General features: G+C 36.6%; 76 protein-coding genes, 2 tRNA genes and 1 riboswitch (1 of these 79 running past the window's edge). Of the genes, 46 read left to right on the top strand and 32 right to left on the bottom strand.

Features of this window, described 5'->3' with window-relative positions; translation table 11 throughout:
* Positions 1–477: 477 nt before the first annotated feature.
* Complete coding sequence (locus tag ACTJIP_RS18900; RefSeq protein WP_175627299.1) at positions 478–639, bottom strand: bacteriocin-like protein; 162 nt, start codon at positions 637–639, stop codon at positions 478–480.
* A 226-nt stretch (positions 640–865) separates the two neighbouring features.
* Here ACTJIP_RS18900 and ACTJIP_RS18895 point away from each other — a divergent pair, with 226 nt between their 5' ends.
* Positions 866–1,129, top strand: coding sequence for a bacteriocin-like protein (locus tag ACTJIP_RS18895; protein WP_440704949.1), 264 nt, complete (start codon positions 866–868; stop codon positions 1,127–1,129).
* Between the two features lie 113 nt (positions 1,130–1,242).
* Here ACTJIP_RS18895 and ACTJIP_RS18890 read toward each other — a convergent pair whose 3' ends face one another.
* Positions 1,243–2,193, bottom strand: a complete 951-nt coding sequence (locus ACTJIP_RS18890; RefSeq protein ID WP_047381935.1) for an isopenicillin N synthase family dioxygenase — start codon at positions 2,191–2,193, stop codon at positions 1,243–1,245.
* A gap of 84 nt (positions 2,194–2,277) precedes the next feature.
* On the opposite strand from ACTJIP_RS18890, the gene menD reads away from it, so the two are divergent.
* Entirely contained in the window at positions 2,278–3,948 is a 1,671-nt protein-coding gene (gene menD / locus ACTJIP_RS18885; protein WP_440704948.1) for a 2-succinyl-5-enolpyruvyl-6-hydroxy-3-cyclohexene-1-carboxylic-acid synthase, read from the top strand.
* Positions 3,949–3,950: 2 nt separating this feature from the next.
* Here menD and ACTJIP_RS18880 read toward each other — a convergent pair whose 3' ends face one another.
* Together ACTJIP_RS18880 and ACTJIP_RS18875 are read right to left on the bottom strand one after the other, a co-directional pair.
* Positions 3,951–4,577, bottom strand: coding sequence for an aminotransferase class IV (locus ACTJIP_RS18880; RefSeq protein WP_223601284.1), 627 nt, complete (start codon positions 4,575–4,577; stop codon positions 3,951–3,953).
* Positions 4,561–5,538: an aminodeoxychorismate synthase component I gene (locus ACTJIP_RS18875; protein ID WP_440704947.1), complete on the bottom strand. Its 978-nt coding sequence runs from the start codon at positions 5,536–5,538 to the stop codon at positions 4,561–4,563. Before ACTJIP_RS18875 ends, ACTJIP_RS18880 begins: the two co-directional genes overlap by 17 nt.
* A gap of 47 nt (positions 5,539–5,585) precedes the next feature.
* Here ACTJIP_RS18875 and ACTJIP_RS18870 point away from each other — a divergent pair, with 47 nt between their 5' ends.
* From ACTJIP_RS18870 to ACTJIP_RS18855, 4 genes are all read left to right on the top strand, one after another.
* Positions 5,586–6,308: a hypothetical protein gene (locus tag ACTJIP_RS18870; RefSeq protein ID WP_440704946.1), complete on the top strand. Its 723-nt coding sequence runs from the start codon at positions 5,586–5,588 to the stop codon at positions 6,306–6,308.
* Positions 6,309–6,380: 72 nt separating this feature from the next.
* Entirely contained in the window at positions 6,381–7,109 is a 729-nt protein-coding gene (locus ACTJIP_RS18865; protein WP_047381924.1) for a beta-carotene 15,15'-monooxygenase, read from the top strand.
* Positions 7,110–7,120: 11 nt separating this feature from the next.
* Positions 7,121–8,200 carry an AI-2E family transporter gene (locus ACTJIP_RS18860; protein WP_077419388.1) on the top strand — a complete coding sequence of 360 codons (1,080 nt, stop codon included), beginning with the start codon at positions 7,121–7,123 and terminating at the stop codon, positions 8,198–8,200.
* Positions 8,201–8,221: 21 nt separating this feature from the next.
* Positions 8,222–8,449, top strand: coding sequence for a DUF3820 family protein (locus tag ACTJIP_RS18855; protein WP_077419572.1), 228 nt, complete (start codon positions 8,222–8,224; stop codon positions 8,447–8,449).
* An 80-nt stretch (positions 8,450–8,529) separates the two neighbouring features.
* Here the strand turns inward: ACTJIP_RS18855 and uvrB are convergent, their stop codons facing one another.
* The 3 genes from uvrB to ACTJIP_RS18840 all read right to left on the bottom strand — a co-directional run bounded on the left by uvrB (position 8,530) and on the right by ACTJIP_RS18840 (position 12,812).
* On the bottom strand, positions 8,530–10,521 hold the full coding sequence (gene uvrB, locus ACTJIP_RS18850; RefSeq protein ID WP_180564818.1) for an excinuclease ABC subunit UvrB: 1,992 nt from the start codon (positions 10,519–10,521) through the stop codon (positions 8,530–8,532).
* A 147-nt stretch (positions 10,522–10,668) separates the two neighbouring features.
* On the bottom strand, positions 10,669–12,438 hold the full coding sequence (locus ACTJIP_RS18845; protein ID WP_440704945.1) for a M56 family metallopeptidase: 1,770 nt from the start codon (positions 12,436–12,438) through the stop codon (positions 10,669–10,671).
* Positions 12,439–12,440: 2 nt separating this feature from the next.
* On the bottom strand, positions 12,441–12,812 hold the full coding sequence (locus tag ACTJIP_RS18840) for a BlaI/MecI/CopY family transcriptional regulator (protein ID WP_077419391.1): 372 nt from the start codon (positions 12,810–12,812) through the stop codon (positions 12,441–12,443).
* A gap of 105 nt (positions 12,813–12,917) precedes the next feature.
* On the opposite strand from ACTJIP_RS18840, the gene ACTJIP_RS18835 reads away from it, so the two are divergent.
* Positions 12,918–14,135, top strand: a complete 1,218-nt coding sequence (locus tag ACTJIP_RS18835; protein ID WP_440704944.1) for a PQQ-dependent sugar dehydrogenase — start codon at positions 12,918–12,920, stop codon at positions 14,133–14,135.
* Positions 14,136–14,177: 42 nt separating this feature from the next.
* Here the strand turns inward: ACTJIP_RS18835 and ACTJIP_RS18830 are convergent, their stop codons facing one another.
* The 8 genes from ACTJIP_RS18830 to ACTJIP_RS18795 all read right to left on the bottom strand — a co-directional run bounded on the left by ACTJIP_RS18830 (position 14,178) and on the right by ACTJIP_RS18795 (position 24,220).
* Positions 14,178–16,604: a TonB-dependent receptor plug domain-containing protein gene (locus tag ACTJIP_RS18830; protein WP_077419393.1), complete on the bottom strand. Its 2,427-nt coding sequence runs from the start codon at positions 16,602–16,604 to the stop codon at positions 14,178–14,180.
* Between the two features lie 162 nt (positions 16,605–16,766).
* Positions 16,767–17,924, bottom strand: a complete 1,158-nt coding sequence (locus ACTJIP_RS18825; RefSeq protein ID WP_077419394.1) for a pyridoxal phosphate-dependent aminotransferase — start codon at positions 17,922–17,924, stop codon at positions 16,767–16,769.
* A gap of 2 nt (positions 17,925–17,926) precedes the next feature.
* Positions 17,927–19,093: an FAD-dependent monooxygenase gene (locus tag ACTJIP_RS18820; protein ID WP_440704943.1), complete on the bottom strand. Its 1,167-nt coding sequence runs from the start codon at positions 19,091–19,093 to the stop codon at positions 17,927–17,929.
* Between the two features lie 243 nt (positions 19,094–19,336).
* A complete protein-coding gene (locus ACTJIP_RS18815) occupies positions 19,337–20,713 on the bottom strand; it encodes a tryptophanase (protein WP_440704942.1) in 1,377 nt (458 codons plus the stop codon).
* A 92-nt stretch (positions 20,714–20,805) separates the two neighbouring features.
* A complete protein-coding gene (locus ACTJIP_RS18810; protein ID WP_047377240.1) occupies positions 20,806–21,423 on the bottom strand; it encodes a DUF502 domain-containing protein in 618 nt (205 codons plus the stop codon).
* 24 nt (positions 21,424–21,447) lie between these two features.
* Complete coding sequence (locus ACTJIP_RS18805) at positions 21,448–22,026, bottom strand: tRNA-(ms[2]io[6]A)-hydroxylase (protein ID WP_077419396.1); 579 nt, start codon at positions 22,024–22,026, stop codon at positions 21,448–21,450.
* Between the two features lie 74 nt (positions 22,027–22,100).
* The gene (locus ACTJIP_RS18800) at positions 22,101–23,189 is read right to left on the bottom strand and encodes an acyltransferase family protein (RefSeq protein WP_077419397.1); all 1,089 of its coding nucleotides are present in this window, start codon (positions 23,187–23,189) and stop codon (positions 22,101–22,103) included.
* Positions 23,190–23,332: 143 nt separating this feature from the next.
* Positions 23,333–24,220 (bottom strand): metalloprotease, encoded by an 888-nt coding sequence (locus tag ACTJIP_RS18795; RefSeq protein WP_077419398.1) that lies wholly within the window; start codon positions 24,218–24,220, stop codon positions 23,333–23,335.
* Positions 24,221–24,404: 184 nt separating this feature from the next.
* Between ACTJIP_RS18795 and rplU the strand changes: the two genes are divergently transcribed.
* The 4 genes from rplU (at position 24,405) to ACTJIP_RS18775 (ending at position 25,974) form a co-directional block, all read left to right on the top strand.
* Positions 24,405–24,983 (top strand): 50S ribosomal protein L21, encoded by a 579-nt coding sequence (gene rplU / locus ACTJIP_RS18790; RefSeq protein ID WP_077419399.1) that lies wholly within the window; start codon positions 24,405–24,407, stop codon positions 24,981–24,983.
* A gap of 12 nt (positions 24,984–24,995) precedes the next feature.
* Positions 24,996–25,253 (top strand): 50S ribosomal protein L27, encoded by a 258-nt coding sequence (gene rpmA, locus ACTJIP_RS18785; RefSeq protein ID WP_027372929.1) that lies wholly within the window; start codon positions 24,996–24,998, stop codon positions 25,251–25,253.
* A 190-nt stretch (positions 25,254–25,443) separates the two neighbouring features.
* Positions 25,444–25,611, top strand: coding sequence for a bacteriocin-like protein (locus ACTJIP_RS18780; protein ID WP_156118851.1), 168 nt, complete (start codon positions 25,444–25,446; stop codon positions 25,609–25,611).
* Between the two features lie 195 nt (positions 25,612–25,806).
* The gene (locus ACTJIP_RS18775) at positions 25,807–25,974 is read left to right on the top strand and encodes a bacteriocin-like protein (protein WP_175627300.1); all 168 of its coding nucleotides are present in this window, start codon (positions 25,807–25,809) and stop codon (positions 25,972–25,974) included.
* Positions 25,975–26,051: 77 nt separating this feature from the next.
* On the opposite strand, the gene ACTJIP_RS18770 is transcribed toward ACTJIP_RS18775, so the two are convergent.
* The 7 genes from ACTJIP_RS18770 to ACTJIP_RS18740 form a co-directional block, all read right to left on the bottom strand.
* Complete coding sequence (locus tag ACTJIP_RS18770; RefSeq protein ID WP_440704941.1) at positions 26,052–28,583, bottom strand: DUF5686 family protein; 2,532 nt, start codon at positions 28,581–28,583, stop codon at positions 26,052–26,054.
* Between the two features lie 275 nt (positions 28,584–28,858).
* Positions 28,859–28,932: transfer RNA gene (locus tag ACTJIP_RS18765), tRNA-Asn, on the bottom strand.
* A 135-nt stretch (positions 28,933–29,067) separates the two neighbouring features.
* Entirely contained in the window at positions 29,068–29,787 is a 720-nt protein-coding gene (locus tag ACTJIP_RS18760; protein ID WP_077419401.1) for an AAA family ATPase, read from the bottom strand.
* A gap of 70 nt (positions 29,788–29,857) precedes the next feature.
* A complete protein-coding gene (locus ACTJIP_RS18755) occupies positions 29,858–33,040 on the bottom strand; it encodes a S41 family peptidase (RefSeq protein WP_440704940.1) in 3,183 nt (1,060 codons plus the stop codon).
* A gap of 300 nt (positions 33,041–33,340) precedes the next feature.
* Positions 33,341–33,414: transfer RNA gene (locus tag ACTJIP_RS18750), tRNA-Asn, on the bottom strand.
* Positions 33,415–33,494: 80 nt separating this feature from the next.
* Complete coding sequence (gene rseP / locus ACTJIP_RS18745) at positions 33,495–34,985, bottom strand: RIP metalloprotease RseP (RefSeq protein WP_440704939.1); 1,491 nt, start codon at positions 34,983–34,985, stop codon at positions 33,495–33,497.
* A 106-nt stretch (positions 34,986–35,091) separates the two neighbouring features.
* Entirely contained in the window at positions 35,092–35,532 is a 441-nt protein-coding gene (locus ACTJIP_RS18740) for a DUF6646 family protein (protein ID WP_047377248.1), read from the bottom strand.
* Positions 35,533–35,767: 235 nt separating this feature from the next.
* Here ACTJIP_RS18740 and ACTJIP_RS18735 point away from each other — a divergent pair, with 235 nt between their 5' ends.
* On the top strand, positions 35,768–36,520 hold the full coding sequence (locus ACTJIP_RS18735; RefSeq protein ID WP_077419404.1) for a nitrilase-related carbon-nitrogen hydrolase: 753 nt from the start codon (positions 35,768–35,770) through the stop codon (positions 36,518–36,520).
* 54 nt (positions 36,521–36,574) lie between these two features.
* Here ACTJIP_RS18735 and ACTJIP_RS18730 read toward each other — a convergent pair whose 3' ends face one another.
* From ACTJIP_RS18730 to ACTJIP_RS18720, 3 genes are read right to left on the bottom strand one after another with little or no spacing between them, the layout of a single operon-like run.
* Positions 36,575–36,874, bottom strand: coding sequence for a thioredoxin family protein (locus ACTJIP_RS18730; RefSeq protein WP_077419405.1), 300 nt, complete (start codon positions 36,872–36,874; stop codon positions 36,575–36,577).
* A 13-nt stretch (positions 36,875–36,887) separates the two neighbouring features.
* Positions 36,888–37,265, bottom strand: coding sequence for a rhodanese-like domain-containing protein (locus ACTJIP_RS18725; protein WP_428168801.1), 378 nt, complete (start codon positions 37,263–37,265; stop codon positions 36,888–36,890).
* A 4-nt stretch (positions 37,266–37,269) separates the two neighbouring features.
* Positions 37,270–38,679, bottom strand: coding sequence for an MBL fold metallo-hydrolase (locus tag ACTJIP_RS18720; RefSeq protein WP_077419407.1), 1,410 nt, complete (start codon positions 38,677–38,679; stop codon positions 37,270–37,272).
* Positions 38,680–39,021: 342 nt separating this feature from the next.
* Here ACTJIP_RS18720 and ACTJIP_RS18715 point away from each other — a divergent pair, with 342 nt between their 5' ends.
* The 13 genes from ACTJIP_RS18715 (at position 39,022) to ACTJIP_RS18655 (ending at position 54,025) form a co-directional block, all read left to right on the top strand.
* A complete protein-coding gene (locus ACTJIP_RS18715; RefSeq protein WP_077419408.1) occupies positions 39,022–40,548 on the top strand; it encodes a helicase HerA-like domain-containing protein in 1,527 nt (508 codons plus the stop codon).
* A gap of 150 nt (positions 40,549–40,698) precedes the next feature.
* Positions 40,699–41,922 carry a 3'-5' exonuclease gene (locus ACTJIP_RS18710; protein WP_077419409.1) on the top strand — a complete coding sequence of 408 codons (1,224 nt, stop codon included), beginning with the start codon at positions 40,699–40,701 and terminating at the stop codon, positions 41,920–41,922.
* A 260-nt stretch (positions 41,923–42,182) separates the two neighbouring features.
* Positions 42,183–43,385: a diaminopimelate decarboxylase gene (lysA, locus tag ACTJIP_RS18705; protein ID WP_175627301.1), complete on the top strand. Its 1,203-nt coding sequence runs from the start codon at positions 42,183–42,185 to the stop codon at positions 43,383–43,385.
* Between the two features lie 230 nt (positions 43,386–43,615).
* Entirely contained in the window at positions 43,616–45,349 is a 1,734-nt protein-coding gene (locus ACTJIP_RS18700) for a thiamine pyrophosphate-dependent enzyme (RefSeq protein ID WP_077419410.1), read from the top strand.
* A 122-nt stretch (positions 45,350–45,471) separates the two neighbouring features.
* Positions 45,472–45,954 (top strand): hypothetical protein, encoded by a 483-nt coding sequence (locus ACTJIP_RS18695; protein ID WP_077419411.1) that lies wholly within the window; start codon positions 45,472–45,474, stop codon positions 45,952–45,954.
* A 70-nt stretch (positions 45,955–46,024) separates the two neighbouring features.
* Positions 46,025–46,720 carry a hypothetical protein gene (locus ACTJIP_RS18690; RefSeq protein WP_139348603.1) on the top strand — a complete coding sequence of 232 codons (696 nt, stop codon included), beginning with the start codon at positions 46,025–46,027 and terminating at the stop codon, positions 46,718–46,720.
* A 100-nt stretch (positions 46,721–46,820) separates the two neighbouring features.
* Positions 46,821–48,257: a tRNA (N6-isopentenyl adenosine(37)-C2)-methylthiotransferase MiaB gene (miaB, locus tag ACTJIP_RS18685; RefSeq protein WP_077419574.1), complete on the top strand. Its 1,437-nt coding sequence runs from the start codon at positions 46,821–46,823 to the stop codon at positions 48,255–48,257.
* A gap of 97 nt (positions 48,258–48,354) precedes the next feature.
* On the top strand, positions 48,355–48,531 hold the full coding sequence (locus ACTJIP_RS18680) for a hypothetical protein (RefSeq protein ID WP_175627302.1): 177 nt from the start codon (positions 48,355–48,357) through the stop codon (positions 48,529–48,531).
* Entirely contained in the window at positions 48,503–49,300 is a 798-nt protein-coding gene (locus ACTJIP_RS18675) for a tetratricopeptide repeat protein (RefSeq protein WP_139348604.1), read from the top strand. Before ACTJIP_RS18680 ends, ACTJIP_RS18675 begins: the two co-directional genes overlap by 29 nt.
* Before the next feature lie 36 nt (positions 49,301–49,336).
* Positions 49,337–50,626 (top strand): sigma-54 interaction domain-containing protein, encoded by a 1,290-nt coding sequence (locus ACTJIP_RS18670; RefSeq protein ID WP_077419414.1) that lies wholly within the window; start codon positions 49,337–49,339, stop codon positions 50,624–50,626.
* A gap of 13 nt (positions 50,627–50,639) precedes the next feature.
* Entirely contained in the window at positions 50,640–51,344 is a 705-nt protein-coding gene (locus ACTJIP_RS18665; RefSeq protein WP_219071928.1) for a hypothetical protein, read from the top strand.
* Positions 51,334–51,885 carry an LptE family protein gene (locus ACTJIP_RS18660; protein WP_077419575.1) on the top strand — a complete coding sequence of 184 codons (552 nt, stop codon included), beginning with the start codon at positions 51,334–51,336 and terminating at the stop codon, positions 51,883–51,885. Before ACTJIP_RS18665 ends, ACTJIP_RS18660 begins: the two co-directional genes overlap by 11 nt.
* Position 51,886: 1 nt before the next feature.
* Complete coding sequence (locus ACTJIP_RS18655; protein ID WP_440704938.1) at positions 51,887–54,025, top strand: hypothetical protein; 2,139 nt, start codon at positions 51,887–51,889, stop codon at positions 54,023–54,025.
* A 39-nt stretch (positions 54,026–54,064) separates the two neighbouring features.
* Here the strand turns inward: ACTJIP_RS18655 and ACTJIP_RS18650 are convergent, their stop codons facing one another.
* The 4 genes from ACTJIP_RS18650 to ACTJIP_RS18635 all read right to left on the bottom strand — a co-directional run bounded on the left by ACTJIP_RS18650 (position 54,065) and on the right by ACTJIP_RS18635 (position 56,707).
* Complete coding sequence (locus ACTJIP_RS18650) at positions 54,065–54,673, bottom strand: DUF4126 domain-containing protein (RefSeq protein WP_440704937.1); 609 nt, start codon at positions 54,671–54,673, stop codon at positions 54,065–54,067.
* Positions 54,674–54,889: 216 nt separating this feature from the next.
* The gene (rnpA, locus tag ACTJIP_RS18645) at positions 54,890–55,261 is read right to left on the bottom strand and encodes a ribonuclease P protein component (protein ID WP_077419418.1); all 372 of its coding nucleotides are present in this window, start codon (positions 55,259–55,261) and stop codon (positions 54,890–54,892) included.
* A gap of 101 nt (positions 55,262–55,362) precedes the next feature.
* Complete coding sequence (locus tag ACTJIP_RS18640; RefSeq protein WP_077419419.1) at positions 55,363–56,088, bottom strand: tRNA threonylcarbamoyladenosine dehydratase; 726 nt, start codon at positions 56,086–56,088, stop codon at positions 55,363–55,365.
* The gene (locus ACTJIP_RS18635; protein ID WP_077419420.1) at positions 56,081–56,707 is read right to left on the bottom strand and encodes a TatD family hydrolase; all 627 of its coding nucleotides are present in this window, start codon (positions 56,705–56,707) and stop codon (positions 56,081–56,083) included. Before ACTJIP_RS18635 ends, ACTJIP_RS18640 begins: the two co-directional genes overlap by 8 nt.
* 97 nt (positions 56,708–56,804) lie before the next feature.
* On the opposite strand from ACTJIP_RS18635, the gene ACTJIP_RS18630 reads away from it, so the two are divergent.
* The 9 genes from ACTJIP_RS18630 (at position 56,805) to ACTJIP_RS18590 (ending at position 66,199) form a co-directional block, all read left to right on the top strand.
* Positions 56,805–57,434: a TetR/AcrR family transcriptional regulator gene (locus tag ACTJIP_RS18630; RefSeq protein WP_027372956.1), complete on the top strand. Its 630-nt coding sequence runs from the start codon at positions 56,805–56,807 to the stop codon at positions 57,432–57,434.
* 103 nt (positions 57,435–57,537) lie between these two features.
* Positions 57,538–58,533 (top strand): outer membrane protein assembly factor BamD, encoded by a 996-nt coding sequence (locus ACTJIP_RS18625; RefSeq protein ID WP_077419421.1) that lies wholly within the window; start codon positions 57,538–57,540, stop codon positions 58,531–58,533.
* Between the two features lie 42 nt (positions 58,534–58,575).
* Positions 58,576–58,899, top strand: a complete 324-nt coding sequence (locus tag ACTJIP_RS18620) for a DNA-directed RNA polymerase subunit omega (protein WP_034681463.1) — start codon at positions 58,576–58,578, stop codon at positions 58,897–58,899.
* A 124-nt stretch (positions 58,900–59,023) separates the two neighbouring features.
* Positions 59,024–60,229, top strand: coding sequence for a bifunctional phosphopantothenoylcysteine decarboxylase/phosphopantothenate--cysteine ligase CoaBC (coaBC, locus tag ACTJIP_RS18615; protein WP_077419422.1), 1,206 nt, complete (start codon positions 59,024–59,026; stop codon positions 60,227–60,229).
* A gap of 36 nt (positions 60,230–60,265) precedes the next feature.
* The gene (locus ACTJIP_RS18610) at positions 60,266–61,171 is read left to right on the top strand and encodes a DUF4835 family protein (protein ID WP_077419423.1); all 906 of its coding nucleotides are present in this window, start codon (positions 60,266–60,268) and stop codon (positions 61,169–61,171) included.
* A 160-nt stretch (positions 61,172–61,331) separates the two neighbouring features.
* A complete protein-coding gene (locus ACTJIP_RS18605; RefSeq protein ID WP_077419424.1) occupies positions 61,332–62,981 on the top strand; it encodes a DNA repair protein RecN in 1,650 nt (549 codons plus the stop codon).
* 74 nt (positions 62,982–63,055) lie between these two features.
* Positions 63,056–64,522 carry a DUF5687 family protein gene (locus ACTJIP_RS18600; protein WP_077419425.1) on the top strand — a complete coding sequence of 489 codons (1,467 nt, stop codon included), beginning with the start codon at positions 63,056–63,058 and terminating at the stop codon, positions 64,520–64,522.
* Positions 64,523–64,525: 3 nt separating this feature from the next.
* Positions 64,526–65,242, top strand: coding sequence for an ABC transporter ATP-binding protein (locus ACTJIP_RS18595; protein WP_047381821.1), 717 nt, complete (start codon positions 64,526–64,528; stop codon positions 65,240–65,242).
* Positions 65,243–65,260: 18 nt separating this feature from the next.
* Positions 65,261–66,199 carry a Dyp-type peroxidase gene (locus ACTJIP_RS18590; protein ID WP_077419426.1) on the top strand — a complete coding sequence of 313 codons (939 nt, stop codon included), beginning with the start codon at positions 65,261–65,263 and terminating at the stop codon, positions 66,197–66,199.
* 56 nt (positions 66,200–66,255) lie between these two features.
* On the opposite strand, the gene ACTJIP_RS18585 is transcribed toward ACTJIP_RS18590, so the two are convergent.
* Positions 66,256–66,462 (bottom strand): bacteriocin-like protein, encoded by a 207-nt coding sequence (locus tag ACTJIP_RS18585; protein ID WP_219071925.1) that lies wholly within the window; start codon positions 66,460–66,462, stop codon positions 66,256–66,258.
* Between the two features lie 247 nt (positions 66,463–66,709).
* Here ACTJIP_RS18585 and ACTJIP_RS18580 point away from each other — a divergent pair, with 247 nt between their 5' ends.
* Genes ACTJIP_RS18580 through ACTJIP_RS18570 form a run of 3 tightly spaced genes read left to right on the top strand, consistent with a single transcriptional unit; the run spans position 66,710 to position 68,936 of the window.
* Positions 66,710–67,270, top strand: coding sequence for an RNA polymerase sigma factor (locus ACTJIP_RS18580; RefSeq protein ID WP_440704936.1), 561 nt, complete (start codon positions 66,710–66,712; stop codon positions 67,268–67,270).
* Positions 67,257–67,865, top strand: a complete 609-nt coding sequence (locus ACTJIP_RS18575) for a hypothetical protein (RefSeq protein WP_428168796.1) — start codon at positions 67,257–67,259, stop codon at positions 67,863–67,865. Before ACTJIP_RS18580 ends, ACTJIP_RS18575 begins: the two co-directional genes overlap by 14 nt.
* 30 nt (positions 67,866–67,895) lie before the next feature.
* On the top strand, positions 67,896–68,936 hold the full coding sequence (locus ACTJIP_RS18570) for a porin family protein (RefSeq protein WP_077419430.1): 1,041 nt from the start codon (positions 67,896–67,898) through the stop codon (positions 68,934–68,936).
* 75 nt (positions 68,937–69,011) lie between these two features.
* On the opposite strand, the gene fumC is transcribed toward ACTJIP_RS18570, so the two are convergent.
* Positions 69,012–70,406 (bottom strand): class II fumarate hydratase, encoded by a 1,395-nt coding sequence (fumC, locus tag ACTJIP_RS18565; RefSeq protein WP_219071924.1) that lies wholly within the window; start codon positions 70,404–70,406, stop codon positions 69,012–69,014.
* A 226-nt stretch (positions 70,407–70,632) separates the two neighbouring features.
* Between fumC and ACTJIP_RS18560 the strand changes: the two genes are divergently transcribed.
* Both ACTJIP_RS18560 and ACTJIP_RS18555 read left to right on the top strand, forming a co-directional pair.
* On the top strand, positions 70,633–72,240 hold the full coding sequence (locus ACTJIP_RS18560; RefSeq protein WP_047381802.1) for a fumarate hydratase: 1,608 nt from the start codon (positions 70,633–70,635) through the stop codon (positions 72,238–72,240).
* Positions 72,241–72,333: 93 nt separating this feature from the next.
* Complete coding sequence (locus ACTJIP_RS18555) at positions 72,334–72,618, top strand: hypothetical protein (RefSeq protein ID WP_172625768.1); 285 nt, start codon at positions 72,334–72,336, stop codon at positions 72,616–72,618.
* Between the two features lie 93 nt (positions 72,619–72,711).
* On the opposite strand, the gene ACTJIP_RS18550 is transcribed toward ACTJIP_RS18555, so the two are convergent.
* A complete protein-coding gene (locus ACTJIP_RS18550; RefSeq protein ID WP_175627303.1) occupies positions 72,712–73,584 on the bottom strand; it encodes a helix-turn-helix domain-containing protein in 873 nt (290 codons plus the stop codon).
* 154 nt (positions 73,585–73,738) lie between these two features.
* Between ACTJIP_RS18550 and ACTJIP_RS18545 the strand changes: the two genes are divergently transcribed.
* The 7 genes from ACTJIP_RS18545 to ACTJIP_RS18515 form a co-directional block, all read left to right on the top strand.
* Positions 73,739–75,817: a T9SS type A sorting domain-containing protein gene (locus ACTJIP_RS18545; protein ID WP_077419434.1), complete on the top strand. Its 2,079-nt coding sequence runs from the start codon at positions 73,739–73,741 to the stop codon at positions 75,815–75,817.
* 192 nt (positions 75,818–76,009) lie between these two features.
* On the top strand, positions 76,010–78,847 hold the full coding sequence (locus ACTJIP_RS18540; protein WP_440704935.1) for an alpha-amylase family glycosyl hydrolase: 2,838 nt from the start codon (positions 76,010–76,012) through the stop codon (positions 78,845–78,847).
* A gap of 270 nt (positions 78,848–79,117) precedes the next feature.
* A riboswitch (SAM riboswitch) is annotated at positions 79,118–79,223 on the top strand.
* A 94-nt stretch (positions 79,224–79,317) separates the two neighbouring features.
* Positions 79,318–81,741 carry a TonB-dependent receptor plug domain-containing protein gene (locus ACTJIP_RS18535; RefSeq protein ID WP_440704934.1) on the top strand — a complete coding sequence of 808 codons (2,424 nt, stop codon included), beginning with the start codon at positions 79,318–79,320 and terminating at the stop codon, positions 81,739–81,741.
* 7 nt (positions 81,742–81,748) lie between these two features.
* Positions 81,749–83,059 carry an APC family permease gene (locus ACTJIP_RS18530; RefSeq protein ID WP_428168793.1) on the top strand — a complete coding sequence of 437 codons (1,311 nt, stop codon included), beginning with the start codon at positions 81,749–81,751 and terminating at the stop codon, positions 83,057–83,059.
* Positions 83,060–83,205: 146 nt separating this feature from the next.
* Entirely contained in the window at positions 83,206–84,291 is a 1,086-nt protein-coding gene (gene prfA / locus ACTJIP_RS18525) for a peptide chain release factor 1 (RefSeq protein ID WP_077419437.1), read from the top strand.
* Between the two features lie 82 nt (positions 84,292–84,373).
* On the top strand, positions 84,374–85,048 hold the full coding sequence (locus tag ACTJIP_RS18520; RefSeq protein WP_180564788.1) for a hypothetical protein: 675 nt from the start codon (positions 84,374–84,376) through the stop codon (positions 85,046–85,048).
* Between the two features lie 95 nt (positions 85,049–85,143).
* Positions 85,144–86,831, top strand: the 5' portion of a protein-coding gene (locus ACTJIP_RS18515; RefSeq protein WP_077419439.1) for a prolyl oligopeptidase family serine peptidase. It continues 415 nt past the right edge of the window; only the first 1,688 of its 2,103 coding nucleotides appear in the window; the start codon lies at positions 85,144–85,146; its stop codon lies off the right edge, out of view.

The raw sequence follows: 86,831 nt of genomic DNA, 5'->3' as shown, positions 1-86,831 counted from the left end.
TTCCTACGGAATGACATAATCGGAAAAAGAGATATTAGTTCGATTTAGAACTTATCATTTCTCATCCACAGTTCATACGCAGAACCCAGAGCCACACAACTCATCATTCATAACTTATAACTTATAATTAGACTCCTTCCTAGCCCCGATAGTAATGGTTACCCCGCAGCATGCCTGGGAGAGCCAGTGGGATGCAGCGCAGGGCAGCCTGGCGTGAGGAGTATGAATGGATAGCGGGAGAAGGCTTCTGAAATTTGTTAAAGTATTTCCTCATCAATCCTATTTTATAGTATATATAAATCTTACTTAAGAATACTTTAAATTTAAGCTTATAAATCGATTATTATACTTGAAGGCTTACTTAGATGTAAGAAAGATGTATAACTTACCAAAATCCATCTTATTTTAATTCAAAAGAAATAAAAAACCGCTTCTCTAAAGAAACGGTGCTATTTTATCACATTTTGATTTTCAATCTTACATATCACTGTTTGTGTCCGGGCATTTGAAATCATCACTGCAGGTAGCGCAAACAATTACTCCGCTGCAATAATACATACAGAAATCTATTTCAGGAAGAGTAGCACCTCCAGAAATGTTTTTTAATTGATCTTTTTGTAGTTTTTTTAAATTTTTCATATTTTTTTAATTAAAAATTTGTAGGTAAAGTAAAAATAAATAAAATATTTTAAATTAAATAGGATATGGTATATAAAAAAATACATTTTAATGAAACCAGTGTCTCTTGAATTTATTAGAAACTCAATTTTATTTAAATGTTTGATTATTAAAGGAATAAATATTATTTTTAAGTAAGCGTTATCCGAAAAGCTTATAGAGTAGGAAATACTAAAAATCAAAAACTATGAAAAATCTAAAAAAACTTTCAAGAGAAGACAAGAGAAGTATTGTAGCCGGAGTAGATTTCCCGGCCTATTGTTTTGAAGGCGGAGGCCCAGGAGAAGGAGGATGCTCTGCGGGGAGATCTGTTCAGGTGGAAAATGTGTGCCTTACGGAGGAAATCCGGGAGGTGGAGGAAATCCTGGCGGTGGTGGTGATTCTTATACCTGTATCTGTCCGTGGGGAACTTTTACACAGCCTACACCATGTCCTGAATTTTATTGTATAACAGGATAAAACAAAATGATTAAACATCAATTTGCTATGTAAATGTGTTTGTATATTTCTTATAATAAGGAATAGAATAAAGAGGCTGTCTCAACGTTGAGACAGCCTCTTTATTTATTTTTTAATCAATCCTAATTCGATCAAGCGTTCATGCAGGAATTCTCCGGCAGTTGTATCTTCGTATAGTTTTGGATTGTTTTCGTCTACACAATTTTCAAGTGCATTTAAAGACATTGCACTGATAGGATGCATAAAGAAAGGAATTGAATATCTTGAAGTACTCCACAGCTCTCTTGGCGGGTTTACCACTCTGTGGATTGTAGATTTCAGTTTGTTGTTGGTATGTCTTGAAAGCATATCTCCAACATTAATCATCAGTTCATCCGGTTCTGCAATGGCATCAATCCATTCTCCGGTGTGGTTCTGAACCTGAAGTCCTTTCCCTTGTGCTCCCATTAAAAGAGTAATAAGGTTAATGTCACCGTGAGCAGCAGCTCTTACAGCATCATCCGGCTCTTCAGTAATTGGAGGATAATGAATAGGTCTTAAAATAGAATTTCCTTCTGCTATTTTGTCATCAAAATAAAATTCATTTAAACCAAGGTGCAATGCTAAAGCTCTTAGAACATACTGTCCTGTTTTCTCAAGCATCTGGAATGCTTCTTTACCCACTTCGTTGAATTTCGGAAGTTCTTCAACGATTACATTGTCTGGATACTCAGTTCTGTATTTTGAATCATCAGACAAATATTGCCCAAAGTGCCAGAATTCTTTTAAGTCTCCTCTTTTGAAACCTTTTGCAGTTTCTTTTCCAAATCCTACATAACCTCTCTGGCCGCCAATACCTGGAATCTCATACTTCTTTTTTGTTTCCACTGGCTGTTCAAAAAAGTTTTTTACCTCTCCATACAAATCATCCACTAGGTTGTCATCAAGAAAGTGGCCTTTTAAGGCTACAAAACCAATTTCTTCATAAGCTTTTCCGATTTCATTTACAAATTTCTGTTTGCGTTCCGGGTTGTCCGAAAGGAAATCACGCAGGTCTACACTAGGTATTTTATCCATTTTTAGAAATTTACGAATAGCAAAATTACATTTTTTTTAAATTAAATGATTTTAAAATCATTATTTATAAGTTAAATTTGCTGTATGAAAAAATATTCTTCTAAGAGAAGTATCCAAATACTTGCACATCTTCTTCAACAGTACGGAATTGCTGATATTGTAATTTCTCCGGGGTCAAGAAATGCTCCTTTGGCCATTCATTTTTCAGAGGTAGATAGTTTCAACTGTTACAGTATTGTAGACGAAAGAAGTGCTGCTTTTGTGGCAATGGGAATGGCGAAAAGCGAAAAGAAGCCGGTAGCAATTACCTGTACCAGTGGATCTGCAGTGGTAAATTACTATCCTGCTGTTACTGAAGCTTTTTATCAGAATATTCCACTTTTGGTACTTACTGCTGACCGACCGACTGATTATGTTGATCTGTTCGATGGGCAGACGATAAGACAGAAGGATGTTTTTCATCAGCATTCTTATGGTGACTTCCAGCTTTTGGAAGACAGCAAAGAACATGCAGAAGATATTAATTTCGATATCATTAAAAAAGCCATTGAACTTTGCTTTGAAAAGCAGGGGCCTGTACATATTAATATTCCATTGGAGGAGCCTTTGTATGAGCTTGTATCAGAACTTCCTACTTTTCCTACGGTAGAAAAAACAATCAAGCATAAAGAGTATGAAATCCCTTCAAATTTAATTGCAGAATGGCACACTTCACAAAGAATTATGCTGTTGGTAGGAACAAGAGATTACAGTCCTGAGTTGGAAAATCAATTGACGCAATTGGTGAAAAACCATTCTGTTATTGTTTTAAGCGAAGCTAATTCTAACCTGCATCATGAGAAGTTTTTCAAACATATAGACCGCTATATATTTAATTTTACAGAAGAAGACTATAAAACCTATGCCCCCGACCTGTTGATTACAGTAGGGCAGAATGTAGTTTCCAAAAAAGTAAAACAGTTCCTGAGAAGTGCCCGTCCTAAGCAGCACTGGCATCTGGATGAAGTATGGCAGCCGGATACTTATTTCTCACTGACAGAAAAAATTGAAGTTAAGCCTGAAGTTTTCTTCTCAAAATTGTTGAAATTTATCAATCTGGAGCCTAGACCTTATTTTAACCTTTGGGACGTTTTAAGGGATAAAAAAGATGCTAAACACGAGCAGTTTTTAAATACGATTGATTTCTCAGATTTTTATTTCTTCAATAAGGCTTCACAGACGATTCCTGAAAATTATAACATCCATTTCAGTAATTCTTCCGGGATCAGATATGCACAGCTGTTTGATTTTGGAAAACGAAAAATGTACTGTAACAGAGGAACAAGTGGTATTGACGGATCTACTTCTACGGCAATGGGGTTTGCTATTAAAAATGAAAACCCTACTTTACTGATCACGGGAGATTTAAGTTTCTTTTATGATATCAATGGACTTTGGAATCAATATATTCCGCCGTTCGTAAGAATTATGATCTTCAATAATGGTGAAGGAAATATCTTTAAAATCATTCCTGGTCCCGGAAATGCCAACCCGAATACATTAGACGAGTTTATTGCCACAAAACACCGTAAAAATGCAGAATCTCTTGCCAAGCACTTTGGGTTCTCCTACGTAAAGGTAGAGGATGAAATTACGCTTGACAGAGTTCTTGAGAATTTCTTCAAACCTGACGCACAGCCAAAAATCCTTGAAGTAAATACTCACGGGAAGAATAGCGCAGATGTACTGAAGTCATACTTTGAATTTATGAAATAATCTTAAAGATCAAGATATTCTTCATTCCCCGGCAGATTGATAATTCTGTCGATGGGATAGATGAACATATCATCAAAATCATTCAATGCATTAATGATCTGGAAATGGGTGAATTGCTTTATATTTTGTAAAGTGATCTCCGTTTCTTTGATCTTTTTATGCTTTAAAAGATGTTGTCTTTGTACCCCGTTCAGAAGATAGGTAGCGGGAGTAAACCAGTCTTTCCCTTTTAAAAATAAAAGGTTGGAAAAAGAGGTGTCGGTGATGTGATTATTTTTAACAATGATAATCTCTTCCGTCTTGGATTTCATCTTCATTTTATCCAACTCTTTACGGTCTTCAAACTTAAATGAATAATCAAAACTGTTGTTTTCTACCAGCTTGAAATTCTGAATCTCAGGAATAGCATAAGGAATCATCTGTGTCCTGACTCTTTTGTCGAGATCATAAGAAATTCTTAGTTTGAAAAGACCATCCTCGTCATGCTGCAGATTTTTGTAGATCTTGGCCAGATCAATAGAGTCTTCTTTCCCAAAATGGGAAAATGTTTGATTGACACGTTTCTGGTGTAAGTCTAATAGAAAAATCTCCTGATCTTCTACTTTAATGCTTTCAATGAATTGGGACATAGATTTTATTTTTCATTTCCTGATACTCGTCTTCTAATTTACTCATATGCGTTATACCGCCTCCGCTTTTGAAATAGAGTTGATTTCCTTCTTTTTCTATAAAACGGATCATCACACAGCTGTCAACATTTTCGCCGTCAAACCAGCCGCAAACGCCCGTGTAATATCCTCTTCCATACCCTTCCGCATCCAGAATTATTTCCAGCGTTTTAGGCTTGGGAGCTCCTAAAATAGAGCCAGCAGGAAGAAGCTTCTGCATAATACTTCCTACTTTTCCATCAAATTCAGGTTTTATTATTCCTGAAATTTCAGAACTCATTGCATACAGATCCTTTTGCTGGGTTTTGATGAAATCAATATGCTGGAACTGGTCCACACTTACATCATCAGCCACCATGCTCAGATCATTCCTGAGCAGATCTACTACAGTGTAATGTTCTGCTTTTTCCTTTTTATCATTTTTCAGTATTTCCGCAGCATTTTCAATAGAGGCATCAATAGTACCTTTCATGGGATAGGTTAAAATTTTACCGTTAATGATCTTTACAAAAGTTTCAGGAGAAAAAAATACAAAAAAATCTTTATAAAAAACTTTATACTTTGCATTTGAATGATAAAAAATCTCTTTTAAGGTTAAATTTGTCTCTATTTTCGTTTTTCTAGTATAGTTTACTAAATAAGAGTTTCCCAAACGAATATTTTTCTGAACCTTATCAAAGCCGGTTTTAAAGCTTTCCAACGTTTCAGGAAACGACTTCCAGAGTACTTTTTTATCTAGCGTGTGTGTTTCTTTTATGTTTGAAAACTCTTGAAAATCAATAATTAAACCTGATTTTTCAATTTCATGTTGCTGATATATTTCGACATTCTCCGAGAGAAAGTCGATTACGAAAAAATAGGGAACCTTCTGAAGAGAAAGCTCGTCCATTTCCATAAATTTTTGATGATTCATTGAAAACATTCTGCAAAAATAATTATTGATGTTTACTTTTGCATAAATTTTTTATGATGCAGAACAAATATCCTCAGAAACCGGGACTAGATTTTATATTGAAGCAGGCTTTTTTTTATTGGAATAAAACACTGGTCTTTCAGTTGATGTTTTCCATCATCTTTTTTGCAATATTGCTTACCGCTGTTATGCTTTTTGGAGCGAAATATGACGTTTTCTCTTACAATAAAGAATTGGAGGAAGCCTTTTTGCAAGGCACTAAGGTGTATCTGAAAAAAATTGAAGAAATAACAGCTACCGAAAATTATCAGATGTTTACACTGGCCATCTGGGGAACTACAGCGTTTTTGTATCCATTAAATCTTGGGATGTTCCAGATCTTCAGGAAAATTGATCTTAAAGAAAATATTGTGATCGGGGATCTGTTCGCAGGGTACAATGGGCTCAACTTTTTTAAATATGTAGGGTATTTTCTTTTCTGGTTCTTTATTTACAGATTTACAATTCCTACCGTAATACTGGCGGTGGTTTGGGTTGCAGTGACCCTATTTGTAGCGCCGCTCATGTTTTTTACGAATAAAAGGATATTTGAAGCAATTTCTCTGAACTTTAAAGCCCTTAAAATGTATTTTGTGGAAATAATGGTTTGTGTAATTGTTGCTTTTCTATTTAAGTATTTGGGTTTTGCTCTGTTTTTGATAGGAGGACTTTTCACATTCCCGTTTTGGAATGCTATGATATATTCACTTTATAAAACTGTTTTTTCAGAGAAAAGTTAAAATTCATTCGTGTTTGATATGATTTTTTACTAAAAAAAGCTAAATTTGGTAAAATCATTAAATATTTAAACTATGTCTGAATTTAACGAATTTGATCAGCAAGGCTCTGTGCCTAACAGAGATACGGGGTCGATTATTTCTCATGCCTTTGAAATGTATAAAGGTGTTTTCGGTTACGGAATCGTAGCAATGATTATTTATCTGGTTGGAGGGTCTGTTATTCAGATGCTTACTGGATTTGACTCTGCTTCTATCGTAGAAGATATGAAATCTTCAGGAGGTGACTTCAATTATTGGAGTGCTCCGGGACTTCCTTTGTATATGGGTGCTTCCAGTCTTTTCGGTCTCTTATTATCTCCTTTGTATGTAGGATTGATCTACATGGTGAATAAATATAATACCAAAAGTCCTATTGAGTTTTCTGATCTATTCATCGGATACCGTCAGAATTTTGTAAATATATTGATCTACAGTCTTCTATCGGGGATTATTTCTTCAGTTGCTCTTGCATTGTGTGTGCTGCCTATTATTTTTGTATATCCTTTCCTTTTATTAGGGTATCCAATTCTGTTATTTGAAAATGCTTCAGCTACAGATGCCTTAGGGAAATCTTTCAATATTGCTAAAGAAAATTATGGGATTTTCTTACTAACCGGATTCTTAGGGTTTCTGATCTCTATTGCAGGGGTTATTCTTTGCGGAATTGGGGTAATCTTAACCGCTCCGTTTATTATGATTGTAATGTACTCTACGTATTGTGCTTTCTTAGGAAAACCAAGACAAATTATGTACAGTAAATAAATATAAAATACATGATGAATAAGGACAAACAAATAAGCAGTGTTGCGATAAAGCAGATGTCGTTGCTGGCCATTATTGTGGTATTGGCAGGGTTGATCTGTTTTAATCTGGCATTGTTTATTCCCTCCGTTTTGGGAGCAATCACCATTTATGTAGTCTGCAGGAAGTATAACTTTTATCTGCAGGAAGAAAAAAAATGGAAACCTTCGCTTGCTGCATTTGCATTAATGTTTGCGAGTCTTATCGTTCTTATTCTTCCTATCTATTTTATTGCCGATCTGATTATTGATAAGCTGGGAAATGCACAGGCTTATATGGCCAAGTTCAATATTTTCCTGGATAAAATACATTCTTATATTTTCTCTAAAACAGGATTTGATATTCTGAGCAAAGAGAATATGGCAAAACTGAAAGATAATGTAGGGAAGTTTTCTACATCTGCAGTCAGTGGTACTTTCAATACGCTTACCGTAGTGATGTCCATGTATTTTATACTCTATTTTATGTTGGAAAGACCAAGACTCTTCGAAAAGATTCTTACTTCTTCCGCACCATTGAAGAGATCCAACATTGCTTTGATTGGCGATAAAATGAGAAAACTGATTATGGCCAATGCTATCGGAATTCCCGTTGTGGCAGTAGGACAGGGGATCGTAGCGCTTATAGGATATCTTATTTTTGGGGCACCGGGAGCAATACTCCTTTTTGCACTGACGGCAGCAGCTTCAGTAATTCCTGTGGTAGGAACTGCTATTATATATGCTCCGGTGTGTATCTTTATGATTGCTGAAGGAAATACGGTACAGGGAGTCGGCTTAGCAATCTATTGTGTTGTTGTGGTTGGCCTTACAGATAATCTTCTTCGTTTTACCCTTTTGAAAAAACTGGAAAATATCCACCCTTTGAATACTGTATTCGGAATTATCATGGGAATGAATCTTTTTGGCTTCATGGGGCTTATTTTCGGGCCTATTCTGATCTCACTGACACTTCTTCTGGTTCAGGTGTACAGAAATGAATTTTCAGACGAAGATACGCCTCCAGACCTCGAATTACCCAATAAGAATGATCTTGAAGAAAAATTAATTTAATTATATAAAAGCGTGGAAGGAATCAATCCGGAAATATTAAAAGAAATCTGTGTCATGAAAATGCCTTTCGGGAAGTATGAAGGAACGGTCCTGGTAGATCTTCCGGTAAGCTACCTGGAATGGTTCAACAGAAACGGAATGCCAAAGGGAAAACTGGGAATGCAGCTTTCAACAGTTTATGAGATCAAATTAAATGGTCTGATGGATCTTTTGACTCCCATCAGAGCAGCAGTAAGAAACGGATTATAAAAATTAAAATATTTCAATCTCAGAATAAAGCTTCGGCGGCATCTTTGATGCCGCCGAAGCTGTTTTATAAAAAGTTTTATTTAAGCTTTCAAAGCTGTAATTTCATCTCTCAGTTTGGCCGCTTTTATAAAGTCAAGATTTTTTGCAGCAGCTTCCATTTCTTTCTGCTTCTGTGTAATCATTTTCTCTATATCTTCACTTGCATAGGTTGCTTTTGTTTCGGCAACTTTTTGAAGAATCTCTTTTTGAGTATATTTTTCATCAGGGAAGTCTTTGCTTCTTCCGACAAGATTTTCAGAAATCTTTTTATTTAATGCTTTTGGCTTCAGGCCATGATCATCGTTGTACTGTATTTGTTTAGCACGGCGGTATTCAGTTTCATCCAGGGTAGCCTGCATAGATTTGGTGATTTTGTCAGCATACATAATTGCTTTTCCGTTCACATTCCTTGCAGCACGTCCCACGGTTTGAATCATTGATCTTCTGCTTCTCAGCATTCCTTCTTTATCAGCATCCAGAATAGCAACCAACGAAACCTCCGGTAAATCCAATCCTTCTCGTAATAAGTTAACTCCGATTAGCACATCGAAAAGACCCAGACGTAGATCCTGCATGATCTGAATACGTTCCAGCGTTTCAACATCAGAGTGAATATATCTTGTTCTGATTCCGAATTTAATAAAGTATTTCGTAAGCTCTTCCGCCATTTTCTTCGTTAAAGTGGTTACCAGTACTCTTTCATCAGCATCAGATCTTTTATGGATTTCCTCCATCAAATCATCAATCTGGTTGATAGTAGGTCTTACCTCAATAATCGGGTCAAGAAGTCCAGTTGGGCGAATGATCTGCTCTATATAAGCTCCTCCGGTTCTCTCAAGTTCATAATCTGCAGGAGTTGCAGATACATAGATTACCTGATTCTGAATGGCTTCAAATTCTTCAAACTTTAAAGGTCTGTTATCCATTGCAGCCGGAAGTCTGAAACCATATTCCACTAGTGCTTCTTTTCTGCTTCGGTCACCTCCATACATGGCATGAACCTGTGGAACTGTTACGTGGCTTTCATCAATAACCATTAAAAAGTCTTTAGGAAAATAATCAATCAGACAGAAAGGTCTTGTTCCCGGAAGACGGCCGTCCAGGTATCTCGAATAGTTTTCAATTCCTGAACAATAACCCAGCTCTTTAATCATTTCAAGATCCAGTTCGGTTCTTTCCTGAAGTCGCTTGGCTTCTAATGGTTTTCCAATAGAGCTAAAGAAATCAACCTGTTTTACCATATCATCCTGAATATCTTTAATGGCACCATTTAAGGTCTCCTTCGATGTTACAAAAAGATTGGCAGGGTAAATCTGTATTTGATCAAAATTATCCTCTACATTTCCCGTAACTGGGTCAAAACTTTGAATTTTTTCAATTTCATCCCCAAAAAACTGAATTCTGATCGCATTATCAGTATAAGCAGGGAAAACATCAATTACATCTCCTTTTACACGGAATGTTCCTCGTTGAAATTCATTTAATGTTCTGGCATATAATGCATTGACTAATGAGTGGAGAAGTGCTGTTCTTGTCACTTTTTCACCAATAGTAATGGAAATTAAAGATTTATGAAATTCTGTAGGGTTTCCGATACCATAAATACAGGAAACGGATGCCACAATCAAAACGTCTCTCCTTCCGGAAAGCAGACTGGCTGTTGCAGAAAGACGTAGCTTTTCAACTTCTTCATTGATGCTCAGGTCTTTTTCAATATAAGTTCCTGTTGTGGCAATATAAGCCTCAGGCTGGTAGTAATCATAATAGCTTACAAAGTATTCCACGGCATTTTCCGGAAAAAACTCTTTAAACTCCATGAAGAGCTGTGCCGCAAGAGTCTTATTGTGTGCCAGAACTAAGGTTGGGCGCTGAACATTTTTTACAACATTCGCAACAGTAAAAGTTTTTCCGGAGCCGGTAACCCCGAGAAGTGTTTGATATTTCTCACCGATCTCTATACCTTCAGTAAGTTTTTCAATAGCTTGGGGCTGATCTCCGGTAGGTTTATATTCTGATTGAAGCTTAAAATCCATAGAAAAGAATGTATACAACAAAAATACAAAAGAAATTATTAGACAGGATAATGTTTTGAAGATGAATATTTTGATAATAAAATTTTAACAGTCTCAACAAGAATAATTGAAATAATAAAAAGCGCTAATTTTTAGCGCTTTTCATTATTAAGGTTTGGTAAAAGTCATTGTTGCGGGGATTTTTAATACCGAAGCGATGGCTTTCCCATCTTTTGTGGCGGGTTTCCAGACTGTTTCGCTGCTTATTGCAGTCATTGTTCTAAGGAATTCCTTATTGAAAACATCGTTGTCACCGGAGGCTGTCACATTGGTTGTTTTCCCTGTTTCGTCTATATGAACATACGCAAAAGCTTTTATTGTTCCGTTTACTGAGTTCAGAGTATTGAGATCCATGGTTCTGCCTATTTTTGTTCTAAGGTCTTTCATCCCATTTGGATATTCAGCACTCACAAAGGTTTTGTCTTCCTGTAAGTTTGTGTTTTTACCTTCGCTGCTCACTATATTGTTTTCTCGTGGCGTTATGGTATCCTGAGTTTTTTTTAGCTCTTGTCTTTTAAAACCCATCATCATTGAAGATTTTCCCTCTTCTTTAGTTTTTGCAAAATAGGGATGAGTCATTAAGCTAACCTGATAAGGCTGAGGATTTTTTGCTGTTTTTGCATTCGGATAAATTTTGCTGATAGAAACATTTGAAAAATCTGTTTTTTTATAGTTTTTCAAAACGCTGTTTTCAATTTTTTTTGAATCAATCCAGACTGCATACTCATTTTTATTTAAGAATGATTTCAGCTCATTCTCTGTTGGAATTCTTTTTTTCAATTCAGGCAGCGCAAAGAATGTGATTTTCTGTTCATTCTTCTGATTTTCATTAAGTAAAGGATAGAGTTCTGCCAGCCTTTTTTTATCACTTTCAGTAACGTTTTTTGAAAACTCAGCATATTTCCCATGATTCAGCAAATCTGCATACTTAGCTAATATGTCCTTAAATTCCTGGTAAGAATTCTGGCTATTAGCCTGAACAGAAGTTTCTGCTATTTTTTCAGGCATCTGAACATTCGCTGGATTGCCTGCATAAGTTCTTTCAGAAAGTAATACTGCAGCGACGATCAATGTTGTGATTCCAGCTGTTTTCTTTAACAGACTGAATTTCGATTTTTTTGTTTTCATCATAATAAATCTTTTTTTGGTGTTATTAAAATTAAATGAATGAGTAAGAGAAGGATTTTGGCGGCTAAGAATCTCTTCAAGAATAAGGTTTTGGTATTCCTTAATATTATAATTCTTTTTCAGAACCGCTTCATCTGCTAAAAATTCGTGATTCGTGATCACTGCTTTTTTGTATAAGAAAAGAACAGGATTGAACCATGTAAAAATCTTTAAAAGATTCAGTATTACTAGATCTATGCTGTGTTTCTGGTCAATATGAGCCTTTTCGTGCAGGAAAATCCTTTGGTCAATGACATTATTTTCCATATAACTTTTCCCCATATATATTGTATTCCAAAAGCTGAAAGGAGAAAGGCTTTCACTCGTTAATAGGATATTGTAATCCTCATAAATTTGTTTTTCTCCCTGAATTCTTCTGACAGCTAAAAGAGCGAAAAGGCTTTTTATCAGTAGAAAAAGTGTGATTACAGCATAAATAGCCCATATAATATTCATCCAGTTGAAACTTTCCGGTTCCGGCTGAATAAAGACCATTTGCTGAGCCGTTTCTTCAATGATTATTTGTGGTTTAGTCTCTGCTTCAGGTCTTTGTATGGTAATGTTGATCAATGGAATTATATAAGAAAGGAGTATAGCACTTAGCAAATACCATCTGTTGAATCTGTACATTCTTTCTTTTTCCAGGAAGAGATAATAAACGGCAATGAAAATAGAAGAACACAGAACTATTTTCAGAATAATAGCTGTCATATCTATTCTTTTATCTGTTCATCTATAATATCGCGGAGTTCTTTCAGCTGCTTTTGGCTGAGCTTGGCATTCGATGTAAAAAAGGATGCAAACTGTGTTACCGAGCTGTTGAAAAAACGATCAATCATGGATGACATTTCCTCCTTGAAATATTCCCCTTTTTCTATTTTCGGATAGTATTCACGGGAATTTCCATACACTTTATAGCCTACAAGTTCTTTGTTCTGCATTCTTTTAAGCAAGGTTGCAATAGTAGTTGCAGCAGGCTTAGGGTCTGGGTAGGCTTCCAGAATATCCTTCATGAAAATCTTTTTCTTCTCCCAAAGGATGTCCATGAGAATTTTTTCAGAATCTGTTAATTTAATCTCTTTCATTCTACAATGTTGTAATTTGTTCTACAAATGTAGAATAAAAAATGAGACACACAAACTTTATGGCATTATTTTTCCATTCATTGTACAATCACCAATCATAATATTATGAAAATCAATCAATTTTATATCCAGGCACTGAGTTTTTTTCTTATTTTTTCTTCATGCAAAGAAAATCATGCGAATGCTCAGAAAACCGGAAATGATGGAAGTATAGAAACAGAGAAGCCTAATTCTGACTACAAACCGGCATTTAAAGGGCAGACAAGAATCAAGGCAGTAAAGAGCACAACGGCCTATAATGTAGAGGTATTGAATAAAGATTTGGGAAGACCGTGGGGGATTATCAATTTACCTGACGGAAAATTTCTGATCACAGACAAAAAAGGTTACATGAATGTTGTTTCAACAGATGGAAAGCAGGTATCAAAAATAGAAGGCTTTCCAAAAGTAGATTCAAAAGGGCAGGGTGGAATGCTTGATGTAGCTCTTGATCCTGATTTTACTACCAACAGTATTATTTATTTCAGTTTTTCGGAACCGTTTGGAAAAGGAAATTTAACTTCTGTAGCGAAAGGTAAGCTGTCTGCAGATCTCAAAAATATCTCAGAAGTAAAAGTTATTTTCCGTGCGGAACCTTCTTATGACGGAGATAAACACTATGGAAGCCGTTTGGCTTTTGATAAAGATGGAAACTTATTTGTCAGTACAGGAGAAAGATCAGATAAAGTAACCCGTGTGTATGCTCAGAAAACGGATAATTATCTTGGGAAAATTCTAAAAATCACAAAAGACGGAAAACCGGCTCCGGGAAATCCTTTTATCGGAAAATCTGGCTATAAACCTGAAATTTATGCTTATGGTGTACGTAATCCGCAGGGAATGGCCATTGATCCTAATGGAAATCTTTGGGATGTGGAGATGGGCCCGAGAGGCGGAGATGAGATCAACCTGATTCAACCCGGAAAAAATTACGGATGGGGAGATGTGACGTATGGAATCGAGTATTCAGGAGACAAAGTAGGACAGGGAATCACTCAAAGAGAAGGTACTGAGCAGCCCGTCTATTACTGGGATCCTGTGATTTCACCAAGCGGAATTACTTTTTATACAGGAAATATTGAGGAGTGGAAAGGAAACCTGATTATCGGATGTTTAAGTGGTGAGCATATTGACAGAATTGTAATGAAAGATAATAAAGTAGTGGGTGAAGAACGTCTTCTTGCAGATCAGAAAGAACGTTTCCGGGATGTATTGAATGGAATGGACGGAAATCTTTATGCGGTAACCGACAGTGGTAAATTGTATAAGATTTCAAAAAAATAAATAAAAAAACTCCTGAAAATTTTCAGGAGTTTTTATTTTCAGTTAAAACTTAAAGTTAAGTCTGGCAAAAACCTGTCTTCCGGAAAATCCCATCTGAACAGGGTCAAAAATACCTCCGCCTTCTGTATTTCCCTCGCTTACATGAGTGGTTTGCAGCGTAGGATATCTGTTGAATAGATTTTTACTACCTAGAGTTAGGTTCAGATTCTTACAAAATTCATAACCAAAAGAAAGATCGGTAGTTACTTTGGGATTATATAGCTGTTCTGTACCATCATAACCAATTAGCGTTGCTTTGTCAAATCTTACCAACTGCAGATTCGCATTGAATTTGTTGATCTTATAATTGAGGTTTAAATTAACTTTTGTTTTTGGAGCAGAAGCAAGGATAAAAGCTTTTTCTCTCTTACTCAGGTAAATATCTTCTTTTCCTGCCAGCTGTTCTGAAGTATTCACTTTAGTGATTTCCATATCATTATAGTTTCCGGCTAAGGTAGCAGTCAGTTTCCCGGAACCAAGATTTTCAGTATAACTTAAAATAAGGTCAACCCCTTTTGTGCGGGTATCTATTGCATTGGAAAAGAACTGTACCTGATCAATAAATGGATTATCTGCCTGAACATCTGCAGGCAAGTCTGCCTGTGCGAAATATCCGGTAAGAACGATTCTGTTTTTTACCTGAATATAATATCCATCCACTGTCGCTGTGAATTTTCCTGTATTGAAAGTAAATCCGGAACTTCCGTTCACAGAGGTTTCCTGCTTCAATTGAGGAATTCCAAGACTGCTTGCAATTTTACTATCGTTAGAAGCTAGCTGAATAGTAACCAACTGCCCACCCTGAAAATTGGTAAACTGCTGGCTGTAGTATTTCTGAGCCAAAGAAGGTGCCCTGAACCCGGTGGAAACGGAACCACGAAAAGCGAACTGCGGTGTGATCGCATATCTTGTCGCAAATTTTCCATTCAGGGTACTTCCGAAATCATTATAATTTTCAAATCTTCCGGCAACACTTATCATCCAGTTTTTTGTAACATCCAACTCGGTGTCTACATAGGCGGCAAAGTTATTTCTGCTTTTGCCAATATCTGTTGAATATCCCGGGAATCCCTGAGAACCGCCTGGTCTTACATTACCGCTTAAAGGGTTGGTAACAAGAAGGTTTGGAGGAGTACTGGCGGTTACAGGATTTCCATTGACATCATACATGGCATAAGAAGCTTCTTCTCCTTTGATGATATCAAATTTCTCATACCTGAATTCCGACCCGAAAGCAACGTTTAGCCCTTCCAGCACTTTGAACTGTTTCACTGCATTAAAGCCGGTTGTATTCTGTAATAATGAATGTCCTCCGGCATTAAAACTTGTAAGTGATTTGATGCCCAGAGTAGCATTAATCGTATTGTCAATCTGATAGGTAAATCTATTGTTGCCAAAAGCATTATAAAAATCTACGTCCCAGCCAGCAACCTTAAATTTCAGACCGTTATCAAACGTAAAATCTGTAATGCTTGTATTTTCAATCGGATTAAATCCTGTAGGGTAAACTTCGGGAATATTTCCGTCTGCATCTGCTGATCTGGTCCATGCGTAAGCTTTGGTATTTCTATGGGAAAAGCCCTGACGAGAATAGAATTTCAGACCATCAGATAAAGGAAGCTCAATATTTCCGAAAAAGTAAATGTTTTGAGCTTTTGCATCCCCGAAACGCTGCCTTGGTGCAGTATACACATCAGGATTTGCATTTCGTATCGCATAATCTTTGTTCATAAACTCTACTGTAAAGTTTCCAAAACCTCCTTTTGAACCTATTTTAGTTCCTAAATTTCCACTGAAATCAACGGTTGTTCCGTCTATTTTATGATCAGAAACGACATCATTATTTCCGGGACTTTTAAAAAGGTTCATTCCTGTGAATAGATTTCCCTCAAAACCTTTATCACGATCATTCAAAATAACATTGATTACCCCTGCGATAGCATCTGAGCCATATTGAGCTGAAGCTCCGTCACGAAGGACCTCCACTCTTTTTATGGCACCAATGGGAATGGTATTCATATCGTATCCCGTATTTCCTCTTCCTTTAGTTCCGAAAAGATTGATCAGTGAAGACTGGTGATATCTTTTTCCATTTAACAAGAGTAGGGTTTGATCTGGGCCTAAGCCTCTTAAAGTGGCAGGATCTACTGCATCAGCTCCATCAGACCCTGATTGTTTGTTGGAATTGAAAGAAGGTGCAGAGAACTGTAAAAGCTGGTTGATTTCTACTTGCCCAGTTGACTGGCTTACCTGTTTGATGTCGATGATATCAATAGGAACGGGTGTATTTACTACAGTTCTTTTTTTATTCCGGCTTCCGGTAATAGCGACTTCGTCTATCTTAGATTCTTTCAGGGTATCCTTTATTTGCTGAGCATAGGATAGGGTGGAAACTCCAAGAAAAATAATGCTGATGTATTTTATTTTCATATAGATAATTTTGAGTGGTGATTTAATCAAAATTATCAATATTTATTTTTAAATCCATACTAAAATTAAATATTTAGTATGGATATCTTAATTTAATAGAGATTAGCGTTAATTTAAGAAAAATAATAACTTATTATTTGGATTTAATGAAAAATTTTAATGTTAAAAGCTGGTAATGATTCTGTTAATTCCTTCTTCTAAAATTTCCTGTGAGGTGGAAAAGCAAATTCTGATATGTCCTTCCGCTCCTTTTCCGAACCATCTTTCTGATCCTGGAACAATGGCAACTTTCCCCTGTTTTAAAACATGTTGGGCAAATTGATCACTGGACATTCCGTTTTCAATCTTTGGAAAGAGTACGAAAGTAGCCTCAGGGAGATTGGGGTTTAGAATTTCTGAGCGGCTTAATAATGTAAACGCAAGATTCCTGTTACTCTGTAAATGAGCTAAAAATTCCTCATACCAAGGTTTTGCTTTCTCCAAAGCTACGCTTCCGGCAATCTGTGACAAAGTAGAAACACCTTCTATCGTTGAATTGAAATTGGATTTCTCTGTAAAATCCTCAAGGATATCCTGATCATGACACAAGACAGCCCCGATTCTCAATCCTGCTATTCCAAATGATTTTGAAAACCCATAGACGGTAAAGCTTTTTCTCTTTGCTTTTTCAGAAACAGAAGAATAGGTATGAAAATCTTTGTTGTCATAAATAATATCACTCCAGATTTCATCGCTCATCACCCAAAGATCATGAGCTGAAGCGATCTCTGCTATTTTTATTAATACTTCTTTAGAATAAACCCTTCCCAGGGGATTGTGTGGATTGCAAATGCTGATAAGTTTGGTTTTGGAACCAATTAAAGAGACCAGTTTTTCAAAGTCAATGTCTCCGGTTATTGTATTTACAGGACAAAGCATCACTTTTCCACCTGCTGTTTCTACTGATTTTTTGAAAAGAAAATCTACAGGATCCAGAATAATGGCTTCATCTCCCGGATTCAGAACATAAGAAGCAATCAGGAACATTCCCTGAGCAGCACTGTTGACAGCCAGAACATTTTCAGGAGAAAAAGTTCCGTGTTTCTCTTTGTTGAAATGGTCTGCAACACTTTTTTTGAATTCCGGAAGACCAGAAAACGGTCCGTAGCTTAGATAGCCGTCTTTTAGGTATTCAATAATTCCCTGTTCTATTTCAGGAGCTGTCCTGAAGTCCGGATCAGCAGCGGTAAGGGGAATAATTCCTTCTTCCAGGGTTGCCCATCTTCCGTTATAAGCCTTTCTTTTCAAAGCTTCAAAATTGATATCATTATTGCTGAACATAGTTATTTATAAGATATGGGTAAAATATTTTCTGATTGTTGACTAAGTGGCAAGAGGAACTGATTGAGCAATGTTCTTCCGTTGTTGATATGAACCTCAATTTCAGGCTTCCTTTTTTCTTCATATTTTCTGAAGGCTTCCTTTATGTTTTTATCTTCAACTAAATATTTCGTTAATGTAAAAGAATCTTTTAGTGCAGAGGTTACTCCCTGGCTTGTAAAAGGAATCAGCGGATGGGCTGCATCTCCTATGAATACAATATTATCTTTATAAAACGGATTGAGCTTTTCCAACTCATACACACACCATAAATGTACGTTTTTATAGTCTGATTTCTGTATAATTGACGGGACTAAAGGATGCCAGTTTTGAAAAACTTCAAGCATATATTTCCTTAGATTCTCTGGTGAACACTCATTGATCGTGTATTTCTCATTATCAAACTGTGAATACCAAAGAATAGTATCAGTAGAAAGTTTAAGGATTCCAAATGTAAGGCCTCCTTCTTCATGATGGAATTTTATAAAGTCATTTTCAATAGAATCCGCAATTTCCTTATCCTGAATAATATTGACTACTTCACTTTCTCTTACCGCTTTCAGTGTTTCACTTTTGAAGAGACTTCTTCTGATGCGGCTTTTGGAGCCATCAGAAACAATAGCAACATCCGCGTCAATATCAGTGCCATCCGAAAGTTTCAATTTTCCATTGCGTCTATCATCCGGGGTGATCGTTTGTTCATAGGTTATTTTTTCTGGGGAGATGTTTTGTACCAGCAGATCAATTAATGAATGTCTTGAAATGGCGAAGACATTGTTCAGCTCCTTTTCTGCCAGCATCTTTCCTGTATGGGAGTACTGTATGTATTTTTTTAGAAAATTTCCATGCTGAAGAAGAAGATCAGGATCGAGAATCTGATAAAGGTATTCCATCCCTTCCTGTGGAATGAGAAAGCCATGACCTGCCAGATCTTTCTTTTTTCTTCTTTCGTAAATGTGGTAATCAATCTTGTGCTTTTCTAAGTAATTCGCCATGCTTAAACCGGAAATACCGGCACCCACGACAGCAATTTTCTTCATTTTTTTCGGAATAACGGATTTTTCAGGTTGGTTCTCAAGTATTTTTACATCTGTTTCATCAGATGGATACAAAATTAAAATTAAAAACATTCACTATTTCAAAAAATGGATTAATTTGATTTCGTTTTCTTAAAAATAGAATGAAAAGAATAATATGTTATATGTAATAAAGAAATATGCTTGATTTATATTTATTTTCAAAATGCAGTATCTGATTGATTTTGAATTTGTTATTAGTTTGTGTTTTGGAATATAAAAAACAATATTGTCTTAGTATTGGAGGATTTTGAACTTTAAAGCATAAAAAAACCGGAAAAAATTCCGGTTTTATGATTAAGCTTTTTCAAGCTGAACAGTAAAGTGTCTTAAGATTTCCGGCTCCCAGGTGATCTTGTACCCTTTTGCTATTTCTTCACGTCTTTCATAAACGTTCTTGATAGCGGCAGCAATATAATCCATATGGTTATTGGTATAGGTTCTTCTAGGAATTGCCAGACGTACCAATTCTAATTTCGGATAACGGTTTTCTCTTGTTGCAGGATCTCTGTCTGCCAGTAATGTTCCTATTTCTACGGTTCTGATCCCTGCTTCTTTATAAATTTCAAGACCTAATGTCTGTGCCGGATATTCTTCACGGGAAACATTGGGAAGGAAGTTTAGAGAATCAATGAATACAGCATGTCCTCCGATTGGTTTTTGAACCGGGATTCCATATTCAATCAGCTTATTGCCTAAATATTCAACCTGAGAAATTCTGCTTTCAAGATAAGCAAACTCAGTAGCTTCATCAAGACCTACAGCTAATGCTGCCATATCTCTTCCGGCCATTCCACCGTAAGTAATAAAGCCTTCGTAAATAATTGTAAAGTTGGAAGCTTTTCTGAAAACCTCTTCATTATTCAAAGCAATAAATCCTCCGATATTTACTAAACCGTCTTTTTTAGAACTCATTGTCATCCCGTCTCCGTAAGAGAAAATTTCCTTGCAGATTTCTTTGATGCTTCTGTTTTCCTGTCCTGCTTCTCTTTTTTTGATGAAGTAAGCATTCTCAGCAAATCTCGCTGAATCAAAGAATAAGGGGATTCCATATTGGTCAGAAAGTGCTTTTACAGCCTTCATGTTTTCTAATGATACGGGCTGTCCTCCTGAAGAGTTACACGTAATGGTAATTAAGCAGAAAGGGATGTTTTCTTTAGGGTGGCTTTTATAAACTTCTTCCAGTTTTTCAAGGTTGATATTTCCTTTGAAGGGGTGAAGGTCATTAATGTCAAAAGCTTCATCAATTGTACAGTCGATGGCATGTGCTTTTCTGATCTCGATATGTCCTTTTGTGGTATCAAAATGTGAGTTTCCCGGAACTACATCTCCTTCTTTTACCAATACTGAAAAAAGAACGTTTTCAGCAGCTCTTCCCTGGTGTGTAGGTAATAAATATTTGAATCCTGTAATTTTTTCAACAGTTTTCTGTAATTGTTCAAAAGAACGGGATCCTGCGTAGCTTTCATCTCCGGTCATCAAAGCAGACCATTGTTTATCAGACATTGCTCCGGTTCCTGAATCGGTAAGCAGGTCAATATAAACATGTGAAGATCTTAAATTGAAAAGGTTATAATTAGCTTCTTTAAGCCATTGCTCTCTTTCTTCTCTGGTGGATTGATAGATTTCTTCCACCATTTTAATGCGGAAAGGTTCCGCGTACGGTAAATTCATGAGTTAAATTATGTTTTAAATTGTTTGTAAAGAAAATGTGTTTGAAAATAATTTTCAAAATTCATCAATGTATAAATAAGGCTTGGGAAGTATTATTCCGGAGCTTTAAATATGTTTTCATCAGAATGGAATCCGGCTACACCGCCGCTCACTGCAAACTTCATTGCAGAAGCTGCTGTCATTCCCACTACAGGTTTGATGTTTTTTTCTTCAGTAACAATTACCCAGCCCGAGATGGCGTACGAGTGGGGAAGATATACCGCAACGTAATTATGCTTGTCAACGTCCGACATTTCTTTTTGAGTTAAAAAACCAATTCTCCAGATCTCCGGATTTTCATTGGTTTTTACCCATACAGGATCGTTGAATTTTTTCTTATCACCTACAAATGAAGACATCACGTCTTTTGTGGGAGTGTAAATATGTTTTACTCCCGGAGTTTTCTCCAGTAAACTGTCCATAGTATCGAAAAAGAATCTTCCGACCACGAATTTATTTCCCAGATATCCTAAAATAGCTGTAAACAGAATAATGGATACGAATACAAGCCCTGGAATCTGCTTGGCCAGCGAAGGAACAAGATTGTCAATGGCGCTTACAATATACCAGATTACAAAAATGGTAAGCCCGATAGGGCCAATGATAACGAGTCCCTGAAAAAAGTTTTTCAGAAATAGATTGGCAATATTTTCAAAGCTTGGCTTCTTCAATGTGTATTCTTTACTGTTTCTATTTTAACCGTGAATAGTTTCTTTGTTTCCGTAGGATTTAATAATGTTAGCTTCATATTCCAGCCATTCTTCCCAACGTTTGTTTACTTTCTCCGGATCTCCAAGCTGTCTTGCAAATCCAATGAATGTAGTGTAATGATTAGCTTCAGAAATCATAAGTTCTTTGTAAAAAACTTTAAGTTCTTCGTCTTTGATGTTTTCGGTAAGAACCTTAAATCTTTCGCAGCTTCTGGCTTCAATCATAGCAGCAAAAAGCATTTTGTCTACGATGAGGTTGTCTCTTGTTCCCTGAACGATAAATTTCGCCAGTTCATTCACGTAATCATCTTTTCTTGCTCTTCCAAAGGTATATCCTCTTTTCTTAATGATCTCATGAACCTGATTGAAATGATCCAGTTCTTCCTGTGCAATGGCAAGAAGTTCTGTTACAATCTCAGGATATTCCGGAAGCATTGTAATCAGGCCTATGGCATTAGTAGCTGCTTTTTGCTCACACCAGGCATGATCTGTTAAAATTTCTCCGATGTTTCCTTCTGCAATATTTGCCCACCTTGGATCGGTAGGGAGTTTCAACTTAAACATGTTGTAAAATTTCTGTAAATTTAAACAAATTGAGGTAAGAAATGTGACTTTATTTCAATTTGATCATTAAAGTCTTAAGAGGCGGTCTTTCTTCTTAGGAATTCCAAAATATTCCAACCCCAGATATCTACTTTTTTTAATCCGGCAGAGATAACAAAAGCTAAAACGATATTAATCCCATAAATAATGATCATTAAAATCCACCATGACATATTTTCTTTTAACGGAACGACCAGAAAATACACCAATGAAGAACTGATGCCCTGTGCAAAGTAGAAGAAAATAGCATTCTTCCCGATGTGGGTGATAAAATTTTCTTTTGTGATCTTTAATCGGTTATAAAGGACAAATAATGTTACGAGTGAGAATAATGTCCAGATGATATAAGGTATTTTTGGTGGGAATTTGTTTTTGTTGATTTTATAGAAAATTTCTCCCCCATAGTACCAGAACATCCATATAAGAGCTGCCCCAACGCATGCATATAGTATAGGAATTGCTTTGGCAGGAATCTTTTTCCCACGCATCCTGTGACCAATTAAAAATACAGCAAGATAAAAAGCTACATACCCCACCTGTCCTGTTGGATAATATTCCGGGAAAAGATTGAATAATAAAGTCAGACCCATACAAAGCCCAATGAACCAATTGATATGTTTCGGGAAGAACCTTAAGATAAGGACACCAAAAACAGTGAGAACATAATAAACTTTAAGATACCAGAAGCTTCCCATCACTACAGGAAAAGTGTCAGCATTGGTATATTGATGAAGATACCAGTTGCCCAGATTTTCCCATTGAGGGGTTGCTGAAATACTGGTGGCCGAGTATTTAGATCCAAATGTGGAATAAAAGTTTTGAAGCCATTCCATGGAAAAGAAGCTCAGTCCAAAAACTTTAAAGAAGTAATCTAAAAAGAACAGGAAAGTCACAAATATCATATAGGTAATCTGCAGTTTCAATAGCCGGTACAATGTTTTTTCAATATTGGCTCCGGAAGTGATTCCACTCAGGGCATAAAAAAGAGCAACGTCAAAAACAAGCGAGAAAACTCTTACTTCTGCGGGAATATAAAACTGTCCAGACCAGAAAGCGGTATGGATAAAGATGATAGAAAGTGTTGCCAGTCCTTTGGCGAAATCAATATAGAGATCTCTGTTCATTATAGATTGCTTGGAAGATTTTTATTTTTTCAAAAATACAAACAAATTGATTTTATAGAACATAAAAGATTTTAAAAACAAAAAAGGGGCGGAACATACTGTCCGCCTCCTTTCTTAAATATGCTAAAAATGAATGTTCTCGTTTATTGAAGATGTTTAAACTCTTCTGCGGAAATTTCTCCGGACTGAATTTTTCTCAGCTCATCAATATATTGACTCATATATGCGTCAATTTCAGGATTTACTGTATTCTTAGCCATCTTATAAGTTCCGTTTAATACTCCCTGATAATAATAGAAGAAGTTATAATCGAAATTTGATGCATTAAGATCATATTGTCCTAAAAGGAATCCTAAACGTACTGCTGATCTTCTTTGAGCAGGAGTTCCGTGGTGTCCTGGACTGGTGGTCTGATAATCTCCGATGCTTTGTGCAAACTCGTAAGCTGCTGCAATTTCAGGAAAGCTGGTTTTATTATAACCATTAGGTCTTCTCAGGTAGTATCCTGCAAAGCCATCAGCTTCAAGCTCATTAGGTCTGGCTGTATTTTCATTTACAGAAGGAAGCCCAAATATATATTGCAGCTGATGCCCGTATTCATGTGCAAGAATCATCGCATTCACAATATCTCCGCCTTTTGCTTTTGCATCATAATAGATGGCATATCCATAATAGATCTTTCCGGTAGAATAGGAAATTGCATTGTACGTTGAATTGAAATTGGATGCATCATTCACAAATCTCAGTGTAGGATTGCTTCTTCCCCACAAACTTGCGATTTTAGTCATCTGACTATTCATAAAATTGGTGTCTGTGGAGTTTTGTAGACCGGTTAATAAAACCGAATTGTTGCTCCAGTTGTTGTCTACATAGGAGCAGATTTTTTCAAGATCTCCGGGTTGATCAATTTTAGCACTAAGTGCTTCTTGCTGGGGTTGAACATTGCTGTCCATTTGGTCATCACTACATGCTGTCAGTGAAGTGACAGCAATGGCACCTGCTAGTAAGCAGAGATTAAAGTTTCTTTTCATATATAAATTCAATTTGGTAAAACGAAGGTATGAAATTATCTCTTAAGTGTGAGTGCTTTATTAAAAAAAATTATTCAAAACATAGTGAATAGGATTTATATTAAAAAAACATTACTTTGATTGTAAGCTATTTAGAAAATTATATGTATATTTGCACCTCGAAATAACTAAAAATTTATAAACAATGTTTGCAATTGTAGAAATAGCAGGGCTTCAATACAAAGTTGAGCAAGACCAGAAGTTGTTTGTAAACCGTTTAAAAGGAGATAAAGGAGGAAAAGTTTCTTTCGATAAAGTTCTTCTTACTGTAAACGGAGCAATCACTGTAGGCGCCCCAGCTGTAAATGGAATCACTGTAGAAGCAGAGATCCTTGACCACGTAAAAGCTGATAAAGTAATCGTTTTCAAAAAGAAAAGAAGAAAAGGTTACAAAGTGAAAAACGGTCACAGACAATCTTTAACTAGAATCGTAATCACTGGTATTACTGGTTTTGAAGGTGGAGCTAAAAAAGCTGCTGCTAAAAAAGAAACTGTGAAAGGTGAAGTTCTTTCTGACAACGCAACTGTTAACTTTGGTGAAGATCATGAATTGAACTATCACTTGAAGAAAAACAACTTGTCTCAGTCTAAAGAGAACAGAGAAACTTTAATTACTTTAGGTAAAGCAGTTAAAGTTGAATTAGAAAAGAATATTCTTACTCATGAAGAAGTAGATGCTGCTATCATTAAGAATATCGATCAATTTAAAGCACTTAATAAATAATCCAGTAATAAAATGGCACACAAGAAAGGAGTCGGTAGTTCCAAGAACGGTAGAGAGTCTCACTCTAAAAGATTAGGTGTGAAGATTTTCGGAGGACAAGCAGCTATTGCCGGAAATATTATTGTTAGACAAAGAGGTACTCAGCACCACCCAGGTGATAACGTGGGAATCGGTAAAGATCACACTTTGTTTGCATTAGTAGATGGTAAAGTAGTTTTCAGAAAGAAAGCAAACAACAGATCTTTTGTATCTGTAGAGCCAAACGCATAATTTTTAAGCGTTTTATAAAAATTAAAGCCTCAGCATTTGCTGGGGCTTTTTTGTTATTTCTACTGTAATATTTTTTTCTGGATATTCTATTGTTTGTGAAATATTTTTATATTTGTTAACTGCCCAATTATGAGTCAGTTGCGAGAGCCGAAAAGTATAAAGAGTAGGCACGTATTAAAACAATATATCTATGAAAAATCTAAAAAAATTAAGCAAAAAGAATTTAAAAGAAATAACCGGAGGAGTAGCGGCAGTCTGCCCTTCTATGTTTCAATCCTGTGATGAATGGTGCAGATGGTCACCATGGCAAAAATCACACTGTATGCTTTCTCAGCCGTGTACAGAATGTTTTGAATGATATTAAATGAGATCCCTTTGAGATTTTTTAGAACTGAATCTTTAAACAGGGTTCAGCTTTTATATTGAGTTAAAAAAACTTAAAAAATATCCTATGATAGTGAAATAATTATATATTTGTTTATAATCAACTAGAAATCGTTGCGGAAGCCGAAAAGCAGAGAGAGTAGGCAACAAAATAAAACTAAATATAATCATGAAAAATTTAAGGAGATTAACGAAAAAAAATCTGAAGAGTATTAACGGAGGTGCTGTATGGTGCCCGCCAAAACCTATTACATCATGTAGTACATGGTGTGGGCTGACAAAGGAGCAGAAAATGCGCTGTCTGCTTGATGTAGAAGAACCTTGCGAATGCTTTTAATATCTTATATGAGTTAGAAAATAAAAGTTCGGCGGCTTCAAAGAAGCCGCCGAACCTGTTTTTGTATTGTATTTTGTTTAGAATCCTACCTGGAATCCTGCTTTAACACCGAATTTTGAAATATCCGGCCTGTCAAGATAATTTCCTCTCCAGTTGAAATCTACCCTGAAAATTCTAATGTTTCCGATTCCTATATTTTCAATTCCGAATCCATATTCATAATAAATATGTTCGCTTGGCGCTGAGTATCTAAAACCTTCTACGTTGATTGCCTTAGAAGCATCGCTTAGCGTTCCGTAGGCTCCTCTGATGAATGCTACTTCCCTGAATTTTAGCTTTTTAATCAAAGGAATATAAGAAAGGATCTTACCGTTAAAATGATGTTCCAGCTGAAGCGTGGTATAAGCATCAGTCACAAATTCATAATAGTTAAGCTGAGAGAATGTATTTGGTACCAAACCATATGAAAGGTTGGCCGGAATGATATTCTGTAATGCTAAAGGAACTGTACTGAAGTTCTTTCCAGCCTCAAAATTTACTACCAGTTTTCCCATGCTTCCAATCAAAAACGGCTTATAAAGCATGAACTGAAGCTTATCATAATTGAAGTCGGCATTAAATAAACCTTCAATACCTCTGGTGTATCTTAAAACAATGGTTGGTGCCAGGTTTCTGGCCTGATAACGGTCAATTCCGGTTTGAGAAAATTTAGCGCCTGGTTTAGCAATTAAACTGATGGTAACATGTGAGTCATTCACTGTTTGCCTTAGTCGGCCATCTTTGTAATACATCAGGTTGAATTTCTCCGGAATAGCGGATTTAATGCTCTGCATCACTCCATCCACTCTTATCTGAAAGTTTTTCCAGGGTTCAATAGCCGCAAAAACACTTGTTTTGTTTACAGAACTCAAAGAAATATTTTCTCCTCTAGCAAAAAAGGTACTGGAAGATGAAGATTGTGGAGTGACACCATCACCGGATGTAAGCTGGCCTCCAAGCTGAACGATGTCTCTGCTGGTTCCTGCTCCAATCATAAATCGGTTAAGCTTATTGAACATATATCTTGCCTCCACTCCATATTTAAACTGCTGATCTTTGAAACCATAGGCTGTATAAAACTGAGCCCTCCAGGTATCATTCAATCCGAAATAAGTTCTTGCTCCTAATCTTATTCTGTCCCCTTCCACTTCATTCCTTCCGTAAATAGAGAAAATAGGACCAATATCTATTCCTTTAAAGGCATTGTAATACCGTGAGCCAAGGGTTTCAAACAGTTTTACCATTCGGTTGAATTTTGGCGTCTGCTGAAGCTGATCAAGCATACTGTAAACACCCTGTTCTGCTTTAGATAAAGTATCAGGTCTGGCTTTGGTCCAATAGGCATCATCTTTATTGGTAAATTTATCTTCATATTCCTCTTCCGTGCGTTTGAATACTTTCGGATCAAGAGGTTTATTAAACTCATATTCGGAATAATCTACCGATCTTTTGGCTATAATACTTTTCGATCCCTTCTTTTTTGAAAAAGGGCTCATTTCAAATTCTGTAACCAGTTTTTTAGGAAGAAAAGTCGTTTCATCAGGATTGTCATACTCCACCTGCGTATAGACACTGTTGACGAAATTGACATTGATTTTTTGGGTTGACTTTAATGTTGCCCCTAAAACGGCATAGGTGTCCGTATCTATATAAAGATTTCCCTGAAAGGCGAGGATATCTTTTCTTTTAGGCTGATATCTGATCTGAAAGGTTTTCTCACCACGAACAGTAATGGTATCCATAAGACTGTAGTCGTAGGTACTGAATCCATCTGTTCCCACAGGGCTTTGGAATCCGATATCAAAATAATTTAAAGTATTGTCGTAGATATTAATATCACGATATAAATTTTTAGCTGAAACGGTAATTACCTGATTGTCCTGGAATCCCGAAGTTTTCTGAGCAACCAATGTTCTTTTGCTGTCTTTGTCTGGTTTGTTTTTACCATAATTTTCATAAACAGCTTCGTTCAGGAAAACAGGAAGTCCAAGTCTTCCGCTTGCAGTGGAATCAGCATAATCGAAAATGAAATCCAGTTTATTGAAAATCTTTTTCTTCATGAAAGCACTGTCCAGGTTGTTTAGGTCAAATTGGGTTTTTTCGTATTCTTTATACGAGTAGGTATCAAATTTTTCTAACCCATTGTTTCTTTTTTGTGCCCAAACTTTTTGCATAATGGCGTAAGCAGGGTTTTCTTTTTTATTCTTGTATTTAGTCTTACCACTTTGAAGAACGATCTCCTGAATATCACTTACTTTAGCCTGAGAAAGCTGCACAAAAATATTTTCAGCATTTTCAGGGGTAATGTCAAGTGTTTCTGTAGTGTAACTTTTTCTGGAAAATTTTAACTGATGGATAATACTGTCTGACTGAATAGTGAAACTGCCTGAAGTTGTCGTCAGGGATGGAGTCTTATCATTGTTGATAAAAATATCAACTTTATTGAGTTCTTTATTGCTTTTTTCGTCAACTATCTTGCCACTGGCTCGGTTTTGAGCACATACGGAACTGGAGAGAATCAGGAAAAAAAATAAAAGATAGTGTTTTTGGGAGTTATTGTTTAACATCATTCGTTTCTTCAGGCAATTAGCATAAACAAAAAGTATGCAGTTTATTAAAAAAAATAGGTAAAAAAATAAAATATTTTTAGTATACCCTATAAAACGGCAAATGTAGGAAAAATTATATATGTGATTATTAAAATTAAATGAGAAATTTTAATGCTTAAAGGATAATAATCAGGGTATTAATAGAGTAAGGGAGATACTGTGTTAACGGGATGCTGTTTGCTGCTGCGCTAAAATTATAAACAAAAAAAAGACCTACATTTCTGTAAGTCTTTTTGCTCCTCCTGCTGGGCTCGAACCAGCGACCCTCTGATTAACAGTCAGATGCTCTAACCAACTGAGCTAAGGAGGAATGTCCTTTGTTTTAAGTGGTGCAAATATAATAGGAATATTAATATCAGTCAAGTCTTTCTCCTTATTCAGGGTGACTTTTGACTAAATGTATTGAATTTCAATAAGAAATATTTCTGAATATTTTTATTTAGATCTAGAGGTCTTCAAATAAATGTTGAAAATACCGTTCCGGTGCTTCTAAAAAATTCTTTGTTAACTGATAATGCTCTGTTTCTTTATAGTGGATTTTTTGAATTTTGTCATCAAGTGCATAAATTTCAGCAGATGGGTAACTCATTAATATGGGTGAATGGCTTGAAATTATAAACTGAGCCTTTCCTGTTTTTTCTAATTTATGAATAATAGATAGCAAAGAAAGTTGTCTTTGTGGTGATAAAGCAGATTCCGGTTCATCAAGAATATAAATACCATGCTGGAAATGGTTATGGAATAATGATAAAAAAGCTTCACCGTGAGATTGCTGGTGCAAAGATTTTCCTCCATAGGCTTCCAGCACTCTTTGATCTTCTTCCGCCACTTCATCAATATAGGTAGCAAAGTTGAAAAAACTTTCTGCTCTCATGAAAAAGCCTTGAGAAGTCTTATTACGCCAGGAAAGAGTAAGATAATCTGACAGTACAGACTCTGTTTTATGAAAATTATAATGATGATTGCGGCTTCCACCGGCCACATTGAAATTACATTGGTCTGCAATGGCTTCAAGCAATGTGGATTTTCCAATTCCATTTTCGCCAATGAAAAAGGTAACATTGCTTTTTAGCCTTATATCTAAACCGTTGCGTAGAAAAGGCAGATTGAAAGGAAAGTCTTGTGGATGATTATCTTTTAAATAAATCTTTGATAAGTAAGGCATTTTGCTTGATAGAATTATTTATCCTATCAAGCAAAATATGTGCAAAAAATAAGAGCAATTTTCTTAATTCTTATTTCTTTAAATCCTTAAGTATTTCCTGAACAGCTCTTTCCAGCTGAGGGTCATTGTCCTGAAGACGGTCCAGAAAGGTGTTTTTAACATAGATATCAGGTTTCACGCCCGTTTTTTCAAGATTTTGTCCGTCCAAAGTATACGTTCCCCATGAAGGCAGTCTGTAAGAAGATCCGTCTACCAAACCTTTAGCTGAAGTGAAAATAATCCAACGATAGGTATCCTGGCCAATAATTTTACCCAGTTTTAGTGCTTTAAATCCGGCTGCAGTCATCTCGGCATCGCTTAGTGAAGCTTCATTAATCAGAAGTACAATAGGTTTTCCGGAAGGAGCAAAGTTAGGCTGTGTCGTCATTTTTCCTTCACGATATTTCCATTGTAAATAAGGCTTCTGAGAAAGGAAATTTAAAACCTTATCATGAACATTTCCGCCTGTATTGTAACGCAGATCAAGAATTACAGCGTCTTTTCTGTTTTCCTGTTCTACCATATCCAGAAGGAAACGGTCCAGCTCATCTGTAGACATATTTTTCATGCAGGAATAGGCAATACGGTTGTTGCTAAGCTTATCAACACGCTGGTGATTGTTGTAGATCCAATCATCATAAAGCAATCCTTTTAATTCTCCATTAGAAATCGGATGTACTTTGGTGGTTATATTTTTACCATCACGGTTAAAAGTAAGAACAAGTTCTTCCTGTTTTTTGGGGCTTGTAAAATACGTTTCGATATTTTCGTTTAGATCCACCTTTTTCCCGTTTACAGAAATCAGCTGGTCGCCAGGCTTAATATCAACTCCTGAGCGGAAAGCCGGAGATTTTCTTACAATACTTTCTACAGTGTAAGGCTGATCTTTTTTGAAGATAATTCCTGTTTCGTTAGTGAAATAGTTCAGGTACATTGTTTCTTCTTTTCCGGTTGAAGAAAATCCGGTGTGTGAAGAATTAAGCTCTCCTAAAAGATCATTTAATAAAATTCTCAGATCATTTCTGTTATGTACATACGGAAGATATTTGGCATACTGTTCCTTTTTTGCTTTCCAGTCAATCCCATGGAACTTCTCATCATAAAAATTTTCTTCCACACCAGTCCATGCTTCAGCAAACATCTGAGTAAATTCTGATGCCAGGTCTTTATCAAAACTATATTGAATATTTATTTTCTCAGGTTTTAAAGCCGCTACAGTTGTTTTATAAATATTACCTTCTATCAGCGCAAACAGGTTTTTCTCATTTTTGGTAAGATAATACGCTGCTTTATCGAAAACTTTTTCGGATTTGGCAGGCTCAAAATCTGTGAACACTTTTTTGTACAACTGTCTTTTCCCATTATCCTGATTAGAATTGAATAATAGAATTTCCTTTTTTTCGTCTGCAAAAACTGCAGGATCATCCTGATATCCATATCGGTCGGTTACCAGTTCGATTCTGTCTAGGGTATCTTCAGGATTTACTTTCAGTTCTTTAATTATTGGTTCTTTTTCTTCCTTTTTCTCCTTATCCTTGTCCTCCTCTTTCTTGTCCTTCTTATCTTTATCTTTCGCTTTATCAGTAGATTTTGTTTCCTTCTTTTCTTCAGTAAAGAGAGTATCGAATTTTTCAGATTTAAAAGGTTCGTCAAACCAGTCCAGAGCCATGCGGTAAATGTTAGACTTCTGCATGCCTAAAGGATAAGACGGATTGGTTCTATCGCTGGCAAAATAAATGTATTTGCCGTTTGGAGACCATACAGGATCTTCCTCTGAAACACCAGTATTGGTAAGATTGAGCGTCTGTCCTTTTTTGATATTATAGATGAAAATATCCAGTTCAAAGTTTCTTTTCGCAGAGAACAGTACGTATTCATTGTTTGGCGAAAAAGAAGGTCTTGAGTTTTGGAAAGCCCATATTTCGTCTTTTACGATCGTTGTAGATTTGAAATTTTTTAAATCCAGCAATCTTACTTCATCACGGCCGCTTAAATAAACCGCTTTTGAAAGGTCGCTATTAAGCGTGATGCTTCGGTTATTGCGTAAATCTTCTGTTAATTGTTTGAGCTGGCCTTTTCCGTCTGCTGGAATAGTAAACCAGTTTTGGTATCCATTGTAGGTCTGACTGTAAAGCAGGGTACGGTTGTCTTTCAACCATTTTACTTCCATGGCACGTTCTTTCCCATCAGAAACCTGTTGTGCAAATTTTCCTTCAATATCAGATACAAATAAAACACCGCGGCTTATAAAGGCCATTTTTTTACCATCCGGAGATACATCATAATAGGAAATATTATTTTCCACGTTGAAGTTTTGTTCTTTTTCCAGCGTTTTATTAGTATTCAGGCTTACATTCAGAGGTTTTGCATTTTTTGAAGCGATATCGTAAATATAAAGCTGGTAATCTTTTTCAAAAATGACTTTAGATCCGTCTGCTGAAACAAAAGGTTTTTTAATAGAAGTGTCAAATTGGGTTAATGAAGCCTTCTTACTATTTTCGAGTTGATAAAGATTGTATTCTCCATTATTCTCATCGGAAATAAAGTAAATAATACCTTTTTTATCTACACTTGGGTTGAAATCTTTTCCTTCATAGTTAGTGTACTGTTTGAAAGAATTGCTTTTAGGGTTGTATCCTAAAATATCAGGATTATTTTCTCCTTTATAGCGCTTGCGTTGTACCTGATGGGCACTTTCTGAAGAGCTGGTGAAAAGATATTCTCCCGCCGGCGTTTCTACAAGTCCATTGGTGTTGTTAAAATAATTACTGAAAAGCTTTTGTGGTGTTTTTCCTTCAATAGTAGTTTTAAAACTGCCAAAATTATTATTTCTGCTGGAAGTAAAATAAATGGTTTTGCTGTCCCATGCCCAGCTTTCCATTTCGTCTCTTCCGGTGTGGAAAGTTAGCTGCTTGATCGTTCCCCCGTCTGCAGGCATTACATACACATCATAATTTCCATATTGGTTAGAACTGAATGCAAGCCATTTTCCATCCGGTGAAAGGCGGGGATTGATTTCTTCTCCATCCAGGGCTGTAATTCTTGAAGCGTTTCCACCATTTGAATCTACTTTCCAGATATCGCCGTCATAAGAGAAATAGGCTGTCTTGCCATCCGGACTCAATGAGGGGCTTGATAAAAAATAAGACTTTTCCTGTGCTGAAATCCCTATAATAGAAAATGCTGTTAATAACGAAATAATAGTTTTCTTCATGGTATAATAAGGTATTTATAAAATACAATAATGTTGGTTTTGTTATTTTTTTTAGATGCAAGTTATTAGAGAAGTATTTATAAGATGTTAATTTCTCAAATTCTATAATTCCTTAAGTAAGAATAGTCGGATTATTGGGGAAATCGTTACATGAAAATACCCGAAATGGTGGGTGATATTCCGTAAAACAGATAAATAGTTCATAAAAACTTAAGGTAAGTTACAAATATCTATCTTTTTAAATGATATCTTCAGATGAAAGCACAAAAAAAAAGACTTACATTTCTGTAAGTCTTTTTGCTCCTCCTGCTGGGCTCGAACCAGCGACCCTCTGATTAACAGTCAGATGCTCTAACCAACTGAGCTAAGGAGGAATGTCCTTTGTTTTAAGTGGTGCAAATATAGGACGAATATTTATACCTTACAAATATTTTTATAAAAATTTCTAAAAAAATTATAATTTCCCTGTAAACACCTTGAAGATGTCGCTTCCGAAGATCAGTAACATCAATCCTAACAGGAAGATAACTCCAATCATTTGTGCGTTTTCCAAAACCTTCTGTGGAACCGGTTTTCCTACAATAATTTCATATAAAGTAAATAAAACGTGTCCGCCATCAAGTCCCGGAATAGGAATAAGATTCAGGAATGCCAACCATACGGAGAACATTGCTGTAAAGCTCCAGAAAGCAACCCAGTTGATCTTAAAGTTTCCGTCTGCATCTTTATCTACAGGCATATTCTTTACAATCGCAATAGGACCTCCTACATTTTTATACCCCTGAACTTTAGAGTTGAACATGATTTTGAACTGCTTAACCTGGGTAGTTAATGCTTCAATAGTTCTGGTAAATCCTCTTGGAATAGCCTCCCCAAAAGAGTATTTTTTATTTGTTACAACAGCTTTTGCGATGTTTTTTGTATCAATTGCTACCCCTAGTTTTCCGTTTTTATCAACAGAAACTGCTGGTAATGTCTGCAAAGCCCCATTTCTTTCAACATCTACAGTAATCGTCTTACCTTTATTTTCACTTAGAAGAGTGCTTACTTCATCAAAGAATGCCGCTTTTTTACCGTTGATTCCTACAATTTTATCTCCTTTCGCAAGACCTGATGCCTGAGAAGAAGGAGTTGCCAATGAATCAATGACCATAGAAACTCTTGGAGTGATATACAATTTTGCTTCTCTCTGCTTAAGAACATCTGCAACACCGTCAGCATTTACCGGGAAAGTAACTTCCTGGCCGTTTCTGTTTACGGTAACATGGTCTCCTAAAAGAATATTGATTGATGTATTTTCAAGTCTCTCTGCAGGTTTTCCATCTACGCTGATGATTTTGTCACCATTCTGGAATCCCATTTTCTTTCCTGCTGAAGTCGCTTCAATACCATTGTCGAATTTCGTGATATCTGTATAGGTTTCTCCGTTGAAGAATGATAAAGAGCTATAGATCAACCATGCAAGGAAAAAGTTAACCGTAACTCCACCCAGCATAATAATAAGTCTCTGCCAAGCCGGTTTCGATCTGAATTCCCATGGTTCTGCCGGCTTTTTCATTTGGGCAGTATCCATACTTTCATCCACCATTCCTGCAATTTTTACATACCCTCCGAAAGGAAGCCATCCAATTCCGTATTTGGTTTGTTCAGGATGTTTTCTCCAGTCATTGTCCGGTAGTTTTGATATATCGATAGGAACTTCTTCCTTCTTTCCGTTTACCTCTATTACTTCAGAATCCGGCAGGTTCTTTGATAAAAACTTATACTGCCATTTCCCGTTGATTTTCTTCATGGAGAATATGGAGAAGTAAGGATCAAAAAACAGGAAAAACTTCTCTGCTCTGGTCTTGAACCATATTGCCGGTAAAAAATGCCCAAGCTCATGAAGAAGCACAAGTATAGAGATGCTCAGAATGAACTGAAAAAGTTTGATTGCTATTTCCATTAATAAATTTTAGATTTTAATTTGCAAAGGTAACAATTATCAAAACTATGCCAAATAAAAAAGCTCCCCGAAACGAGAAGCTTTGTCATATTTAAAGACGATTTGATTATAAATTGAAAGAAACACCCAGACTGCCATTATTACCTACTTCTGCAAATACCCCTATTTTCTCTGTGAAGAAATAACGGGCTCCAATGTGAGCGCCAACTCCGAAGTCTCTTCCGAGAACTCCAAGGTCTACACCAGGGTAGATATCCCATTTTGAGGGAAGGTTCAGTGCTTCCTGTAAATGAAAGTTCAGTCTCCCGAAAACAAAAACACGATTATCCTTATCGTTGTTTTTATAATTGTCAAAATAGCCGTTGATTCCGGCTCCTACTGAAATAAGTTTATTGAGCCCATAGTCGTAGGTTCCCGTTACTCCGGTTCCATATCCCCAGGCACTCAGCCCCAGTTGTACTTTCTGATCCCCTTTTCCCGTCCAGGCCTGAGCATTAGCCATGGCCCCAAAAAAGAAAATCGTCACCATAAAAAACAATTTCTTCATAAATTTTAAATTTTTAAGGATAGTAATAAAAAATATCTCTATCAAAAATGAAACCGAAAGAGAATCCGTATTATAAAAATGAAAGACTTTAATAAATTATTATGAAATATTGTTTGATATTGGAGAAGGAGACACTGTTTTTCTGCAGTTGAATTCTCCTGAGAGTTTTCTTTTTGTAATGATAAAAGGCGTATTTTTATACTTCAGATTTGAAATAATTTAAAAAGAATAAAAGATGAAAGTTGTAGGGCTTAATTTAGATATCATCTGGAAAAATAAAGCTGAGAATTTTAAACTCATAGAAAATGAGCTTCATAATGTGGAAGCGGATCTGTTTCTTCTACCCGAAATGTTTTCTACTGGCTTCTGTATGGACGCTTCTGAAGTTTCGGACAGAAATAATGAATCACTGGAATTTTTGAAGAAACTTTCAAAAGATAAAAATGCAGCATTCTGTGGAAGTGCTCCGGTAGAACACAACGGAAACTTTTACAACAGAATGTATTTCGTACGGCCGGGTGGTGAAGTTTCTTTTTATGATAAACGGCATCTGTTCTCTTTTTCAGGAGAAGATAAAGTATATACACCTGGAAAAGAGCGGGTAGTTGTTGTGTATCAGGGAATACGATTTTTGCTTCAAGTATGTTATGACCTTCGTTTTCCTGTTTTTGCCAGAAACAATGATGACTACGATGCTATTTTATATGTGGCCAACTGGCCCGAGAAAAGAGTAGGAGCATGGGAACATTTGCTAAAAGCCCGGGCTATTGAAAATTTATCTTTTGTATTTGGCTTAAACAGAATTGGAACTGATGGAAACAATTTGTTTTATCAGGAAAGTTCTCACTGCTTCTTTGCAGACGGAAAAGAAATTTCTGAAAAACAAGGGAATCTTGTGTCCGCAGAACTAAATATAGATGAATTGAAAGATTTCAGAACCCATTTTCAGTTTTTAAATGACCGGGATAGTTTCTCTATTCAATTGTAATAAAAAATAAAGGCTGAAATTCATTTGAATTTCAGCCTTTATTTTGGTCCTTATCTAAGCATATTGCTGGAGAAGATTAGTGAGTGTATTCACATCATGTACACCACTTTCTTTCCATAATAGTTCTCCTTTTTTGAAAATGGCAAGAGTAGGAACTCCGCGCACTCCATATTGAGCTGCTAATGCAGGATATTGGTCTACATCTACCTTGATGATTCTTGCTTCTTCGCCAACATTCTCCTTTACCGTATTTAATACTGAAGACTGTACTTTACAAGGCTGACACCATGTTGCGAAAAAATCGATCAGTACAGGCCTTTCGGAATCAATGATTTCCTGAAATTTTTGTGACATAGTTTTGGTTTTATTAGTTTACTTTTTTGTTTGTTTCGTCCTGGATTGCTTTTACATTCTTCCAGCTTGTACCATCATAGGCTTCCACTCCGTTTTTCTTCAGAATTTCCATAGCCTGATCTGCCTGAACTCCTTTATTACAGAACACAACAACTTTTTTACCTTTCAAGGTTTCTATATTGCTTTGAAGCTCTGCTAATGGTATGTTGACAGCATTTTTTGCTGTTCCTGCAGCATACTGTTCCGGAATTCTGACATCCACCAATGTTACATCAGAGCTATTGACTACTTCTTTGATGTTAGCTTTGGGTGTGAAAGAGGTATGAGATGTTTTACAGGCACTTAGCGTAAAAGCCATTGCTAAAGCAAGCCCAAAAAACTGTATCTTCATGATCTTATGACGTTTTAGATTGGCATACAAAATCTGTAGTCGGGAATTTTTCCGTCTTTTTGATGCCGTTAAAACCTCCTTCTATTTCGGTAAAGTTTCTGATTCCGTGTGAGTTAAGGATGCTTGCTGCGATCATGCTTCTGTATCCGCCTGCACAGTGAAGAAAGAAATGTTCCGAATCATCCATAGTGCGGGCCCAGTCACTGATTGTATCCAGTGGCCTGTTATAAGCGTTGTCAATATGCTCTGCAGAATATTCAGTCAGTTTTCTTACATCAATTACTTTTGCATCTTCTGTAAACTGTTCAGCAAACTCAGATGGGGTAATTCTTTTGATCTCATCAGTTTCCTTACCTGCATTTTTCCAGCCTTCAAAACTTCCTTCCAGATAACCTACTACATTATCAAAACCTACTCTGCTTAGTCTGGTAATTACTTCTTCCTCGGTTCCTTCATCTGCTACCAGTAATAGAGGATGCTTTACATCCACGATAAGATTTCCTACCCATGGGGCGAAATCACCTTTCAATCCTATATTGATAGAGTTAGGAACAAATCCTTTATGGAAGTCCGCCGCTCCTCTTGTATCTAAAATTAATGCTCCGGTTTCTTCAGCCAGTGCCTCAAAATCTTCCGGCGCTACAGGTTGTAATCCTTTGTTCATTACAACATCCAGACTTTCATATCCACCTTTGTTTAATGCGACATTCATTCCGAAATATTTTGGTGGTGCTGTTAAACCATCAAGAACCTCTCTGATGAAAGAGGCTTTATCGGGTTGATTAAGCGCATAATTCGTCTTCTTTTGGTTTCCTAAAATATCTACCGTTTCCTTCTGCATGTTTTTTCCGCAGGCAGAACCTGCCCCGTGAGCAGGATAAACGGTAATGCTGTCATCCAAAGGCATAATTTTGTTCTGAAGACTGTCGTATAGAATTCCCGCAAGGTCTTCCTGGGTAAGATTGGTTGCTTTCTGTGCAAGATCTGGTCTTCCGACATCTCCTAAAAATAAGGTGTCACCTGTAAAAATTGCAGTTTCAATACCGTTTTCATCTATTAAAAGATAAGTGCTGCTTTCCATGGTGTGTCCGGGAGTGTGCATTACCTTTATTTTTACTTTTCCGATCTCAAAAATCTGATTGTCTTCGGCAATAATTGCTTCAAATTCAGGAGCAGCAGTAGGTCCATATACAATCGGAGCACTTGTTTTCTTGCTTAAATCCAAATGGCCTGATACAAAATCTGCATGGAAGTGAGTTTCAAAAATATATTTTAAAGTGACATTATCTTTTTCCAGACGATCCAGGTAAGGTTTTACTTCTCTTAAAGGATCTATAATGACTGCTTCATTCTCTGATACAATATAATAGGCACCCTGAGCCAGACAGCCCGTATATATTTGTTCAATTTTCATTGGGGTCTTTTTTTAATGAGTTAAAGATACAAAGTATTAGATAAATTCTAAATGAAATGTTAAATCCCATTGATAGTTTCTTTCAATACTTTGTTAAACGGATGTTTAATACATTGTCTTTTTCAGCAAAAAGAATGCCTTACAACCTGTGAATTTGCAAATGCTGTTTTTTATCATGTTCTCTTTAGAAATCATATATTGTTCGCAGGTTAATACATGTGGTTTAAAATTTGTTTATGCAGATACAAATTTATTTTTCAAAGAAATAAAGATAAGTTCATTGGAAAATATCTTTACATATTCTCCAAAAATTTTATATTTATAAGTTAAAAAAGCGATCAGATGGCAGACAAAACACAATTTATTGAAGAACTAAACACGAGATACACTCCAAAAGGAGAACATATTATATTGGGAAAAGGAATGCTGGATGGTGAAGTGGTCACAGAAGTAAATGTAACCATTCCCCTGAAAACGATTAACCGTCATGGTCTTATCGCCGGAGCTACGGGAACTGGTAAGACAAAAACATTACAGGTATTTGCAGAACAGCTTTCTCATGCAGGAATTCCCTCTTTGGTTCTTGATATTAAAGGAGATTTCTCCGGGATTGCAGAAGCAGGCCAAATGAATCCTGTTATTGAAGAAAGATATGCTAAAACACAGCTTCCTTACAATCCACAGAGTTTTCCGGTAGAATTGATGAGTATTTCCGGTGGTGAAGGCGTGAAGTTGAGAGCTACCGTTACAGAATTCGGGCCCGTTTTACTCAGCAAAATCCTTGAACTTAACGATACACAGCAAAGCATCATGTCGATTGTCTTCAAATACTGTGATGATAAAGGGCTTCCGTTGATTGATCTTAATGATTTGAAGAAAGTACTGCAGTATGTGACGGATAATGCGCAAGGAAAAGCCGAGCTTGCAGCGAATTACGGGTCCATTGCATCAGCATCTCTTGGAACAATTTTAAGATCTATTGTCGCGTTGGAACAACAGGGAGCGGCAGGATTCTTCGGTGAATTAAGCTTTGATGTTCATGATTTACTGGAAACAAGGGACGGAAAAGGAGTGGTCAATATTTTAAGAGTATCAGATATTCAGAATAAACCACAGCTTTTTTCTACGTTTATGCTTTCGCTTTTTGCAGAAATTTATATGACGTTTCCTGAAGAAGGAGATAGTGGCAAACCAAAGCTGGTGTTATTTATAGATGAAGCACACCTGATTTTTGATGAAGCTTCCAAAGCTCTTCTTTCACAAATTGAAACAATGGTAAAACTGATCCGTTCCAAAGGAGTAGGGATCTATTTTATTACTCAGATTCCTGGTGATGTCCCTGAAAATGTGCTTTCTCAATTAGGATTAAAGATTCAGCATGCATTAAGAGGTTTTACAGCAAAAGATAAAAAAGAAATTTCCAAGGCCGTTGAAAATTACCCTACCACAGAATATTACAATGCTTCCAGCCTGATCCAGAATTTGGGAATTGGAGAAGCATTTGTCACGGCTCTTGATGAAAAAGGAATACCTACACCATTAGTACACACTTATCTGATCTCTCCGGAATCAAGGATGGATGTTTTGAGTGAACCGGAAATCTCTGATCTGACTTCAAAATCAGCACTTGTTGCAAAATATGAACAGCCTATTGACAGAGAATCGGCTTATGAAATGCTAACCAACAGAATGGAACAGGCAGCACAAAACCCAGCACCTACTCAAAAGACAAAACCGGTAAAAGAAGAACCAGGAATGTTTGAACAGGTACTGCAGAGTAAAGCCGGCCGTACTTTTACTTCTACATTAATGAGAGAAGGAGCAAAAGCTATTCTCGGAATGTTTGGTCTGGGAGGCAGAAGAAGATAATTTTGAAGGATAACCTGCTATATTTTGCTATATTTTTTGTTATTTTAGCAGGTTATCTTTACATAACAGTAAAAAATAGAACCAGATTTTATCGGGGAATAAGCTTTGGTTTTAAATATAAATGACAAAACAGCAGTTAACACACATTCAATGTATTCAATTATAGATATAGAAAGTAATGGTGCAGGTTATAGAAATGAATGCATTATCGATATCGCCATCTACAGATATGATGGTCAGAAAATTACTGACCAGTTTATTTCTCTGGTAAACCCTGAAGGAGATATTACCCCTTTTGTACAGAAACTGACCAGTATTACCCCAAAAATGGTCAAAACTGCTCCGAAATTTCATGAAATTGCCAAGAGAGTTATCGAAATAACTCAAAATACAACCCTGGTAGGCCATAATATTGATTTTGATTACAGAATGCTTCGCCAGTCATTCAAAAGGCTTGGATATGACTTCAAAACCAATACTTTAGATACAATTCCGTTGGCTAAGAAACTGATTCCTGATGAGGTAAGTTATTCACTGGGAAAACTGGTGAAATCTCTGGGAATTCCTTTGACCAATCATCATAGGGCTGAAGGTGATGCAAGAGCTACATTAGAACTTTTCAAACTTCTGATTTCAAAAGATACTGAAAATGAGATCATTCAGAAACAACATGATGAGTCTAATGCAAAAACCTATATCAACAAGATCAAAGAGCTTACTCAGGATCTTCCCAACGATAAAGGCTTTGTCTATTTTCAGGATGAAGCGGGACGGATTATGTTCTCAGATTATGTTCAGGATATCAACAAGTTTTCAAAAAAAGTTTTCAATTCGAAATCAAAAAAATGGGAACAGATTCAGAAAGATGTTGAGCAGATTAATTTTGAGCTTACCGGGACAGACATTATTGCCAAGCTGATCCTGAACTCCAAAAATATTAAAAAGAAAGAAGTACTGCCTTTCGGATTGTATTTCAGGAACAATAAATATATAGTTGAGAAAAATACACTCAATAAAACCGAAAAACCGGTTTTAAAATTCAGATCATTTACGCAAGGAACAAAAGCGGTTCAGTTTATTGGTTCTCAGGAAGATTTTAAAGATTTTTCAGTATTGAAACAGAAAATTGAATTCAGAAAAAGAAATGAACTTTGGCTGGGACCAGGAAGAAAACTGGGGGAAAAATTATTTTTAATTATAGAAAACGGGAAAGTGGTTTCATTTGGTTTCTATGAACTGTTTACCCAAATTCAGACTTTAAGTAAGCTGGCTAAATTAAAAATTGACCTGCCGTTATCTTCCACAGATCTGAATAATGAACTGCAGCTGGCACTCCTTCGCAGCGATTTTGAAACACTGCCTTTACCGAAATGATATAGGAATTAACACTTTATAAGTTGATCTGAAAGAAGGCGCTTTTAAAATCAATTTTCGAAAAATAAAAAATAAATAGTATTTTTGCAAAAAATAAATGGAAGCAATGCAAAATTTTAAACAAATTAAAACTGGAAAAAAGGGAGCTGTAAGGTTCTCTAAGGTTTGGAATATTTAAAAGAGTTGTCTTGCATAAAAAATAATCAATGCGGCAGGCTCTTTTTATAAGAATCTGCCTTTTTTTATGTTAAAATGAAATTATGAATTCAAAAGAATTATTAAAGATTGCCAATGAGTTTGGCACCCCGGTGTATGTTTATGATGCGGAATCCATCAAAGTTCAATACGAAAAACTTACATCTTCTTTTTTAAAACATACAAAGTTCTTCTATGCAGCGAAGGCGTTGACAAACATCAATATCCTTAAGTATGTCAAGAATCTGGGAGCTTCTTTGGATTGTGTATCCATTAATGAAGTAAAACTTGGGTTAAAGGCAGGATTTTCAAAAGAAAAGATTTTGTTTACTCCCAACTGTGTTGATCTTGCTGAAATAGAAGAAGCAATGACTTTCGGAGTTCATATAAATATTGATAACATTTCTATTCTTGAGCAGTTCGGTAATAAATATGGAAATTCATATCCTATTTTGGTAAGAATCAATCCGCATATTTTTGCCGGAGGAAACTACAAAATTTCAACGGGGCATATCGACAGTAAATTCGGTATTTCTATCCACCAGGTTCGTCACATTGAAAGAGTGATGAAAAGTACAAACCTGAATGTGGAAGGTCTTCACATGCATACAGGAAGTGAGATCAAAGATCCTGATGTATTCCTGCAGGCTCTGGAGATTATGTTGGAACTTTCTGAACATTTCCCGAACCTGAAATATCTGGATATGGGAAGTGGTTTCAAAATTCCTTATCAGGATAGTGAAGAAGAAACTGATGTGAGAACATTAGGTAAAAAAGTAGAAAAAGTAATTTCTGAGTTTTCAAAATCTACAGGAAAAAAATTCGAATTATGGTTTGAACCTGGAAAATTCTTGGTTGGTAAAAGCGGGTATTTATTGGTGAAAGCTAATGTGATCAAGCAGACAACGGCTACTGTTTTTGTGGGTGTGAATTCCGGATTCAATCACCTGATTCGTCCAATGTTCTATGATTCTTACCACATGATCGAGAACTTATCCAATCCAAAAGGTGCTGAAAGAATTTATACGGTAGTAGGAAACATTTGTGAAACCGATACTTTTGCCTGGGACAGAAAGCTGAACGAAGTGAGAGAAGGAGATATTCTTGCTTTCCACAATGCTGGAGCTTATGGTTTTGAAATGAGTTCCAACTTCAATTCAAGATTAAAACCTGCAGAAGTACTATTCTTAGACGGAAAAGCACATTTGATCCGTAAAAGAGATGAATTTGAAGATCTGTTGAGAAATCAGATTGAAATAGTAATGTAAACTTAAGTGATACGATATAAACAGCCACCTTTTTGGGTGGCTGTTTTGTTTTTTAATCAATTTGTTTGAGGGGTAAGTAGAAAGAAAATTCAAAATTAAATTACAAGTTTTTAACATTGAAATCGGATGAAAGTTCCAATTTTATTAGCTAAATTTGATAGAGATAGGGGCATTATTATCCCTGTCAAATACTATTTTTCACCAAAAATAACCACCAAAATAGAATAATTATGGCCAAAAACATAGCAGAGCAGATTGTTGAAATGCTCGAAAATGCCAATGTGAAAAGAATTTATGCAGTAACTGGCGACAGTCTCAACCATCTGAATGTTGCTGTTAAAAAAAGCAGTATCCAGTGGATTCATGTGCGACACGAAGAAGTGGGAGCTTATGCAGCTGCTGCAGAAGCCGAACTGGATGGCCTGGCAGTATGTGCAGGGAGTTGCGGCCCGGGACATGTTCATCTTATCAATGGAGTGTATGAAGCACACCGCTCTCATGTTCCTATGCTGGTTATTGCCTCTACGATTCCCAGTGATGAGATGGGAATGGATTACTTTCAGGAAACCAATACAATAAAACTGTTTGATGACTGCAGTTACTATAATCAGATGATTACCCGTCCGGAGCAGGTGCAGAGAACTGTGCAGACGGCTATTCAGCATGCTATTTCCAAAAAAGGAGTTGCCGTAATAGGCCTTCCGGGAGATGTTTCTGAGCTGGATGCAGAAGAAGGATCTACTTCTACTCAAATCTTTAAAACCAATCCTGTTGTAAGACCTTCTGATGATGAATTGAAACAGCTGGTAGCATTGGTAAATAATAGCAAAAAAGTAACATTGTACTGCGGAGTTGGAGCGGGTGAAGCAAGTGCGGAAGTTATAGAATTGTCTAAACTATTAAAAGCGCCTGTAGGATATTCATTCCGGGGAAAAATGGCAATTCAGCCTAATAATCCTAATGAAGTGGGACTTACCGGGCTGTTGGGATTTCCATCAGCATATCATGCAATGCACGAAGCAGATCTGGTTCTTCTTTTGGGGACTGATTTTCCTTACCAGAAGTTTATGCCGGTAAAAAATAAAATTGTACAGATAGATGAAAGTCCGGAAAGATTGGGAAGAAGGGCAAAACTGGAATTAGGTCTTGCAGGAGATATCAAAGAAACAATAAAAGCATTACTCCCTTTATTAGAAGAAAAAACAGATGTTCACTTTCTGAATGAGCAACTGGCATTTTATGATAAAGTAAAAGAAAATCAGTTAGAATATGTAAAAGATTTTGGAAAAGAGAATGCTATCCAGCCGGAATATGTGGCACATACCTTAGATAAACTGGCCAAAAAAGATGCTATTTTTACTGTTGACACCGGAATGTGCTGCGTTTGGGGCGCCCGGTTTATTACAGGAACGGGAGAAAGAAAAATGCTTGGCTCATTTAATCATGGATCAATGGCTAATGCAATGCCAATGGCAATCGGAGCAGCTTTAGCCCATCCGGAAAAGCAAGTTATAGCAATGTGTGGAGATGGAGGCCTATCGATGCTATTAGGAGATATGGCGACTATTTTTCAGTATAAACTACCCGTAAAACTAATCGTGTTCAATAACAGGACCCTTGGAATGGTAAAACTGGAAATGGAAGTCGGTGGAATGCCCGATAATGAAACCGATATGATTAATCCGGACTTTGCCATGGTAGCTCATGCAATGGGATATCCAGGGAAAAATGTACACCTTCCCGAGGAAGTGGAAAGCGCGATCAAAGAATGTTTAGATCACAACGGGCCTTATCTTCTGAACATCTTTACCAATCCCAATGCATTGGCTCTTCCTCCTAAAATTGAATTTGATCAGATTATGGGAATGACCAAATCTATGGCTCAATTGATGCTTGGAGGTAAAATGGATGAGGTTTTTGAAACAGTGAAAAGCAATTATAAACACATTAAAGGTCTCTTGTAAGGCTTCAAAGTAAATCTTGTATTTACCATATTCGTATTTTAAACTTCATGCTTTGCGTGAAGTTTTTCTTTTTTATAAATGAGCTAAATATTTACCTTTGCTTATTATTAGGAAACAAAATTATGAGAACAGTACTTTTATTTTTGGCTTTGTGTGCAGGGACTTTTTCATTTGCACAGGATCAGGAAGAACGGGATGATTCCTTCATAAGAGATAGTAATAAAACCCTTTTAAAAATAGATATTAAAGAACCTTTTATGCAGGTTGCCATAAAATGTAATGATTTTAAACCGGCAGCTTATGAAGGTGGAGTTGCAGCTTACAAAGACATCCTGAACAAGTATATGTATGCTTATCTGAATTCAGATTTCTATGCGCTGACGGGAGATTTTACATTTACTTTAGTGCTTGATGACAAAGGAAAAGTTGTGGATGTGAAGGGAATGCCCAAAGTACAGAACAGCGAAGTTTTTTTTGATGACATGCAGTATGTCGTAAGAAGAATAAAGAAAAACTGGACTCCGGCGTCTTGTAACGGGCAGCCTGTAGCTTCACAGATTAAAGTTAAAATGAACTTCTCTTCAATGTCAGCAGATATTGATTAGCAGATGAAAAAGTAACTTTTGATTACAAAAACAATACTGAAAATCAGATTTGATAATCTCAGCTATGATTATGATTAAGAAAACTCTACAACTACTTGGATTGATGCTGGTTTGTGCTATGGGCAAAGCGCAGACATTTGATCTGCTTCAGGGAGATATGAACCCTTATAAAGGAGGTGCTGTCCAGTTTTATAAAGATTTGAATACAGTTCTGATTGAAAGTCATTCAGAACACTGCAATAACAGAATGTCTGAAATGTTTCTGGCTGAACTTGAAATCGAAAAGGGACAGGCTAAAATTATTAATAAAACTCTTTCTGATAATTGCCCTACCGCTGTATTTGTAAAGGCTCTCAATGAAATAAATAAACTTAAAAAATGGAAAAAAGGTGCGGATGTACAAAAATATGTTTCCATCATATTCTATCCGATCGATTATTTTGACAACTTTAAAGAAAATTATACTACACAGGGATTAAAAAAATCTGCTGAATTTCCAGGAGGAATGGGAGAATTCAGAAACCGTCTGCTCATTAATCTGAAAAACCAGAATATCAGAAATGCTGATGGAGTAACAGCTGAAATACGATTTAAAGTTAATCAGGAAGGTTTTTTACAAGATATTATAATACAACCTGATGATTTACAGGATGATATTAAAAACAAGGTAATGAAAGCTGTAGGACAAATTACCGAAAAATGGCAGCCGGAATCTTTTCGCAGTGTTCCGATAACATCCACTTACACTATGCGTGTAACTTTATGATTTTGTTAAAATAATAGCGCTGACAATCTGTCACAATATTTTGTATCTTTGCAAACTTATTTGTTCGTAATTTAAAATTGCGGGCCTTAAATTGATTATCGTGCAGGAAAAATATATAGACGAAACGAAACAGGGCGAAGCTTTTGCCATTGCTGAAAGACCGGAAAATTCTAAAAAACTGTTTTTAGAAAGCTATGGCTGTCAGATGAATTTCTCTGACTCTGAAATTGTTGCATCTATCCTTAATGAACAGGGATATAATACAACAATGAAAGTAGAAGAAGCAGACCTGATTCTTTTAAATACATGTTCCATCCGAGAAAAAGCAGAACAGACCGTAAGAATGCGTCTTTCCCAGTTCAAAAACCTGAAAAAAGAAAAACCGAATATGACGGTGGGCGTTTTAGGCTGCATGGCGGAAAGATTAAAAACCAAATTCCTGGAAGAAGAACAATTGGTAGACCTTGTTGTAGGTCCGGATGCCTATAGAGACTTACCGAACCTTTTAAAAGAAACTGATGATGGAAGAGATGCTATCAACGTAATCCTTTCTAAGGAAGAAACCTATGCAGATATCAATCCTGTTCGTCTGGGCGGAAACGGTGTTACAGCTTTTGTTACTATTACCAGGGGTTGTGATAACATGTGTACATTCTGCGTAGTTCCTTTTACAAGAGGAAGAGAACGAAGCCGTGATCCGCACTCTATTATAGATGAATGTAAAGATCTTGCTAACAACGGATATAAAGAAATTACCCTTTTAGGACAAAACGTAGACTCTTACCTTTGGTATGGAGGAGGTCCTAAAAAAGATTTTGCCAAAGCTTCTGAAATGCAGAAAGCAACGGCAGTTGATTTTGCCCAGCTTCTTGATTTGGTGGCTAAAGCTGTTCCTGAACTGAGAATCAGATTCTCTACCTCAAATCCGCAGGATATGAGCCTGGATGTATTCAGAATGATGGCAAAACATGACAATATCTGTAAATATGTACACCTTCCTGTACAAAGCGGAAGCAATAACATGCTTGAAGCAATGAACAGACAGCATACCCGTGAAGAATATCTGGATCTGATTAAAAAAGCGAAAGAAATTGTTCCTGATGTATCCTTTTCTCAGGATATGATCGTTGGATTCTGTAATGAGTCAGAAGAAGATCACCAGGATACCTTAAGCCTGATGAGAGAAGTGGAATATGACTACGGTTATATGTTTGCGTACTCAGAAAGACCGGGAACTCCGGCTCATAAGAAAATGGAAGATAATATTCCTGCCGATGTGAAGCAGAGACGTCTTGCTGAGGTTATTGCTCTTCAGGGTGAACTTTCAAAACAAAGAATGAAATCTTATGTGGGAAGAACACACCAGATTCTGATTGAAGGAATTTCCAAGAAAAACAAAAACCAATGGAAAGGAAGAAATTCTCAGAATGCAGTATGTGTCTTCGATCAGCTTGAAGGTCAGAAAATAGGTGACATTGTGAACGTTTTTGTCTATGATAATACACAAGGAACGCTTTTAGGGAGAACAGCGGAATAATATAAATATATCTTCTGAAAAGAAGATCAGCGGTTATATTACCGTAAGATTTTTAGTAAATTGTGAAGGAAAGACAGGATTCTTCAGATTACAGCATATGAGCCCGGATCTGAAAGATACTGTACTGGATGAAGAATTAGAAAATAAACTGCTGCAGTTTACAAAATCACTCGATGGCTGGATGCCAAAAGAGATAAAAGGTTTAAAAGTAGATTATTATCAGTATTTAACCTATAAAATTGAAAATGGAAAAGTTTCAGAGGTATTACCTTAGCTTTTTGTTACTTATCGTTTACACCAATACTATTGCACAGGTCAACTGTAATGCAGTAGAGGGTGAGAACTGCAAAAAAGCGTGTGAGTTATACAACTGGGCTTCAAATTTACAAGGTTTCGCAGAATCTCAGGAGGGTTTTGATAAAGCCATTGAGCTGTGTCCTGATTTCTCCCGTGCTTATATGGAAAAAGCAGTTCCATATCTTAAAAACGGAGATTTTGTAACCTGGAAAATTTTAATTGATAAAGCAGTTGCCTTAGACCCCCAAATGCACCTTGGTTACAGAGGTTGGACCAAGTTCCAGTTTTTGAGAGACTATAAAGGGGCAATTCAGGATTTAGAAGGTTTAAAAAAATATTATCCCGAAGACTTAGGAAGATCTCAAAACGGAGACTATAACCTGGATGTAGTAAGAGCTATGTCCTACAGTGCATTAGGCCAGAAAGGAAAAGCAGCGGGAATTATAGAAAGACTTCTGGCAACCAGAGGTTATGTGAAGGGAATGTTTGATCATTACCAGCTGGGAGTTAATTATTTCGAGCTGGGAAGGTATGACAAAGCCCTGGAAAATTTTGAAAAACAAAGCAAAGAATACAACTTTGCCGAGAATATATACTTTAAGAGTAAAGTTTCTAAGATCAGAAACAAAGATTATTTAGATTTAAAAATGTTAGCCCTGCAAACGTATGATGAAGGAAAGACGATGAAAGATGTCTACACTCATCATTTCAACAAAGTCTACAGAAAAGAGATTGAAGAGCTGTAGAAGAGTAACATTAAATCAATAATCAAAAATTTACTTATGAGCAACGAGTTACAAAACATAAAAAACCGTTTCGGAATTATAGGGAACTTTCCGGCACTCAACCGGGCCCTGGAAAAATCTATTCAGGTAGCACCTACAGACATTTCTGTCCTGGTGATAGGAGAAAGTGGTGTGGGAAAAGAATTTATTCCGAAAATTATCCATTCAGAATCCAAAAGAAAACATCAGCCTTATATTGTGGTCAACTGTGGTGCAATTCCGGAGGGAACCATAGATTCTGAGCTGTTCGGGCACGAAAAAGGAGCTTTTACAGGTGCTACAGCAACAAGAAAAGGGTACTTTGAAGTCGCAGACGGCGGAACAATCTTTTTGGATGAGGTAGGAGAGCTGCCATTACAGACGCAGGTGCGCCTTTTGAGAGTACTGGAAAGTGGGGAATTTATGAAAGTAGGGTCTTCACAGGTACAGAAAACCAATGTGAGAATTGTAGCCGCTACCAACGTTAATATGATGAAGGCAATCCATGACGGAAGATTTCGTGAGGATTTATATTACCGGTTGAATACCGTTCAGATTGATATGCCGCCTTTGAGAGAAAGAAAAGGAGATATTCATCTGCTGTTCAGAAAGTTTGCTATAGATTTTGCAGAAAAGTACAGAATGCCGGAGCTGGAACTGGAGCAGAGCGCTGTTCATTATATAGAAAGTTATTCCTTCCCGGGTAACATCCGCCAATTAAGAAACTTAGTAGAGCAGATGACTGTTGTGGAAAGAAACAGAAATATCACTGCTGAGAAACTTGCCGAGTATATTCCGATGGAAACACACCTTCCCATGGTAGTGAGCACTCAGAATACTCCTAAACAGAATGATTTTGGAAGTGAAAGAGAAATCATGTATAAAATTCTGTTCGATATGAGGAATGATATTAATGATTTAAAATCCTTAACTTCGGAATTGATTAAGAACAGAGGAACGGCAGATCTGAGCAGCCATGAGAAAAACCTGATCAACAGGATTTATACTCCTGAAACTCAGCCACAGGTAAATTCCGGATCTTTAGTCTATTTTGAAAATAATAATGACACACCGGTAGTTCAGACCCCTACGATTATGTCAACACCTGATGACAGCTATGAAGATATCGAGGATATCGAAGTGGAAGAAAACAGACCGGAGTCACTTTCTCTTCAGAATAACGAGAAGGATTTGATTATCAAGGCGCTGGAGAAGCATAAAGGTCGCAGAAACAGAGCTGCAGATGAATTGGGAATCTCACAAAGAACTTTATACAGAAAAATAAAACAATATAACCTGGAAGATTAGCACAACATAAATAATGAAAGTAAATTTAAAACCTAAGCCAATCAATTTTAAACTCGGAGAATATATTAATAAAGGGGTCGAACTTTTAAAGAAAGATTTCGGGAATATATTTGTAGCATTTTTAGTGTGCTTTATCATGTCGATTATTCCGTTCTGCGGACTATTAGCGATGGGTAATTTATATAAATACCTTCAAAGGCTGAACAGAAATCAGCCGGCAAGTCCCGGAGATATCTTTGATTTTAAAGACTTCATGCCTTACTTTATGCTGCAGCTCATTGTTTTTGGAGGCGTTTTACTGCTTTACATTCCTTTATTTGCTGTATTGGGTGTATCGGGGGCAATGTCAGAGGGTAATCAACCCAATCCGATGGTAGCTCTTTTTGTGTTTCCTTACGTGTTCTTATTGATTGCTGCGATATATTACTTCGTATTGAAAGGTTTTTATATCATTCCATTAATAAGTCTTAAAGGAGTTAAAGAAATAAAAGAAGCCTGGAATATTTCAAAAGTAATGACCAAAGGGAATCTATTGTCAATTTTTCTTTTCTCATTAGTAGTAAGTATTCTAGCACAGATTGGTATTGTTGCCTGCGGAATAGGAATTTTTCTTACCCTGCCATTTTTATACACAGCAAACTATTTTGCCTATGAAGATGCTATTCAACAAATTGAGTATGATGAAATTACTGAAATTGGATCTAAAAATGAATTTTAACATTAAAAATATCAGCCTGAAACAATCACTGCTTACGGTAATGCTTTTTGCATTGCTGGGAGTTTTAAATTCATGTTACAGCTTTACGGGATCATCCCTTACAGATGAAAAAACCGTTCAGATCAATGAATTTCCGAATAATGCACCCCTTGTAAACCCTGCATTATCCCAACAGTTTTCTACAGCAATACAAAACAGATTCCTTCAGAGAACAACTCTGAAAGGAACCAAAGAAAATCCAGATATCCTGATAGAAGGAGAAATCACAGACTATTCCATTACACCTACCACAATCAGTTCCAATACCCAGACAAACCCTTCTGGTGGAGTGATTCAGCAGGCACAGAATAAACTTACGATTACAGTAAAGGTACATTATGAAAACAAAATTCATCCGGATGCAAGTTTCGACAGAACCTATTCCGATGAAGCAGCTTTCAACAGTGATGTATCACTAAGCCAAATCGAAGACCAGCAGGTAAAGCTGGTAACAGATAGAATTATTAATAAGATATTTAACGACATTGTAGCGAATTGGTAAGATGAATCCGAGAGTTTTAGAATTAATAAAAAATCCGAAAAATATTCAGTCCGAGGACCTTGGTCTTTTGAAAGAAGAGATTCATACTTTTCCTTATATTCAAAATATCAGGGCGCTTCACCTGTATGGAGTCCATCTGTACGAAAAAGAAAATTATCAGAAAGAGCTTTCTACAACGGCGGCATATACTACTGATAAAAAGATTTTGTATCAGTTGATCAACGGAAAGATCAAGCAAGAGGCCAAACCAGAGGTTGCTGAAGAGAAGAAACCTTCTAAAACAATTGAAAAGCCTGCTCAATTGGCCCAGAAAACCAAATCTTTCCCTATCAAAAGAGAAGAGGACGGTTCTGTAGAAAAGCCAGCAGAAGAGCAGGAAACGGCATGTGTTTTACCAACTGTACAGGAGATTAAACACATTTATATCAATGGTGAACGAAACAGAATTTTATTTGAAGGAGAAGAAAACTTCCTTGATGAGCAAAATTCCGAGACAATAGATATTGAGTCTACTCTGGAATCAGGAACTTTGGTAACCCAAAAGACTGAAACTGTAACAGAACCTGTTGCCGAACAAAAAGAAGAGATTCCATCCGAAACAGAGAAATCAGAAGAAAACTTTACACCGGAAACAATCATTCATGAAGATCAGATTTCTTCAGAAAAAGAAGAAGAAGAAAAGGTTGACGACGAAGAAAATATCAGTTTCCATGAAGTATCTCCTTTATTACAGGAGGAAAATATTGTAAATGTAGCAGAAGAGCCTTTAAATACAGGATCAACAGATAACGAAGCTAAACCTGTTTCTGAAGAAGAACCTGCTCAACAAGAAATACGAGCTGAAATAGAAGAGAATGCTGGAGAAAACTTTACGCCAGAAACCATTATCGACGAAGATCAGATTTCTGCTGAAAAAGAAGAGGCAAATAGTAATGAAGAAGAGTCATTAGTAGAAGTATCTGATGCTGAAGTAAGCTTCCATGGAACAGATTCGTTCATGCCAGATGTTAAAATCCAGGCCAATAACGAAGAAATTTCTGAAACAGCTGAAGTTTCCCAGCCCCATGTCAATAAACATGAGGAGGAAATGAGACGTCTGATTGAAGAAGTTGAGAAAAAGATGAAGGAGGCTAAGCCTGTTTCTCAAGAAGAAAAGGTAGAGCCTGAAACAACTGGGGGTCATGAAATTAGCTTCGCGGAAACCCAGAATTTTCATTTTTGGTCAACAAGTGAGGACAAGCCTGAGGAAGTTAAAGAAGAGCCTGTAAAAGAAGAAATTGTTGAAAACCAATTGCCTGAAGAAGAGGTTAAAGTTGAAATTCCAGAAGAAAAAGAAGAAGATATTCCTAAAGTTCAGACAGCTTGGAAACCTATGAGTGTGGAATCCAATATGCCTGATTCATTAATCAGCAAATCAAAAGAAGTATCAGCTCCTGAAATAAAAGCTCCGGTAGCAAAAATTTTCCCTGCAGAAAAAAAAGAACAGGTAATTGAGACTGAAACACCATCTGAAATGATGGATACCGCTACAGAAATTGTTCAGGAAGATACTCTTTCAACAATAGAAAAAAGTTCGGAAGTTTCTGAAAATCAATCTGGATCTGTGGAAACGGCCGAAGAGAATACTGATAAAGCTGTTGCAAAAGAAGAAGTTCCTGTGATGAATGTTTCTTTCTTTGGAACCGATATTTCTACCCTTAAGGTTGAAGAAAAGCAGAAGGAAAGTAAAGAAGAATCTGTAGAACAAATGCAGGAAGTTACTATGAAGAATACAACGCAGCCGCAATTAGACAGTAATGTTCCCGGTTTTATCAATACCTGGCAAAGCTGGCTAAAGATTGACAGAACTGAAGAGATCGAAAAGGATAAATCAGAAATCAAAGAAAAGGCTATTGAAACCTTCATTGAAAAAAATCCTAGAATCAGTCAGTTAAAAGAAGAAAGCTCCTATGTTGTTAAAGAAAAGAACGATGATATCTCACATTTGATGACAGAGACGTTGGCGAATCTTTATTTTGAACAGAAATTATATACAAAAGCAATAAAAGCGTTTGAAATATTAATCAAAAAGAGTCCAGAGAAAAAAGAATATTTTGAATCTAAAATTCAGGATATTAAGGACTTCAGAAGTAAAAATTAAAAGGAAAAAGGTACTGTTTTAAAGCAGTACCTTTTTTATTTATAAATTCTGGGGATTACTTTTATTGCCTCTTAATTTTTTCCAGGCTCTCCGCCCAAAAACAACAACAAGAATTAAGATAATTATGGCAAGAATTGCTGCGATTACCGGCGCTGCCATAGCAAGAACAGACATAAGACCTGCTCCGGCTGTTTCCGTGGTTCCTACCACAGAATTTCCCAGTCCTCCGGTTGTTGCCGTAGAAGCAGCCCGTATTCCTGCAAATCCGGAGCTGATTGTGGCCGCTGTACCTCCACCCGCAATTAATGCCAGCCCCCATTGTGGAAATGTTCCCAGTTCGGCAAACTGACTGGCAAATAATATAGAGCCTGCTATCGTCGCCATCGGAATAGAAACCGTATCCAACAAATGATCAACAAAAGGGATGTAATAGGCCAGGATCTCTGCCACCGTGGCAATTCCTGTTGTAATCAGCGCAGGAAGTCCCGCAAGCCACTCAAAATGCTCATTCATGGGAATCCAGCTGAAATAAGACGCAAGACTTACGATAAACATCGGGAGAAATACCCGAAATCCAGTAGCCGCCGCCAATCCAATTCCGATAAATGCACTGATGATATAAGAAAAATAGGGAATATTATCTAACATATTAATTTTCAGATTTATTGTTTTTCCTAAAATTACAAAAAGTATATGATATTAAGACGTGTTAATTTCTAAGTTTGAGTACAGGGTTCAAGCTTTGTTATTCATGATTTGCTGTAGAATAAAAGATAGTATCTACGCAATCATCTGTGTGGTCCAAAGGAAAATAAAAATCTGCGAGATAAAATACCTCACAGATCTCTTATTTTAATAAAAAAATTATTTTTTCTGCGTTTCACAAAGCGTTATAAACTGTGCTTCCACATCCTGAAATTTCAGAGGCATTTCAGGGGATGCCCAAAATAGCATGGCCATTGTTTTTTCTCCGAAGGCTTGTTTAAATAAGTCTTTATTCAAACGGTATGATTCTCTCAGCAATCTTTTGATCCGGTTTCTGTGTACAGCTTTTTTAAAATATCTTTTTGAAACAGAAACCCCGAATCTGGATGCTTCTACTGGAAGGGTGGGCTTGTCTTTCAGAATAATGATTCTCAGATTTCCACTGGTTCTCCATTTACCCTTATCAAAAAGCAAACTGATTTCCGTGTTTTTTTTGAGCTTTTCCGCTCTGGGATACTTGGAATTTGTCATTTACGGAGTGTAAATATTGTTTTTTATTTTTTTTCACAAATTTCTCAGATTAATTTTACGAAACCGTTTTTACAAATCTGCAGAATGGGTGGGAAAATATTTTAATCCTGGTTTAATAAATGATTAATCACTTCTGAAGCGGTGTACAGGCCGAAAATGGCAGGCATGTAGCTTATTGTTCCGTAAAAAGATCTTTTATAATTGGTTCCGTCAGTCATTTTCAAACTTTCTTCATCCTGAATATCATTGGCAAAAACACAACGGACTCCTTTGTCAATTTTTACTTTTTTCAGTCTTTTTCTTACTTGTCTTGCAAGGTGGCAGTGTTCTGTTTTGCTGATATCTCTTACCAATACTTTGCTTGGGTCGGTTTTTCCGCCGGCTCCCATTGAACTTACGATTTTTATCCTTCTTCTTTTGGCAGCAATAATCAAGGAAAGTTTTGGCGTAACACTGTCGATACAGTCTAAAACATAATCAAATTTTGCGGAATCTAGTACTTCATCCATTCTTTCCGGATTCAGAAATTCATTGATTTTCGTTAAATTAAGCTGTGGATTGATGTCAAGAAGCCTTTCAGCAACCACATCTACCTTATGCTTTCCGACAGTAGAGTGTAAAGCAGGCAGCTGTCTGTTGATATTGGTAATATCTACCGTATCACCATCCACAATGGTCATATTTCCTACTCCGGCTCTCGCCAGAAATTCTGCGGCAAAAGAACCTACTCCGCCTAAACCTACAACAAGCACATTCGCTTTGATCAGTCTGTCCAATCCCTCTTCCTTTACCAAAAGTTCGGTTCTTTCCAGCCAGTATTTATCCATTTTTTATTGAGTGTAAATTTTCTAAAATTTGTTCATTCAGTTGTTCCAGAGAAATAGCTTTTATTTCCGAAACTTTAATGTACAATTCTTCAATGTTAAATTCTTCATTATCAGTTTCTAAAAAGATTCTGTCTAATGGAGTGTTTTTTATAATATCCTGCAAAGATAAATTATACAAAACAGCTTTTCCAAAACTCAGGTAAAAATTATTGCGCAGAAGATCTTCAGCAATTCGTTGTTTTTTATTGAAACCATGGATGACCATTGGTTGTGCGGCCTTCTTTTTAAAAGAAATCACTTCATAAAATTTTCTTACACAATGAATAATCAGGGGCTTTTTTACCTCATTGGCGATCTTTATCTGTCTTAAAAAAACTTCCTCCTGAATTTTCTGGTCTGTAGAAACCAAAGAATCCAAACCACATTCACCAATGGCAAAACAGTTTTCAGACATCATGCTCATCATCCATGAAAACTGCTGCTCTATAGTATTAATATCAATATCATTTGGGTGAATGCCGATGGAATATGGGAAATCAGGCGGAATACTCTCAATGTCCAGATTATAAATTCCGTTTCTGATATATTTTTTATGGTGGTGAAAATCAAAAAATTCCATATCCAAAAATAGTGCTTTTCAGATTTAATTTAAAAATTATTAAACGATCGTTTATAAATGTGTTAAAAATTTCTTAACTTTACTCAAAGTGCACTTCATGAAAAAAAAATTTACGGAAAAACAGATTCACATATTGGATATTGCAGAAGAGCTCATCGCCAAAAAAGGATATGAGGGAACTTCTGTAAGAGATATCTGTTCCAAAGCAAATATTAATGTTGCTATGATCTCTTATTACTTCGGTTCTAAAGAGAAAATGATGTCTTATCTCTATCAGTACAGGGTATTGAAGACCAGAGAGAATTTTTCAGAATTTGCGGATACTATCAAAGATGGGAAACCGGAAATGCAGATGCGGGAGATGATCAAATATATCGTTTCTCAACTGTTCAAGTATAACTATTTCCATGGGTTTGTAACCCAGGAACTCCGTCATACAGAAAATCTGAAAGACGAACTGCTTGATTTCTACCAGTTATTCGTAAAAAAACTGGATGAAGTAATTAAAAAAGGGGTGGCTTCCGGTGTTTTTACTTTTACTCCCAAACCTGAAGATATCCTTACCATGATTATTGGATCCACTTTATTTGTCATCAGGAATAAAAACTTTTATGAGCTGTATGTTCCGAGTAAAAACGAAGAAACCTATACCAAAGAAGCTGAAAAAAAGGTAAGAATGAATCTTTTATTAAGTGTTTTTGCAATTTTGGGATACGCTGCAGACTAAAATTACGTTAAATATTCATAAAAAAAAATCTATTGACAAAAAAGTTATATTTTTGCAAATTAGTAAATCGGCTGTATAATCCGAAAACTGTTGAACTTTTTATATGAAAAAATATATTTTAGGTCTTTTTGCTGTAGCAGTGATTTCATCTTGTGTAAGCCAGCAGGAAAGAGCAATGAGGAGTGCTGATAAAGAATTTATCTTGAAAGCAGCTAATGAAAACTTTGCTAAGAAAAAGTGGAAAAATGCATTGGCTCTTTATGACAGACTTGCAAATCTTGTGGCAGGAACAGATGATTTCCCTAACGTAGGTTTCAACACTGCTTATGCCAACTATTATGACAAGAGCTATAAGCTGGCAGGTCACCAGTTCAAAAATTTTGCAGTTAGTTTTCCAAAAGATCCGAGAGCCGAAGAAGCAGCTTATATGTCTGCATTGTGCTACTATGAAGGATCTATGGATTACAACCTAGATCAGTCTAGTACAGAATTAGCGATCAATGAACTTCAGGACTTCCTGAACAATTATCCAAACTCTGAGAGATCTAAAAATATCAGCCAGCTCATTGATGAATTGTCTTATAAGCTTGAGTTTAAAGCATATGAAAATGGAAGACAATACTACAAAATGGGAGAGTATAAAGCAGCGAATGTAGCATTTGAAAACGTTCTGGAAGATTTCCCAAGTACAAAACTTCGTTCAAAAATTTATGATTATATCATGAAGTCCCGTTATGAACTGGCGATGAAGTCAATTTATAATCTTAAAGCTGAACGTATTGAAAGTGCGTTAACTTATACAAGAGTTGTAGAGAAAGAACTTCCTAATACAGAATATTCTAAAGCAGCAATAGATCTTAGAGAAAAACTGGAAAAGGAAAAAGAACACTTTGCTGTCGTTAAAAAAGAAACAGATGCAAGAATTGCAGCTTTAACGGCAAGACAGAAAAAAGAAGCTGAAAAATTGGCTGATCAGGGTAAAACTGAACAGCAAGTTAAAGATCAGATAAGCAATGAAAAGAAAGCAATGCAGTTACAGAGGGACAGTGCAGCACTTAAGACCCCTCCTCCTGCAGCGACTTTCAAAATTCAAAGATAATTCGTAAATTTGCCATCTTAAAATAAAAATAATTTTCTCAAAATGAGTGTAAAAGATACAAAAGCAGAAGTAAATACAATTACTTACGATAAAGATAAGATTGAAGATAAAGTAGGTTCAATCTATGAAGCTATTGTTATCATGGGAAAGAGAGCAGAGCAGATCAATGCGGAGATCCGTACGGAACTTCACAACAAATTAGATGAATTTGCGGTTCACAATTCTACATTAGAAGAGGTTTTCGAAAACAGAGAACAAATTGAGATCTCTAAACATTACGAAAAGCTTCCAAAGCCAACTTCAATTGCTATTGAAGAGTGGTTAAACGAAGATGTTTATTTCAGAAAAACAGAAGAAAGAAAATAAATCTTCTGTATTCTTATAAATGAAGGTCATAAAGGAAATCTGTTCTTTTATGACCTTTATCGTTTTAAAGCCAGATTGTGTGGGAAAAAATAAGTATTTTAGTATTTCAAAAAATTAGAACTTAATGAGTGTTTCCGGTAAAAAGATTCTTATCGCCGTCTCTGGTGGGATTGCAGCCTACAAAATTCATTTTTTGATAAGGGATTTTGTGAAAAAAGGAGCAGAAGTACAGGTTATTATGACTCCTGATGCAGAACACTTTGTGACAAAACTAAGCCTGTCTACACTATCCAAAAAGCCGGTGTATTCAGAGTTTTACAGCGATAACGGAACATGGAACAGTCACGTGGAAATGGCACTGTGGGCAGATGTTATGATCGTAGCTCCCTGTACAGCCAATACACTGTCTAAGATGGTTCACGGGATGTGTGATAATCTGGTTATTGCAACTTATATGTCTGCAAAATGCCCGGTTTTCATAGCTCCGGCAATGGACCTTGATATGTATATACATCCTTCCACAAAGAAGAATCTGGAGCTTGCAGAAAGTTTTGGACATATTGTAATTCCTGCTGAAAACGGTGAGCTGGCTAGCGGACTGATCGGGCAGGGAAGAATGGCCGAGCCTGCAACTATTTTTAGTGAAGTTGAAAATCATTTTACAAACAGTAACCACTCCAAAAGCCTTGAAGGAAAAACCGTTTTAATTACTGCAGGCCCTACGTATGAAGCTATAGATCCGGTAAGATTCATAGGAAATCATTCATCAGGTAAAATGGGATTTTCTCTGGCAGAAGAAGCTTCAAAAAGAGGCGCAAAAGTGATTCTGATTTCAGGACCGAGTTTCCAAACCATTAATGATCCCAATGTTGAACTTCATAAAGTAACTTCAGCAAAAGAAATGCTGGCAAAAGTATTTGAATTTTATGACAGCATAGACATCGGTATTGCAAGTGCTGCGGTAGCAGATTATGCTCCCAAAGAAGTAGCAAAAGAAAAGATCAAGAAAAATGATGATAACCTGACCATTGAACTGGTGAAGAATCCGGATATCCTTAAAACGATGGGCGAAAAGAAAACACACCAGTTTTTGGTAGGTTTTGCACTGGAAACCCAAAATGAAGAAGAAAATGCAAAAGGAAAACTGGAGAAGAAAAACCTTGATATGATTGTTTTAAACTCTCTGCGTGACGAAGGCGCCGGATTTAAAAATGATACCAATAAAATAAGGATATTTACCAAAACGGAGAAGAAAGAATTCGACCTGAAATCCAAAGATGATGTAGCGAAAGATATTCTCAATTTTGTTGAGTCTCAACTTTTAAAATAATTTTAATAAATTTCCGTTCTCAATTTTTAATAGACAATGAAAAAAATTATAAGTTTATTTTTTCTGTTTTTCATCTATACCCAAAGTTTTTCTCAGGAGCTGTTGGCAACTGTTCAGGTAAACTCTCAACAGGTAGGGGGAAGTAACCAGCAGGCATATAAAGCATTGGAGAAAAGTCTCAGGGATTTTATCAATAATACGAGCTGGACAGGGAAAAAGCTTCAGAATTTTGAAAAAATAAAATGTGGTTTTTCTGTTGTTATTGGAGAAAGAGATGGGAACAGATTCAAAGGATCCATTGTTGTTCAGGCTATGCGCCCTGTTTACAATACAACTTACGAATCCCCGTTAATTAATCTTCAAGATCAGAGATTTGGTTTTGAATATGTTGAAAATGAGAGTCTTATTTTTAATGAAAGACAGTTTTCAGGAAAGAATCTTACGGATGTGGTCAGTTTCTATATTTACCTTATTTTGGGACTGGATGCAGACAGTTTCCAGTCTATGGGTGGATCTCAATGGTACGCAAAAGCACAGCAGATTGCGCAGAATTCTCAGAACAGAAACTATGAAGGCTGGAATACCATCAATGAGCCAAGAAGCCGTTCTATATTGATTAATGAAGTTATGAATCCTAACTGGAATCAGTTGCGTTCTACTATTTATACTTACCACAGAGCTGGAATGGATAATCTTTTCAATCAGGACCAGACTGCCGGGAAAAAAGTAATCTTTGATGCCCTGATGCAATTGAAAATGTATGAGAACACATTTCAGCAGGCATTTTTCTTTAACCTGTTCATGGATACAAAAAGTGATGAGATCTTCAATATATTCAATTCCGGAAATAATGGAGGTTTGATTCTGAATGATCTTAAACAGACATTGATTATTCTTTCGCCAAAAAACATTGATAATAAGTGGAATAAGTGGAAGGTGTAAGATAGTAGGCTTTAAAAATTTTTGAGAAACAGCTTTATAAAAAATTAAAGAGGCAAAAAGTGTCAAGAACAGAAAGCATATCTAAACATTTTCTCAATTCATTAAAAAAAAACTTATTTTTACAGTTCAAACTCAAGTTGGATCATAACCCGGATTATCAATGCTTTCGAGAATTTACATTAAAAACTTTGCCCTGATTGATACTCTTGAAGTATCTCTTAATAATGGTTTACAGGTTATTACCGGTGAAACGGGAGCGGGTAAATCAATTATTTTAGGAGCGCTCCGGCTTATTTTAGGAGAAAGAGCAGATGTAAAGTCCATTGCCAAATCTGAAGAGAAAAGCGTGGTGGAAACTGAGTTCTCCCTTAACAACCAGTTTAAGAAATTCTTTATTGAAAATGATCTGGATTACGAGCTTCAGACGATTATAAGAAGAGAGATCCTGCCATCAGGGAAATCCCGTGCATTCATCAATGATGTTCCGGTAACGCTTGATATTCTTAAAGAACTTTCCTCACAGCTGATTGATATTCATTCCCAGTTTGAAACATCCAATCTTTTTACTTCAGAATATCAGTTTAAAATTATCGACGGACTTTCTGAGAATAAAAAAATTATTGAAGAGTATCAGAAGGAGTTTTCTGACTTTCAAAGCCTGAAAATGCTGTTGAAAAAATTGAAGACTCAACTTTCAGAAGCCAATAAAGAAAGTGATTATAAAGAATTTTTACTCAATGAGCTGGAAGAACTGAAACTTGATGATGTAGACTATGAAGATGTTCAGAACCAGCTTTCTATTCAGGAAAATGCTGGGATGATTTCAGAAAACGTAGGTCAGATCCTGTCCAGGTTTCATCAGGAAGAAATAGGGATTCTGTCTTTCTTTCATGAAGCTACCCATAAGCTTTCAAAAATTTCGGAAGTTTCTACCAGTTTCGCAGAGCTTGATGAAAGGCTGGAAACCTCTTTTGTAGAGCTGAAAGATATTATTTCTGAACTGGAACATGCGGCCGAAAGAGTTGAAATCAATCCTGAAAATCTGGTATACCTTACCGATCTTAATAATAAAATCAACGCTCTGTTTCTTAAGCATAATGTTTCAGATCTTAATGAACTGATTGAAATCAGAAACCAGCTGGCAGGAGACCAGAAGGGGGCTTCAGAACTGGAAGCACAGATTGAAGCAACAGAAGAAAATATTTCTCAGAAAGGAAAAACACTTCAGAGCCTCGCTGCAAAGCTTTCTAAGAACAGGCACAAAAATATTCCTGTCTTCATCAAAAAAGCAGAAAGCCTACTGAAAAAATTAGGTCTTGAAAAAGCAAAAGTAGATATTGAACTGCAGGATGCCGAGGAGTTCAATCAGTTTGGAAAAGAAAATATCCAGCTGCTATTCCAGGCCAATTCCGGTTTTCCTTTAAAACCCATTCAGACCGCTATTTCCGGAGGGGAAAGATCAAGGGTAATGCTTGCTGTTAAAAAGATTATTGCCGAAAGTGATGAGCTTCCAACCCTTATTCTTGACGAAATAGACACCGGAGTTTCAGGGAAAGTTGCCGAAGAGATCGGAAACCTTATGAGAGAAATGTCTGAAGACATGCAATTGATTGTTATTTCACACCTTGCACAGGTTGCTGCAAAAGGAAATGACAACTATAAGGTGGTAAAGCAGGATGTTTCCGGCAGAACACAATCTACTATAATTCCTTTGAGCAAAGAAGAAAAGCTGAACGAAATTGCCCAGCTGCTGTCCGGAAGCAAAATTACAGAAGCTGCGCTGGCACAGGCAAAAGAGCTTATTGGATAATTACATAAATCTATTTTTCTTTAAAAACTTGTAACATATTTTACATTATATTTACTAATGTAAAAAACTAACATATGTTTCTAAAGTTACTTAAGCTTGAAATAAAAAGCTTCTTCCGTGGTACATCTTTAGGGATCAATCTGACCATGAAAATCCTCCGGTTTATTGGAATACTTTATTTCGTGGGCTGTCTTGTAGGCGGGGCTTTTATTGCTTTTTTCTATGTACAGGAGGAGATGCATCAGAATCCTGTAAAGGTGGTTTCAAAATTCATGATTGTTGCCTGGATTATTGATCTTGTTCTTAAATATCTCTGGCAGGAAATTCCAACCCAGAATATTAAGCCATTTCTTACCATGAATGTCCGGAAGAATACATTGGTTAATTATATGCTGGCCAAAACCTTTCTTTCCGCATTCAGCTGGCTGAGTTCTCTATTCTTTATCACATTTTCATTGATTGCTTTATTTAACGGATATAGCATTTTAGGAGTGTTGGTGTGGCTTATAGGAGTTATTTCATTGCTTTATCTGAATAATTTTATCAATATTTTCTTTAACGGTAAAGAAACTCTGGCGGTGATCATAGGGGTATGCTTTTTGGGCATAGGAATGTTAGGATATTATAAAATAGTTCCTGTTCTGTCTTATTCTGAGTCTGTTTTCTTTAGTTTCTATGAGAAACCTTACTTTGCACTGATCCCTGTTGCGTTGTTCGTAATACTGTGGTGGATGTGTTTCCGGTACCTGCGCAATGAATTTTATCTTGACCAAGGGCTTGAAGCCAAGAAAACAGTAGGAAAAACAGAGAATATTGCTTTTCTGAACAAATATGGAGTTATTGGAACATTTATCAATAATGATATTAAAATGCTGAGACGTAATAAAGTACCCAAGGGGATTTTACTGGGCAGTTTTATGTTTCTGTTCTACGGATTGCTGATGTTTACTTCTTCAATGTACAAAACACCGGCAATGATGATGGTTATGGGACTTTTTGTAACAGGAGGCTTTCAGTTTCTGTTTGGCCAGAGAGTTCCTGCTTTTGACAGTTCTTATTATCCATTGATGATGACCCTGAATGTTCCATATAAAGAATATTTAAAAGCGAAATGGTGGCTGATGAATATTGTAACGGGAATTTCTATCATTATAGCGCTTTGCTATGCATACTTCGGCTGGGAAGTCTACGTTACATTTTTTGCAGCAGGATTATATAATATCGGTGTGAATTCTCAATTTACCTTGTGGTCAGGAGCTTTCAATAAAACTCAGATTGACCTTAATACAAAAGAAAAAAGATTAGGACAGAAAGGGAGTTTCAATATGATAGCTATGCTTCTGCTGATTCCTAAAATGCTTCTTCCGATGGGTGTATTTGCTTTAACAAAATATTTATGGGGAATTACCGGAGGAGTGATAAGCATTGCAATTATCGGGATTATAGGATTTTTCCTGAGAGAGAAAATCTTCGATATTATCGTAAAACTTTACAAGAAAGAAAAATACAGCACACTGGATGCGTTTAAAAATATAAGTTAAGCCATGATCAACATACAAAATTTATCTAAAACATACGGAACGGCAACGGTTCTTAATATCGAACATCTTGAAATTCCAAACGGGGAAACATTTGGTCTCGTAGGAAACAACGGAGCAGGAAAAACAACTCTTTTCAGCCTGATGCTGGATTTAATTCAGGCTACAACAGGTTCTGTAAGTATTGACGGAATTAAAGTAGATGAATCTGAAGCATGGAAAAATAAAGTTTCAGCATTTGTTGACGATACATTTCTCATTGGATACCTTACTCCTGAGGAATATTTTTATTTCATTGGAGAGTTGAGAGGGCAGAACAAAGCATCTGTAGATGAATTCCTGAAGCCTTTTCATGATTTTTTCAATGGAGAAATCCTTAAATCAGGAAAATACGTCCGTGACCTTTCAAAAGGAAATCAGAAAAAAGTAGGAATTGTAGGAGCAATTATTGGAAATCCTGAGATTATTATTTTGGATGAGCCTTTTGCCAATCTCGATCCATCTACTCAGATCAAACTGAAAAATCTTATCAAGGAATTATCAAAACAGGATGGTGTTACTTTTCTGATATCCAGTCATGATCTTTCCCATACAACGGAAGTCTGCAACAGAATTGTGGTAGTAAACAAAGGCCTTTTGGTAAAAGATATTCAGACCAATCCGGAAACATTAAAAGATTTGGAACAATATTTTGCAGATCAGGTTTCTGTTTCGGATATTTAATACCACAAAAATAGAGGTATGAATACGATAGAATCACAGAATGTAACAGATTATCCGAACAGCAATACTATTTTCATGGTCTGGAAACTTAATGACAGCCCACAGCTGAAAAATATTTTTCAGGAACTATGCGCTTTGGTATTAAATCTTAATAATTCCGTTTTTAACCGTTTTCCAGACAGCAGGGCAAGCTGTGTAATGGGAATTGGGGCTGAAGCATGGAGAAAACTGGATCTTCCTACACCTTTGCCAAAAGAATTAATCAATTTTGAAGAAATAAAAGGAGTGAAGCACACAGCTGTTTCCACTTCTGGAGACCTTCATTTTCACTTGAGAGCGGATAATAAAAGCCTGATTTTCGATATGGCTGTTGAAATATCCAAACTATTGAGTTCAGTGGCAGAAAGTATTCTGGAGATTCATGGATTTAAATATTGGGATGCACGTTCCATTCTTGGTTTTGTAGACGGAACAGAGAATCCACATGGTGATGACCGTGATTATTTTGCAAAAATCGGAGATGAAGACCTTCAGTACAAAGGCGGAAGTTACCTTTTTGTTCAGAAATACCTGCACAATATGGATGCCTGGAAAGGGCTGTCAACAGAAGATCAGGAGAAAGTCATCGGGAGATCAAAAGAAAACGATATTGAAATGTCGGATGATGTAAAACCTTCCAATTCACATATTGCTTTAGCCAATATCGAAGGAGAAGATGGGGAAGAATTGAAAATAGTCAGAGATAATATGCCTTTTGGAAATCCTTCTACTAATGAGTTCGGAACCTATTTTATTGCCTATTCAAGCACATTCGCAACAACCAGAAAAATGCTGACCAATATGTTCATAGGTGATCCTCCGGGAAATTATGACAGAATTTTAGATTTCAGTACAGCGGTTACAGGAACGCTTTTCTTTGTTCCTACCAGGAATATGCTTGATGAATTTTCAGGATAAAATACAAAAAAGGCAGCTTCGAAATTAAGGCTGCCTTTAACAATTGTTTTACAATACTATACTGGATTTCCGGGGTTGTACGAATCACACATTCCGTTTTCCACCAGACATTCTCTTTTTTTCAGTTCACAGGGATTGGTTGTAGGTACGCTGCAACATGCATAAAATCCGTTGTATTGTACCAGATACATATTACAAAGTGGCGTATTTCCTCCGTTAATTGTTTTCAGGTTCTCCCTTTTTAATTTTTTTAAATGCTTCATGGTTTTAGTTTTAAATTAATTATATCTCCAATATAGGAAAAAAATGAAACACTGAATAGATTAAGTAAAAAATTGTACCTCAGTTTTTTAATTAAAATCTTTCTCGCCTTTTTGAAACAAAAAAGAAGGTAAAATTTGTAACTCTGAACAAAAAAAATCAACTTATTGCAATAAATAGTAAAATATTTTTTTTCAAGTTGTAACCTTTTTTTGTTTTGATTGTCTTTAGTATAGAAACAGCATAAGCATGAAACTTTTGTTCGGAAATAAAAAGAATGATTTGTTGAGCCTCCTGAAAAAACAGGATCCGGCTGCACAGAAGATTTTCTATGAACAGAATGTAAAGAGATTCCTGAGCGTAAGCAAAAGCTATGTAAGCGATTTGTATCAGGCGGAAGATTGTCTCATTAAAGCATTCTGTAAAATTTTTAAGCACATAGAAAGCTTCAGAGGAGAGTCGAACCTGGACAGCTGGGCAAGAAGAATTGTCGTGAATGAATGCCTGAATTTTATCAAAAGCCATAAAACGGTATTCTTTCTCGATGAGATCAACCAATCTTTTCATGAAGACATCCATGAACCGGGGATTGATTGTGATTTTAATGCGCAGGATCTTTTGGATCAGCTTCCCGATGCCTACAGAATGGTTTTCAATCTTTATGTCCTGGAAGGATATTCCCATCAGGAAATTGCTGATACTTTGCAGATTTCAATGGCTGTCAGCAAAACACAGCTGTTCCGAGCTAAAGAAAAATTAAGAAAGATCTACTTTCAACAACAAAAAAAAGTGAAAAATGAAAACGTCTAAAGATAATATTGAATGTCAGATCAAAAAACAGATTGAAGAAAGAGAGATTACTCCTTCCCGTGATTTGTGGTCTGAAATTGAGTTTCAAAACAGCAGCAATAGCCGTCCCAAATCACAGATGAACTGGGTTTTAGTGGCTGCCTGTCTGGTCTTGACATTGAGTTTAGGAACCGTTCTGTTTTTTCTTAATCAACCTTCAGAAATTCAACCTGAAATAGTAAAGAAGGCAGAAGAAAATAAGGCAGATGAAATCATAAAAAAACCGGCTCAATATAATACACCTCTGGCTGTTCAGAATAATGATAAAAAGGAAGTAAAAATAATCCCCCCCCAGGATAAAGAAGAAGTGATTTCTGCAGTAACAATAGGTCAAAATAAACTTATTCCCAGAGAAACCGCAGTGAAAAAACTGGATATTCCTCAGATTTCTAATCCTAAGCTTATAGCAAAAGCTGATTCTTTGAAAACTCCGGTTAAAAAGAAAAAATATGTAGACCCTTCTACCCTCCTTTTTTCGGTAGAGCATAAAGATGTTATCGAAAAGACAAAGGATGGAACTAATGTGGCCACAACTATTGACCTGAATGCCAGATAATTTGTCCGTAAAAAATTAAAAATTAATAATATGATCAAGAAATTAATCGTAATGGGATTGCTATGCTCTATTTCAGCATCATTCCATGCACAAAAGGCTTTGAATATTAACCTGTCTTCTAAAAAAGACACTGAGGTAAGCCCTATTGTAAAAGAGAAAGTGGAAGAATATGCCACAAAGATCAATACCATTATTCAGGAAGAAAAGAAACTGATGGAAGAAGAATTGGTTGTTTTGCAGGCAAGAAACCTTGATAAAACAGATTTTGACAGAGAGAAAGCCCAGATTGCAGACCGTTATTCTGAGAAAATGGATAAAAGAATTGAAGAACTTGGATTTGATCTGGATGACGTTATTCAGAAACAGGTAAGATATTCACTTTTAAATACTGATGTTACTTCCAAAGAAGAGCTTAAAGAAAAGCTGTTGAAAAAATTCCGTCCCAGCAGAAGTTTTACAGGGTATTTCTCTTACGGAATTATGACATTGACAAACAGTTCTCCGGATAATGAACTGGACAAAAATATAGGATATGCCAATAACCTGGAATTTGGTCTGAAACTGAATTATCAGCTTAGCAGAACAAGCCCTTGGGCAATTACCTCAGGATTAGGATTCTCATGGAGAACCGTAAGAGCAGATAACAATATGCTTTTTACAAGAAGTGCAGATCAGGGAGTGGCTTTGGCTCAGTACAGCGGAAACCTTGAGAAAAGTAAGCTGAGAACCGGGTATATTATGGTTCCTCTTGGTGTACAGTATAATTTTTCCAAGCTTAAAAATGCAGGAATGGACATCCAATACCGAAGTTATTACACCGGATTTAAAATAGGAGCCAATGTATATGGCGGGGTGAAAATGTCTACCAACAATATTGTAAAAGGAAATGACGGAGAGACAAGAGACCGGGGAAACTATCAGGTGAATCCTTTTGTATATGGGGCACAGATTACATTCTCATATAACAGTTTCAGTCTTTTTGTGAAAAAAGATTTCAGCAATTTCTTTAAAGACAGTTATTTCAAAAATGATAAAGCGCTGATATTCGGCTTAGCCATTGGATTGGATTAAATACATTTTGACAGCAAAACGAAAAACTCCGGGAAAAGCTCCCGGAGTTTTTGCATTGTATCAGTTATAGAATCATTATTTTAAACTTCCTACCATATCTTCAGGTTTTACCCACCCATCAAACTGCTCAGCAGTTAACAAACCAAGATTGACGGCTTCTTCTTTTAAGGTTGTACCATTTTTATGGGCTGTTTTAGCAATTTTTGCTGCATTTTCATATCCGATATGAGTATTTAAAGCTGTAACAAGCATTAAAGATTTGTCTACAAGTTCTTTAATTCTCTCATGGTTGGGTTCAATTCCTACAGCACAATGGTCATTGAAAGAAATACATGCATCAGCGATCAATTGGGCAGACTGGAGAAAATTATAAGCCATTACCGGTTTGAAAACATTCAGCTCATAATTTCCCTGAGTTCCTGCAAACGAAATGGTTGTATCATTTCCTAAAACCTGAGCGCAAACCATTGTTAAAGCCTCATTCTGAGTAGGGTTTACTTTCCCTGGCATGATAGACGATCCCGGTTCATTTTCAGGAATATGAATTTCCCCGATTCCGGAACGTGGCCCTGATGCCAGTAATCTTACATCCTGAGCAATTTTATATAAAGAAACGGCCAATTGTTTTAAAGCTCCGTGAGATTCAACAATTGCATCATGAGCAGCAAGGGCTTCAAATTTATTTTCAGCAGTAATGAAAGGGTGTTTTGTAAATTGAGAAATATATTCTGCAACCTTTACATCATAACCATTAGGAGTATTCAATCCTGTTCCTACAGCTGTTCCACCTAATGCAAGCTCAGAAAGGTGAGGTAATGTATTTCTTAAAGCTCTCAATCCGAATTCCAATTGAGCCACATACCCGGAAAATTCTTGTCCCAGAGTAAGCGGAGTAGCATCCATCAGGTGGGTTCTCCCGATCTTTACCACATCTTTGAAGGCTTTAGACTTTTCAGCCAGCGTATTTTTTAGTTTTTCTACTGCCGGAATGGTTACCTCTACTACTTTTGTATAGGCAGCGATGTGCATGGCAGTAGGATAGGTATCATTAGATGACTGGGATTTATTCACATCATCATTCGGGTGAATTTCAGATTTTTCACCCAATGTTCCTCCATTATTGACATGGGCTCTGTTTGAAACTACTTCATTGACATTCATGTTCGATTGCGTTCCGGAACCCGTCTGCCAGATCACCAACGGAAACTGGTCATTAAGTTTTCCTTCAAGAATTTCATCACATACCTTGGCGATCATATCTCTTTTTTCAGCAGGAAGCACTCCCAGATCAGTGTTGGTATAAGCTGCTGCCTTTTTCAGATAAGCGAAAGCTTCAATGATTTCATGCGGCATTGAACCTTCAGGTCCTATTTTGAAATTATTTCTGGAACGTTCCGTCTGTGCACCCCAAAATTTATCCGCAGGTACCTGCACTTCTCCCATGGTGTCTTTTTCAATTCTGTAATTCATAGTGGTTGAAATTTGTATGATCTGTTTATTTAAAAGCCATAAAAATCTTTAACATTATTGATTTTTAATGAAAGAAATAATGTTTTGGCTTTGCTTATTAAGCTTTTATAAAGTTAATTATAAACTTACAAACCCGCAATTTATAATCATTATAAATATCAATTTAAATGACTGATTTTACTCATATTTTTTTATTGAGACGTATTTTTGCACAAACAAAAATTGAATGGACTTTAGATATCAGGATCCGTATCCAATTCAGAAAGATGATACGGTGTACAAGAAGCTTACATCAGATTATGTAAAGGTTGAAAAACTGGGTGACAGAGAAATTTTAACTGTAGATCCGAAAGGACTGGAATTGTTGGCTGAAGAAGCTATGGCAGATGTTTCTTTCATGCTTCGTTCTTCACACCTGGAAAGCCTTAGAAGAATCATTGATGATCCTGAAGCTACTGATAATGACAGATTCGTTGCTTACAACCTTTTGCAAAATGCTGCAGTAGCCGTGGAAGGAGCTCTTCCTTCATGCCAGGATACGGGAACGGCTATCGTAATGGGGAAAAAAGGAGAAAATGTATATACAGGAGTAGATGACGGGGAATATTTGAGCAAAGGAATTTTCAATACCTATCAGAAAAGAAACTTAAGATATTCTCAGGTAGTTCCTTTGACGATGTTTGATGAAAAGAACTCAGGATCTAATCTTCCTGCACAGATTGATATCTACGCTAAAAAAGGAGATTACTACGAATTTTTATTCTTGACAAAAGGAGGAGGTTCTGCTAATAAAACATTCTTATATCAAAAGACGAAATCTTTATTGAACGAAAAATCTCTTGAAGAATTCGTTAAAGAAAGAATCTCTGATCTTGGAACAGCTGCCTGCCCGCCTTACCACTTAGCGCTGGTAATTGGAGGAACTTCAGCAGAAGCCAACCTTGCTGCAGTGAAAAAAGCATCAGCAAAATATTATGACCATCTTCCAACAGAAGGAAATGAGGCCGGACAGGCATTCAGAGACCTTGAATGGGAAGCTAAAGTTCAGAAAATCTGCCAGGAAAGTGCAATCGGAGCTCAGTTTGGAGGAAAATACCTTACCCATGATGTAAGAGTAATCAGGCTTCCGAGACATGCCGCATCTTGTCCGGTAGGAATGGGTGTTTCCTGTTCTGCAGACAGAAATATCAAAGGAAAAATTACTAAAGAAGGTATTTTCCTTGAGCAGTTGGAGCAGGACCCAAAAAGATTCTTACCTGATACACCTCCACATCTGGAAGAAGCAGTTGAGATTAATCTAAATAAACCAATGCCGGAAATTCTTGCAGAGTTATCCAAATATCCGATCAAAACAAGATTGAAACTGAACGGAACATTGATTGTAGCAAGAGATATTGCACACGCAAAAATTAAAGAAATTATCGACAGTGGAAAACCAATGCCGGAATATTTCAAAAACCATCCGATCTACTATGCAGGACCTGCAAAAACTCCGGAAGGAATGGCTTCAGGAAGTTTCGGACCTACTACAGCCGGTAGAATGGACGTTTATGTGGATGAGTTTCAAAGCCACGGCGGAAGTATGATTATGCTGGCAAAAGGAAACAGAAGTAAAGATGTTACCAATGCCTGTCATAAATACGGAGGTTTCTACCTTGGATCTATCGGTGGGCCTGCTGCTATTCTTGCCAAAGACAATATTGTGTCTGTAGATGTAGTAGACTTCCCGGAATTAGGAATGGAAGCAGTAAGAAAAATTGAAGTAAAAGACTTCCCTGCATTCATTATTTCCGATGATAAAGGCAACGATTTCTTCGCAAATCTTGCTCACTAATTAGTTTAAAATTAAAATAAATAATAAAATAGAGCGCTGATCTTTTGTGTAAAAAAGAAAAAAGCTTTATTTTTGCCTAAAATCTTTAAGAGAATGATAACGATATTATCAGCATTTTGGCCGTTTTACCAGTTCCTTTGGACTATATTCTTCATTACTATGTTCTTAGTAGGATTCTGGTGTATTTTTATGTTCTTCGGATTAGTAATCCCAATGTGGCTAACTGAAGGTTTGAAAGAGTATTTCGGAAAAGTAAAGCCTTTCGATCCTGAAGACATCAGAAGAAAGCTTGTTTCTGAGCAGGAAGGTGTAGAAGTTATCTATAGCGAGCCTAAAGGAAACGGACCTTTCCTTCACGATCACGGACATCATCATTAATTGATTGTCATTGCTTTTTCACCTGAATTCTGAAAAAGTAATATCAAAGCAAAACAACATATATAAAACCGCTTAATTCGTTAGGCGGTTTTTCTATTTATTATTCCTGAGGCTTTCCGGAGATACTCCAAATTTCTTTTTAAAAGCCCGTGTAAAGTTCTGGAGATATTCATAACCGCATTCAATAGCGATCTCTTTGATCATAATCTCTTTGTCAGTAATCAGTTTCCTCGCTTTCAGCATTCGGAGTTCCGATATATAATGAGCAATCGTTGTATGATAGTAGGCCTTGAATTCCTTTCTGATCATATTCTGATTCATTCCGATATACTTTCCGATCTCTTCCGCTTTTATATTTCTGTGGTAATTTTCATCAATGAATTTCCTGATCATTTCAGGCGTTTTTGGTGTGGATTCCAAAATATTTTTCTCATTGAACTGTTCAAAAATCAAAATCAGAAGCTTAATAATCTTGGCTTCTATAAATAATTTCTGCATGATTCCTTTCTTGGTATATCCCAGAATTTCCTTTACAATCATATGCATTTCAACCGTCATATCCGGTGGTGTCTCTTTGTGAAGGAAGATGAAATTATTATGGGTCATGTTTTCCAGAATTTCTGCATTCTCGCGGTTGAGATCCGGATTGATGAGGTTGAAAACATATTGATAATTGATCTGAATCTGGAGATATTTAAGAACTTCCTGGTTTTCCGTCCATAGTTCAGCGACATTTTCTTTGGGCGAGTAATGAAGAATGTATTGGTTTTTCTTAAATGAAAATTGGGTTCCGCAGTCATGAGCTTCCAAATTGATTCCCTCACTCAGCAGAAAAAGAAGATTAAAACTTGCCTTCCCTTCCAACATGTGAGATTTGAAGGATTGATCAGGGCACAGATCTTCCTGCATGATGATTTTGATGTCTTCGGATCTGAACAAAAGTCCACTTTTAGATGATTTCCTCATGCAACACATTTTTACAGCCATGGTACAACTACTTAAGGTAAAAGTCCTTCGCAGGATAACCAAAAGTTCAGAAATGATAACTCGGGGTTAATTATGTGAGGTACTTTTGCGCAAAATTAAATTAAATTTAGAATAATTAAAAATAATATTTTATATGTTTAGAGATTTACATTTTGCAATACAGAAAATCAGAACGGGATTAACGTTGCTGATTATCGCCGGAAGCTGCTTGTATGCTCAGCAATGGGAAAATGTTGGAGGCATTCAGGATGTATCAGCAGGAGGAAGTAGTTTTAACAATTTAGTTATAGACAACTCAGGAAATTATTATCTGTCATATTATGATGTTTCCGTAGCCAGAGGTTCTGTTCAGAAATTTAACGGGAGTTCATGGTCATATTTAGGAGGAAGTGCGGGAGTTACAGCAGGAACGGCAACTTACAGTTCACTGTCTATAAGTCCTAACGGAAACAGTCTTTATTATACCAATCAGCTTGGCTATCCGGATTCTGGAATGGAAGTACGTTTGTTTACGGGGTCTTTATGGTCTCAACTTCCGAATGCTACAGACAGTCCTGTAAATTATCAGGCTTCTGCAGTTTCTTCTGATAATATTATATTCACTTATGGATCTTATGGTTCAGGAACGGTAAAAAGATATTTTGGAGGAACCTGGGAGCAGGTAGGAAATGCCGGCTTTTCAGGAGGTGCTGAATTTGCTGAAATGGTTATCGGAACCAATAATATGGTGTATACGTGTAATGTTTCCGGAGGTTTAAAAGTGTATCAAAACAGCACTGGTGCAGATTCTTCACAAAACTGGAGTCTGGTAGGAGGTGCTGCTGCAGATGCTTCTTCTTCAGGAGAACAGTACAACGCCGATATTGCTTTGGATGGATCTAATACGATCTATGTAGCCTATGTTTCAAACTCAGGAGGAGGAAAAAAAGTGAATGTTAAAAAATTTGACGGTAACTCTTGGATTCAGGTTGGAAATGCTAATTTTTCAGAAGGAAAAGTTCAGCATGTTGCCTTAGCTGTGACGGAATCCGGGAAACCGTATGTCGTTGCCAGCCGTTTTGAAAATGACAATTTCCTTAGAAATACGGTTTATAAATTAGATGATTCTCAAAACTGGGTTGCTTTTGGAGGTGATTTTGTTTCAGATGGTGAGGCAAAATACAATGATCTTGCTATAGATAAAGCGCATAACTATCTTGTTCTTGCTTATTCTGACAATACCACAAAAGTGAAAAGAATTTCTCTGACACTGAATCCTCAGACATGCAGCAATACGGACCCGGGAACCAATGTGGGTGATGTAGGCTGTGTAAGTTTTATGTATCGTGGTCAGCAGGTTGCTTATACTACCGTAAGAGGAGCAGACGGAAAAATATGGCTTCAGCAGAATCTGGGAAGTACACAGGTTGCTTCATCAGTAGCCGATGCGAACGCATATGGAGACCTTTTCCAATGGGGAAGATGGGATGACGGCCACCAGCTTAGAAATTCACAGACAGCGCAAGCACCTTCATCCAATACTCCCGAAGGAATTGCAGCGGCTGGAGGAGTGTATATTGCAGGATCTCCGGCATGGTGGGCGGGTTTTGCAAGTTCAGATACATGGGCTGGTACATCAGTGGCAGACGTTAATGCATCCGCTGGGGTAGATCCTTGTAAAGCGATCGGAACAGACTGGAAAATGCCTTCTCAGGCAGATTGGACTGCTTTGGTAGGGGCTGAAGGTATTGGGAATCCGGCAACTGCTTACAGCAGCAATCTTAAATTACCGGCAGGAGGAAACAGAAGTTCCAGTAATGGCGACTTTAGTTTTGTAGGACAAAGAGGGTATTTTTGGAGTTCAGATACATCAAGTTTAGGAGCGAAATATTTATATATCGGATCCACTATTGCCAACCCATCAGCCGGAGGAATGAGAGGTCAGGGGTCTTCAGTAAGATGTATTAAACCGACATCTTCTTTAGGTACTTCAGACATTAAGCTGAATAATGTAGTAATAGGAATGTATCCCAACCCGACAAAAGGAATTCTTACTGTTAAATCAGACTCCGCGATTGACAAAGTGAACGTTATCAATGCGGTAGGGCAAAGAATGAATGTGCAGTTCTCAGATAATCAAATCAATATGACTGAACTTTCTTCAGGGTTATATATCGTAGAATTAAAATTAAAGAATGGACAATCCGTTTCTAAAAAGATTATAAAAGACTAACTGAATTTCTATAACAAAGATTTTCGTCCAAAAAATAGTTCATTACAATTACTTTTATTGGGAGGCTCATGAAAATTTCATGAGTCTTTTTTTATTTTATTTTTTCCCGGAAAATTGAAATATTTGATGAAGACTGGACAAGAATAGTCACTATGAAGAAAAATTTATACTATATTCGATAAAAAATAAGAAATGAAAAAACTTTATTCCGTTGTTTTTCTGTTGATTGCAATGGCAGTTTTTGGGCAGATCAATTACTCCATCAGCCCGAATCCATTCAATGAAACCGATGCCGTAACCCTTACTGTTCCCGGAGATCAGATTGATGAGTCGGCATGGGGCGTGTCTAATAATGCCATTTATATCTGGACATGGTCTTTTGATACTAATTATCAGAACAGTCAGGACTGTCCTACCAATGGCAGCTGGAACAACTCCAATGACCTGAATAAACTAAATTATAATGCTGCTACAGACAGCTACTCACTTACTTTTACCCCGACTTCTTTTTTCGGAAGAACAGGAATCGGGAGGTTCGGGTTTTTATTAAAAGATAAAACAGGATCTCATCAGAGCTCACCGGACATTTTTGTAAATGTGGGCACTTTAAGCTTAAATCTTACCAATCCTCTGGCTAATAGCCTGACTTCTGTTCCGGCAGGAAACTCTATTAATATTACGGCTACCACAAATAACAATGCAACATTTCAGTTAAAAGCAAACGGAACTGTTGTCAACTCTACAACAACTCCTTCACAATCCTATTCTTACAGTTATACGGTTACTCAGGATGCCAGCATGGAACTTGTTGCCACAGAGGGAGTTAATTCTAAAACTGCGACATTCATTTTACAGGTTCCGAGAAATGTAGTTGCTGAAGCCATTCCAAACTGGATTAAACAGGGGATTAATTATCATCCGACAGATCAGACCAAAGTAGGACTTGCGTTATATGCGCCTGGCAAAAGCTTTGTACATGTCATTGGAAGTTTTAATAACTGGGCGGTGAATGATACTTATTTAATGAAAAAAGATACCACAAACCCTGATCTTTATTGGATTGAGCTCAATGGGATTACGCCTCAGCAGCTCTATACTTTTCAGTACAGAACGAATGATCTGAGAAAAGTGGCAGACCCTTATTCACCCCAGATCTTATCTTCTTATGATGATCCGTGGATCTCAGCTTCTACCTATCCGAATTTACCTGCATTTCCTGCCGGACAAGGTTTTGAAGTTTCAACATTTAAAACGGGGCAGACAGCCTATAACTGGCAGACAACCAGTTTTCAGAGACCCGCGAAAGAAGATCTGGTGGTCTACGAATTATTATTGAGAGATTTTACACAGGAAAAGAACTGGCAGTCTCTGATCAATAAAATTTCTTATTTAAAAAATCTAAAGATCAATGCAATAGAATTACTTCCCATCATGGAATTTGACGGAAACCTTTCCTGGGGATACAATACTTCTTTCCATTATGCATTGGACAAAGCTTATGGAACCCCCGAAAAATTCAAAGAATTTGTAGATATCTGCCACCAGAACGGAATTGCAGTTATTCTGGACGTCGCATTTAACCATGCAACAGGACGTTCTCCTCTGGTAAGGCTTTGGAATGTAGATACTGATGGAGACGGTTACGGGGATGTTGCTCCAAACAATCCTTATTTCAATCAGGTCCCGAAACATTCATACAATGTATTTAACGATTTTAATCATACAAGCCTTTCAACTCAATATTACGTTGAAAGATGTCTTCAACAATGGCTGACAGAATATCACATTGACGGATTCCGCTGGGATTTAACAAAAGGATTTACCCAAAGCTGCTCCGAAAATGATGAAGCATGCACCAACGCTTATCAGCAGGACAGAGTGGATATCATGAAACATTATGCAGACAGACAGTGGGCAATCGATCCCAATTCTTACATGATTTTTGAGCATCTGGGAACGGATGCAGAAGAACAGCAATGGGCAAACTACAGGGTAGCAGAGGGAAAAGGAGTGATGCTTTGGAATAAACAAACGGAGCCTTATAACCAGAATACCATGGGATATAAAGACAACAGTAATTATGACAGAATGAACCATAGTCTTCATGGGTTTACCAATATGCGTGCTGTAGGGTACGGAGAAAGTCATGATGAAGAAAGATTGATGTTTAAAAATCTTGCATATGGTGCTGCGAACGGTAGCTATGACGTTAAAAACCTTAATACAGCTCTTGAAAGAATGAAAACTTTCGGTGCGACATTCTTTACTATTCCAGGTCCGAAAATGATCTGGCAGTTTGGGGAATTAGGATATGAATTCAGTATCAACAGATGTGCTGACGGTACTATCAATAACGGGTGCAGAACGGATGAAAAGCCTGTTGCATTTACTTTAAACTATGATACCAACGTAAACAGAAAAGCTGTATATGATATATGGGCTAAAATAATCACGATCAGAAATACCCATCAGATTTTTAAAACTAAAACGTACAGTATAGAATCCAATAATCTGATTAATGATCCGGACGGATTGATCACAAGAATTTATCTCTATGATCCGGCTATTACAACCGGGATAAAAAATGTTGTCGTACTGGCCAATTATGATATATCTGCAAAAAATGTTGTTCCTTTCTTTCCTTACACAGGGCAATGGCAGAATCTCATGGATGACAGTATTTCGAATATCGCCTCTACCACGGCTCCGATAACTTTACAGCCAGGAGAATTCAGGATTTTCGGGAATTATGGAGGTGCACTGTCAACAACAGATCCAAATACTGTAAATAAATTATCACTTCAGATCGCTGATAATCCAATACAAAACGGAGTGGCGAAATTAATTTTTAATAAAGCAAAAAACGGAGAAATTTTGATTTTTGATATGACGGGTAAAAAACTGGATTCATTCAAACTGAATAAAGAAAACGGAACTTATGAAATGAAAGTCAGTTATCCTGCAGGAACTTATCTGGTGCAGTTGAAATCGGAAACCGGAATTGCCATTCAAAAGATGATAATCAGATAAAAACAAATTATGAAGTTGTTTAGACTTAAAAATGTAGGATATATTGAAACCATTAAGAAGGATTTAAGAAATAAAGTGTAGTTAAGATGAATCATTCTGATTTTTAAGCTTAAGGCGAAGCTTATCTTAATACTCTTATCGCCTTACTATAATCTTAATGTTTCAAAAATAAAACTTTAAACAAGTTCTATAAAATAATAAAAGGCAAATTTGCAGTGTAGCAGATTTGCCTTTTTTGTCTATTTAAAAAAATAGTCTACTTTTGCAGTAGATTTATCAAGAAAGGTGGAGGGATTTGGCCCAAAGAAACCTTAGCAACCTGCACGATTCGAGAAGTGTAAAGGTGCTAATTCCAACCCTGAGGGGGAGATAAGCGAAGTCAATATTCTTATATGAATTCCATTTCTTGAAGTCTTGTATATCTGCGGAAAAATCCGTCAGACTGTAATTATTAATTGGCAAGAACAAAAATGAAAAAATTAAGTACAGCTGTATTATTGCTTGGGGCAATTTTGGTTGCTGCTCAGGAGAATGAGGAGAAAGGAAAACAAATAGAAGATATTGTTATCGTTGGAAACCGTAATGTAAAAAGAACAAAACTGGAAACACCGGTTCCTGTAGATGTTATCAATATTGACAAAATTCAAAGGAGTTCTCCGCAAATGACTGCTCAGGATCTTCTGAATTATGTTATCCCATCGTTTAATTCCGTAAGACAGTCTGCTTCTGATGGTACGGAACATATTGATCCTGTAACCTTAAGAGGAATGGGTCCTGATCAGGTTCTCGTATTGCTGAACGGGAAAAGAAGACACACCACTTCTTTAGTCAATTATCAGAATACCGTGGGGAATGGCTCTGTAGGAACAGATCTGAGTACAATTCCTGTTATTGCTATTGATAGAATAGAAGTGTTAAGGGACGGAGCTGCAGCACAATACGGTTCTGATGCCATTGCAGGAGTGATCAATATTATTCTTAAAAAAAATACGGGAGCCTCAGCAAGTCTTACGTATGGATTGACCGGGAGAAATGATGGAGATACCTATCAGGCAGGAGCCAATTATGGTACTTCATTAGGAAAAAAAGAGGGTTATATCAACCTTTCTCTACAATTAAGCCACAGAGGAAAAACCACAAGAACTCAAAATCACGATCTAGATATTTTCGGAGATAATTTCGCTTACGCCTTTGCAAATGATCCTGAAGCGGCAAGAGCTGCAGATGATGCGAAGATTAAGGAGCGGGGATTGTCACGTGATGATTTCAATTTCCAGATTGGAGATGCGCAGATCAGGCAGGGACAGTTGTTTTTCAATGCAGAATATCCTTTTAACGATCAATTTAAAATCTATTCTTTCGGAGGTTTTAGTATCAAAGAAGGAAAAGGCTTTGGTTTCAGAAGACTGCCGAGCGAAACATCCAATGTGGTTTCATCCATTTATCCGAACGGCTTTCAGGCAACTCTTGGATCTCAGGTATATGATATTTCCTATGCAGTAGGAGCAAAATATAATGTCAATGATTGGGTATTAGATCTAGGCAACACATTCGGAAGTAATACCTTCAATTATAATGTAAGCAATACCAATAATGCTTCTCTCGGGGTAAAATCGCCAACCCGGTTTTATGCAGGAGCCCATAGTTTTCTTCAGAATACCGTGAATCTTGATGTTTCCAAAAGTATAAACCGTTTCAATATCGCATTTGGGGGAGAATTCAGGTTTGAACAATACCAGATCAAACCAGGGGATGAAGCTTCTTATACCCAATATGATATCAATGGAAATGTAGCTACAGAAGGGTCAACAGTATTGGGTGCGGGTGGATCTCAATCTTTTATCGGGTTTTCTCCAAACAATACCTTGAAAAAAGACAGACACTCAACTGCTGTGTATGCGGATGTTTCCTATGATTTAGATAAAAAATTAAATATTGACGCCGCTGCCAGATTTGAAAATTATTCAGATTTCGGAAATACGTTGAATGGAAAGCTTGCCGTTCGATATGAGTTCGTAAAAAATTATGCAATAAGAGCTGCCGTTGGAACAGGATTCAGGGCACCTTCCCTTCAGCAGCAGTATTTCAATAATTCATATGCGGATATTTCTACTTCAGGCTCAAAGATTGTTACCAAAGGAATATTCAGTAACGATAGCGAAGCCGCCAGAATTCTGGGATTTGATAAACTCAAACAGGAAACTTCTGTCAACGCGAGTGCGGGATTTACCCTGAAACCTTTACACAATTTAACGGTCGCTATAGATGGATACTGGATTAAAGTGAAAGACAGAATTGTGATTACCAGTAATATAACAGACCCAAGACTAGACCAGTTTAAGGTGGAAAGCGGAAGGTTCTTCGCCAATGCCATTGATACAGAAACGAAAGGAGTAGATGTAGTGGTTTCTTATGACTGGATTCTTGGTAACGGAAAATTAAATATGAATCTTGCCGGAAATTATACAGAAACTAAAATTACAGACTTTCATTTTCCGGAAAACTTAGGAACTCCTCAAAATCAGTTTTTTGGTCCGGATCAGATCAATATCATTGAAACACTGTCTCCAAAAACAAAAGCTTCATTTGGATTAAATTATGGAATCGGGAAGTTCAATTTTCTCGTGAGAAATACCTATTTTGGTAAAGTAATAAGAGATGGTTATCCATTTGGAGGCGTTCAGGAATTCTCCCCAAAAGTAGTTACGGACATCAGTATTGGATATGATATCACAAAAAGTATCAACTTTACAGTAGGGGCCAACAATGTATTTGATGTTTTTCCGGATCGCCAGATTTATGAAAATTCATACTATGGAGTATTCAAATATGCGCCAGTTCAGATGGGAACACTGGGGAATTATTTCTTCGGAAGGCTTAATTTTAATTTTTAATCATTAAATGAGTACTACCTCACATCAGATTGGCTGGAAAACAGCAGCAGCCATCGTCGTTTCCAATATGATAGGAACAGGGATTTTTACAACCCTGGGATTTCAGTTATCCGATATTACCAATACCTACAGTATTTTCCTGTTATGGAGCATTGGAGGAATTCTCGCCTTATTCGGGGCTTTTTGCTATGCCGAATTAGGCTCACATTTCAAAGGAAACGGAGGTGATTTTATCTATCTTAAAGAAACCTATCATCCGCTGTTCGGATATCTGATAAGCTGGGTTTCACTCATCATCGGATTTTCCTCTCCGGTTGCGCTGGCTGCATTGGCAATGTCGAAATACCTTTCTGTATTCAATTATTCTTTTGGAAATGGGTTTGCAATTGCCGCTATTTTTCTGGTAGCAGTGGCATTGTCATTCAGTTTAAAAACATCCAGCAGGTTTCATAACTTTTTTACATTCATCAAGATAGCCTTTATTATTGTACTGGTTATTCTGGGAGTTGGGCTTTCAGAATCTACACAGATTGGCAACAGTCTGAATTTCAGTGACAGCTGGCAGAATGAGATCATGCTTCCTGCCTTTGCTACGTCTCTGGTGTTTGTTACCTATTCTTATACAGGCTGGAATTCTGCTTCCTACATCGCAGGAGAAATAAAAGACGTCCAGAAAAACCTTCCCAAATCTTTGATCATTGGAACTATTTTCGTGACGATAAGCTATATTTTGGTGAATTATATTATGCTGAAACATGCTCCTGTGAGTCAGTTGGCAGGAAAAGAAGACGTAATGGGGGAAGCTGCTGTCAATATGCTGGGGCCTATCTTTGGAAAGATTGTCAATATTTTTATTGCGCTGCAGCTGGTTGCAACAATTAGCGGATATTTATGGGTAGGTTCAAGATTGACACAGGCTTTTGCAAAACATACTTACATCTGGAAACCGTTATCAGCGGGTAATGCAAGAGGAATTCCCGTAAGAGCTATTTTTGCCCATGCAGTTATTGCTGTGGTTATTATTCTCACCGGAAGTTTTAAAGAAATCTTTGTTTACACAGCCTTTATTTTACAGCTTTTTGCAAGTCTGGCGATTTCTACCGTATTCTTCCTGAAGAAAAAAGACAGGAAAATTTTTAAATCAAATACTTTCCATATTTTTCCAGCCGTTTTTCTATTGTTCAGTATCTATATTCTCTATTTTACATTTATTCATAATCCTAAAGAAAGTCTTATAGGAGTAGGAATTATTGCTGTAGGAATTATTTTATATTGGGTTGACAGGAGACTTTCCAAACAACATCAAAACAAACCTTAATGGCATAGAAAGGTTAATATACAATTGATAAATTCACCTTTTTACAGTTTAGCCCTCTTTATCCCTAATGCTCAAAAATTTATGATGCTCAGTAATTTTAATTTTGAATTAATAATCCTTATCTTTGCACCCACAAAATTTCTACAATGTCTAAATCATTAATTCCAAAATTAGAAGCTATAAAACAAAGATATAATGAGGTTGCAGACCTTATTATACAGCCTGATGTCATTTCAGACCAAAAAAGATATTCTTCTTTGAACAAAGAATATAGTGATTTGGGAAAAATTGTAAGAGTTTACGATCAGTACAAGGGAGCACTGGACAGTATTGAAGAATCTGAAGAAATTATTGCAGACGGTTCAGACAGAGATTTGGTAGATCTTGCTAAAGAAGAAAAGCTGGAAGCTCAGGCTAAACTTCCAGGATTGGAAGAAGAGCTGAAAGTATTACTGATCCCTAAAGATCCTGCTGACGACAAAAACGTTATTGTGGAATTACGTGCCGGGACAGGTGGTGATGAAGCCGCTATTTTTGTAGAGGACGTGTACAGAATGTATACCATGTATTTTAAAACAAAAGGATGGAGACATGAGGTAACAGACTCTAACGAAGCTGCCAAAGGATACAAGGAATTGATCATGAAAGTGGAAGGAGAAGGCGTTTACGGAATCATGAAATTCGAATCCGGAGTTCACCGTGTACAGCGTGTACCTGAAACAGAATCTCAGGGAAGAGTACATACTTCTGCCATTACAATTGCTGTTCTTCCGGAAGCTGAAGAAGTAGATTTTGAACTGAATCCTGCTGATATTGAAATGCAGACATCCCGTTCAGGAGGTGCCGGAGGTCAGAACGTAAACAAAGTTGAAACGAAAGTTCAGCTTACCCACAAACCTTCAGGGATGGTAGTGGTATGTCAACAGGCTCGTTCTCAGTTAGCTAACCGTGAACTGGCAATGGAGATGCTAAGAACAAAATTATACGATATCGAATTGCAGAAAGTACAGGGAGATATTGCTGCACAACGTAAATCTATGGTTTCTACCGGTGACCGTTCTGCAAAAATTAAAACATACAATTACCCTCAGGGAAGAGTTACAGATCATAGAATCAACAAGTCTATGTATAATCTGGATGCTTACATGAATGGAGATATTTCTGAAATGATTGATGCCGTAATCATGGCAGAAAATGCAGAGAAAATGAAGGGGGAAGAAGAAAATTATTAAAATTAAAAACAAAATAAGAATAAAGCCTCTGATCCTTCAGGGGCTTTGTTTTTTCAAATAACTAAACATAAAAATATTAACTATGAAAAACTACAAAATTATTTTACTGCTGCTTACCATGATAGGGCAGCATCTTATGGCTCAAACTGAAGTGAAGAAGCCCAAAGAAGCCTTCGAATTATTTTTCGGAACTTTTGTGAATAATGATGAAGCGGCGTTGAATAAACTGAATGATTACTTAAAACCAACAGTGGAAGGACAGAACGCTTACCAGGTAGATTTTAAAGAAACGTCAAAAGAAATGATGGATGGCAGTGTAGAGAATTTTCTGTCTGCTTTCCCTAAGGCAACGGCTGCAGCATGTAAAAAAGAAGCGGAGGAGTACTTTACCGCAATGTTTGGGAATTTTAAAACAGGAAAACTGACAATTAAAAATGTAAAAGTTGTCCCGAATGAATATATTGAAGGACAAAAAATTGCAGAAATAAGTTATTCCGTAAGCTTCCTGGTTCCCTCAAAATTAACTTCCGGACCCAAGGGTGATCTCAATAAAATAAAAGCAGAAGACCTTAAGAAATATTTGATTCAGGCGGTTCAGGACTTCAAAAATGCTGATAAAACAGTAACAACCGATCAGAATTTTAATCTTTATGAACTTAAAGAAGGCGATAAAATATACTACTGGAACGGAAGTCCCGATGAGATTGTTACCAATCTTACGGATTTCTATTTTGAAAGCTTCGGAGCCAATGAATAGTTGAAAAATATTCCATTAAAGAATAAAGAGTCCCAATATAAAGGGACTTTTTTTATTTCACATACTTTACGTATTTTTGAGAAAAACCGATCAGTATGAATTTTAAACCTATATTGTTAACCGCTGGAGTGTTGTTTTCAGCATCTTTTTATTCTCAGAAAATGAATTACCCTAAAGCATTAAAAGGAAGTCAGACAGATACCTATTTTGGAACTGCTGTTTCTGATCCTTTCAGAGATCTGGAAAACGATTCTGAACCTACAAAAAAATGGGTAGATGAAGAAGTAGCTTACAGTCAGAATTATCTTTCTAAAATTCCGTTCAGGGATAAAATTAAAAATCAGTTGAAGGAAATCTGGAACTATGAAAAAATTTCAGCACCTTTCAAAGAAGGAGATTATACCTATTATTATAAAAATGATGGTTTGCAGGCGCAGTCTGTTTTGTACAGAACAAACAACAAGACCAATGCTACAGAAGTATTTTTAGATCCTAATAAATTTTCGGAAAAAGGAACAACTTCTCTTTCCAATCTTTCATTCAATAAAAAAGGAAACCTTGCGGCTTACTCTATTTCTGAAGGAGGAAGTGACTGGAACAAGATCATCATCATCGATGCTGTTACCAAAAAACAAATTGATGAGACTTTACTGGATGTGAAATTCAGTGGAATTTCATGGCAGGGAGATGAAGGATTCTATTATTCAAGCTACGACAAGCCGAAAGAAGGAACTGTGCTTTCCGGTATGACAGACAAGCATAAAGTATATTTTCATAAATTAGGTACAAAACAGTCTGAAGATAAATTGATCTTCGGAGGAGATAAAACGCCAAGAAGATATTTGGGGGCCGGAGTTTCTGAAGATCAGAGATATCTGATTATTTCTGCCGCTAACGCTACGAATGGTAATGAATTGTACATCAAAGACCTTCAGAAAGGAGGAGATTTCGTACAGATTGTAAACGGATTTGATATCAATGCCAGCATTGTAGATACACAAGGTGATGATCTTTTCATTTTTACAGATAAAGATGCTCCGAATATGCGTCTTGTAAAAACTACGATAAGCAATCCTGCTCCGGCAACATGGAAGGATGTAATTCCACAAACTGAAAATGTGTTAGGAATTTCTTCAGGAGGTGGATATTTCTTTGCAACCTATATGATTGATGCCATAGATCAGGTAAAACAATTTGATAAGGCTGGAAAACTGATCAGAGAAATTACATTGCCGGGTAAAGGAAATATTTCAGGATTCGGTGGAAAAGAAAAAGAGAAAGATGTTTATTTTTCTTTCAGCAATTATATTACACCGGGAACTACTTATAAATTCAATGTAGACTCAGGAAAATCTGAAGTATATCAAAAACCTAAAGTGAAGTTTAATCCGGACGATTATGTTTCAGAACAGGTATTCTATACTTCAAAAGACGGCACGAAAGTTCCTATGATGATCAATTATAAAAAAGGAACTAAGCTTGATGGTAAAAACCCTACGATCTTATACTCTTATGGAGGTTTTAACATCAGCTTACAGCCATCATTCTCCGTAGTAAACGCGATCTGGATGGAAAATGGAGGTATTTACGCTGTTCCAAACATTCGTGGTGGCGGTGAGTATGGTAAAAAATGGCACGATGCCGGAACAAAACAGCAAAAGAAAAATGTCTTTGAGGACTTTATTGCTGCAGGAGAATATCTTCAGAGCAAAGGGTATACTTCAAAACAATACATGGCGCTTTCAGGAAGATCAAACGGAGGTTTGCTGGTAGGTGCAACCAT

Source organism: Chryseobacterium sp. 22543, assembly GCF_052044565.1.
Classification (GTDB): domain Bacteria; phylum Bacteroidota; class Bacteroidia; order Flavobacteriales; family Weeksellaceae; genus Chryseobacterium.
This window is presented reverse-complemented; position numbering and strand designations above follow the sequence as displayed.

Excerpts from the sequence above, each read along its gene's own strand:
- ACTJIP_RS18900 (WP_175627299.1), bottom strand. The coding sequence starts at position 639 with ATGAAAAATTTAAAAAAACTACAAAAAGATCAATTAAAAAACATTTCT.
- ACTJIP_RS18895 (WP_440704949.1), top strand. The coding sequence starts at position 866 with ATGAAAAATCTAAAAAAACTTTCAAGAGAAGACAAGAGAAGTATTGTA.
- ACTJIP_RS18890 (WP_047381935.1), bottom strand. The coding sequence starts at position 2,193 with ATGGATAAAATACCTAGTGTAGACCTGCGTGATTTCCTTTCGGACAAC.
- menD (WP_440704948.1), top strand. The coding sequence starts at position 2,278 with ATGAAAAAATATTCTTCTAAGAGAAGTATCCAAATACTTGCACATCTT.
- ACTJIP_RS18880 (WP_223601284.1), bottom strand. The coding sequence starts at position 4,577 with ATGTCCCAATTCATTGAAAGCATTAAAGTAGAAGATCAGGAGATTTTT.
- ACTJIP_RS18875 (WP_440704947.1), bottom strand. The coding sequence starts at position 5,538 with ATGTTTTCAATGAATCATCAAAAATTTATGGAAATGGACGAGCTTTCT.
- ACTJIP_RS18870 (WP_440704946.1), top strand. The coding sequence starts at position 5,586 with ATGCAGAACAAATATCCTCAGAAACCGGGACTAGATTTTATATTGAAG.
- ACTJIP_RS18865 (WP_047381924.1), top strand. The coding sequence starts at position 6,381 with ATGTCTGAATTTAACGAATTTGATCAGCAAGGCTCTGTGCCTAACAGA.
- ACTJIP_RS18860 (WP_077419388.1), top strand. The coding sequence starts at position 7,121 with ATGATGAATAAGGACAAACAAATAAGCAGTGTTGCGATAAAGCAGATG.
- uvrB (WP_180564818.1), bottom strand. The coding sequence starts at position 10,521 with ATGGATTTTAAGCTTCAATCAGAATATAAACCTACCGGAGATCAGCCC.
- ACTJIP_RS18845 (WP_440704945.1), bottom strand. The coding sequence starts at position 12,438 with ATGACAGCTATTATTCTGAAAATAGTTCTGTGTTCTTCTATTTTCATT.
- ACTJIP_RS18840 (WP_077419391.1), bottom strand. The coding sequence starts at position 12,812 with ATGAAAGAGATTAAATTAACAGATTCTGAAAAAATTCTCATGGACATC.
- ACTJIP_RS18835 (WP_440704944.1), top strand. The coding sequence starts at position 12,918 with ATGAAAATCAATCAATTTTATATCCAGGCACTGAGTTTTTTTCTTATT.
- ACTJIP_RS18830 (WP_077419393.1), bottom strand. The coding sequence starts at position 16,604 with ATGAAAATAAAATACATCAGCATTATTTTTCTTGGAGTTTCCACCCTA.
- ACTJIP_RS18825 (WP_077419394.1), bottom strand. The coding sequence starts at position 17,924 with ATGTTCAGCAATAATGATATCAATTTTGAAGCTTTGAAAAGAAAGGCT.
- ACTJIP_RS18820 (WP_440704943.1), bottom strand. The coding sequence starts at position 19,093 with ATGTTTTTAATTTTAATTTTGTATCCATCTGATGAAACAGATGTAAAA.
- ACTJIP_RS18815 (WP_440704942.1), bottom strand. The coding sequence starts at position 20,713 with ATGAATTTACCGTACGCGGAACCTTTCCGCATTAAAATGGTGGAAGAA.
- ACTJIP_RS18805 (WP_077419396.1), bottom strand. The coding sequence starts at position 22,026 with ATGTTTAAGTTGAAACTCCCTACCGATCCAAGGTGGGCAAATATTGCA.
- ACTJIP_RS18800 (WP_077419397.1), bottom strand. The coding sequence starts at position 23,189 with ATGAACAGAGATCTCTATATTGATTTCGCCAAAGGACTGGCAACACTT.
- ACTJIP_RS18795 (WP_077419398.1), bottom strand. The coding sequence starts at position 24,220 with ATGAAAAGAAACTTTAATCTCTGCTTACTAGCAGGTGCCATTGCTGTC.
- rplU (WP_077419399.1), top strand. The coding sequence starts at position 24,405 with ATGTTTGCAATTGTAGAAATAGCAGGGCTTCAATACAAAGTTGAGCAA.
- rpmA (WP_027372929.1), top strand. The coding sequence starts at position 24,996 with ATGGCACACAAGAAAGGAGTCGGTAGTTCCAAGAACGGTAGAGAGTCT.
- ACTJIP_RS18780 (WP_156118851.1), top strand. The coding sequence starts at position 25,444 with ATGAAAAATCTAAAAAAATTAAGCAAAAAGAATTTAAAAGAAATAACC.
- ACTJIP_RS18775 (WP_175627300.1), top strand. The coding sequence starts at position 25,807 with ATGAAAAATTTAAGGAGATTAACGAAAAAAAATCTGAAGAGTATTAAC.
- ACTJIP_RS18770 (WP_440704941.1), bottom strand. The coding sequence starts at position 28,583 with ATGATGTTAAACAATAACTCCCAAAAACACTATCTTTTATTTTTTTTC.
- ACTJIP_RS18760 (WP_077419401.1), bottom strand. The coding sequence starts at position 29,787 with ATGCCTTACTTATCAAAGATTTATTTAAAAGATAATCATCCACAAGAC.
- ACTJIP_RS18755 (WP_440704940.1), bottom strand. The coding sequence starts at position 33,040 with ATGAAGAAAACTATTATTTCGTTATTAACAGCATTTTCTATTATAGGG.
- rseP (WP_440704939.1), bottom strand. The coding sequence starts at position 34,985 with ATGGAAATAGCAATCAAACTTTTTCAGTTCATTCTGAGCATCTCTATA.
- ACTJIP_RS18740 (WP_047377248.1), bottom strand. The coding sequence starts at position 35,532 with ATGAAGAAATTGTTTTTTATGGTGACGATTTTCTTTTTTGGGGCCATG.
- ACTJIP_RS18735 (WP_077419404.1), top strand. The coding sequence starts at position 35,768 with ATGAAAGTTGTAGGGCTTAATTTAGATATCATCTGGAAAAATAAAGCT.
- ACTJIP_RS18730 (WP_077419405.1), bottom strand. The coding sequence starts at position 36,874 with ATGTCACAAAAATTTCAGGAAATCATTGATTCCGAAAGGCCTGTACTG.
- ACTJIP_RS18725 (WP_428168801.1), bottom strand. The coding sequence starts at position 37,265 with ATGAAGATACAGTTTTTTGGGCTTGCTTTAGCAATGGCTTTTACGCTA.
- ACTJIP_RS18720 (WP_077419407.1), bottom strand. The coding sequence starts at position 38,679 with ATGAAAATTGAACAAATATATACGGGCTGTCTGGCTCAGGGTGCCTAT.
- ACTJIP_RS18715 (WP_077419408.1), top strand. The coding sequence starts at position 39,022 with ATGGCAGACAAAACACAATTTATTGAAGAACTAAACACGAGATACACT.
- ACTJIP_RS18710 (WP_077419409.1), top strand. The coding sequence starts at position 40,699 with ATGTATTCAATTATAGATATAGAAAGTAATGGTGCAGGTTATAGAAAT.
- lysA (WP_175627301.1), top strand. The coding sequence starts at position 42,183 with ATGAATTCAAAAGAATTATTAAAGATTGCCAATGAGTTTGGCACCCCG.
- ACTJIP_RS18700 (WP_077419410.1), top strand. The coding sequence starts at position 43,616 with ATGGCCAAAAACATAGCAGAGCAGATTGTTGAAATGCTCGAAAATGCC.
- ACTJIP_RS18695 (WP_077419411.1), top strand. The coding sequence starts at position 45,472 with ATGAGAACAGTACTTTTATTTTTGGCTTTGTGTGCAGGGACTTTTTCA.
- ACTJIP_RS18690 (WP_139348603.1), top strand. The coding sequence starts at position 46,025 with ATGATTAAGAAAACTCTACAACTACTTGGATTGATGCTGGTTTGTGCT.
- ACTJIP_RS18680 (WP_175627302.1), top strand. The coding sequence starts at position 48,355 with ATGAGCCCGGATCTGAAAGATACTGTACTGGATGAAGAATTAGAAAAT.
- ACTJIP_RS18675 (WP_139348604.1), top strand. The coding sequence starts at position 48,503 with ATGGAAAAGTTTCAGAGGTATTACCTTAGCTTTTTGTTACTTATCGTT.
- ACTJIP_RS18670 (WP_077419414.1), top strand. The coding sequence starts at position 49,337 with ATGAGCAACGAGTTACAAAACATAAAAAACCGTTTCGGAATTATAGGG.
- ACTJIP_RS18665 (WP_219071928.1), top strand. The coding sequence starts at position 50,640 with ATGAAAGTAAATTTAAAACCTAAGCCAATCAATTTTAAACTCGGAGAA.
- ACTJIP_RS18660 (WP_077419575.1), top strand. The coding sequence starts at position 51,334 with ATGAATTTTAACATTAAAAATATCAGCCTGAAACAATCACTGCTTACG.
- ACTJIP_RS18655 (WP_440704938.1), top strand. The coding sequence starts at position 51,887 with ATGAATCCGAGAGTTTTAGAATTAATAAAAAATCCGAAAAATATTCAG.
- ACTJIP_RS18650 (WP_440704937.1), bottom strand. The coding sequence starts at position 54,673 with ATGTTAGATAATATTCCCTATTTTTCTTATATCATCAGTGCATTTATC.
- rnpA (WP_077419418.1), bottom strand. The coding sequence starts at position 55,261 with ATGACAAATTCCAAGTATCCCAGAGCGGAAAAGCTCAAAAAAAACACG.
- ACTJIP_RS18640 (WP_077419419.1), bottom strand. The coding sequence starts at position 56,088 with ATGGATAAATACTGGCTGGAAAGAACCGAACTTTTGGTAAAGGAAGAG.
- ACTJIP_RS18635 (WP_077419420.1), bottom strand. The coding sequence starts at position 56,707 with ATGGAATTTTTTGATTTTCACCACCATAAAAAATATATCAGAAACGGA.
- ACTJIP_RS18630 (WP_027372956.1), top strand. The coding sequence starts at position 56,805 with ATGAAAAAAAAATTTACGGAAAAACAGATTCACATATTGGATATTGCA.
- ACTJIP_RS18625 (WP_077419421.1), top strand. The coding sequence starts at position 57,538 with ATGAAAAAATATATTTTAGGTCTTTTTGCTGTAGCAGTGATTTCATCT.
- ACTJIP_RS18620 (WP_034681463.1), top strand. The coding sequence starts at position 58,576 with ATGAGTGTAAAAGATACAAAAGCAGAAGTAAATACAATTACTTACGAT.
- coaBC (WP_077419422.1), top strand. The coding sequence starts at position 59,024 with ATGAGTGTTTCCGGTAAAAAGATTCTTATCGCCGTCTCTGGTGGGATT.
- ACTJIP_RS18610 (WP_077419423.1), top strand. The coding sequence starts at position 60,266 with ATGAAAAAAATTATAAGTTTATTTTTTCTGTTTTTCATCTATACCCAA.
- ACTJIP_RS18605 (WP_077419424.1), top strand. The coding sequence starts at position 61,332 with ATGCTTTCGAGAATTTACATTAAAAACTTTGCCCTGATTGATACTCTT.
- ACTJIP_RS18600 (WP_077419425.1), top strand. The coding sequence starts at position 63,056 with ATGTTTCTAAAGTTACTTAAGCTTGAAATAAAAAGCTTCTTCCGTGGT.
- ACTJIP_RS18595 (WP_047381821.1), top strand. The coding sequence starts at position 64,526 with ATGATCAACATACAAAATTTATCTAAAACATACGGAACGGCAACGGTT.
- ACTJIP_RS18590 (WP_077419426.1), top strand. The coding sequence starts at position 65,261 with ATGAATACGATAGAATCACAGAATGTAACAGATTATCCGAACAGCAAT.
- ACTJIP_RS18585 (WP_219071925.1), bottom strand. The coding sequence starts at position 66,462 with ATGAAGCATTTAAAAAAATTAAAAAGGGAGAACCTGAAAACAATTAAC.
- ACTJIP_RS18580 (WP_440704936.1), top strand. The coding sequence starts at position 66,710 with ATGAAACTTTTGTTCGGAAATAAAAAGAATGATTTGTTGAGCCTCCTG.
- ACTJIP_RS18575 (WP_428168796.1), top strand. The coding sequence starts at position 67,257 with ATGAAAACGTCTAAAGATAATATTGAATGTCAGATCAAAAAACAGATT.
- ACTJIP_RS18570 (WP_077419430.1), top strand. The coding sequence starts at position 67,896 with ATGATCAAGAAATTAATCGTAATGGGATTGCTATGCTCTATTTCAGCA.
- fumC (WP_219071924.1), bottom strand. The coding sequence starts at position 70,406 with ATGAATTACAGAATTGAAAAAGACACCATGGGAGAAGTGCAGGTACCT.
- ACTJIP_RS18560 (WP_047381802.1), top strand. The coding sequence starts at position 70,633 with ATGGACTTTAGATATCAGGATCCGTATCCAATTCAGAAAGATGATACG.
- ACTJIP_RS18555 (WP_172625768.1), top strand. The coding sequence starts at position 72,334 with ATGATAACGATATTATCAGCATTTTGGCCGTTTTACCAGTTCCTTTGG.
- ACTJIP_RS18550 (WP_175627303.1), bottom strand. The coding sequence starts at position 73,584 with ATGAGGAAATCATCTAAAAGTGGACTTTTGTTCAGATCCGAAGACATC.
- ACTJIP_RS18545 (WP_077419434.1), top strand. The coding sequence starts at position 73,739 with ATGTTTAGAGATTTACATTTTGCAATACAGAAAATCAGAACGGGATTA.
- ACTJIP_RS18540 (WP_440704935.1), top strand. The coding sequence starts at position 76,010 with ATGAAAAAACTTTATTCCGTTGTTTTTCTGTTGATTGCAATGGCAGTT.
- ACTJIP_RS18535 (WP_440704934.1), top strand. The coding sequence starts at position 79,318 with ATGAAAAAATTAAGTACAGCTGTATTATTGCTTGGGGCAATTTTGGTT.
- ACTJIP_RS18530 (WP_428168793.1), top strand. The coding sequence starts at position 81,749 with ATGAGTACTACCTCACATCAGATTGGCTGGAAAACAGCAGCAGCCATC.
- prfA (WP_077419437.1), top strand. The coding sequence starts at position 83,206 with ATGTCTAAATCATTAATTCCAAAATTAGAAGCTATAAAACAAAGATAT.
- ACTJIP_RS18520 (WP_180564788.1), top strand. The coding sequence starts at position 84,374 with ATGAAAAACTACAAAATTATTTTACTGCTGCTTACCATGATAGGGCAG.